Here is a 110,793-nt window from a genome sequence, read left to right as displayed (position 1 = left end):
CGCCGCCGGCGGCAAGGTGATCGGCTATGTCTACACCTGCTATGGCGTCAACCACTGCACGCCGGAAGTGCCGCCCACGCGCTCCACGACCGAGGTGCTGGCCGACGCGCAGAAGTACGCCAGCTGGTACCACGTCGACGGCGTTTTCCTCGACGAGATGAACACGCAGGCCGAGGCCTTGCCCTTCTATCAGACGGTCAGCAGCTCGCTGCGATCCGCGCATCCGGGCTGGAGCATCGTCGGCAATCCGGGCGTGCCGCCGGCACCGGGCTATGTGCCGCTGGCCAACACGTTGATGAGCTTCGAGGGGGCGTACGGCGATTTCGTCGGCGGCTCCTTCCTCAGCGGGCTGACGAACGCGGCATCGACCGGCGCCATCGTGCACGGCGTGGCGACGGTGGCCCAGATGCAGGAGGTGATGGGCCTGGCCCGGCAATACGGCCTGGGCGCCATCTACGTCACCGACGGCACGATGGCCAGCGGCAACCCCTATCTGCACCTGCCCAGCTATTGGGCGGCCGAGGTGGCGGCGGCCACGGCGCCCGTGCCGGAGCCGGCTCAGGCTGCCTTGCTGATGGCGGGCCTGGGCCTGTTGGCCTGGCGGCGCTGGCGGGATCAGCAACGGCGCCGTTGATGGCGAGCCGGTCTCCTACAGACCGGCTCGCCCCGCGCGACCAAACTGCCTGCATCTGAACTGATGCGACGCGGTGTCCCATGAGAACAGTCCTCGAGGCCATTCTGGGCGGCCTGCTGGCTGCGGCCGTGATCGGCGCTGCCAGCGGCCAGGCGGCTGTCCCCGCCTCTTCACCGGCTTCGGCGGCTTCGGCGGCGCCACCCCAGACCGCGGCCTCCAGGCAGGTGCCAACGCGCAACGCCGCCATCACGGCGTCCGAGAACGCCAGGGAGCCCGGCAACCAGCGGCCCGAGGAGCGCGTGATCCCGCAGATCTCGATACCGTTCAAGGCCCGCGGCAGCGTTGCCGCCGTCGCGGCATCGGCGCCTTCAGGCAGCAAGCCCGGTGGCGTGGACGAAGCGGCGGCGCGTTGCCTGGCCCTGCGCAACGCCGACGAGAAGGCCGACTGCGAGCGCCGCAGGGCGGCCTCCGCGCCCGGTAGCGCATCCCGGTGACGCTGAAGGGGCGCCGGCGCCAGGTGAGCACAGCCTCCCCCGGCAGGCGTAATCTCCGCCCATCAACACTTGGCACGGCGCCGCCGCTGGATGGCTGCCGATGACCGGGACAGGAGACGCGCATGCTGGTGCAGACAACCCCTGGCGGCCCCCGGGCCGAGCGCATGGACGAAGTCGTCAAGCTGGTGCAGGCCCGGGCGCTGCCCGAGCAGCGCGAGGCGCTGGCAGATTTCGTGCAGCGCTATTTCGACCAGGTCGACCCGGAGGAACTCGCCGAGCGCCAGGTGGCCGACCTGTACGGCGCGGCGGTGTCGCACTGGAGCTTCGCGCGCAAGCGCGAACTGGGCCGGGCGCGGGTTCGGGTGTTCAACCCCACCATCGGGGAACACGGCTGGCAGTCGACCCACACCATCATCGAGATCGTCAACGACGACATGCCCTTCCTGGTGGATTCGGTGACGATGGAGGTCAATCGCCACGGGCTGACCCTGCACCTGATCATCCATCCGTTGATGGCGATGAACCGCGATGCCGACGGCACGCTGCAGGGGCTGGCCGCCGACGGCGTGCATGAATCGCTGATCCATGTCGAGGTCGACCGCATTCCCGAGCCGGCCCGGCTCGACATGCTGGCGGCCGATGTGGGCCGCGTGCTGGAGGATGTGCGCTCGGCCGTGACTGGCTGGCGCGCCATGCGTCAGCGCATGCTCGACATCATCGAGGAGCTGCAAAACCAGCCGCCACCGCTGGCGGCCGAAGAACTGGCCGAGGGCCAGGACTTCCTGCGCTGGCTGTGCGACAACCATTTCACCTTCCTGGGCTACCGCCGCCACGGGCTGGCCAGCGTCGATGGCCAGGATGAGCTGACCGTCGTGCCCGACTCCAGCCTCGGCATCCTGCACGACGTGGCCTCGCTGGATGCGGTGGCCGCGTTCGCCGCGCTGCCGGCCGACGTGCGCGCGCAGGTGCGCCGGCCCGAGCTGCTGGTGGTGACCAAGTCGACCGCGCGCTCCACCGTGCACCGGCCGGGCTACCTCGACTACGTGGCCGTCAAGCGCTTCGACGCCCAGGGCCAGGTCTGCGGCGAGGAGCGTTTCCTGGGCCTCTTCACGTCCACCGCCTACAGCGCCAACCCGGCCGACATCCCGCTGCTGCGCCGCAAGGTGGCCGAGGTGGTGGCGCGTGCCGGCCTGCCGCCGGGAGGCCATGCCGGCAAGGCCCTGATCAACATCCTCGAGACCTATCCGCGCGACGAGCTGTTCCAGACCAGCAATGACGAGCTGCTGCAGACCTCGGTGGGCATCCTGCACCTGGGCGAACGCCAGCGCTTTCGCCTCTTCATGCGGCGCGACCCCTTCCAGCGCTTCATCTCCTGCCTGATCTACGCGCCGCGCGAGCACTACACGACCGAGCTGCGCCAGAAGTGGCAGACCCTCCTGCTGCAGGCCTTCAACGGCAGCGGCTCCGAGTTCAACGTGCACCTGTCGGAATCGGTGCTGGCGCGCATCCAGATGACGATTCGCACCCAGCCGGGCCGCATCCCGGCCTTCGACGTGCGCGAGCTGGAGGCGCGCCTGGTGTCGGCCGCACGGCGCTGGGACGATGACCTGAAGGCGGCACTGATCGACGCGACCGGCGAGGCCCGCGGCATCCAGCTGCTGCGCCAGTTCGGCAGCGCCTTCCCGGCTTCTTACCGAGAGGAGTTCGAGGCCCGGGCCGCGGTGCCCGATGTCGAGCTGATGACCCGGCTCAGCGACGCCGAGCCCATGGGCATGACCCTGTACCGGCCGCTGGAGGCACCGCCCGGCCATCTGCGCTTCAAGCTGCTGCGCCGCGGCGAGCCGCTGACCCTGTCGGCCAGCCTGCCGATGCTGGAGCACATGGGCATGAAGGTGCTGGACGAGCACCCCTACCGCATCGCGCCGCAGGACTCGGCACCGATCTGGATCCACGACTTCGGGCTGATGGGCGGCGCCGACGCCGACGTCGAGGTGCCGGCGCTGAGCCAGGTTTTCGAGAGCGCCTTCGCGGCCGTGCTGGACGGCGACGTGGAAGACGACGACTTCAACCGCCTCGTCGTGGCGGCGCGGCTGACCGCGGAGCAGATCGTCGTGCTGCGCGCCTATGCCAAATACATGCGGCAGATCGGCTTTGCGCTGTCGCAGTCCTTCATCGAGGCGACGCTGGCGACGCACGCCGGCCTCGCGGCCCAGCTGGCGCGTCTCTTCGAGTTGCGCTTCGACCCGGCGGGCGGCGCCGACGCCCAGGCCCGGGCCGAGGAGGAGGTCAAGGCCATCACCGCGGCCCTGGAGCAGGTCAGCAACCTGTCGGAGGACCGCGTGCTGCGCCAGTACCTGGCGCTGATGCTGGCGACGACGCGAACCAACTTCTGGACCCGCGATGCGGCGGGCCGGCGGCGCAGCTTCCTGTCGTTCAAGTTCGACTCGTCCAAGGTGCCAGGCCTGCCGGCGCCCAAGCCGATGTTCGAGATCTTCGTCTACTCGCCGCGCTTCGAAGGCGTGCACCTGCGCGGCGGTCGCGTGGCCCGCGGCGGGCTGCGCTGGTCCGACCGGCCCGAGGACTTCCGCACCGAGGTGCTCGGCCTGGTGAAGGCGCAGATGGTGAAGAACACCGTCATCGTGCCGGTGGGTTCCAAGGGCGGCTTCGTGCTGAAGAAGGCGCCGCCGGCCAGCGACCGCGAGGCCTTCATGAAGGAAGGCGTGGCCTGCTACCAGAACTATCTGCGCGGCCTGCTGGACATCACCGACAACCGCGTCGGCGACAAGATCGTGCCGCCGCCGCAGGTCAGGCGCTACGACGCGGACGACCCCTACCTCGTCGTCGCCGCAGACAAGGGCACGGCCACCTTCTCGGACTACGCCAACGGCATCAGCAAGGAGTACGGCTTCTGGCTGGGCGATGCCTTCGCATCCGGTGGTTCGGTGGGTTATGACCACAAGGCCATGGGCATCACGGCACGCGGCGCCTGGGAGTCCGTCAAGCGCCACTTCCGCGAGATGGGCGTGGACACGCAGACGACCGACTTCACGGTCGCGGGCGTGGGCGACATGTCGGGCGACGTGTTCGGCAACGGCATGCTGCTGTCGCGCCACATCCGCCTGCTGGCGGCCTTCGACCACCGCCACATCTTCCTGGACCCGAACCCGCAAGCCGAGGCGTCCTTCGTCGAGCGCGAGCGCATGTTCAAGCTGCCGCGCTCGTCCTGGGCCGACTACGACGCCGCGCTGATCTCGGCCGGCGGCGGCATCTATCCGCGCACGGCCAAGTCCATCCCCATCACGCCGGAGGTGAAGGCCGTGCTGGGCATCACGGCCGACGCGATGACGCCGACCGAACTGGTCAACGCCATCCTGAAGGCCCCGGTCGACCTGATCTACAACGGCGGCATCGGGACCTATGTGAAAGCGGCCACCGAGACCCATGCCCAGGTCGGCGACCGGGCCAACGACGCATTGCGCGTCAACGGCGGCGAACTGCGCTGCAAGGTGTTCGCCGAAGGCGGCAACCTGGGCTGCACCCAGCGCGGCCGCATCGAGTACGCGCTGGCCGGCGGGCGCATCAACACCGATGCCATCGACAACTCGGCCGGCGTTGACACGTCGGACCACGAGGTCAACATCAAGATCCTGCTGGGCCTGGCCGTCGGCGAGGGCGAGCTGACCGACAAGCAGCGCAACACCCTGCTGCCGCAGATGACCGACGACGTCGCCGCCCTGGTGCTGCGCGACAACATCTTCCAGACCCAGGTGCTGTCGGTCACCAGCCATATGGCACCGCAGTTGCTGGACGCGCAGGCGCGCTTCATGCACTACCTGGAGAAGGCCGACCGCCTGGACCGCGCCATCGAGTACCTGCCGTCCAACGAGGAGATCGCCGACCGCCGCGGCAAGGGCCTGGGCCTGACCAACCCCGAGCGCGCCGTGTTGCTGGCCTACAGCAAGATCTGGCTCTACGACGAGTTGCTGGCCTCGACCCTGCCCGACGACCCCTGGGTGTCGACGGCCCTGGTGCGCTACTTCCCGAGCCTGCTGCAGGACAAGTTCAGCGGCTATATGCAGCGCCACCCGCTGAAGCGCGAGATCATCGCCACCCACGTCACCAACAGCATGATCAATCGAGTCGGCAGCACCTTTGTGCACCGCCTGCTCGAAACCACCGGCGCCCGCGCCTTCGAGATCGTGCGCGCCTACCTGCTGAGCCGCGAGATCTTCGGCATGGTGAGCCTGTGGCAGGGTATCGAAGCCCTGGACAACAAGGTGGCCGACGAGCTGCAGTCGCGCATGCTGATCGACACCAGCCGCCAGCTCGAGCGTGGCACCAAGTGGTTCCTGCGCTCCAACCGGCTGGTGGACGACATGGCGCACACCATCGAGCACTTCACCGCCAACGTGGCCAGGCTCGCCGCGCGCCTGCCGCAGTTGCTGGATGCCGACGAGCGTGCGCGCGTCGACGCCGCGACGGCCAGCTATGTGGCCGGCGGCGTGCCGCGGGAACTGGCCGAACGCGTGGTCACCTTCGGCACGCTGTACGCCACGCTGGACATCGCCGAGATCGCCGGCAGCGCGCGCTGGCCGGCCGAGCTGGTGGCGGCCATCTATTTCGATCTTGCCAACCGCCTCGGCATGCCCTGGCTGCGCGACAAGATCAACGCCTTGGCCGGCGACCAGCATTGGCAGATGCTGGCCAAGGGGGCCATGCTGGACGACCTCTGGGGCCTGCAACGCGCCATCACCGGCGCCGTGCTTGCCGGCGGCGGCGACCACGAATCACCGACCGCCCTCGTGGAAGCCTGGCAGGCCAGCAACGGCCGCACCATCGAGCGCGCCGAGCAACTGCTGGGCGAGTTGCGTGCGGTGCCGGCGCCGGATGCGGCGATGCTGTCGGTGGCGCTGCGGGAGTTGAGAGGATTGACCTAGGGGCGGGCGCCGCAGGCTCAGCCACGCTCGTAGTCGTGCAACAGGCTCATCACCTTGGTGGTGATGATGTCCACCGCCGGGCCATTGGCGCCGTGCGGCAGGATCACGTCGGCGTTGCGCTTGGTCGGCTCGATGAACTGCTTGTGCATGGGGCGCACGGTTTCCAGGTACTGCTTCACCACCGACTCGGTGCTGCGCCCACGCTCCGAGATGTCGCGCTGCAGCCGGCGGATGAAGCGCACGTCCGAAGCCGTGTCCACATAGATCTTCAGCGACATCATGTTGCGCAGCTTGGTGTCGTACAGGGCGAACAGGCCCTCGACCACGATCACCGGCGCGGGCTTCACGGTGATGGTTTGGCTGGAGCGGTTGTCGGCCGCGAAGTCATACACCGGCATCTCGATCGCCTCGCCCTTGCGCAGGGCGGCCAGGTGCTGCGTCATCAGCGGCCAGTCAAAGGCATCCGGATGGTCGTAGTTCTGCTTGCGCCGGTCCTCCGGCGGCATGTGGGACTGGTCCCGGTAGTAGTCGTCCTGCATCACCACCGCCACCTTCTCCGTGCCGATGGCGGCCAGCACCTGGCGCGTCACCGTCGATTTGCCGCTGCCGCTGCCCCCCGCGACACCGATGACGAAAGGCTTGTGAGGGGTTTTGGGCATGAGGTCGTGGAGTGGCTTGGGGGATGCCTGCGAATTTACAAGCTGGCGAGCAGGATTTGGGCGGCTTCGGGGGGCGGTTCAGGCTGAAAGCAGGCGCCACCCTCTGAGGCGCCCAACGGGTAATGGATGTACTACTTGGCAGGCCTCGAACTGATCGTGACGTCCTTCAGCAGCTTCTCGTCTCCTCGCCAGTCTCCCGTCGCGGTCTTGTGCCGGACCTGTGCCTCAAGAAAGACAAGTCTGACGCTGTGGACGTCGGGGTCAGCAGTCATCTCACGCCTAGCGAGAGATTCAATTTCGTCCATCTCGCTTGGCAACGTGATCTCGTAGAAGGTCAGAAGCAGACGGCCAGGTCCGCCAATTGTTTGGGCGAAGTACGTCTTCCCTTGATTCGTGGAACTTACCGCCGAGCGGTCCTCAAAGTGAGGAAATCCAGCTTCGATGCGACGCCCGAAACGATGAGCCCGCTCTGCGGCCTCGGCGGTCTCGATATAGAACAGGCGCGGCAAGCAAAAGTAGGCGATTGCCGCCACGAGCAAGACCATGAATGCGGCCGCTGAGATAAATCGCATCGTTGTTTTCATACCCCTTAGCCGTGCATGCAGGCTTGTCGGCTTCATGGCGAATGTAGGCCCGCTTCCGCTGCGAAGCGGCCGACGGCTTCAGGCTGGGAGCAGACATGCCGCGCCACCGGTTTAAAAGCTGTTCAACGAGGCTGTTCCGGCGCGCACGCTTTGGCACGCAACAACCGGCGGCGCAGACCGACAGCTCCTGCGAGGCCCACCATGATTGCAAACGCCAAGCCAGCCCTCACCAACCAATCTCGATGTCTAAGTTCGGCCTGTCTAAGTTCGAGCTGATATTCCCGCTCACGCTCGGCAAGCACCTTTACCGTTGACAGCACCGTTTTGTACGGTGGTAGATCCCATTGGGCCTCTGGCACGACGGCTCCAGAAACGTCGCGATTTCGCTCCAGGATGGAGGAGATGGCTGGGATCACTTCATCCGCACTTAGGTGACGGGACCCAGGCACCGCCGTGGCATACGGCTGCGCCAGTGCGTTCACGTACCACTCCCCACGTTTTTCAAAGAAGAACACGTAGGTCTGACCCACATTGAAAGTGCCTATGCCACACAAGCTGCCGCCGCTTGTCTCCACTATGTGGCCGGAATACTCGCCCTTAAGAACGCGTTCAACCAACACGGTTGCGAGCGACACACCTAGTTCTTCATGCACCGAAACAACTTTCGCCTGGATCACGACTGCAGCTTGGCTTAGCGCAGTCTCCAAAGTGGGCGGGCGCCAGCTTGGCAAAACGCTGCACGCGGCCGCATCCTGCGACAAGGTCAGCAGTGAGAGAGACGCGATCAAGATCATGCGCATGGGGCGAGGCTCCTCATGCCGCTGATTGTCCGCACTCCGCTGCAAAGCCTTCATCGGCGCCGGCCAGCGATCGAACGGCTGCTTCAGGCTGAAAGCGGCCTTCTATTGAGGTGGGGCAACTGCAGCGTCACACCCTTCAACAACACTTCTTCGCCGCGGTGGCCGCCCCCGCCCGGCGTCGTGTACCAAATCTCTTCCCTAAAGAATCGAAGCGTCACAGCGCGAACCCCAGGAGTAGACGCCATCGCTTTTGTAGCAGCCGCCTCTACGGCGGCGATCTCCTCGGGCGTGGTTACCTCGTAAAACTCCAACATCGGTTGCCATGTGTGCAGAGACCAACGTCCATAGCACTTGCCGGGGCCGTGCTCACGGCCAGCACGAGCGCTGGCGCAATCCCTTATGCCAGGCAAAGCCGCCTCAATCTGCAGTCCGATCAGCCGTGCATTTTCCAGACCACCTTCTGTGACCTTCGGTAGATTTGGCCCTGGCGATGTGATGAGCCAAAAGAACACAAATGGCACGCCGAGACCAATGATTAGTCCGACGACGATCATCTTCATGTTCCGGCTGCGATGTGCACTTGGTGCGCCGGTTCCTTTGGCGCGATCCGGACGCAGCGCAAGGACTAGGGTGAGCCCAGCGAGCAAAGCCATTAGTGGCTTTGTCACGCTGCCGCCCTGGACGGCATTGATCACAAGGATTGCTACAAGAATCAAACCGCAGCAGACAAGAGCAATAGCCAGCGCTGCGCGTAGAGCAGACCTCATTAGCCGACAACCCCAAAACAAGAGGGACGATTGTCAGGTCCGCGCTGTCGATGTCGGCTCCCGCTGCAAATCAGCCGAATGCAAAAGACGGGGTGCGTCAGCCAGCCATGGCCGACACACCCCGCTTCACTCAAGCAGCCAGCGCTGCCCTGACCGTCACTTCAGCGTAGTGATCCAGCTGCATCGTGAACTGCGCGCGGCCGGAGCTGATGGCGCGCAGATGGCCGATGTAGCCGAACATCTGCTCCAGCGGCACATGGGCCGTCACGACGGTCGCGTTGCCGCGTGCGTCCTGGCCTTGCACATGGCCGCGGCGGCGCAGCAGGTCGCCGATGACGTCGCCGAGATAGTCGCCAGGCGTGATGACCTCGACGGCCATCACGGGCTCCAGCACCACCGGCGCGGCCTTCAGCACGGCTTCACGCAGCGCGGCCGCCGCGGCCAGCTCGAAGGCCAGGGCCGACGAGTCGCGCACGTGGGCGCTGCCGTCCACCAGCGTGGCCTCGAAGTCCACCAGCGGATGGCCCGCGAACGGGCCGGCCGTGGCGGCGCGGCGTATGCCCGCCTCGACCGCCGGGATGAACTCGCGCGGAATCGCGCCGCCCACCACCCTGCTCTCGAAGCGAATGCCCGAGCCGCGCGGCAGGGGCGCCACGCGCAGCGTCAGCTCGGCGAACTGGCCGGGGCCGCCGCTCTGCTTGCGATGCAGGTGATGAACCTCGGCCGCCGCCGTGATGGTCTCGCGGTAGGCGACCTGGGGACGGCCCACCTGCACCTCGACGCCGAAGCGCGAGCGCAGCTTCTCAACGGCCACTTCCAGTTGCAGCTCACCCATGCCCGACAACAGCGTCTGGCCCGAGTCGGCGTCCTGGCGAAGGCGCAGGGACGGGTCCTCGCGAACGAGCACGCCCAGGCCCTTGGCCAGGGCCGCGCTGCCTTCCTGGTGGCGCGCTTCGATGGCCACGTCGATGACGGCCTCGGGCACGGCGATGCTTTCCAGCACCGGCGCGTCCTTGGCCGACGCCAGCGTGTGGCCGGTCAGCACGTCCTTCAGGCCGACGACGCCCGCGATGTCGCCCGCGACGAGTTCATCGCGTTCGACGCGGCGGTCCGCGTGGATCTCGTACAGGCGCGACACGCGCTCGGCCTTGCCGGTGCTGGCGTTCCAGACCGTGTCGCCGCGCTTCAGCGAGCCGCTGTAGACGCGCACGAAGACCATGGCGCCGTGGTCGTCGGCCGTCAGCTTGAAGGCCAGGGCCGACAGCGGGCCAGCCGTATCCACCGCGCCGGGTGCTTCACCGGGGGCGGGCAGGTAGGCGAGCACGGCATCCAGCAGCGGCTCGACGCCGCGGTTGCGGAAGGCCGAGCCGGCCAGCACGGGGACGAGCTCGTTCGCGACGGTGGCAGCGCGCAGACCGGCACGCAGGACGTCGACCGACGGGCTTTCGCCGCGCAGCCAGGCGTCCAGCAAGGCATCGTCGCGTTCGACGACGGCTTCGACCAGGCGTGCGCGAGCCGCCTGGGCTGCAACCAGCAGCTCAGGGGGAATCCCGGTCACGCGCAGCGGTGCCTTGGCGTCATCGCGGTCCCAGACCAGGGCCTGCATGGCGAGCAGGTCCACGACGCCGCGGAACTCAGCCTCGGCGCCAATGGGCAATTGCAGCGGCAGCACGCGCGCACCCAGGCGCTCCTGCATCATCGCGACGACGCGCCCGAAGTCCGCACCGGTGCGGTCCAGCTTGTTGACGAAGGCGATGCGCGGCACGTGGTACTCGTCCGCGAGGCGCCAGTTGGTCTCGGTCTGCGGTTCGACGCCGGCCACGCCGTCGAAGACGACGACGGCACCGTCGAGCACGCGCAGCGAGCGCTTGACCTCGATGTTGAAGTCGATGTGCCCGGGCGTGTCGATCAGGTTGATCTGCGTGCCCTGCCAGTGCACGGTGGTGGCCGCGCTGTGGATGGTGATGCCGCGAGCGCGTTCCTGCGGGTCGAAGTCCATCGTCGTGTTGCCGTCATTGACGTCGCCGATGCGATGGTTCTCGCCCGTGTAGAACAGGATGCGTTCGGTGGTCGTGGTCTTGCCGGCGTCGACGTGGGCGATGACGCCGATGTTGCGCAGGTTGCGGAGATGGAGATTGTTCGAGTTCATGGTGGTTCCTGATTCGGGATGCTGTGGCCAGCCCCGTGTGGAACCACAGGGCTAGCGCGAAGACAGGACGCCGAAGCGCGCAAGCGACAGACAGGGCCGAGCCGCGCTCCGGCGCTCGGGAATCGTGGCGATCAGCTTGTCGAAGGTGCGGGGACGCATGGTTTGAACTCAGGAAAAACAAAACCCCGGAAGGGTGCGAGCCTGCCGGGGTTGCTTTTGTTGCTGAACCGGAAGGCTTGGCGCCTTCCGAACACGGTCGAAGGGCGCTCAGGTGTTGAGGCGGGCTTGGGTCGTGTGGTTGAGCTTCATGATGGGTGCGATTATGAAGGGCTTCGATGGGCTTGGCCGGCGTAGGGCTTTGGCGACGGCCACCCAGGCGTGGGTGGCGACCCAGCAAGGTGGCGCGCACAATCCTTGCGCATGGCTGCCAAGCCCACGGACGCCCCACCCGGCCTCTGCCGACGCCGGTCGTTGCTGTCCTGCCTGGGTGCCGTCTGCCCGGTGCTGACGGTGGCCGCCGTGGGCGATGCCATCGAGGTGGTCTATCCGCGCATGCCGGAGCGCCCCGTGGACGGCTATGCCTTCCAGTTGCTGAAGGCGGCCCTTGAAGCTTCGGGCCGGCCGCACACGCTGAGGTTGACCCAGGAGCCCCTGCCATCGATGCGGGCCTTCAGGAACCTGCAGAGCGGTGCGTTCAATGTGATGGACACCGGGGCGGCGCCGAACGTGGCGCTGAAGGCGCGCATCCTGCCCTTTCCGCTGGACCTCGGGCTCAGCGGCTACCGGCAGATGCTGGTGCGGCGTGACCGGGTGGCGCAGTTGCGGGGCCTCGGTGAGCTGAAAGATCTGAAGCGCCTGAGTTTCGGCCAGGGCCCCGACTGGGTGGACGCCTATGTGTTGCGCGCTGCCGGCCTGCGGGTGGTGGAGGCCGAGTTCATGTCGCTGTTCCGCATGCTGGAGGCCGGGCGTTTCGATGCCTTCCCGCTCGGCGTGGATGAGGCCGCCCTGCAGCTGGAGCGCAACCATCAGGTGGCTCCTTCCGCCGTCGTGCTGGACGAGTGGGGGCTGCACTACCGCTTCGCCCGCGTCCTCGCCGTGCGCCAGGGCGACGACACGCTGTTCGAGACCCTGCACGAGGGGCTGAGCCGCATCCATGCCAGCGGGCGGGCGCGCGCCATCCTGGCCCGGGACGCGCAGATCGGCCCCGTGCTCGACGGCCGCCGCAAGCTGCCCGCTCAGGTCATCGAGATCGCCAACCCGCAATGGTCGGCGGCCTTCCAGGCTATTCCCGAGGCGCTGTTCTTCAAGCCGCATTGAGCGGCCGGGGCTTCAGGCCCGCAGCGGCGTGGCGGCCAACTGGGCGGTCGTCGCGTTGCGGTAGGGCGCGCAGAGCTGTTCGACATAGGCCTGGTGGCTGGGCAGGCCGGCCACCAGGCGCGAGACCTTGGTGTGGATGTCGCCGAGGAAGTTACTGAGCTCCTGGCGGCCCATCAGGTCGGCCACGGGGTGATAGCTCGCGGGCGTGATGCCCTGGCCCATCATGACCTGGACCCAGGAGTTCTCGGCGAACAGCTCGTCGCTGGGGCGGAACACGCGGGCACTCTCGCTGAAGAGCTCGATGCGGTGCTTCAGCGTGGCGGGCAGCTCCATCGTGCGCACGTGGTTCCAAAGCGCAGAGTCGCTGCGCTCGGTCACGGTGTAGTGCAGGATGATGAAGTCGCGGATGTGGGTCAGCTCGCGTTCGCACTGCAGATTGAACTCGTCCACGTCGGCGGGGTTGATGCCGCCGGTCGGGAAGAGCTGCATCAGGCGGATGGCCGAGCGCTGGATGAGGTGGATGCTGGTGGATTCCAGCGGCTCGATGAAGCCGCTGGACAGGCCGACGGCGATGCAGTTGCGATGCCAGACCTTGTGGCGCTGGCCGGGCGTGAACTTGAGCACGCGCGGCTGGATCAGCAACTCGCCTTCGACGTTCTTCTTCAGCACCTCGGGTGCGTCGGCGTCACTGAGTTCCTTGCTGCTGTAGACCAGGCCGTTGCCGACGCGGTTCTGCAGCGGGATGCGCCATTGCCAGCCGAAAGGGTGGCAGATGGAGCGGGTGTAGGGCCAGGCCTCGCGGACCGAGGCCGTCTGCACGGCCACGGCACGGTCGCAGGGCAGCCAGTGCGACCAGTCTTCATAGCCCACGCCCAGGGCCTCGCCCAGCAGCATGGAGCGAAAGCCCGTGCAGTCGATGAAGAGGTCGCCGTCGATGCGCGTGCCGTCCTGCATCTGCAGCGCGGTGATGTCGCCGTCCCTGCCCTGCGGGCCGTCCATCAGCACGGCGGCGATCTTGCCCTCGATGCGCTGCACGCCGCAGGTCTCGCTCATGGCACGCAGGTATTTGGCGTAGCGGCCGGCGTCCAGGTGGTAGGCGTAGTTCAGGCCACTGCGCGGCACATGGGCGAATCGGTTGGCGTGGGCAGCCACCGTCTCGGGGTTGTAGTCGGTGTAGGTCTTGGACAGGCCTTCGGCGCGGCCCTTGAGCCAGAAGTGCTGGAAGCCGGCGCTCCAGTGGTCGTTGCCCGTTGCGCCGAAGGAGTGGAAGTAGTCCTGCCCGATGTTCTTCCAGCCCTCGAAATTGATGCCGAGCTTGAAGGTGGCGTTGGTGGCGGCCATGAACTCGGCTTCGTTGATGCCGAGCAGGTTGTGGAAGGTGTGCAGGGCCGGGATGGTGGCCTCGCCGACGCCGACGGTGCCGATTTCCTCGGACTCGATCAGCTTGATGTCCAGGCGCTTGCCGAGCAGCTTGCTCATCAGCGCGGCCATCATCCAGCCGGCAGTGCCGCCGCCGGCGATGACGACGCGGTTGAAAGGCTTGTGGGTGGTGTTCATCGCTTCAATTGAGTCAGGAGTTGCGCGCGGGCCTGGCGCGACAGGGTGTCGTCGATGGGGCCGAGGAGGCCGCGGGCGGCCTCGGGGATATGGGCCCAGGTCGTGTCATCGGCGCCGAAGACGAAATGCTGGAAGTGCTGCTGCCAGACTCGGCGTTCCTTCTCGGGCAGGTCGCGCAGCGTCATCAGGGCCAGGCGCAGCGTGGTCAGCGGCGAGTCGACGTAGTCGGGCGTCTGGCGCCACCAGGCGTTGATGAGCAGGTTGACCGGCTCCAGCCCTTCGATGTGGTGGAACCACATGCTGGGGATGAAGATGGCGTCGCCGGGTTCGAGCTCGGCCACCAAGCCGGCGTCCAGGGCCCGGGCAAAGCGCGGGAAGCGCTCGAAGTCGGGCTTCTCGAAGTCGACCAGGCTGACGGGCTGGCCGGCGGGCGTCGGGTCCAGCGGGCCCATATAGAGGTTGGCGATCTGCTCGGGCGGGAAGAGCGTGAAGCGGCGCCGGCCGGCGGCGACGACGGCGAGGTTGTCGGGCAGGTCGTAGTGGGCGGCGATGCGGGTGCGGTTGCCCAGCCACAGGCTGACCAGGGCGTCGCGCTGCCCCAGGCCCATGACGTTGGCATCCAGGAAGCCCGGCAGCACGGCGTCCACCGTGGTCGAGCCGACGTAGAGGGCGGGCGGTTCGGGCGTCTGCGCCACCCCCAGCAAGCCGCTCAGGACCTGGTCCAGCGTCGCGCTGTAGCGCGAGAAATTGAAGCCGGTGAGGGTCTCGTCGGCGTAGAAGACGCGGCCGCGGGCCTCGGGGGCCAGCTGGAAGAGACCGATGCGCACGCCGTTGTACAGGCCCATCAGATAGCGGGCCAGGGCCTCGTCGGACTGTCGCGCCGCCTGCACCACCGGCCAGTGCGCGAAGCCGCCGCGCACGACGAACGGCCGATCGCCGGTCAGCAGCTCGGCGGGCAGGTCGTTGGGGTCGAAGGCCCCGGTCCAGGCGGGTACTGCTTGCATGGCCGGATCAGCGGTGGCTGGCTTTCTCCACCAGGCCCTGCAGCTGCTGCAGCGAGGCGATCTGCATGTAGATGGGCAGCAGATGGCCTTCGCGCGCCAGGGCCTCCAGCGCGACGCCGGGCAGGGCGGCCAGGCGTTCCTCGTGGATGGTGAACAGGCCCGACAGCCGGCCCGGCTCGCCGCCCGGTGTCTCGATGTCGATGACGAAGGGCTCCAGCAGCTGGTGGCGGGTCAGCGCGTCGATGAAGGCCGGCAGCTGCTGGGCCTGGGCGTGCAGATGTTCCATCAGCTGCACGACATGGTCGAGGTAGTCGCTGAAGCCGCCCTGGGGCATGAAGAGGGCGGTGCCGATCTCGCCTTCCTCGGGCCGCACGATGCGCGGGCTGTCCATGTCGATGTGCAGCTGCAGGCTGTCGTCGCCGGCGCGGCCGATCATGAAAGGATCGCGCTGCAGGGCCATGGGCAGGATGGGTGCGGCCCAGCTGTCGCCCTGGAGGTAGAGGTTCTGGTCTTCCTCGAGGCCGAGCAGCACCACGGGCTGGAAACCCGCATCGCCTTCGACATGCTGGAAGACGATGGGGTAGTGGGCCTGCAGGTGGCGGAACTCCGCCGGCAGGGCCAGGGCCGATTGGCGGGCATCGCCCAGGGCAGCCGAGCGTTCCGTGCGGACGCGCAGGTGGCGATGGGTGACGTTGTCGAGCAGGGCGGGGCGGGTCATGTCTCGGTCTTGTGGAGATGGTCGATCAGGGCGCGGTGGCCGGGCAGGCCGGGCACGAGGCGGCGGGCCTGGCGGGCGGCCTCGTAGAAAGCGGCCTGGGCTGCCTGTAGTTTGGCGGGGGACGGGGCCTGCAGGTCAGGGCGAAAACCCATGCCGTAGAGCACGTATTGATAGCTGGCCGAGGGGAAGACCTCGTCGTTGCGGCCGAAGTCGTGTCGCGCCGGCGCGCGCAGCTGCCATTGCGGCAGCAGGTCGCGCAGGCGCTCGGGCCAGGTGGCCGGGTCGCGGTGGGCGCGCCAGTAGCCGCTGTCGTCGCGGGTGCTGAGCGCGTAGTGCAGCTTCAGGAAGTCGATGACGCGGGCCCAGCGGTAGCTGAAGTCGTCGTTGAAGCGGCGGGCGACGGCTTCCATGCTCGCGCGTGTCATCGGCAGCTCGTCGCACAGGCGCTGGGCCGACAGCTCGACCAGGGCCAGGGCCGAGGCTTCCAGCGGTTCGATGAAGCCCGAGGACAGGCCGATGGCGACGCAGTTGCGCACCCAGAACTTCTCGCGGTAGCCGGGGTCGAAGCGGATGGAGCGCGGCGCGGGCCGTTCGGCGGGCGTGCCGGTGGCGTCCAGATAGGCCTGCAGCGCTGCGTGGGCTTCGTCGTCGCTGGCGTGGGCCCGCGAGTAGACGCAGCCGACGCCGCGGCGCGAGGGCAGGCCGATGTCCCAGATCCAGCCCTTGGCCCAGGCCGTGGCGATGGTGACGGAGGCCAGCGGTGCGTCGGGCCTGGCGTAGGGGACCTGCACGGGCAGGGCGGCGTCGTTGAAGAGGACGTCGCGCTCGCTCTTCAGCGCTACGCCGAAGTGCTGGCCGATCAGGCGGGCGGCCATGCCGGAGCAGTCGACGAAGAGGTCGGCCTTCAGTTCACCGTGTCCGCGCGTCTGCAGGGCGGCGATGTCGCCGTTTTCATGGGGGAGGACGGCGTCGACATGGTCGACGATGTGATGGACGCCCAGCCGCTGCACGGCATGCTCGCGCAGCAGCTGGCCGAACAGGCCGGCGTCGAAGTGATAGGCGTAGTTGGCGACGGCCGCGAAATCGGGCGTCTGCACCTGCTTGGGCGCGCGGCCGGCTTCGCAGACCTGCACCGAGGGGCTGACGACGTCGGCGAAGGGCCGCCCGGCTTGCGTGGCCAGCCAGGGCTGGACCAGGTCCATGTCGCCGTAGCCGACGGGCAGCATGAAGGGGTGGTAGTAGCGGTCGCCGGCGTCGCCGGGCGCGCCGCGGGCCCAGCCGTCGAAGCGCGAGCCCTGCTTGAAGGAGACCTGGCAGCGGCAGATGAACTCGGGCTCGGACAGGCCGATGCGGCGCAACGTGTCGCGCATGGACGGCCAGGTGCCCTCGCCGACACCGATGGTCGGGACGTCACTCGACTCGATGACGGTGATCTTCAGTTCACCATGCTCGGCCGCCAGCAGGCCGGCCACCAGCCAGCCCGCCGAGCCGCCGCCCAGCACCACCACTTCACGCAGTCTGTCGTTCACGATCTGGTTCCCACAAACAAAAAGGGCCGCTCGCGCGGCCTCGCCAAACGGCGAACAAGGACGGCGCCCCAGAGCGCGAGCGCCGCCGAACCAGACTTTGCCTCACAAGGAAGCGCCGGGGAGTCCCGACTTTCCTTGAGGGCCGGCCGCAGCCGGCCCCCCGAGGCTTTTCCTTAGAACTTGTACCGGGCGCCGATCATGATGCGGCGACCCAGCTGGGTGACCGCGCCGATCTGGTTCTCGTTGCGCAGGTGGGTGCGCGTGTACTCGTCCGTCAGGTTGATGGCTTCGAACTGGAAGCGCAGGTGGCTGTTGAAGTTGTAGCCCAGGCTCAGGTCGAGCTGGCCATAGGGCTCCACGTACAGCGGCTGTGCGCCGTCCGTGCCGCCGAAGTTGGCGGCCAGGAACTTGCCGCGCCAGTTGTAGGCCAGGCGGGTCGTGAAGGTCTCGTTCTCGAAGAAGCCCACCAGGTTGCCCGAATCACCCAGGCCGACCAGCACGTTGGTCTGCGCCCCCGTCTTGTTGTTGTCGTAGGTGAGGTTGGAGCGCACCTTGGTGAAGTTGGCCGACACACCGAAGCCGCTGTTGCCGAAGATGTGCTGGGCGTTCAGCTCGAAGCCGTTGAGCTTGCTGGTGCGCTGGTTGTTCAGGAAGGTGCCCATCTGGAACACCAGCAGCGGGTCGCCCGGCTGAGCGGTGATGGTCTTGGCGGTGGCGTTCACGCCCGGCTGGCCCGCGAAGTTGGCGAAGATGTAGTCGCGGATGCAGCCGGAATCGCTGGCGGCGCAGTGGCCCACCTGGATGGCCTGGTTGTAGTAGGCGCCGCCGATGGGCGTCGTCACGCCGGGAATGGTCTGGTTCGCAATGACCGCTTCGTTGTAGTCCTTGATGGACTTGCGGAAGTAGCTGGCGGCCAGGTAGCTGCTCTTGGCGTAGTAGTACTCCGCCGAGAAGTCCAGGTTGGTGGACTGCAGCGGCTTCAGGTCGGGGTTGCCCACCGAGCCGGTGCCGCCGTCGATGCGGGCCAGACCGTTCAGGCTGCGGCCACCCTGGATGGCGTTCCAGCCCGGGCGACCAATGGTCTTGCCGTAGCTGGCGCGCAGCTTGGTGTCCGGCGTCAGGTCGGCAGCCCAGTCGATGGAGGGCAGGGCATAGCCGTACTTGCCATCACGCGAGGCATTGGTCGTGCCGCTGAAGGTGATGGGGATCTCGTTGGCGGACACCCAGGCTACGCTTCCCGGCACGGATTCGACGCTCGGCGAATGCACCTTGGTGCGCTCGTAGCGCAGGCCGCCGGCGAGTTCCATCGGTACGCCCCAGTCCCAGGTCAGGTTGTACTGGCCGAAGATGGCTTGCGACTTTTCCGTCGTACGGTAGTCGTCCGTGAAGTTGAAGGAGGCCTTCAGCAGCGCGTCGGAACCCAGGGCCTTGATGGCGGCTGCGCGCAGGTCTTCGAAGTTGAAGTAGAAGAAGTTGTTGAACAGGCGCGGGTCGTTGGAACCCGGGATGCGGCTGAAGTACTTGCTGATGGAGTCGGCGTGCCAGATGTCGTCGGGCATGGCGGCGGGGCCGCCGGCGGCATTGGCGCCCCAGGTGTCGCGCTGCACGTTGGCGAAGGCCGAGCGGTTCTTGACTTCGGTCAGCGACAGGCCGAAGTCCAGGCTGCTGTCGTCGTTGATCTTCCAGTTGCCCTTGGTCTGCAGCTGGCTGACTTCGTTCTTCTGGTAGCTGTTGCCGAACACCGAGCCTTGCAGTTCCTGCAGCTTGGGGTCCAGCGTGGCGCCCTTGATCATCAGCACCGGGAACTTGTTGCTGAAGTCGACCGAGGTGTCGCCGCGGTTCATGGAGGCCGTTGCCAGCGTCACCGAGGTGCCCAGCGGGTCGTCGGCGCCCGAGGTGGCGGTGGAGCGGTGGGCGTCCAGGTCGAAGCTCAGCGCATCGGTGGCCTTCCACTTCAGGTTCAGGCCGAGCTGCTGGTTCTTGTTCTTGGTCTGGATGCGGGACGCGCCCATGGCGACGTCCTGGTTGCTCATGTGCTCGCCGTAGATGATGGGCGAGGAGGGCGAGCCGGTCTGGTATTCGCCGAATTGACCACCGTAGTTGAACCAGGCGGAGATGTCGTTGCGGCGCTGGCGGAACTTCTGCTCCGACATGACGAAGTCCAGCGTGCCGACCAGGTCCTTGGTGGGCTTGAACTGCATGACGAGCTGGCCGTTCAGGCGCTCGCGGTGCACGCCGGTGAACGAGTAGTTCATGTTCTGCGGCACGCTGTAGATGGAATCCTTGGTCGGGCGGTTCTTGATGTCGCCCGACGAGGCGGGCGGCAGGCCGCCCCAGGCAGCGTGCGAGCCGCCCCAGTCGTTGTCGACGATGCCGTCGAAGGACTTCCAGCCGCTGCTGACGTTGGCCTGCGAGTAGCCGGAATCGCGTACCTGGTAGGTACCCATCAGCGCGATGCCGAAGGTGCCGTCATTGGTTTGCGTGCTGTAGATGCCGCTCAGCTCGGGCGTGGCGTTCTTGCCCTGCTCCTCGCCGGGCAGGCGGCGGGCCGACTGGTCGCTGACCAGCTTGACGCCGACCTGGGCGATGGTTTCCTTGGTGTCCAGCGGACGGGGCGTGCGGATGTTGATGGTCGCGCCCATGCCGCCGGTCGGGCTGCTGGCGCGGCTGGTCTTGTAGACCTCCAGGGCCGCGACGCCGTCGGAAGCGAGGTTGGAGAAGTCGAAGGAGCGCGAGCTCGGGGCGCTGCCGTCGAGGCTGGCGCCGGGCATTTGGCGGCCGTTCAGCAGCACCAGGTTGAAGTCGGGGCCCATGCCGCGCACGGTGATGCGGGTGCCTTCGCCGTTGCTGCGGTCGATGGACACGCCGGAGATGCGGCTCAGCGACTCAGCCAGGTTGGTGTCGGGGAACTTGCCGATGTCTTCGGCCACGATGCCGTCCACCAGACCGGAGGACGAGCGCTTCAGGTTGACCGAGGTCTCCAGGGACTTGCGGATGCCGGTCACGATGACCGTTTCCAGCTGCGTCGTGCTGGCGAGCGCCTGGGGCACCGAGGTGGCCGGCGTGGGGCCGGAGCCCGGAGGCTGGGCAGGGCCCTGGCCAGGGCCGCCTTGGGCCAGCGCAGCGGCGCCGGCGAACAACAGGCCGCTGGCCGCGGCCAGGGTCGTGAGGCGAAGGGCAGGACGAGGCTGTCTCATTCACTTGTCTCCAGAGTTGTGATCTTGTCGAGTGGCGCTCGATGACGAGCTGAAAGCGCTTTCAAGAATACGCGAATGGCAGCGCTTTCAACCTAGGCAACACCCTCGGTGTGCGGCTTGTCGGCAACGCGCAACGAGGCTGGGGCGGGCTATCCAGGACGCCCGTCAATGGGACCGCTCCCATGGGAGGCAGCGCGCAAAAACAGGGCGGCTAGGGGTAGTTCTGGGTTGAAAAGCGGCGACTTGGCGAAAGCAATGAAAGCGCTTTCAAATAATGATGCGTCGCGCCACGGTGATCGGCCACATGGTTTACCCGGGTCGAACAACAGTCGCGGCTACGCCCGACTGATTTGCCTGTTTGGATTCCGGGCCGAGCGCTGGGCCTGCCGTGGGCCAGAGGCCCGCGGCCTTGCGTAGGCACAAACAGTCCGCAGGGACTGTTTGTGTCCGACTTCAGTTCACCTGGCCGGCCCGCTTGGGCGATGTGCTTGCGGCGCGATGCCGCAAACATCGCCGCCACACGCGAGACGCGTGTGGCGCTCAAGCCGTCCAAGCTCGCGCAGGCGAGCTTGGAGCCGCGGCTCTCGCTCCCCTCGGGGGCTGAGGCCGGACACGGCAAGTCCTGTGGACTTGGCGTGCCTGCCGAAGAGCAGCCGCTCTGTCGGCGGCGCGGTCTGCAAGACCGGTCATGCTTGCCAGCGTTCAGCTAGGCAAGACTGGACGAGGGGCTAACGTTGCATCCTGCGCGTGCTCTCGCGCACGACGAGCTCGGGCTCGGGCAGCTGGGCCTTGGGCTGGCCGCCGCGCAGCATGTCCAGCATGGCGGTCGCGGCCTCGACGCCGATCTCGTAGACCGACTGGCGCACGGTGGTCAGCGGCGGCATGGAGTAGCGCGCCATGATGAGGTCGTCGAAGCCGACCAGGGAGACGTCGTCCGGCACGCGCAGATTGCGCCGGTGCAGGCCCAGGCAGGCGCCGATGGCCATCTGGTCGTTGGAGGCGAACAGGGCCGTGAAATGAGCATCGCGCTCCAGCAGCCGCGTGACCGACAGCATGCCGCCGGCCTCGGTGTAGTCGCTCTGCACGATGAGGTTCTGGTCGACCGGGATGCCGGCCGCGGCCAGGGCGTCGAAATAGCCGTTCTGGCGCTCGACCGCGTCGTCGTGCATCAGGTCGCCGGCGATGAAGGCGATGCGGCGGTGCCCTTGCTCGATCAGGTGCTGGGTGGCCAGGCGGGCACCGGCGCGGTTGTCGAAGCTGAAGCTGAAGAGCTGCTTGCCGGCCAGCTTGCGGCCGACGACGATGACGGGCAGGTTGTCGGACACCTTGGTCAGCTCGGCATCCGAGATGCGGCCCGCCAGCACGATGACGCCGTCGACGCGGCGCGACAGCAGGGTCTCGATGGCCTTGCGCTCGTCGTCCTCATGCCAGTTGCCGGACACGAAGAGGGGCACATAGCCGGCGCGCTCGAGCTCGCGCTCGATGCCCAGCAGGGCTTCGCCGTAGAACGGGCTGGAGATGATCTGGGTGACGACGCCGACGCTGAGCGTGCGCCCACCCGCCAGGCCGCGTGCCACCGGGTTGGGCCGAAAGCCCAGCTCCTGGATGGCGGCCTGCACGGCATCCTTCTTGGCCTGGCTGACGGCGGCGGTGCCGTTCAGGATGCGCGACACCGTGCTCGGCGACACGCCGGCCAGCTCCGCCACCTGCTCCAGCGTGACGACGCCGTCGGGACGGGTTGAAGGCGCTTTCTTGGCAGGGGTCGGCTTGGCGTTCATCAGAAATGGGCAGGCGAAGCCGCGAGTGTAGGCGCGGCTGTACGCCTGGTTTGACCCGGCTGTTGTTCTTGTCGCCGCGGCCGTCGTGCACGGAGGCGGGCCGAGCGCCGGGCCGCTCCCTAGCCGGCCCGCTCTGGTGATGTGCTCGCGGCTCAATGCCGCGAGCATCACCGTCCCCCAGGGGGACCGACCAGACTCGCCGCGTTCAGCGCGCGAGACTGGGCGAGGGGCTCACAATTTTGTGAACTTGATCCAGTTCAGATTCCACCCGCCCTGCTGCGCGAACACGCCGACGTTGTAGGTGCCGGCATTGATGTTCACGGTGTGCGAGATGGTGGTCCAGTTCTGCCAGCCGCCGGTGTTGGGCACGCCTAGCGAACCGAGCTGGATGCTGCCGGCATTCAGGTCCAGCGACAGCGTGCCGCCACCCGTGCTGGCGACGCGGTACTCGACGCGGTAGCTGCCGCTGGTCGGGAAGTTGATGCTGTTGTAGGCCATCCAGTCGCTGGTATCGATCCAGCCGACGTTCTGGCCGCCTTCCGAGCAGGCTTCCGTCTGCACACCGGCCATGGCGCTGTAGGACTCGGCTTCGATCTGCCGCGACCAGGCCGGGGCGACCTTGGACACGATGGCCGAGGTGGCGCGGTCATTGAAGCCCTGGTCGACCAGACAGCCGGTGTCGGCGGTGCGGGTCACGCTGGCGCCGGTGAAGTTGTCGCCGTCGAACAGCTGCACCTGGTAGCCGGCATTCACGCGCAGCGACGACAGATCGTTGTCGCGCACGCCGCGGGCCTGCAGCTGGGCCAGGGTGTAGCTGCCTTCGGGCAGGGCGGCCGAGTAGCCGGCGTAGTTGCAGTCCTGGTAGACCGTGGCCACGCCGCCGGCGGCCGGGGCGTAGACGCGCACATAGTCCACGTACATCTTGGCGGGCAGGGCGGCAGTGTTGACGTTGAAGCCCGGCCAGTTGCCGCCAACGGCGAAGTTCAGCAGCAGGAAGAAGTCCTTCTGGAATTCATCGGTGCCATTGATGCTGTTGGCGATGTTGGCCTCGTGGTACTTGGTGCCGTCCACGTACCAGCGGATGGCATTGGTGTCCCACTCGACGGCATAGACATGCCAGTCGGTCACGGTGGTGCCGATGTTGCCGCTGTAGGAGGCGTACTGGCCGTTGTTGTCCTGCCAGTGGATGGTGCCGTAGACCTTCTGCTCGTCGTTGACGTGCTCCATGATGTCGATCTCGCCGGAGGCCGGCCAGCCGACCTGCGGCAGGTTGGCGCCCAGCATCCAGAACGCCGGCCAGGCGCCCAGGAAGGCGGGCAGCTTCATGCGGGCCTCGATGCGGCCGAACTTGAAGGTCTTCAGGCCTTGCGTCTTCATGCGGGCCGAGGTGTAGGCCATGCCGCCGAAGTCTTCGCGCTTGGCCGTGATGACCAGGGCGCCGTTCTCGATGGTGGCGTTCTCGCGGCGGTAGTACTGCAACTCGTTGTTGCCCCAGCCGCCGGCGCCGGTCTCGAAGACCCAGCTCGGGCCGATGCTGCCGTTGAACTCGTCACTCCAGACGAGCTGCCACTGGGCATGGGCCAGGCTGCTGGCCGCGGCCAGCAAGGCGGCGGCAATGAATCTCAACGATCTCATGTTGTCTCCTGTGTCGTGGGGAGGGAAATGCTCCGAGTACGTCGCTCAGAGCTTGGTGAACTTGATCCAGTTCAGATTCCAGCCGCCGGCCGGCGCGTAGACGCCGACGGCATAGGTGCCTGCGTTGATCGTCACGGTGTGGGAGACCGTGGTCCAGGTCTGCCAGCCACCGGTGGCGGGGACGTTGACCTGGCCGAGCTGGATGGCGCCGGCGTTGAGGTCCAGCGACAGCCTGGCGCCGCCGACGCTGGCGACGCGGTACTCGACGCGGTAGGTGCCGCTGCTGGGGAAATTGATGTTGGCGTAGGCCATCCAGTCGCCGGCGTCGATCCAGCCGACGTTCTGGCCGCCTTCGCTGCAGGCCTCGGTCTGGATGCCGCTCTGGTTGCTGAAGTTCTCGGCCTCGATCTGCAGCGACCAGGCCGACGAGGTCTTGGCGACGACGACGGAAGTCGCCAGGTCGTTGAAGGCGTCGTCCACCAGGCAGCCGGCGTTGCCGGTCTTGGTCACGCTGCGGCCACCGAAGTTGTCGTTTTCGTAGAGGGTGACCTGGTAGCCCGGGTTCACCTTCAGCGACGACAGGTCGTCATTGCGCACGCCCAGGGCCTGCAGTTGCGACAGCGTGTAGCGGCCCTCGTTCAGGCCCACCGCATAGCCGCCGTAGTTGCAGTCCTGGTAGACCGTGGCGACGCCGGCGGGCGCGCTGCCGATCTCGGCGCGCACGGCGGCCAGCAGGCTGTTGGCGCCGGTGGCGTCCTGCGACAGCTCCCAGATCATCACGCCCGCGCCCTGCTGCAGGGCCAGCCGCGTCTTGGCCTTGATGGTGGGGATGCCGTTGTAGGTGATGTAGGCGCAGCTCGCGCAGGCCGTGCCGATCAGGTCGCTCTGCGCCGCGGCGGCGCCGAACTGGTTGACGATGTCGGCGAAGGCATAGTTGGCCGCATAGCCGTTGAAGCCGTAGCCGTAGAAGGGCAGGCCCAGCACCAGCTTGGCTTTGGGCAGGCCGCGCGACTGCCAGGTGGCGATGTGGCTTTGCGCCATCGCATAGGTCGAGTGCTCGGTGCCCACCGTGCCCCAGCCCGGGCCGACCGCGTCGTAGGCCATCAGCGTGACGAAGTCGAAGGAAGCCAGCGACGACGTCGGGATCATGCCGCCCTCGTAGGTGGCGGTGGCGGCGGTGACGAGCTTGCCCGGCAGGGCGCTGCGCAGGGCCTGGATGAAGGGCGTGTAGTTGCCGGCGTTGTCGATGGCCGTCAGCAGGGCGCCTTCGATGTCGACGTCCACGCCGTCCAGGCCGAAGGTATTGACGAACTGCGCCAGGTTGTTGACGACCGTGGCGCGGCTGCCGGACTGCAGCAGGGTCTGCCAGTTGCCGGCGCAGCTCGGGATCACGCCGCCGGCCAGCGAGACCAGCACCTTGGCGCCGGCCGCATGGGCCTTCTGCACCACATAGGTGATGTCGGCGCCGGTGGCCGCCTCCATGCAGGCGGGGCTGCCGCCATTCAGGAAGCTGCCGCCCGGCGCCGGGTTGGCGAAGGCGAGGTTGATGTGGGTCAGCTTGGTCAGGTCCGTGCGGTCGGCGACGGCGCGCAGGCCTTTGTACGAGGGGATGTAGCCGACGACCTTGGTTTGGGCGAAGGCGGAACCGGCCAGCCCGAGCAGGACCAGTGCGGCGATGTGGCGAAGTCTCATGGAGGTCTCCAGGAATGAGGGGCTCACCGCCGATTTACCGCACTGGCTGAAAGCGCTTTCAAGATTAAGCGGACGAAGGCCAGGACGGCAACACGGCTGTGTGCCAGAACTCAGGGACGGGTGGACCCGAGGAGGGTTTGCCCCTCGTCCAGCCACGCGCCGCTGAACGCGGGCGCGTCTGGCCGGTCCCCCGAGGGGACGGCGATGCGTGCGGCATCGGGCCGCACGCACATCGCCTTAGGCGGGCCGGCTAGGGAGCGGCCCGGCGCTCGGCCCGCGAAACGCCGGGGATCACGCCATCAGGGCAAGGTGTTCAGCGCGTTGCGCACGCCGTTCGAGAACGACTGCCCGTCCTTCTTGTCCCAGTTGATGGACCAGGTCATGACGCCCTTCAACGTCGGATAGGCCACCGGCGGCTTGATGGCGCCGCACTGGGTCAGCTGGGTCAGGCAGTTCAAGGCCGCCGTGATGGTGGCGACGCTGGCCAGGCCCGAGTTGGCCGAGGACGGGCCCGAGGGCAGGCCGAAGGCGACCTGGTCGGGACGGATGCCGCGGAAGACATAGGTGCCGGTGCCGTTGTTGGTCGTGAAGCCTTCGATCAGCATGCGGCTGGCGCCGACCAGCATGTCCTCGCTGCCCTCGGCCAGGCCTTGCGTCGAGTAGGGCGTGTAGACGGCGCCGTTGTTGTAGTACTGGACATGCAGCACCGTCAGCTCGTCGCGCAGCCCGTCGATGATGGGCAGGTAGGCGCCCCAGATGCCGCTGCTGGCGACATAGCCGCCCTGCACATACGGGTGCTCCGGTGCCATCGACAGGTAGAAGCTGCTGCCGATGCGGGCCTTGAGCTGCTTCACGGCCGTGACCAGATTGGTCTGCACCGCAGCACCCCAGGACACGCCGGCACCGCTCTCCAGGTCGAGGTCGATGCCGTCGAAGCCGTACTTGCGCATGATGGCTTCGACGCTGTTGACGAAGTTGGTGATGTTGGTCGCGTTGTTCAGCGTCACCGTGCCGTTCTGGCCGCCGAAGGACAGCACCACCTTCTTGCCCTTGGCATGGGCCGCGGCGATGTCGGCGATGAAGCGTGCTTCGCCACCGGATCCACCGTCCAGGTTGAAGCTGATGTTGCCGTTGCCGCCGTCGTCGGCGAAGGCCACGACGATGACGTCATAGGCCGCCGGCACATCGCTGATCGGGAAGGTCGGACCCGACGGGTTGGTGAAGTTGTGCCAGTAGCCGATGAGCTGGTGCTTGCCGGCGGGCGCGGGGGCCGGGCTCGGCGACGGAGAAGGTGAGGGAGAAGGCGAGGGAGCGGGCGTCGGTGCCGGCGTGGGGGCCGGAGTCGGTGCAGGGGCTGGTGCCGGAGACGGCGCCGGGCTGGGCGAGCCGCTGCAGGCGCCTTGCGAAGTCCAGGGCTGGCCGCTGCCGGTCGGGCCGTTGCTGGTGGCCGGGTCATTGCCCTGGGTCCACCAATTGGCCTTGTAGTTCACAGTGCCCTTGCTGGCGATGGCGCCGCCGTTATAGGCGGTGGCGGCGACCCAGACGGGCGCGCAGTTGCCGCTCGGTGCTGGCGCTGGCGTTGGTGCGGGTGTCGGCGCTGGTGTGGGGGCCGGCGTGGGCGCCGGCGTCGGAGCTGGCGTAGGAGCCGGGGCCGGGCCGGAAGCGGCGCCGAGGTCGGTCCACAGCGAGGCGTTGGTCGGGTTCCAGCCCGTGCTGGCGTAGTCGGTCTGGTTGACCAGGGCTTTGTAGTTGTGGCCGTTGTAGCTCACGACCGTGCCGGCCGTGTAGTAGGTGTCGGCCTTCCAGGCGGGATAGGTCTGGGCGAAGGCGGCCGTGCTGAGGGCCAGGGCGCCGGCGAGCAGCCAGGGCTTGGCCGCGCGCGGCAGGGGCGGGCGCGAGATCATGGGGTTCTCCGAGAAGATGAAAGAAAGGCCGCCGCCCGGTGATCCGGCGCGGCGGCGGTTCAGCTCAAGGCGAGCTACTTACTTCCAGGGCGCGTTCTGCAGCGCCGGGTCGTCGACCAGGTTGAGCATGCCGGCGGCCTTCTTGCCGATGGCACCCGGCGAAGCCAGCGGCGCGCTGCCGCAGCTGCCGCTCGCCGTCTTCAGGGCCTGCCACAGCATGGCGCCGTCACGCGGGTTCTTGTTGGCCAGCGTGCTGGTCGTCACCGCGTTCAGATAGCGCTCCACCGAGTAGGGCTGGTTGATGTTGGTGCCGTAGCTGTTCTGCAGGATGACGGAACCCGTGCACTGCGCGTCGGCGTTGTTCACCACCAGTTGGCCACCCGACCAGCCTTCCGGCGCGGTCTCGAAGCCGATGGACACGATGGTGCTGCTCGGGAAGAGCTGGCGGTAGGACTTCCACGCCGTCACACCGTCGTAGTGCTCGTAGCGGGCGTCGTAGCTCATGATGTTGACGATGTTGAACGCCGTCTTCAGCGCCGGGTAGGCGTTGACGAGCAGGCGTTCGCCGCCGGCCTTGCCGCCCCAGTAGCTGATGCCCACGCCCGAGCACTGCGGGTCGCTGGCCGTCGCGCCGGTGCAGTCCGAACCGGACGACCAGGCGGCCACGGTCAGGATGCGCCCGCCGCCGGCCAGGTCCACCGCCTTGCGCATGGCCTTGACGGCGCCCGCGTACTGGTCGGTGGTGATGCCGTCGACTTCGTAGTCCACGTCCAGGCCGTCGAAGCCCACGTCCTTCATGAGGTTGGACAGGGCCGTGATGGTCGGGCCGCTGCCCGCATTGCCTTCGGCCGACAGCGTGCCCCAGCTGTTGTAGGTGGCACCGCCCACGGCCAGGATGACCTTCATGTTGCGGGCGTGCAGCACGTCGATGGCGGCCTTGATGTCCGACGGCCGGCCGTTGAAGTTGATGCCGGTGCCCGACCAGTTGTTGGCCGCCATGCCGCCCCACGTGAAGTTGGGCTGGGCGAAGGCCGCCACCACATGGGTGTAGTTGGCCGGGATGCGCGCGAAGTTGCTGAGCGTGAAGACCTCGTTCATCGACTTGCCGGTGGCATCGAACCAGTTGTCGCTCCAACTCGGGTAGTAGGTCGTGTAGGCACGGCCGTTCTGGTTGGCGGACTTGGCGTTCGGGTCGCTCAGGCCGGGCGCCGGTGCGGGCGAGGGGGCCGGGCTGGGCGACGGAGACGGGCTCGGCGAAGGCGAGGGGCTGGGGGACGGGCTGGGGCTCGGGGCCGGGCCGGTCGTGCAGGCGCCTTGCGAGGTCCAGGGCTGGCCGGAGCCGACCGGGCCGTTGTTGGTGGCCGGGTCATTGCCCTGGGTCCACCAGTTGGCCTTGTAGTTGGTCGTGCCCTTGCTGGCGATGGCGCCGCCGCTGTAGGCGGTGGCCGCAACCCACACGGGCGCGCAGGTGCCGCTCGGTGCCGGGGCGGGGCTGGGGGCGGGAGACGGAGCCGGCGTTGGGGCAGGAGTCGGGGCGGGCGTGGGCGCCGGGGTCGGCGCGGGCGAAGGCGCCGGGCCGGAGGCGGCGCCCAGGTCGGTCCACAGCGAGGCATTGGTCGGGTTCCAGCCGGTGCTGGCGTAGTCGGTCTGGTTGACCAGGGCGCGGTAGTTGTGGCCCTGGTAGCTGACGACGGTGCCGGCCGTGTAGTAGACGTCGGGGGCCCAGGCGGGATAGGTCTGGGCCAGGGCCGCGGTGGCGCTGGCGCCCAGCGCAAAGGCGGTGGCGGTGATGGCGGCAAGGCGACGCAGTTGGTGCATCGGGATGCTGGATGAGGGCTGCTTCATGAGAGACGTCCTGGTCTGTGCAAGAGCTCGTTGAAAAGGAGAGTCCCAACGGGGGCTCTCCGGCGGCTGGCCTGCCTCTCCGTGCAGGCTCTTTGGAGCTGGTTCTAACTGGTATGCATCCAGTTTGTGACTGCTACCACCTCTTGAATACCACTTTGCCACCAGTGATTTCGCAGTCAGCGGTGAAAACCCGGGGATCGGGTGACAAAACGTTGCCATCAGGGGTTTCTAGGGAGGACGAGCCTTCGTCTGGAGTTGCCCTAGGGTTTGTGCTGCTGGGGTCGAAGCCGGCTTGCCGCACAATCTTGAAAGCGCTTTCATACCATGTTCGACACCCATCCCCTCCACCGTCGCCACCTGCTCGCGGCCGCCTTCGGCGGCGTTGCCGGCCTGGGGCATGCCAAGGAACAGCCGCCGCTCACCGTGGCCGCCTTCCCCTTGGTGGACGTCATTGCCAAGGACGTGCTGAAGGGCTGGAGCCAGCGCCACCCCGAGATCCGCACCGAGGTCATCAGCCGCCAGTACGACGATCACCACACGGCAATGACGACAGCGCTTTCAACGTCCGGCCACCTGCCCGACGTCATCGCGCTGGAGACGAGTTATCTCGGCCGCTTCTCGCTGGGCTCGGGCCTGGAGGATCTGTCGGCCCCGGCCTTCGGCGCCGAGCGCTTCAAGGACCGCTTCGTGCCCTTCGCCATCGAGACGGCCCGCAACCGCGACGGCGCCATCGTGGCCCTGCCGACCGACATCGGTCCCGGCTCGCTGTTCTATCGCACCGACCTGCTGGCCCAGGCCGGCCTGAAGGAAGGCGACCTGACGAGTTCCTGGGAGGCCTATGTCGACGCCGGCCTGCAGCTCAAGGCCAAGACCGGCGCCTACCTGATCGGCGACGTGCGCCTGCTCAAGGACATCATCGTGCGCGGCGGCACGCCGGCGGGCGAGGGCCAGTTCTTCGACAACCAGGGCCGCGCCCAGATCACCTCGCCGCGCTTCGTGCGCGCCTTCGAACTGGCCCAGAAGGTGCGCCGCCAGAAGCTGGATGCCCGCGTCGAGGTCTGGTTCAACGACTGGGCCGAGATGCTCAAGCGCGGGCGCCTCGCCACCGAACTGTCGGGCGGCTGGATGGCCGGGCAGATGGCCAACTGGGTGGCGCCCAACACGGCCGGCAAGTGGCGCATCGCGCAACTGCCCGAGAACACCTTCTGCTCCTACGGCGGCACCTACTACGCCATCCCGCGCCGCTCGTCGCCCGAGAAGAAACAGCTCGCCTGGCAGTTGGTGCAGGAGCTGACGCTGGACCGTGCACGTCAGCTCGAGGCCTTCAAGTCCCAGGACGCCTTCCCCGCCCTGCTGGATGCGCAGCAGGACGCCTTCTTCGACCAGCCCGTGCCCTTCCTCGGCGGCCAGCACGCGCGCGTGCTGTGGCGCGAGGCCGCGCGCCGCATCCCCGTCGTCAAGATGCACAGGCAGCACAAGTTCGCCGACGAGGTCATCAACGCCGAACTCGACAACGTGCTCGAGTACGGCAAGCCCATCCCCCAGGCCCTGGAAGACGCCCAGGCCCTGCTCGTGCACAGGGCGAGCCGCTGATGAAGTTCCGCATCCCTGCCCGCATTCCTGCCAGTTGGGCGCCCTACCTCCTGGTCAGCCCCTTCCTGATCCTGTTCGCCGTCTTCGGCCTGTTCCCGCTTGTGTTCTCGGCCTGGCTGTCCTTCCAGTCCTGGGAGCCGACCAGCGGCATCGACTCGATGAAATTCGTCGGCCTCGACAACTTCGTCTTTGCGCTGACCGACGGCTGGTTCTGGAAGGCCCTGCGCAACACACTGTGGCTGGCTTTCGCGTCCGGCGTGCCCCAGCACCTGGTGGCGCTGCCGCTGGCCGTCTTCCTGCACCAGTCCTTCGGGCGCTGGCGCGGCCTGTTCTCGGGCGCCTATTTCCTGCCCTACATCACGTCCACCGTCGCCATCGCGATGCTGTTCGGCTCGCTGTTCTCGACCGACTACGGCATGGTCAACCAGGCCCTGGAGGCCCTGTTCGGCATGGAGCACATCAACTGGATGCGCTCGCCCGACGCGGTCAAGCCGGCCGTGGCCATCATCGTGTTCTGGCGCTATGTGGGCTTCAACGTGGTGCTGTATCTGGCCGCGCTGCAGACCATCCCGCACGACCTCTACCAGGCCGCCAAGCTCGATGGTGCCGGCCCCTGGCAGCAGTTCCTGCGCATCACCCTGCCGGGGCTCAAGCCCATGATCCTGTTCGGCGTCACGCTGTCCTTGATCGGCGGCCTGCAGCTCTTCGAGGAGCCCTTCATCCTGACCAACGGCAAGGGCGGTGCCGACCAGCAGGCCATGACGGTGGCCATGTACCTCTACCGCGAGGCCTTCGACTTCAGCGACTTCGGCGGCGCGAGTGCTCTGGCCTGGATCATGTTCGGCGTCATCGCCCTGCTGACCTGGCTGACCAACAAGGCCTTCGCCGACCGGAGGGCCGAGGCATGAGAAGAACGATGCCGAAATACGCGGCCTACCTCATCGTCGGCGCCGGTGCGCTGATCATGCTGGCGCCGTTTTATTTCATGTTCGTGTTCGCGACCCAGTCGCGCACCGACATCTTCAACGTGCCGCCGCCGCTGTGGTTCAGCACCGAGCTGCTGAACAACATCGCGGTGCTGACGACGCGGCTGCCGTTCTGGAAGAACGTCGGCTGGAGCCTCTACGTCGGGCTGATGTCCACGGCGCTGACCCTGCTGTTCTGCTCCATGGCCGGCTATGCCTTCGCGATGCTGGAGTTCCGCTTCAAGAAGGTCCTGTTCGCCCTGGTCATGGGCACGATGATGGTGCCGGCCTTCATGAACATGATCCCCAGCTTCATGGTCATGGACGCCCTGGGCTGGATCGACACCCACCGCGCCCTTTACGTCCCGGGCGCCGCCAGCGCCTTCGGCATCTTCCTGATGCGCCAGTTCGCCGCCTCCACGGTGCCCAAGGAACTGCTCAGCGCCGCGCGCATCGATGGCGCCAGCGAGCTCGGCATCTACTGGCGCATCGCCCTGCCGTTGATGAAGCCGGCCCTCGGCACGCTGGGCCTCATCACCTTCATCAGTTCATGGAACAACTTCATGAACCCGCTGATCGTCATGCGCACGGCCGAGAACTACACGCTGCCGCTGGCCCTGCGCAGCCTCTTCAGCACCACCAGCACCGAATGGGGCGCGCTGATGGCCGGCTCGGCCATCGCGACCCTGCCCCTGCTCGTCCTCTTCGTCATCTCGTCGCGCCAGCTCATCGCGGGCCTGACCGCCGGCGCCGTCAAATAAAAACCAAAAGAACTCTTCATGTCACAAGCTCCTCTGCACCGCCAGTTCCCGCCCAACTTCGTCTGGGGCGTGGCCACCAGCAGCTTCCAGATCGAGGGCGCGGCCCACGAGGACGGCAAGGGCGAGTCCATCTGGGACCGTTTCTGCAAGCAGCCCGGCGCCATCGCTGACGCCAGCAACGGCGAAGTGGCATGCGACCACTTCCACCGCCTGGAGAGCGACCTCGACCTGATCGCGTCGCTGGGCGTCAACTGCTACCGCTTCTCCATCGCCTGGCCGCGCGTGCAGGCCCTGGGCCATGGAGAGTTCAACCCCAAGGGCCTGGACTTCTACGAGCGGCTGGTCGACGGGCTCAAGAAGCGCGGCATCCAGGCCTTCGCGACGCTGAACCACTGGGACCTGCCCCAGGGCCTGCAGGACCGCGGCGGCTGGAACGACCGCGACACCGTGCACCGCTTCGTCGACTACGCCCGTCATGTGAACGCGCGCCTGGGCGACCGCCTGGACGGCCTGACGACGCACAACGAGCCCTGGGTCATCGCCGTGCTGGGCAACGAGCAGGGCAATTTCGCGCCCGGCATCAAGAGCCGCAGGATCGCCACCCAGGTCTGCCACCACCTGCTGCTCAGCCACGGCCTGGCCCTGCAGGCCCTGCGTGCCGATGGCGCCAGGAGCCAGCTCGGCATCGTTCTCAACCTGTCGTCCACCGTGCCGGCCACGGCCATGCCCGAGGACATCGCCGCCGCGGCGCTGGCCGACGCCCGCGGCCGCCGCTGGTACGCCGACCCGCTGTTCAAGGGCAGCTACCCCGAAGAGGTGCTGGCCGAACTCGGCGCGGACGCCCCCGTCGTCCACCCCGGCGACATGGAATCCATCGCCCAGCCCATGGACTACCTGGGCGTCAACTACTACACCCGCAGCGTCGTGTCAGCCAGCGGCGCCGACTGGAAGCCCGAGGAGCGCGGCCTGCCGGTGTCCGACATGGGCTGGGAGATCTATGCCCAGGGCCTGGACGACCTGCTGTGCCTGCTGCACCGCGACTACCCCGGCCTGCCGCCCGTCTACGTGACCGAGAACGGCGGTGCCTTCAAGGACCAGACCGTTGTCAACGGCCGCGTGCAGGACGACGACCGCATCGCCTATCTGCGCGACCACATCGCCGCCGTGGCCAGCGCCATGCAGCAGGGCGTGCCCATGGCCGGCTACATGGTCTGGAGCCTGATGGACAACTTCGAATGGGCCAGCGGCTATCTGAAGCGTTTCGGCATCGTGCATGTCGACTACGAGACGCAGGCCCGCACGCCCAAGGCCAGCGCCGAGTGGTATCGGAACTTCCTCCAGGACTGGCGCGGCTGAACAAGACTTTCAAAGAAGACGGAGACAAGCATGAACAAGATCAAACCGGCCCCGAGCCCCTGGCGCCATGCCCTGCCTGCCATCGCCGCCGTGCTGACCGCCTGTGGTGGTGGTGGCGGTTCGGCCGCGGCCGCGCCGGCGGCGCCCACGCCTGCACCGGCCCCCGCGCCCACGCCTGCACCGACTCCAGCTCCGGCGCCTGCACCGACTCCCGCGCCGTCCAACAAGTGGACCCTGACCTGGAGCGATGAGTTCGACGACGCCGCTGGCACCGTGCCCAAGGCCGCCAACTGGAGTTATGACCTCGGCAACGCCGAGAACGGCGGCTGGGGCAACCACGAGTACGAGTACTACACGTCTAACGCCCGCAATGCGCAGACCGATGGCAACGGCATGCTCGTCATCACCGCCGAGAAGGCCGTCAACCCCGGCCCCTGCTGGAACAACAAGCCCTGCGACTACACCTCGGCGCGCATCCACACCAACGGCAAGGTCGGCTTCACCTACGGCAAGGTCGAGGCGCGCATGAAGCTGCCCGCCGGCACGGGCATCTGGCCGGCCTTCTGGGCCCTGGGCACCGATCTCGCGACGGCCGGCTGGCCCAAGTCGGGCGAGATCGACATCATGGAGTTCATCGGCAAGACGCCGAACACCACCTACGGCACCCTGCACGGCCCCGGCTATTCCGGCGCACAGGGCATCGGCAAGCCCTATGACTTTGGCAAGCCGGTGGCCGATGACTTCCACACCTACACCCTCATCAAGCGGCCCAACGAGATCATCTGGCAGGTCGACGGCGTCGACTTCCACCGCCTGACGCCTTCGTCCCTGCCGGCCGGCGGCACCTGGGTCTTCGAGAAGCCCTATTTCGTCATCCTCAACCTGGCCGTCGGCGGCGACTGGCCGGGTGCGCCGGATGCGACGACGCCCATGCCGGCCAAGATGCTGGTCGACTGGGTGCGCATCTACAAGGAAGACTGATCGCTGCGTGACCGCCGTTCCGTGCGGACGGCGGCATAGCTGCAAGCCTCACGCCATCCAACGCAACGCCTCGGTTGACCATGCAACGCCTGATCTCCGCTCTGTCCCTGACCTTCGGCCTGCTCTGCGCAGCGTCCCCGGCGCATGCCGCCGAAGTGAAGACCTCGTATGGCAGCTTCAAGGTGCCCGACGGCGTCAGCGAAGTGAATCGTGAGGAAAAGCCCGACAAGACCGGCAGGCCCGCGGGCATGGCGGTGTATTCGCGCACCGACGATCCCAAGGCCGTTTTCATCGTCGTGTGGAGCTTTGCCGAGCCCGACCCGGCCAGGCCCTATGACGCGCTTGATGGCGCCGTCAAGATCGGCAACCCCTTCGACAAGAAGCTGACCCGCGATGCGGCGAAGCCCGTCACCCTTGGCGGTGTCGAGGGCGGCCGCTACGAAGGCAGGCTGCCCAACGGCCTGCGCGCCGTCAGCTATGTGGCCGTCAACAGCGGCTACCGCCTCATCGTGCTGCTCAAGGGCCCGAACGACAGCCCCTACAAGGAAACCATGGATGCCTTTGCCATGGGCGTCGAGGGCTTCGCATGGGCGCTGCCCGGGGAGGCTTCCACGAAGGCCGTCGAGGCGCTCGTCAAGGCCGCCTCGGCGCCTCAGTAGGCCTCAATCGCGCCGGAAGGCGATCTCCACCTCGGCGGTGCGTGCCTGCGGCAGCGGCGCGAACTGCCATTGCAGGATGGCCTCGGTCGCTGGCCTGGCCAGCCGCCGTGGCACGCCGGCGACCGCTTCTGCCCGGCTGACCGTGCCGTCGGCCTCGACCGTCAGCCTCACCCTGACATGCCGGTCACCCGCGCCCAGCGTGGCCTGGAGGGCGGGCGTGAGGGTCGGAGCCACGAAGTTCTGCATGCGCAGCGGCGCCTCTTCGGGTTCCTCCGTCTCGGCTTCTGCCTCCGGCGTCGGCGCAGTGCCGGCGGGCTCGTCCACTTGAACCGAAGCCGCCGGGGCAGGCTGCGGCATGGCCGCGGGCGTTTGCGCAGCGCTCATGCCGACGACGGCTTCCGCGGCCGGTGCCGTGGCGGCGAGCGGCGCAGGCGCGGCGAAGGTGTGGGGCAGCACGCGCTGCGCCGGTGGTGCAGGCGGCCGCGCCGGCTTGCTGCCGGCTTCCACCGCCGGCTTGTTGCGGATGGTGTGGAACCTGATGACGTCGAACACCCGATCCGCTTCGCGTTGAGCGCGCTCCGCGGCGGTCAACGGCGGCTGCGGCGTCTGGGCTGCGACCAGCAGGGGCATCGTCAAGGCCAGCGCGGCCAGCAGTCTGGAAAGGGCGGTGCGTTCGGGCATGGCGTTGTTTGTCGTCAGGCCCGCGGCCTGCCATCCAGAGGGCCGGCGATTGCAACAGGTCTTCGTGACAGTTGCGGGAGCAGGGCTCTGGCATCCCCAGGTTCACGGGCCGCGCCGGGCAGAAAGAGCCGCAGTTCGTGAGAGCATGCCCGGCCGTTCCGACGACCTTGCATGTTCCGGCTCCCTTTGTTCCGCCTCGCTAACCTCTCCTTTGCCTGCATCGCGCTGTCGCTTTGCATCGCCGCACAGGCGCAGCAGCCAGCGCCGCCCGCCGCCGAGGCTTCCGAGCTGCGCAGCAACGACGCGCTGCTGACGCTGGAGCACCAGACCGTCAAGGTGCCGGGCGACCGCCCCATCGATCTGATGGGCCTGCATGCCTACCAGAAGGTGCTCGACGGCGTGTACCTGGGCGGCGGCTTCTATGCGCCTCTCGTCCGGGGGGCCTACGGTGGCTTCGTGGCGGCGGACCTGGGTGTGCACCTCAGGCGGCCGCTGGCCGGGCCGCTGTTCGCGATGGCCGGCCTGTCGGCAGGCGGTGGCGGCGGCGGGCGCAGCGTCGAGCACAGCAAGCTGCTGTCGGGCAGCGGCGGCTTCGCCAAGGGCTATGTCGGCTTGGGCTATGACTTCGGCGATTTCACGCTGGGCGCGAACGTCTCGCGGCTGAAGTTCCGCCATTCCCTCATCGACGGCACCCAGGCCAATCTGATGCTGGAAGTGCCCTTCAGCTATCTGACGGGGCCGTTTGCACGCCAGGGCCAGCCGCTGTCGGCCGCGGACGACCGCCGCGCCAGCGCGGACATGGGCGAGAACATGCTGACGCTGTCGCTGGACAACTACCACCAGCGTTCGCCCCAGGGTTCCAACAAGGGCACGATCGGCGTGGCCGATCTGCAGGTCGCCCATTTCTTCGGCAGCGACAGCTACTGGTTCGCGGCCCTGGGCATGGGCTATCACGGCCTGCCGCTGTACAACCAGCTGCTGGGCGGCGTCGGCCAGCGCTGGCGCGTCGCGCGCGACTTCACGCTCTACGGTCAACTCGGCCTGGGCTCGGGCGGCTATTCGTCGGAGGTCATCGACACCGCCTCCGGCCTGCTGGTCTATCCCAAGCTGTCTGCCGAATACGCGCTGACGCGCGACCTCGGCCTGTCGCTGTCGACGGGCTATCTGAGCGCCCCCAAAGGCAGTTCGCGCAACCAGACCTGGGGCCTGAGCCTGACCCACCACCTGCGCTCCGGCGGCAGCAGCGAGGGCGCCAGCCCTGCGCACTACGAAGGCCTGCGCCTGTCGGTGCTGCACCAGACCGAACTGCATCTCAGCTACCGCGGTGTGGATCGCCCCGCCTTGCAGATGCTCGGCCTGCAGCTCGACGTGCCGGTGGGCCAGCGCTGGTACCTGCCGCTGCAGGCCTCGGCAGCCTACAACGCCTATCTGGGCTATCCGGGCTATGCCGAGATCCTGGGCGGCTTGGGGCTGCAGACCTTGACCGGCCCGGGCGAGCGTCTGCAAGGCTTTGCCCAGCTGCTGGCCGGCGCCAATGTGCACGGCAAGTCCGCCAAGGCCAGCGCGGGTGTGCGCTGGCTGCTGGATGAGCGCCTGGCGCTGAACTTCAGCGTCGGCCGCATCGAGGCCCGCAGCGCAGGTGGCGGGCAGTTCAAGGCCGACAACGTGGCTTTCGGCCTGGACTACCGCTTCTCCGTGCCGGCGCGTTGAGCGGTGGTCGCCTTCAGCTGCCGCGGGCAGCCCGGCGCCGCGAGGCCAAGGGCCCCAGCACGGCGAGGCCGGCCAGCCACAGCGCGGCGGTCGGAGCTGCTAGAGGCCGCGTCGTCCAGCGACAGATGGGCCTTGCCCGAGCCGCTGATGTCGAAACCGACGCTGAGGTTGTCCCAGGCGGCCACACAGGTGCCTCCGACGAGGAAGACGGAGCCTGAATTGAGCGCCCGTGACGGGCGCAAAAAAAGGGGCCGAAGCCCCTGTGCAGTGTGGATCAGGGCGGCGCTCAGGCGCGTCGGCGGGCTGCACCGGCAGCCAGCAGGCCCAGGCCCACGAGGGCCAGAGAGGCGGGTTCGGGCACTTGACCCGTCGGGTTGTCAGGGGTGGCGGCCACGGCGATGCGGAACACCAGCCATTCGCCAGCGTCGCAGCCGCCGATGGTGGGATCGTTGCTGTTGCAGTTGCCACCGGCGTACCAGACCCAGCGCGCCGCGCCGTCGATGCCGGCCATGGGGCCCCAGGGGCCCGCGCCGTTGGCGCCGCCGGCGGTGAAGTTGGTCCAGCCGTTCGAGGGGTTGCCGCCGCCATTGGCATCCTGGATCTCGGCGGACAGCAGGGCCAGCGAGGCCGCGGTGCCGTCGTATGGGGCGTTGCTTCCCAGGCCGGTGGACATGACCTGCCACTGGGGATCGTTGCTGTAGAACTTGAAGTTTTTGGTCAGGTTCTCGAACTGGCCCAGAAAGCCCTGGGCCGCCGAGTGGTCCGAAGCCGTCACCACGTACAGATAGTCGCCGGCGTTCAGGTTGAAGTTGTAGGTCTCGACCGTGGGCCAGTTGCCGTCAGAACCGACGAAGGTAGTGGCGCCGTTCCCGCTGCCCACAAACAGGGCGTAGGAGTTGTCGACCGTCATGCTGACCTTGATGGCGTCAGCCTGGACGGTGCCGGTGGCCATGAGGCTTGCCGCTGCGATGCAGGCCGCACCCCATTGCTTGATCTTGTTCATCTTGCTTCCCGTTCGGTGCACTCGACGCGAGTGCCTTCCCAGCTGGCACGCAATTGATGTGCCACCGCCAGGAACGCCGAAAGATCAACGACTTGCGCGCGCCGCCTACGGGCGATGTCAAGTTCGTCGACATCCCTAGGATGACGCCTTGCCAGGGTCAAGTCCCGATGCGGTCCCCTGCCGCGTCGAACCACATGGTCTTCGCCGCGTCGAAGCCGAAGCTCACCCGGGCGCCATCCTCGACTTCCGGCTGACCCGGCAGCACGGCCGACAGGGTGGTGCCGCCCGAGTTCATCCACACCACATGCTGGTTGCCCAGCGGCTCGACGAGCTGGATCTCGGCGCCGAAGGGCTGGTCTGCGCCCAGGCGCACGTTCTCGGGCCGCACCGCCAGCGTCAGCACCTCACCCTGCGGGCGCGAGGCCAGGGCCGTGGGCAGGGGCAGGTTCAGGGCCGGCGACACGAACAGGCCGCCCTCGCCGACCTGGCCTTCGATGCGGTTGATGGAAGGCGAGCCGACGAAGCCGGCCACGCGCAGGTTCTTGGGCCTGTCGTAGACCTCGGCCGGCGTGCCCACCTGCTGGATGACGCCCTGGTGCATGACGACGATGCGCGTCGCCAGCGTCATGGCCTCGACCTGGTCGTGGGTCACGTAGATCATGGTGTTGCCCAGGCGCTGGTGCAGGGTCTTCAGCTCGCGGCGCAGGTCGGTGCGCAGCTTGGCGTCGAGGTTGGACAGCGGCTCGTCCAGCAGCAGCACCTTGGCCTCGCGCACCACCGCGCGGCCGATGGCGACGCGCTGGCGCTGGCCGCCCGACAACTGGCCGGGACGGCGCTCCAGCAAGGGGCCGAGCTGCAGCATGTCGGCCGCGGCAGCCACGCGCTTTTCCAGCTCGGCCTTGGGCGTCTTGGCCATCTTCAGCGGGAAGGCCAGGTTCTCCTTCACCGTCATGGTCGGGTACAGCGCATAGCTCTGGAACACCATGCCGACGCCACGCTGGCTGGGCTCGGCCCGCGTCATGTCCTGGTCGCCGATGCTGATGCTGCCGCCGCTGACGGGGTTGAGGCCGGCGATGGTGTGCAGCAGCGTCGACTTGCCGCAACCCGAGGGGCCGAGCAGCACGAGGAACTCGCCGCTGTTGACGTCGAGGTCGAGGTTCTTGATGACGTCGTGCGTGCCAAAACGGATGCTGAGGTCCTGGATGTGAACGCGGGTCAAGGGAGTCTCCTGTCTTGCAATAGTTTGGCGAGGGTCTGCTGCACCGTCTGCACGGGAATGTCGCGGTTCCAGTAGTCGCTGACGGCACGTTCGAGCGCCGTCAACTGCTCGGGCGCGAGCAGCAATTCGGTGTTGCCCACCAGTCGGCCGGCGTCGCGCAGGGCGGCGGCGCCGGCCTGGGCGCAGGCATCCAGGGTGCGGGTGTCGAGGTCGGTGCGCACCGGCACCGAGCCCTTGCGGGCGCTGAAGGCAAGCTGGGTGGCGGGCGCCGTCGCCGTGCGGGCGAGCAGGCGTTGGGCGGGCAGGGCGCCGCCGTCCCTGTCCTTGGGAAAGACCAGCACGTCGCCGCTGACGATATAGGGTGAGCGCGGGCTCAGACCCGGCGTGCAGCCGAAGTCGCGGCCCGGCTGCTGGCCAGCCTGCGTGAACTCGCCCTTGGACCAATCGCCCATGAACTGCAGGCCGGCGCGGCCGCTGACGAGCAGGGCGGTGGTGTCGGCCCAGCTGCGCCCCGGCGAGGCCGGGTCCACATAACGGCGCAGCTTCTTGTAGTTCAGCAACACCTGGCGCAGCGCTTCGCCTTGCACGGCTGCCACGTCGCGGTCGCGCAGCACGGCGAGATAAAGGTCGCGCCCGCCCTGGTTGGCCAGCAGGGCGATGAAGAGGTTGAGGTCCTGCCAGGGCTGGCCGCCATGGGCCAGCGGGATCAGGCCGGCGGCCTGCAGCTTGTCCAGCGTGGCGAAGAGCTCGTCCATGCTGCGCGGCTCGGCCTTGACGCCGGCCTTGGCCAGGGCCGCCTTGGAGCTCCACAGCCACACCGGCATGTGGATGCTGACGGGGGCGGCGTAGACGTGTCCGTCCACCTTGACGGCATCCAGCAGCACGGCCGGCAGCACCTCGGCCCAGCGGCCCTGGGCGGCCACGTCGTCGATGGCGTTGAGCCGGCCTTCGCGGGCCAGGCGCACCAGTACGCTGGAGGGGTTGAACTGCGCGGCGAGCGGCGGGTTGCCGGCGGCAATACGCCCCAGCACGACGGTGCGGGCCTGCTCCGAAGCGCCGACGCCCAGCTCGCGCCACTGGCCGCCCGCGCCGCGGTAGGCCTCGGCGAGGGCCTGCTTGGCGGCGATCTCGCCGGGCGAGGTCCACCAGTGCACGACGTCGGCCGGCGTCCCGGCCTGGGCCGCGGCGGCCAGCAGGGCAGGGGCGAGAGCGCGCAACATCCCGTCATCATTACGTGAAGTTAATAAACTTAATAGCGTATTAACCATAAGGCCGGCTCCCGTTAAAGTCGCCGCGATGAACCTGCTGCTCGCCGAAGACGACCCCCTGCTGGCCGACGCCCTGCAGCAGCAGTTGCTGAACGCCTCGTTCAAGGTCGAGTGGGCCGAGAACGGCGCCGTGGCCGAGTACCTGCTGCGCAAGCAGGATTTCGACGTCGCCATCCTCGACCTCGGCCTGCCGCTGGTGGACGGCCTGACCGTGCTCAAGCGCGTGCGTGAGGCGGGCCGCACCCTGCCCATCCTCGTGCTGACGGCCCTGGATGCGCTGGAACACCGCGTCGCCGGCCTGCAGGCGGGTGCCGACGACTACCTGACCAAGCCCTTCGACTTTCCGGAGCTGGAGGCGCGCCTGCATGCGCTGATGCGGCGCGGCCGCCCGGCCTCGCAGAGCCAGCAACTGCGCCGCCTCAGCCTGGACCGCACGGCGCGCCGCGCCAGCATCGGCGGCGAGGCCCTGGAGCTGAGCCCGCGCGAATGGACGCTGCTGGACCTGCTGGTGGCCGAGCGCGACCGCGTCGTCACCAAGCAGCAGATCGTCGAGGCCTGGGGCGCCGATGAAGGCGGCTCCATCGAGGTCTATATCCACCGCCTGCGCAAGAAGCTCGAAGGCTCGGGTCTCGCCGTGCGCACGGTGCGTGGCCTGGGTTATCTGCTGGAAGCCACGTCGACACCGTGAGCAAGCCGGCCGGTCGTTCGCTGCACCGGCAACTGCTGCTGTGGCTGCTGCTGCCGCAGATCGTGCTGTGGCTGGTCGCCGCCTTCGGCGCCTACCGCCTGGCCAGCCGGCATGCCGATGAACTTGTCGACGCGACGCTGCTGCAAGCCGCCCGCGCCCTGGCCCGCCAGATCAAGCCGACCTCGAGCGGCCTCTTCGTCGACCTGCCGCGCTCGGCCCAGGACATCCTGGCCGCCGACCCCGAGGACCGCGTCATGTACATGGTCAGCTCGCCGCCGGGCCAGCTGCTGCTGGGCGACGCGCGTCTGCCGCAACCGCCGGGCACACCGGCGCTGAACGAGCCGGTCTTCTTCAACACCACGGTGCCCGAGGCCATGCGCGTCGTCTCGCTGGACCTGCACCTCGGCGCGGCCGGCGCGGCGGACTCGACGCTGCGCGTGCAGATCGCCCGCTCCAGCGCGCCGCGCGACCAGTTGGCGCGGCGCATGCTGCTCGACACGGCCTTGCCGCTGTCTCTGCTGATCGCGCTGATGAGTGCCATCGTCTGGGCCGGCATCCGCCGCGGCCTGAAGCCATTGGCCGAGTTGCAGCAGCAGGTCGAAGGCCGCCGTGCCGATGCGCTGGACCCTGTGCAGCTGCGCGCCGCACCGCCCGAGGTCAGCGCCCTGGCCGGTGCCGTCAATGAGCTGCTTGGCCAGGTGCAGCACAGCCTGGCCACGCAGCGCCGCTTCATCAGCGATGCGGCCCACCAGCTGCGTACGCCGCTGGCGGGGCTGAAGAGCCAGACCGAGCTCGCGCTGGAAGCCACGACAGACCCGGCCCTGCGCCAGCGCCTGGAGCGCGTGCACGAGAGCGCCGTGCGCGGCGCCCGCCTGGTGTCGCAGCTGCTGGTGCTGGCGCGCGCCGAGCCCGAGGCCGTCGCGGCCCAGGGTTGGGCGATGGTGGACTGCGATCGCCTGGTGCACGAAGCCACGGCCGAATGGGTGCCGCGCGCGTTGGCCGCGGGCTGCGACCTGGGCGTGGAGGTGGCGGACGAGGGCCTGCGTGTGCAGGGCGTCGAGCTGCTGCTGCGCGAGGCCCTGGTCAATCTCATCGACAACGCCATTCGCTACGCCGGCGAGGGCGCCACCCTCACCGTCAAGCTGCGCCGCGCGGGCGATGATGTGTGGATCGACGTCGAGGACAACGGCCCGGGCCTGGCGCCCGAGATGCGCGAGCGCGCCTTCGAACGCTTCGTGCGTGGCGCGACGACGGGGGAGGGCTGCGGCCTGGGGCTGGCCATCGTGCGCGAGATCGCCGAGCGCCATGGCGGCAGTGCCCAACTGCTGCCTGCCGCGCCGCGCGGCTGCATCGCCCGGCTGACCTTGCCGGCGAGCTAGCCGGCCGCCTCCAGCAGCTCGGCCACGCGCGCGAGCGCCGCGTCGATGCCCTCCGGGTCGACGCGGCCGAAGCCCATCAGCAACCCGTCACGGCCCGCGCCAAAAGCCTGCAGCGGGTAGAGGCCCACGTCCACGCGGCGCGCCAGCGCGGCCAGCTGCGTCGCGTCCAGGGCGAGGCCGGGCGCGAGCAGCGCCGCCTGGTGGAAGCCAGCCTCGGCCGGCAGCAATTGGAGCCAGCGTGAGAGCGAGCCCGAAAAGCCCCGCATCAGCCGCTCGCGCCTGTGCCCGTAGGCCGTCACGCAGCGGCGCAGATGCCTGCGGTAGGCGCCCTCGGCCATGAAGCGCGCCAGCGCGCTCTGCAGCAGGCTGGGGCCGTGAACGTCGGCCAGGTGCTTGGCGTGCAGCAAGGCCTCGCGCAGCGCGGGCGGTGCGATGACATAGCCCAGGCGCAGCGACGGCGCCAGCGTCTTGGAAAAGCTGCCGACGAAGGCGACGCGGCCATCCGTGTCCAGGCCTTGCAGGCTGTCGCGCGGCTGGCCCTCGAAACGGAACTCGCTGTCGTAGTCGTCCTCGACGACGACGGCGCCGGTGCGTGCAGCCCAGGCCAGCAGTGCGCGCCGCCGCGCCGCACTCATGGCCACGCCCAGCGGGAACTGGTGGGCCGGCGTCGTGTAGACGAGGCGCGCGTCGCCCGGCAACTGCTCGACGACGAGCCCCTGCTCGTCCACCGGTACCGCCGCGATGCGGGCGCCCTGCGCCCGCAACAGCCCCGTGATGGGCGGGTAGCCCGGCGACTCCATGGCCGCCACCTCGCCCGGTCCCACCAGCACACGCACCAGCAAATCGAACGCCTGCTGGGCGCCCTGGGTGACGATGACGTCCGCAGCCGTGCAGTGCACGCCGCGCGCATAGGCCAGATGCTCGGCAATGGCCTCGCGCAGCGCGTCCAGGCCGGCCGGTGGCGCGTGCGCGCCGCCCTGGCCCATCTGGCGCTGGGCCGCCTGCAGGTGGCGGCGCCAGTCCTCATGCGGGAAGAGGGCGGGCTCGGGCGAGCCGCCGATGAAGTCCCAGCGCGCCAGCGGGTTGTCGGCAAAGCGCAGCAGCGGCACCGGCAGCGCCTGGAAGGCGGCGATGCGCTCGGCGCTGGCCAGCCGCACGGCAGCGGGCGCCGGCCGCTCGGCTTCAGTGGCTGGCAGCGCGCACACGAAGCTGCCGCGGCCGGGGCGCGCCTCGATCAGCTGCTCCAGCGTCAAGCGCTCGTAGGCCTCGGCGACCGTCTGGCGCGCCAGGCGAAGCTGCTCAGCCAGCAGCCGCGTGGGCGGCAGCTGCGCGCCAGTGGCCAGGCGGCCGCTGCGGATCAGTGCGCGCAGTTGGCGCAGCAGCTGTTCGCCCAGCGGCTGGTCGCGGTCGATGACGATGTGCAGGTCCACTGGACTACCTGAAATGGACGGGATTGGACTGCTCGGGGCGGCGCGCGGCGATCACCATTCAGTCATCCCCTCAACCGCAAACGGAGCATCTCATGTCCACCCCGCGCATCGATTTCTACACCGCTTCTCCCGCCGCTCTGAAGGCCATGCTGGTCCTGGAAGGCAGCATCGCCAAGCTCGGCCTGGAGCCCAGTCTCATCGAGCTCGTGAAGATGCGCACCTCGCAGATCAACGGCTGCGCCTTCTGCCTGGACATGCACAGCCGTGACGCCCGCGAGGCCGGCGAGAGCGAACGTCGCCTGCACGTGCTGCCGGCCTGGCGCGAGACCGCGCTGTTCACGCCGCGCGAGCGCGCCGCCCTGGCCTGGACCGAAGCAATCACGCTGATCACCCAGGACCATGCCAGCGACGCCGACTACGCCGCTGCGACGGCCGAGTTCAACGAGGCTGAGATGGTGAACCTGACGCTGGCCATCACGACCATCAACGCGTGGAACCGCTTCGCGATCGGCTTTCGGAAGGCGCTGCCGGCCTGATGCCGAGCAGCATGGCCGCCTGGACGGGCGCGCCGATGGCCTCGTCCAGCGTCATGCCGTCCAGCTCGGCGAGGAAGGCCTCCACCGCTTTCGCCAGCCGATGCTTGAGCCGGCAGGCCGGGAAGACGGCGCAGCCGTGGGGCTGGCTGCCGTCGTGGCAGGCGACGACGGCGAAGTCCTCCTCCGCCACGCGCACGACCGCGCCGATGGAGATGTCCGCCGCCGGTCGCGCCAGGCGCATGCCACCCGCGCGGCCCCGCAGCGTCTCGATGAAACCCTGCCGGCCCAGCTCCTGCACGATCTTGGTCAGGTGGTGGCGCGAGATGCCATAGGCCGCTGCGATCTGGTCGATGGTGGCCAGGCCTTCACCGTCGCGCTGCTTCAGCGCGAGGTACATCAGCACGCGCAGCGTGTAGTCGGTGTAGAGCGTCAGTCGCATCGCGGGTGGCCTTGTGCAGGGCGGGGCATTGTTGCCAGACCGGTGCCTGATAAATAAGATGCATATTAAATACATCTTTAAGTCGACGTGAGACCCCTCGCCCTGCCCATCTTTGGCCAGCCGACGCCGCGGCCGCCCACCGGCTGGCCGCCGCTGCGGCTGGCGTTCCGGCCCTTCTACCTGCTCGCCGCGCTTGCCGGCGTGGTGCTGATGCCGCTGTGGTGGGCCGTGTTCACCGGCCGCGTGGTACCGGCCACGGGCCTGTCCGGGCCGCTGTGGCATGGGCACGAGATGCTGTTCGGCTTCGTCGTGGCGGTGGTGCTGGGCTTCGTCTTCACGGCCGGCAAAACCTGGACGGGGTTGCAGACGCCGCGCGGCGTGCAGATCGCCTTCCTGGCGCTGCTGGCAGCCGGCGCTTGCTTTGTGGCGGCGTTCTGCATCTACTTGCGGCGTTACGCAGGCTGGCTGACGTCGCCCCGGGTCGACGGCCAGGACGGTTGAAATGGAGCCCCTCGTCCAAGGTCTACCTTGGCCAGTCTCCCGAGGGGACGGCTCGGGAGCGGCCCGGCGCCCGGCCCGGAAGACGCCGGTTTCATGCCAATGAGGAATGGACAACGGAAATGAGGCTTACATGAGCACCATCGCCATCCTGCTGTCGGCCTTCGTGTTGTCGGTCGTCGCGCTGCTGGTCTTCGTCTGGACGCAGCGCAGCGGCATGTTCGACAAGAGCGCCAAGGCGGCCGAGGTCATCTTCGCGGCGGGCGAGATCGGCAGCGCCGAGGATCCGGCTGCCGGCAAGGCACCCGCCGGTGCGAGTGACGAGCTGCTGCAGCGCGCCCGCGCCGATGCCTCCACGGCGCCCCTCGTGTTCTTCTTCTTTTGTTGCGCCTTCGCCTGGCTGCTGGTGGCGTCCGCCGCGGGACTGACGGCCTCCATCAAGCTGCACGAGCCCGATTGGCTGGTCGCCCAGCCCTGGCTGACCTTCGGCCGCATCCGCACCATCCACCTGAATGCCGTGGCCTACGGCTGGGCGCCGATGGCGGGCCTGGGCATCGCGCTCTTCGTCATCCCGCGGCTGCTGAAGACCGAGCTGGTCGGCGCCAAGTTCGCCTTCCTCGGCGCGGCGCTGTGGAACGCGGCGCTGGTCGCCGGTCTGGGCGCCATCGCCGTCGGCGTGAGCGACGGCCTGGAGTGGCTGGAGATTCCCTGGCAGGTCGACATCCTCTTCGTCATCGGCGGCGCGCTGGTCGGTGTGCCGCTGGTGCTGACGCTGCTGAACCGCAAGGTGGATCACCTCTACGTGTCGGTCTGGTACATGGGCTGCGCACTGTTCTGGTTCCCGGTGCTCTTCCTCGTCGGCAACATGCCTGACCTGCACCACGGCGTGCAGCAGGCGGCCACCAACTGGTGGTTCGGCCACAACGTGCTGGGGCTGTTCTACACGCCGCTGGCGCTGGCCTCGGTCTACTACTTCCTGCCCAAGGTCATCGGCCGTCCGGTGCAGAGCTACAACCTGTCGCTGCTGGGCTTCTGGGGCCTGGCCTTCTTCTACGGCCAGGTCGGCGGCCACCATCTGATCGGCGGGCCGGTGCCGGGCTGGCTGGTCACGCTGTCCATCGTGCAGAGCATGATGATGATCGTGCCTGTGCTGGCCTTCACGGTGAACCAGCACCAGACGCTCAAGGGCCATCTCGGTGCGCTACGCACTTCGCCCACGCTGCGCTTCATCGGCTTCGGCGGCCTGATGTATACGGCCAGCTCCATCCAGGGCTCGATCGAGGCGCTGCGCAGCGTCAACGTGGTGGCTCATTTCACGCACTTCACGGTGGCCCACGCCCACCTCGGGCTGTACGGCTTCGTGACGATGGTCTTCTTCGGCGCCATCTACTTCATCGTGCCGCGCGTGTCGGGCCGGGAGTGGCCGTCGCAGGGCCTGATCGCGCTGCACTTCTGGCTGGCGGCGCTGGGCATCGCGATCTACTTCGTGTCGCTGACTGTCGGTGGCTGGCTGCAGGGGCAGGCGATGCTGGACGCCAGCCGACCCTTCATGGACTCGGTGACGCTGACGCTGCCCTATCTGAAGGCGCGCAGCCTCGGCGGCGGTCTGATGGCGTTGGGCCACCTCGTCTTCGTCGTGCACTTCTGCATGCTGCTGGCGGGGCGCTCGGCAGGGCGCAATGAACCCACCTTGCTGAAGGCGATCTGACATGCACAGCGAAACCAAACTCCTCGCCGGCGGCATGGTCATGCTGAGCGTCGCCACCAGCGCCCTCGTCGTCATCCCTTACATGACCGTGCGCGACGTCAAGCCGCCAGACGGCCTCAAGCCCTACACCAGCGCCGAACTGCGCGGGCGCCAGGTCTACATCGCCAACGGCTGTGTCTATTGCCACTCGCAGCAGCCGCGCGCCAAGAGCTTCGCACCGGACACGGAACGCGGCTGGGGCCGCGCCAGCGTGGCGGGCGACTATGCCTACGACACGCCGCACCTGCTCGGCACCATGCGCACCGGCCCCGACCTCTTCAACATCGGCGCCCGCCAGCCCAGCGAACAATGGCATCTGGGCCACCTCTACCAGCCGCGCGCCTATGTGCCGGGCAGCATCATGCCCAGCTACCCCTTCCTGTTCGAGGCCAAGCCCAAGCTGGAGGCGGGCGATGTGGAGGTGAAGCTGCCGCCCGGCTATGCGCCGCCGGGCCGGCTCGTCGTGGCCAGCCACGAGGCGCAGGACCTGGTCGCCTACCTGAAGGCGCTGAATCACAGCTATCCGGTCATCGCCCAGGAGGAGAAGCGGCCATGAGCGAACCCGACGTCTCCCCGCAGCAGCAGCGCGAGAACCCCGACCCGCACGAGCAGACCCGGCCTCTGCCCTGGCCCATGGTGGCGCTGGTCGCCCTGCTGTTCGCCTTCGGCATCGTCTACATCAGCCGCTCCGACATCGAGAGCCCAGCCGCCTGGGGCGACGGCCGGCAGCAGTCCGAGCTGGCCGGCGCCAAGCCGGCGGGCGGCGCCAAGGTGGACGGGGCGGCGCTGTACACGTCGCTTTGCGTGGCCTGCCACCAGGCTGGCGGCCAGGGCCTGCCCGGCGTCTTCCCGCCGCTGGCCGGCAGCGAGTGGGTGCTGGGCAAGGACGCGACGACGGCCGCCATCCTGCTGCACGGCATCAACGGCCCGCTGACCGTCAAGGGCGCGGCCTTCAACGGCGCCATGCCCGCCTTCAAGGACCAGCTTAGCGACGAACAGGTCGCCGCCGTGCTGACCCATGTGCGCTCGCAATGGGGCAACCAGGCCCCGGCCGTCAGCGCCGAAACGGTGGCCCAGGCGCGCGAGCAACACAAGGCCCGCACCGCATCGTTCGCGGGCGACAAGGAACTGCCTCCCCATGAGTGACCCTGCCATTGCCCTCGACCGCGCCGGCCTGCGCCGCCTCGTCGACGCCTTCTACGTTGACGTGCGCCGCGACGAGCTGCTCGGCCCCGTCTTCGCCTCGGCCATCCATGACTGGGAGCCCCATCTGCAGCGCATGACGGAGTTCTGGAGCACGGTGATGCTCGGCACGCGCGGCTTCAAGGGCAACGTCTACCAGAAGCATGTGGCCCTGGCCGAGACCTCGGACGTCAAGCCCGAACATTTCCTGCGCTGGATCACCCTGTGGCACCGCCACACCGACGCGATGTTCCCCGGCGAGACCGCCCTCGAGCTGCAGCAAACGGCCGAGGGCATTGGCCGCAACCTGTTCTACGGCTTCTTCCAGCAGTTCGCGCGCTTCGTCGTCAAAGACGGCGTGGCCGTGGAGTACGTCGCTCTGTGATGGGCCAACTGGCCGCGACGCTGGCCGCCTGTGCGCTCGGCGTGGCCGCGTTCGGCACCGGTGTGGCGCGGCTGACCGAAGGCTTCGAGACCTGGACCTTCGAGGCCCTGCGCCGCTCGGCGGCAGCGCGTGGCGAGTTGAGCCTGCCCGTCACGCCGCTGCGCGATTCGGCCGGCGCAGCCGCGGCCATGAAACCCGGCGCCGTCTACCTCGTGGACTTCATCTACACGCGTTGCGAGTCCGTCTGCCAGAGCCTGGGCGCCGAGTTCTTGCAGGCCCAGCAGGCCCTGCAGCCGGCCGACGCCGTACGCCTGCTGTCCATCTCCATCGACCCCGAGCACGACGGCACGCCGGAACTGGCCGGTTATGGCCTGCGGCATCGTGCCGATCCCGCGCGGTGGACGCTGGCGGCCCCGGTGTCGCTCACGGCCGGGGCTGATGCGCTGCGGGCGCTGGGCGTCGTCGCCGTGCCGGACGGCCTGGGCGGCTGGGTGCACAACGGCGCCATCCACGTCGTCGATGCCACCGGCCGCGTCCACCGCGTGTTCGACCATGCCGACTGGGCCGCCGCGCTGGCCGAGGCACGCCGCCTGGCGCCGCGTCCATGAACCCGCTGGCCCTCATCGAGAGCCGCATGAGCCTGCACATGCTGCTGGAGTTCCCCGCGCTGTTCGGCCTGGGCTGGTGGCTGGGCCGCCGCCTGCCATGGCCGGCGCTTGCGCGTATCGATGCGCAAGGCCTGCTCGGCGCGACCTTGGCGTCCTGCGTGTTCGCGTTCTGGATGATCCCGGCGGCGCTGGACCTGGCGCTGCTGTCGGGTGCCTTCGCCGCGGCCAAGTACGCGAGCTGGATCGCCGCCGGCGCGTTGCTGGCGTGGGGGCGCGAGCGGCTCTCGCCGGTCGTCGCCGCTTTCTTCCTCGGCAATGCGGCCTGGATGCTGGCGACCGCCGGCCTGCTCTACCGCGATGCCCAGACCCAGCTCTGCGTGAACTACCTGATCGACGACCAGCTCCTCACCGGCGCCGGCCTGCTGGCCTGGGCCGCCGCCCTCGGTGCCCTGGCGGCCTGGCGGCTCAGGCCGCTGCTTCAGTCGTAGGCGTCCACGCCGTCGACGAGGCGCTGGCACAGCCGCGCGTCCGTCAGCTGCTGCAGCCACCAGGCCAGCGCCCGGCCATCACCGTCGCGCCAGCCGACATAAAGCGTGTTGGGTTCGCGCGGCGCGGCCACCGTCTTCGCCACCAACTCGCCGCGCTTGAGCAGCGAGGCCACGCGCGCCTCGGGCAGCCAGCCCACGCCCAGGCCCGCGCGCTGGGCCTCGATCTTGGCGGCCATGCTGGGCACGGCCAGCGTGGCCTGGCCGGCGCCATGGCCATAGGCGCGGCCCTCGTTGCGGCGCGAGGTGTCGGCCACGACGATGGCGCGATGCGCCTGCATCTGCTCGGCGGTCAGCGCGCCCTTGACCTTGGCCAGCGGATGGCGCGGTGACACCGCATAGACCCAGCGCATCTGGCCCAGCTCGCGCCACTGCATGCTGATGCCGGCCGGGGGCTCGTTGGTGGCGCCGATGACGAGGTCGCCGCGGCCCTCGGCCAGGGCCTCCCAGGTGCCGCCCAGCACCTCGTGGGTCACGCGCAAGGACACGCCGGAGTCCAGCCTGTCGAAGTCCTGGATGACGGGCAGCAGGGTGCCGAACTCGATCACCTCGTCGGTGACGATCCAGAGCCTGTCCTCCCAGCCCTTGGCCACTTGCGTGACGCGGCGCGTCAGGCGCTGCATGTCGTCGCGAAGCCGCACCGCCTCGCGCACCAGCAGGGCGCCGGCGGGCGTGAGCTGCAGGCGGTAGCGGCGGCGGTCGAAGAGCAGGGCGTCGAAGCGGCCCTCGATCTGGCGCAGCGTGTACGACACCGTGGACGGCGCCTTGCCCAGGCTGGCCGCGGCGCGCGACAGGCTGCCGCTTTCGCGGATGGCTTCCATCAACTGGATCTCGTCGTCGCTGAGCATGTTCGAAAACCTTGCACGAGTCGGCCAGCCTGGCCGGACGTCAAAAGAGGGCGCGCGGCCGAGTATCGAGTCCACGGCAAACCAGCCGCTCAACCCGACTCGAAAGGAACTGCATCATGTCTACCGCCCGCTTCGCCAACAAGACCGTCCTCGTCACCGGTGGCACCTCCGGCATCGGCCTGGCCGCCGCCCGCGCCTTCAAAGCCGAGGGCGCCCATGTCATCGTCACCGCCCGCCCGGGCAAGCCACACGACGCCGAAGGCTTCGAGCTGGTGGCCCTGGACGCCTCCGACGTGATCGGTGCCCGCGCCCTGGGCGCCCACCTGGCCGCCGCCGGCCGCTCGCTGGATGCGGTCTTCGTCAACGCCGGCATGGCCGAGTTCGCGTCGCTGGCCGACGCGAGCGTTGACCTCTGGGACCGCACCTTCAACACCAATGCCAAGGGCGCCTTCTTCCTGATCCAGGCCCTGGGCCCGGTGCTGGCCAAGGGCGCGTCCATCGTGTTGAACGGCTCCATCAACGCCCACATCGGCATGCCCAACTCGGCCATCTACGCCGCCAGCAAGGCCGCGCTGATCTCCATGGCCAAGACACTGTCGGCCGAGCTGCTGCCGCAGGGTGCGCGCGTCAACGTCGTCAGCCCCGGCCCGGTGACCACGCCGCTGTACGGCAAGCTGGGCTTCGACGCCGACACGCTGAAGCAGGTCGCCGCGCAGATTCAAAGCCAGGTGCCGCTGGGCCGCTTCGGCACGGTCGAGGAGGTCGCGTCCACGGTGCTGCACCTGTCGGCGCCGGAATCGGCCTTCATCGTCGGCACGGAAATCATTGTCGACGGCGGCATGAGCCAACTTTGAGGAGATCACCATGAAGCGCTTCATCTCCGCCATCGCCACCCTGCTGCTCGCCGTCGGCGTGCAGGCTGCCACCCTCGTCGAAGACCGCAGCGCCACCGCCAACGGCGTGCAGCTGCACTATCTGCAAGCCGGTGCCGGCGGCGAGACCCCCGTCGTGCTGCTGCATGGCTACACCGAGACCAGCCATATGTGGCGGCCGCTGATCGACAAGCTGGCCGACCGCCGCATCGTCATCGCGCCCGACCTGCGTGGCGCCGGTGGCTCAGCCAAGCCCGACGGCGTCTACGACAAGAAGACGCTGGCCCAGGACGTGCACGCCCTCGTCAAGAGCCTGGGCCACCGCAAGGTCAACGTCGTCGGCCACGACATCGGCCTGATGGTGGCCTATGCCTACGCGGCCCAGTACCCGGACGAGGTCGAGAGCATCGTGCTGATGGACGCCTTCCTGCCCGGGGTGGGCGACTGGAAGAACGTCTGGCTGCTGCGCGACCTGTGGCACTTCCACTTTCACGGCGAGACTGCGCTGCAGTTGGTGGCCGGCCGCGAACGCATCTACTTCGAGCATTTCTGGAACGACTTCGCGGCGGACAAGACGCGCTCGTTGTCGGAGGCCGATCGCCAGTTCTACACGGCGGCTTATGCCCAGCCGGGCGGCATGAAGGCGGGCTTCGGCTACTTCAAGGCTTTCGAGCAGGACGCGGCCGACTTCGCCGGCTTCGCGAAAACCAAGCTGCAGCAGCCGATGCTGGTGCTGACGGGCGAAAAGGCGTCCGGCACCTTCCTGATCGAGCAGGCCAGACTGGTCGATGCCAAGGTCGAGGGTGCCGTCATCCAGGGCTCAGGCCATTGGCTGATGGAAGAGGCGCCGGCACAAGTCATACCCAAGCTGGTGGACTTCCTGAACCGCAAGTGACCCCAGGCGGCGCGGGTTGCGACAATCGCAGTTCTGCCTGAATTGCGATTGCCATGACCACCCGTACCGTCTTCGGCGCCTGCCCCCACGACTGCCCCGACACCTGCGCGCTGCAGATCACCGTCGAGAACGAACGCGTCATCAAGGTGCAGGGCCGCGCCGAGCACCCCAACACCCACGGCGCGCTGTGCACCAAGGTCTCGCGCTACCCCGAGCGCACCTACCATGCCGAGCGCCTGCTGCATCCGCTCAAGCGCGTCAGCAAGAAGACCGAGGCGCCGCGGTTCGTGCAGGTGGGCTGGGCCGAGGCCATCGCCGACATCGCGGCCCGGCTGAGGGCGATCCAGGACCCCCAGGCCATCCAGCCCTACAGCTATGCCGGCACCATGGGCCTGATCCAGGGCGAGGCCATGGCCGGCCGGTTGTGGAATGCGCTGGGTGCCGCCCGCCTGGACCGCACCATCTGCGCCTCCGCCGGTGGCGCGGGCCTGGCGGCCACCTATGGCCACAAGCTGGGCATGCACACGCGGCACTTCGCCGGCGCCAAGCTGATCGTCATCTGGGGCAGCAACAGCATCACGTCCAATCTGCATTTCTGGACCTATGCCAACCAGGCCAAGCGCGAAGGCGCCAAGCTGATCTGCATCGACCCGCGCAAGACCGAGACGGCCGACAAATGCCACCAGCACATCGCCGTGCTGCCGGGCACCGACGGTGCCCTGGCTTTGGGGCTGATGCACGAGTTGATCCAGAACGGCTGGCTGGACCAGGCCTATATCGACAACTACGTTGACGGCTGGGACGAGCTGCGCGCCAAGGCCCTGGCCTGGCCGCCGGAGCGCGTCGCCGAGGTCTGCGGCATTGCTGCCTCCGAGGTGCGCGGCCTGGCACGCGACTACGGCACCACGAAGCCGGCGGCCATCCGCATGAATTACGGCCTGCAGCGCGTGCGCGGCGGCGGCAATGCGGTGCGCCTGATCGCACTGCTGCCCTGCCTGACCGGCGCCTGGCGCCATGAAAGCGGCGGCGTGCTGCTGTCGGCCTCGGGCTGGAACGCGCCCTTCAAGAATGCCCTTCTGGAGCGCCCCGATCTGCTCGCCGGCCGCCAGCCCCGCATGGTCAACATGAGCACCATCGGGGACGCACTGCTGCAGGCCGATCCGCCCATCGAAGCCCTGATCGTCTACAACAGCAATCCGGTGGCGGTGGCGCCCGAGTCGCCCAAGGTGGTGAAGGGTTTCCAGCGCGAGGACTTGTTCACCGTCGTGCTCGAACATTTCATGACGGACACGGCCGACCTGGCGGACTATGTGCTGCCGGCCACCACCCAGCTCGAGCACCTGGACGTGCACACCTCCTACGGCCACACCGATGTGCTGATGAACCAGCCTGCCGTCGCGCCGCTGGGCGAGGCCAAGACCAACACCCAGATCTTCCGCGAGCTGGCCGCGGCCCTGGGCCTGACCGATCCCTGCTTCAGCGACAGCGACGAGGAACTCGCGGCGCAGGCCTTCACCTCGGACATCGACATGGCCCTGCTGCGCGAGCAGGGCTGGCAGGCCCTGCCCATCCCCGAGGCACCGTTCGCCGAAGGGGGCTTCCGCACGCCCAACGGCCGCGCCCAGGCCGCGGGTGCGGATTTCGTGCCCAACTACGAAAGCGCGCAGACCGCGCCCGAGCTGGCCGCGCGCTACCCCCTGGCCATGATCTCGCCGCCCGCGCGCAACTTCCTGAACAGCAGTTTTGTGAACGTGAAGAGCCTGCGCGATATCGAGAGCGAGCCGCTGATCGAGATGGATGCCGAAGACGCCGCCCGGCGCGGCCTTGCCGACGGCAGCCTGGTCGCTGCCTTCAATGACCGTGGCCGCTACGTTGCCAAGCTCAAGGTCAGCAAGCGGGCGCGGCCCGGTGTCGTCAACGGCCTGGGTGTGTGGTGGCGCAAGCTGGGCACCCAGGGCACCAATGTCAACGAGGTGACCCACCAGCGCCTGACCGACATGGGCAATGCGCCGGCCTTCTACGACTGCCTCGTGGAGGTGGAAGCAGCTTGATCCGTCGCCTGCTGCTGTCGGCCTCGCTGTTGCTTCTCGCCGGCTGCGGCGCCGTCGGCCACTGGAGCCAGGCCGCGGGTGGTCACCTGGGCATCGTGCGCGCCGCCAAGCCGGTGAGCGAGTGGCTGGCCGACCCGACCACGCCGCCCGAACTGGCCGAGCGCCTCAAGCTGTCGCAGCAGGTCCGTGACTACGCCAGCGCCGAGCTGGCCCTGCCCGACAACAACAGCTACCGCCGCTATGCCGACCTGCACCGGCAGGCCGTGGTCTGGAACATCGTGGCAGCGCCGGAGTACAGCTTCACGCTGAAGACCTGGTGCTATCCCATCATGGGCTGTGCCGGCTATCAGGGCTGGTTCGACCGCGACGCCGCGTTGAGCCATGCCGAAGCGCTGAAGGCCGAGGGCTGGGAGGTGCAGGTGCAGCCCATTCCCGCCTATTCGACGCTGGGCTGGAGCCGCTGGTTCGGCGGCGACCCGCTGCTCAACACCTTCATCCGCTACCCCGAGGGCGAGCTGGCGGCCATGATCTTCCATGAGCTGACCCACCAGCGCGTCTACACCAGCGACGACACCGGTTTCAACGAGGCCTATGCCACCGCGGTCGAGCTTCTGGGCGCCCGCCAATGGCTGGCCGGCAAGCCCGAAGCCCTGGCCGCCTTCGAGGCCGGCCGGGCACGGCGGGCGCGTTTCCTCGCGCTGGCGCGGGAAGGGCGCGAGCGGCTCAAGGCCATCTACGCCGGCCCGCAGGCCTCCCGCGCCGAGGCCAAGGCCGCCGTCATGGCCGAACTGCGCGAGCGAGCGCCCCAGGAGGCGCCCGGCTACGAAGCCTGGTTCCAGCGTGCCAACAACGCCAGCTTCGCCATCCTGTCGGCCTACGACGAACTGGTGCCGGCCTTCATGCGCCTGTTCGAGCGCGAGGGCCGCGACTGGGTGAAGTTTCACGCTGCCGTCGAGCGGCTGAAGCCGCTGGAGCGGGCGGAGCGCCGGGCTACATTGCAGGGCCTTGATGGAGGCCCTCATGACCCTGATCCTGCGCCGTGTCAAACCCGCTGACGCCGCGGCCATCGCCGAACAGTTCGCCGATCCGGACGTCTTCGGCGGCACCCTGCAACTGCCCTTCGCCAGCGAGGAGCTGTGGGCCCAGCGCATTGCCGGCATGAACCCGCCGGCAGCCGGCTCCAACGAACTCGTGCTGGCCGCCGTGCTGGATGACAAGACCGTCGGTCTCGCCGGCCTTCACCCCGTCGGCCCAGCCATCCGTCGGCGGCATGCGATGTCGCTGGGCATCACCGTCTCCAAGGCTGCCCAAGGCCAGAGTGTCGGCGACGCGCTGATGACGGCCCTGCTGGACTATGCCGACAACTGGGCGCAGATCCTGCGCATCGAGCTGACCGTCTATCACGACAACCAGCGCGCCATCCGTCTCTACGAGCGCCACGGCTTCGCGCCGGAAGGCCGGCTCAAGGCCTATGCGTTGCGCAATGGGGCGTATGAGGACGTGGTGGCGATGGCGCGGCTGCATCCGAAGCAGCCGATGGTGCAGGGCTCGGCCGACTGAGCCGGCGGGCCGTGGTTCACGGCAACGCCTGCCCCCGCGCCGTCACATACAGCCGATACCACTCGTCCCGGCTCAGCTGGATCCTGGTCGCATCACCGCAGGCCCGGATGCGCTCCACATTGCCGCTGCCGATGACGGGCTGGATGCTGGCCGGATGCCGCAACAGCCAGGCCAGCAGAACGGCGTTGGCCGTCGTGCGGTGGGTCTCGGCAATCTCATGCACGGCCTGGGCGGCCGGCGACGCGGCCGGGTCGTTGAAGCGGCCCTGGGCCAGCGAACCCCAGGCCTGCAGCTGCACGCCATGGCGCTGGGCGTATTCCAGCGTGCCGGCCCAGGCGACGCAGCCCGGCCGGGTGGCCGCCTGCGGGTCGTTGAAGGTGGTGCCGACGTCGAGGGCGTCCAGCTTGGCCAGGCTCAGCTCGAGCTGGTTGGCGACGAGGGGCTCGGGCAGGGCCATCTGCAGCCAGCGCATCTGGCCGGCGTGCATGTTCGACACGCCCAGGTGGCCGACCTTGCCCGCCGCCTTGAGTCGGCCGAAGGCGCGAGCGATCTCGGCGGGCTCCATCAGCGCATCGGGGCGGTGCAGCAGCAGGATGTCGATGCGCTCGACGGCCAGGCGCTGCAGGATGCCGTTGACGCTTTCCTCGATGTAGGCGGCGCTGAGGTCATAGCGGCCGACCTGGCTGTCGTTGGCGAAGCGGATGCCGCATTTGCTCTGCAGCCTGACCTTGGCACGCAGCGCGGCGTCGCGCTTGAGCAGTTCACCGAACACGGCCTCGGCCTTGCCGCGGCGGTAGATGTCGGCATGGTCGAAGAGCTTGACGCCGATTTCCAGCGCTGCCTCGACGGCCGCGTGGGCGTGGGCGACATCGGCCTCGGTGACGGGGCCGTCACCCCAGTCGCCACCCAGGGCCATGCAGCCGTAGACCAGCGGGCCGACGTCGATCAGGTGGGTATTCAGGGGCAGGGGACGGGTCATGTTCAGGCGATGGAGGTCGGTCCTGAATCATGCGCCAGCGGATGGCTGCTGCGCCAGCCGAACAGGCCGGCCAGCGCGGCGGCCAGGCCGGCAATGATGGCGGTGATGCTGGCGACATGCAGCAGGCGCCGGCGCTGGCGGGCGCTCAGCATGGCCTTGCGGGCCGGGTTGTGGGCCAGGTCGTGCACCAGCATGATCTCGTGCTGGCGTTCTTCGAGGATGCGGCCCAGTTCGCTGCCGACCTCCAGGCGCCTGGCGAGCTCGCGCACGGCGTCCAGCTCGCGCTCGCGGATGCGCAGGCCGGGTGCCTTCAAGGGGCTGCCGATGGCACGGGCACGCAGGTACAGGGCCTTGGCGGCCAGGCGGTCGGGCTGGCAGCCCCAGCCGGCTTCCAGACAGCTGGCGAGGTTGAAGGTGGCGTCGGCATGGCCCATGGCCGCGGCGGCGGTGTAGAGGGCCACGCCGCGCGTCGCGTCGGGGTCGCCGCCCCAGCCGGCGACCAGCATGCGGGCGAGGTGGAAGTTGGCCGTCAGGCTGCCGGCGGCGCAGGCGCGCTCCAGGCGTTCCCGGGCCAGCACGGGATCGCGCGGCAGGCCGGTGCCCTCGAGCTGGCAGAAGGCCAGCAGGGCCAGGCCCTCGGCGTCGCCCGCATCGGCGGCAACGCGGAACCAGTAGACGGCCTGCTCGTAGTCGGGCTCGGCGCCGCGGAAGTGCAGCAGCCCCTCCATCAGCGGGTCGTGGACGAGCGGGTCGGGGTCGGCTAGGCGCATGGATCCTCCCTGGGCTGCGGATTCCAGGCTGCATGGCCCGGCCGCTTTTTCGGCGACGGAGTATGGAGGCAAATGAGCCTTCAGTGGAGACGCCGGCCTTCTCGCTTAGAGTGGGGTGCACAAGACAAAGGAGAGCTCCTGATGGCCGAGATCCGCATTCACCGTGACCACGCCCTCGGGTTGAAGAAGGCCCGCGAGATCGCCTGGAAGTGGGCCGAGCAGGTCGAAGAGAAGTTCGACATGGAATGCACGGTGCTCGAGGGCGAGTTCAGCGACACGGTGGAGTTCACGCGCAGCGGCGTGAAGGGTGAGTTGACGGTGGCACCCGACCATTTCGAGCTGGTGGCCCAGCTGGGCTTTCTGCTCGGCGCCTTCAAGAAGACCATCGAGTCCGAGATCGAGAAGGAACTGGACGCGCTGCTGGCCGAGAAGAAGGCCAAGGCGCCGGCCAAGAAAAAACCGGCCTGAGACCGGTTTTCGTTGATGGTGGACGTAGTGCCTTGCCGCAGGCCAAGCGCTGGGCCGCTCCCGAGCCGGCCTGCTCTGGTGATGCTCGTCGGTCAATCCGGCGAGACTGGGCGAGGGGCTGACTATTTCAGGGATTCGATGAGGTCGACGTACTGCTGCATCGCGTCGTCGTTGCTGGTGCCCTTCAGTTCGTTCCAGGCATCCCACTTGGCGCGGCCGACCATGTCGGTGAAGCCGGGGCGCTTGCCGTCGACGTCGCCGGCGCTGCCCTGCTTGTACAGGGCGTAGATCTTCAGCAGCGTCATGTTGTCGGGACGCTCGGACAGGTTCTTCGAATCGGCGACGGCGGCTTCGAATTGGTCTTTCAGGCTCACGGGGTTCTCCAGGCTGATTCGAGGGGTTCGACTTGGTCACAATCGAACGACGGGCCGCCGAGTTTAGGCCCGCCCATAACGATTCCGAGGAGACGCATGGCCCCCAGCAGCGAACGCATGTCCAAGGTGGATACCGCCTGGCTGCGCATGGACACCGAGGCCAACCTGATGATGATCGTCGGGGTCTGGTCCATCCGCCCCGGCATCACGCTGAAGGCATTGCGCGAGCGCGTGGCCGAGCGGCTGCTGCAATACCCGCGCTTCCGGCAGAAGGTCGTCGAGGACGCGCTGCTTGGCGCCCAGTGGGTGACGGACAAGGACTTCGACATCGCCCGCCATGTCGTCTCCGAACTGCCGCTGCCGCTGCGCGGCCAGAGCCGTGACGAGGTGCTGCGCGAGCGCGTCGGCGAGCTCTGCTCCCAGCCGCTGGACCCGGCCCATCCGCTGTGGCAGTTCCAGCTCATCGAGGACATGGGCGACGGCACCAGCGCGCTGATCGCGCGCATCCACCATTGCATCGCCGACGGCATCGCGCTGATCGCCGTCATGCTGTCCATCACCGACGGCGGCAAGGCGCCGCCCAAGCGTGCGCCCAAGGAACCCGAGGAATCCGACTGGCTGCTCGACGCCTTCCTGCGACCGATGAGCAATCTGACCGTCAAGGCCATCGGCATGACGGGCAAGGGCATGGCCAAGGGCATGGACCTGGCCATGCGCGGTGACACGCCGATGGACTCCTCGCTGGAGATGGCCCGCATGGGCTACCAGGCCGTGTCCGACGTGGCCGCCTTCGCGCTGATGCCCGACGACTCACCCACCAGGCTCAAGGGCAAGCCCGGCACGACCAAGACGGTGGCCTGGGACGACAGCCTGGCCCTCGACGAGGTCAAGGCCGTCGGCAAGGCCCTGGGTGCCTCCATCAACGACGTGCTGCTGGCCTGCGCGGCCGGCGCCATCGGGCGCTACCTTGCCGACAAGGGCGAGGACCCCGACGGCAAGGAGATCCGCGCCATGGTGCCGGTCAACCTGCGCCCGCTGGAGCAGGCCTGGCAACTGGGCAACCGCTTCGGTCTGGTGCCGCTGGTGCTGCCCATCGGCATCGCCAATCCCGTCGAGCGCCTGTTCGCGGTGCGGGCGCGCATGAGCGAACTCAAAGGCAGCTTCCAGCCGGTGATGGCCTTCGGCCTGCTGTCGGTGGCCGGCCTGCTGATCAAGCCGGTGCAGCACGCCATGCTGAACCTGTTCGCCAAGAAGGCGACGGCCGTCATGACCAATGTGCCGGGCCCGGCCAAGGCCCTGCAGTTCTGCGGCTCGACGGTCGAGAAGGTGATGTTCTGGGTGCCGCAGTCGGGCGACATCGGCATGGGCGTGAGCATCCTGACCTATGCCGGTCGGGTGCAGTTCGGTCTCATCACCGACACGGGGCTGTGTCCCGACCCCGAGGCCATCATCGCCAACTTCGCACCGGAGTTCGAAAAACTCCTGATGCTGGCGCTGATGATGCCCTGGGGCCAGGACGCGGCCTGAAAAGCCGCGGACCGGCCAGGCTCGCCGCGTTCAGGAGGCGAGACTGGACGAGGGGCTACTTCTTCGGCGCCGACGCCGTGGCTGCAGGCTTCTTGGCCTTCTTTCCTGCCGCGGTCGGGTAGGCCATCATCACCGTGGCCGGATCGGCCTTCTCGAGGTAGACGGCGTACTGCGCTTCGTCGCAGGGCTTGGCGTCGTTGTAGTAGCGGTTGTCGCCCTTGTAGCGTTCCCCGCTGTAGGCGGGACCCGGACTGCCGGGCGGGTAGTAGGCGCTGTGGCTGGCGTAGCTCTGTGCGCACCCTTCGCGCAGCGTGGCCTGGGCGAAATCGGCAGGCGTGCTGGCAAAGGCGGGGAGGGTGGACACCAGAGCGGCAATTGCGGCTGCGAGGGTTCTCATGGCTGACCTCCGTACTGCCAGGGGCAGTGACGAAAGGTTACGCCGATGTGGCCGCAAATGCACGTGTCGGCGGGGCAGGAAAAAGGGCGCTCGTGGCGCCCCTGTGAATTGTTGGCGAAGCCTGCCGGCGGGTTCAGCGGCGCGGCGTGTAGAGGCTGGCTTCCGAGTTCGCATAGTCCATGTCGCCGGCCTGGCGCGCGCGCTCGAGTTCGGCGATGACCTGCTGGCGCGTCAACGATTGCGGACCGGCGGCGGTCGGCTCGGCGGCCAGCAGCTTGTCGGGATCCGCCAGATCAGCCGGCGTGGCGCAGGCGGCGAGCAGCTGGCTGCAGACGAGGGCAAGGAAAAGGAGCTGGGTCTTCATGGGACCTCCCTGAGGTAGTGCTGCGGCGCCCGGGTTCAGGAGTCGCCCCGGCTTGTGCCGGTGCAGCAACCTTAGGCAGCGCGCCGACGCGTCTCCACGCCAACCGGCGGGAAGCTACGCAGTTCTGAGGGAGGCCCGTGTGGGCTCAGGGCTTGGGGGCCGAGGACGCCGTGACCGGCTTCCCGGCCTGGTGACGGTCGGCGGCCAAAAACAAAAGGCGCTCCGGAGAGCGCCTTGTTTGTCGATGTGTCTGAACGATCAGAGACGCATCACAGGCGGAAAGGCTCGGCCTTCTTCTTGGCGGCGGTGGGACGGCCGGCGGCGGTCGGGTAGGCGGCCATCACCTTGGCCGGGTCGGCCTTGTCCAGGTAGGCGGCGTACTGCTGCTCGGTGCAGGCCAGCAGCTTGCCCGGCTTGGCTTCACCCTTGTACTTGCCGTTGGCGTAGACGAACTGGTATTCGTTGGAGGCGACCGGCGTGGCGACGCTGCTGGTGTCCGTGTAGCTCTTGGCGCACTCGGCGCGCAGTTCGGCTTGCTCAGGCGTGGCGTTGTTGGCGGCTTGTGCAGCGAAGACGGTCACAACGGCGAAAGCGGGGATCAGGAACTTCATGGCGCGGTCTCGTGTGGGGGGTGAGTGATGGGAACGAAGCTTACGCCGCCATGCCTGGACTTGCACCCCCGGGGCGCGGGAGACGGGGTCGTGACGGAATTCACGACCCGGCCTTCGCCCCGTGAACTAGTACGCGTTTACTCGTCCAGTTCTTCCTTGGCGAGCTCGATGTCGAGCAGCTCCATCGCGTCCATCGCCTCGCAGGCGGCGGCGTCGGCGTACAGCTTTTCGGCCTCCTTCATGCGCTTGTCGCCCTCCAGCATGACCAGGCCGTTGGCGCGCTCGATCATGGCGATGGCGCTGGTCGGATTGAGCTTGATGGCCTGTTCGAACATCTTCAGCCCGGTGGCCGTGTCGGCGCCCTGGGTGCGGCCCAGCAGCTTGCCGACCTTGTCGATGACCTCGGCATGGAAGGCGCCCAGCGCGATATGGGCGTCGGCATGCTTGGGCGCCAGCTTGATGGTGGTCTCCAGCGCGTTCTTGACCTTGGTACCCAGGCCCTGAGCCAGCGCCTTGGCCACGCTGATGCCCTGGCCGTAGCGGCCCAGGGCGTAGGCCTGCCAGTACCAGGCATTCGGGTTCTTGGCGTCCTCTGCCTGCTGGGCTTCGGCACGCTCGGAGATCTCCAGGAACATCTCCAGCTTCACCTTCTCCTTCTTCTCGAGGTAGTTGGCGTAGATGCCCTGTGCCTTGTTGGCGACGGTGATGCCGGCGCCGCCGGCGGCCAGGCCCGCGTCATACGCGGCCTGGAAGTCGCCGGCGTGGAAGTGGATCCAGGCCTGCACGACGTCGGCGTCCTTCGGGAAGGGCTCGGCATCGCCGGCATGCAGGCGGGCCCAGTGCTTCTTCAGCGTGGCCGGCGTGTAGACGAAAGCGCTGTTGTCGTAGGGAAAGGCGGTCCACTTGGCCATGGCGGTTGTCTCCTATTGGTAGTTGCCGGCGAGCTTGAACAGGTGATCCTTGGAAGCAGGCTCGAGGTAGGGTAGCAGCAGGGAAAGGGCGTGGAAGGCGCCGCGCATCAGGGCGGCGCCGGCGCGGTCGGGCTCCAGCGCATGGCGCGGGTCGCGCACGTATTCGTAGCTCAGCCAATAGCTCACCACCACCACCATGGCATTGGCCGTCGGCGCGGCCTCGCGCAGCTCCATCTTCAGAGCGCCGCCCAGGTGCAGGCCCGACAGCACATGGCGCATGGCCTGCTCCTTGGCGGCGAGCAGGGCCTGGAAATGGGTCTCGAGGCGGCGGTTCTTGAACAGCAGGTCGTTCAGGTCGCGGTAGAGGAAGCGGTGCTTCCAGATCAGCTCGAACAGCATGTGGAAGAACAGCCAGGCGTCTTCCACATTGCGCACGTTGTCGGCCGCGGCCAGCAGCTCGCTGAGCTCGGCCTCGTAGCGGCCGAACAGGGCGTTGACCAGCTCGTCCTTGGCCGGGTAGTGGTAGTAGAGATTGCCCGGGCTGATCTTCAGTTCGGCCGAGATCAGCGTCGTCGACACATTGGGCTCGCCAAAGGCATTGAAGAGGTCCAGCGTGACCTCCAGGATGCGCTCGGCGGTGCGGCGGGGGCGTTTGGGCGTGGGCATCGCGGGTCATTCTGGCAGTGATCGGCACCGAAATAGGGCCGACTTTTAGAATCGTGCGCTTATGTCCAGCCCGACCTCCTCCCCTCCCGCCATCTCCTTCGAGAACGTCAAGAAAACCTACCGGGGAGGTCAGGTCAAGGCGCTGGGAGGCGTCAGCTTCGACATCCACTGCGGTGAATTCTTCGGACTGCTCGGCCCCAACGGCGCCGGCAAGACGACGTTGATCAGCGTGCTGGCCGGCCTGGCCAAGGCCACCGAAGGCCGGGTGCGCGTCATGGGCCACGACGTGGTGGACGACTACGCCGCCGCCCGCAAGGCCCTGGGCGTGGTGCCGCAGGAGCTGGTGTTCGACCCCTTCTTCAGCGTGCGCGAATCCCTGCGCATCCAGAGCGGCTATTTCGGCGTGCACGGCAACGACGACTGGATCGACGAACTGCTGAGCAACCTGGGCCTGGCCGACAAGGCCAACGCCAACATGCGCCAGCTGTCCGGTGGCATGAAGCGCCGCGTGCTGGTGGCGCAGGCCCTGGTGCACCGCCCGCCCGTCATCGTGCTGGACGAGCCCACGGCCGGCGTCGACGTGGAGCTGCGCCAGACCCTGTGGCAGTTCATCGCCCGCCTGAACAAGGAAGGCCACACGGTGCTGCTGACCACCCACTATCTCGAAGAAGCCGAGGCGCTGTGCCAGCGCATCGGCATGCTCAAGGCCGGCCGCCTCGTCGCGCTGGACCGCACCTCGCAACTGCTGGCCGGCACGGCCCACACCATGCTGCGCTTCAAGACGGACGTGCCTTTGCCGCCTGATATTGCTGAACGGGCCCGCGTGACGGGCCGCATCGTCCAGGTGACGGCGCACGATGCCACTGAGGTGGAAGCCACGCTGGCTGCGCTGCGTGCGGCGGGTGTCCCCGTTGAAGACCTGGAGATCGGCCGTGCCGACCTCGAAGACGTCTTCCTGGAAATCATGCAGCAGGGAGAGCAGGCATGAACGGCGCCTCCACCCTGTTCAAGAAGGAAGTGCTGCGCTTCTGGAAGGTCGCCTTCCAGACCGTCGCGGCGCCGGTGCTGACGGCCGTCATGTATCTGCTCGTGTTCGGCCACACGCTGGAAGACCATGTGAAGGTCTACGACAGCGTCGGCTACACGCAGTTCCTCATCCCCGGCCTGGTGATGATGAGCGTGCTGCAGAACGCCTTCGCCAACAGCTCGTCCAGCCTGATCCAGAGCAAGATCACCGGCAACCTGATCTTCCTGCTGCTGACGCCGCTGTCACCCTCGGCCTGGTTCGTCGCCTATGTGGGCGCGGCCGTCGTGCGCGGCTTGGCCGTCGGCACCGGCGTGCTGCTCGTGACGGCCTGGTTCGCGCCGCCGGGCCTGGACAACATCCTGTGGGTGCTGATCTTCACGGTGCTGGGCGCCGGCCTGATGGGGACCCTCGGCCTGATCGCCGGCCTGTGGGCCGAGAAGTTCGACCAGCTGGCCGCCTTCCAGAACTTCATCATCATGCCGATGACCTTCCTGTCGGGGGTCTTCTATTCGGTGCACTCCCTGCCGGGCTTCTGGTTGGGGCTAAGCCACCTGAATCCCTTCTTCTACATGATCGACGGCTTCCGCCGCGGCTTCTTCGGCGTCAGCGATGTGTCGCCATGGCTGAGTCTGGGCGTGGTCGGAGTCAGCTTCGCGGTGACGGCGGGCCTAGCTTTGTCGCTGCTGAAGAGGGGTTACAAGATACGTTCCTAGAATCACGGGTTTTCCAGAAGGACCCGTCATGGCCGACCCGACCCCGCAACAAGTGCGCGATTTCATTGCCGCAGGCCTGCCCTGCGCGCATCTGGAAGTCGAGGGCGACGGCCGTCATTTCTTCGCCACCATCGTCTCCAGCGAGTTCGCGGGCCTCACCCGCATCAAGCGCCACCAGCGCGTCTACGCGGCCCTGGGCGAGCGCATGCGCGAGGAGATCCACGCGCTGTCGATGAAGACGCTGAGCCCCGAAGAGTGGAGCGCCCAATGAGCGGCTTGACCCTTGCCCTGTCCAAGGGCCGCATCTTCGAGGAGACGCTGCCGCTGCTGCGCGCCGCCGGCATCGAGGTGCTGGAAGACCCCGAGACCTCGCGCAAGCTCATCCTGCCGACCAACCGCGATGGCGTGCGCGTGGTGCTGGTGCGCGCCAGCGACGTGCCGACCTATGTGCAGTACGGCGGCGCCGACCTCGGCGTGGCCGGCCGCGACGTGCTGCACGAGCAGGCCCTGGCCCAGGGCGGCTCGCACGGCCTCTACCAGCCGCTGGACCTGAAGATCGCCCGCTGCCGCATGAGCGTGGCCACGCGCGCCGATTTCGACTACGCCGCTGCGGTCAAGCAGGGCTCGCGCATCCGCGTCGCCACCAAATACACCGAGATCGCCCGCCAGCACTTCGCCGACAAGGGCGTGCACGTCGACCTCATCAAGCTCTATGGCTCCATGGAGCTGGCGCCGCTGACGGGCCTGGCCGAGGCCATCGTCGACCTGGTCTCCACCGGCGGCACGTTGCGTGCCAACAAGCTGGTCGAGGTCGAGCAGATCATGGACATCTCCTCCCGCCTCGTCGTCAACCAGGCCGCGCTGAAGTTGAAGCGCGACCAACTGCGCCCCCTCATCGACGCCTTCGCCTCGGCCATCGCATGACCCTCATCCGCCAACTCTCGACCGCCGCCGCCGACTTCGCTGCCGAGTTCGAGCGCCTGCGCCACTGGTCGGCGGAGACCGATGCGGCCATCGAGGGCCGCGTCGCAGAGATCCTGGCCGATGTGCAAAAGCGCGGCGATGCCGCCGTGCTGGACTACACCGCCCGCTTCGACCGCGTGAAGGCCGACAGCGTTGCTGCGCTGGAGATCGCCCAGGCCGAACTGCAGGCCGCGCTCGCCTCCATCACGGCCGAGCAGCGCGAAGCCCTGCAGGCTGCAGCCAGGCGCGTCCGCGCCTATCACGAGCGCCAACTGCAGGCCTGCGGCCTGTCCTGGAGCTATCGCGACGAGGACGGCAATCTGCTGGGCCAGAAGGTCACGCCCATGGACCGCGTGGGCATCTACGTGCCCGGCGGCAAGGCGGCCTATCCGAGCAGCGTGCTGATGAACGCCATCCCGGCCCATGTGGCCGGCGTGCAGGAAATCATCATGGTGGTGCCCACGCCCGACGGCGTGCGCAACCCGCTGGTGCTGGCCGCTGCGGCCGTTGCCGGCGTGCATCGCGTCTTCACCGTCGGCGGCGCCCAGGCCGTGGCTGCGCTGGCCCATGGCACGGCCACCATCCCGCGGGTCGACAAGATCACCGGCCCGGGCAATGCCTATGTGGCCTCGGCCAAGAAGCATGTCTTCGGCCAGGTCGGCATCGACATGATCGCCGGCCCCAGCGAGATCCTCGTCATCGCCGACGGCACGACGCCGCCGGACTGGGTGGCCATGGACCTGTTCAGCCAGGCCGAACACGACGAGCTGGCCCAGAGCATCCTGCTCAGCCCCGATGCCGCCTTCCTCGACGCTGTGCGCGCCAGCATGGAGCGCCTGCTGCCTTCGCTGCCGCGCGCAGCCGTCATCCGCGCTTCACTCGAAGGCCGCGGCGCGCTGATCCTGACGCGCTCGATGGAAGAGGCCTGCGAGATCAGCAACGCCATCGCGCCCGAGCACCTGGAAATCAGCGCCGCCGAGCCGCAGCGCTGGGAGCCGCTGCTTCGCCATGCCGGCGCCATCTTCATGGGTGCCTACACGAGCGAGTCCCTCGGCGACTACTGCGCCGGCCCCAACCACGTGCTGCCCACGGCGAGCACGGCACGCTTCTCGTCGCCGCTGGGCGTCTACGACTTCCAGAAGCGCAGCAGCCTCATCGAGGTCAGCGAAAAGGGCGCTCAGGAACTCGGCCGCATCGCCAGCGTGCTGGCCCATGGCGAGGGCCTGCAGGCCCACGCACGCGCTGCGGAATTGCGCTTGAAGTGACGCTCAGGCCGCGTCGGCAGGCGCGGCCTTGAAGGGGCTGCGCTCCGGCGGCTCGTCGTGCTCGGCCGTCTTGGTCAGGGCCGTCGTGATCCAGTTCAGCGCCGACACGCGATGCCGCACCGCACAGCTCAGCGGCTCGGGCTTGCAACCCATCTTGGCCTTGGGCTCCAGCGCCGTGCGGCCGAGGCTCAGGCGCGTGGAGCCGAAGGCGATGGCGTCCTGCACCGTCGACTGCAGCAGCGTCAGATAGATGGGTGCATCGGCATTGGCCGGCCGGTCGTAGCCGACGTAATAGCCCAGCGTCGTCGCGCCATCGTTGACGCTGGTGACGAAGCCCAGCCAGCGGCCGTCGGCGGCCTCGACGACGCGGCAGCGGAAACGGTCGCCCAAGGCGACCGCCATGGCCGGCAGATAGCCCGGCGTCAGCGTCGCCATCCTCAGCCCTTGCGCGTTGTGCACCTGGCCATAGAGGCCATGCAGTTCGTCGGCGCGTGCCGCCATCTCCTCGGCCGTCGCCAGCCTCAGGGTCAGTCCCGCGCTGGCGCAGTCCTTGATCAACTTCTTGGCGGCGCTGCGGTAGCCCGAGGTCATGCTGGCGAGGTAGTCGTCCCAGCTGCGCCATTCGGGCCTGAGCGTCAGCACCATGTCGGGCTCGGTCTCGACGCTGCGATAGCCCAGCAGTCGCAGGGCCGGCGGCACGTCGGTCATGGCCATGCCGAGATCCTTGATCAGCGCGAAGTCGGACTGGCCGTCCAACTTGTCGGCGCGGCGCAGGCGGTAGATGGCTTCGCAGACGGCGTGCCAGAGCTGGCCCTCGTCCTCGTGTGGCGCCAGCGCCATGGCGCGGGCACCCCAGACCAGCAGATTGCCGCAGACCAGCAGATGCTCCTTGAGCCCGGCCATGGGCGCATCGACCAGCTTCTTCTTGCTGCCGGGCTTGCGCAGCTGGGCGCCGCCGACGGCGACGCGTTGCAGCAGCAGGGCCGCCACCGGTTGGCCCTCGGCATAGGCCACGGCGTAGCGCGGCTCGAGGTTGTCCGGCGCATGCTGCTCCAGCACGCGCAGATAGTCGCGTGACAGGAAGATGGTTTGAGCCGCCAACTGATCCCAGTGAACCGGGTTCAGGAAATCCACGCGATCGGCCAGCACCAGTTGCAGGCCCGAACTGCTGCGCCGCGCGACCCGCCTCGCCTTGATGTCCTGCAGAGCCTGGACCGGGTTGACCGTCTGGGGCTTGAGCTTGCCGACGGCCCGGCCGGTGCGCTTGAGCTTGGCGACGGCGGCTTGCAGGGGCTTCTTGACGAGGGGTGGTGTGGGCATCGAGGCGATCAGCGTGGAGAAGAACAAAGGCTAACCCATGCCGGTGGAGCGGGGCGGCCGATTCCGCTACGCTGGCACGATGCCCATTCGTCGCCGCGATCTCATCCTGTCCTCGGCCGCCGCTCCTCTGGCTGCCGCCCATGGCGCACCGCGCCGCCTGCGCATTCCCCATGTCTCGCCCAAGGCCGAGATGGAACGCAGCTATGCCGCCGTGCTGCTGGAGCAGGCCCTGGCCGCGGCGGGCATGCCGGTCATCCTCGATGCCACTTCGGAGCTGATCCCGCAGAACCGGGCGCTGCAGGAGCTGGGACGCAAGCGCCGCCTGGACGTGCTCTGGACCATGACCTCGGTCGAGCGGGAGCAACAGGCCCAGCCCATCCGCGTGCCCATCTTCAAGGGCCTGTACGGCTGGCGCCTGCTGCTGGCGTCGGCCGACGTGGCCTCGCGCATGAGCACGGTGCAGACGCTGGGCGAGCTGCGCCAGTTCTCCATGGTGCAGGGCCTGGAGTGGCCCGACACCGGCATCCTGCAGGCCAACGGCCTGAACGTCATCGTCTCGCCCAGCTATGACGCGATGTTCAAGCAATTGCGCCTGGGCCGGGCCGACGCCTTCCCGCGCTCGGTGGAGGAGATCTGGTGGGAGGTGGAGCGTTACGGCCAGGGCCTGGCCGTCGTGCCCAATATCTGCTTGCACTACCCGGCCGCCGTCTACTACTTCGTCGCCTATGAGGAGCCCGAACTGGCGGCCGCCATCGAACTGGGCCTCAAGCACCTGCGCGCCAGCGGTGCCTTCGACAGCCTCTTCATGAAGTACCACGGCGAAGACCTGGCCCGCGCCAAGCTCGGCGCGCGGCGCATCATCGAACTGCGCAACCCGCTGCTGCCGACGCAGACGCCGCTGGACAAGCCCGATCTCTGGTACAGGCCTTAAGCACGGGTTATTTCGACACGAAGTTCGTGAAACACGAACTTCGTGTAATCTGCGGCCCATGAAGAACGTCACCGTGTCCATGGACGACGCCGTGGCCGAATGGGCCCGGCTGGAGGCCGCGCGCCGCAACACCAGCGTCTCGCGCCTGCTCGGCGAGCTGCTGGCCGAGAAGATGCTGCACGACGACGCCTATGAGCGGGCCCAGCAGGACTGGCTGCACCGCGAGCGTTCCTGGGCCTCGGACGGCAACCCCTACCCGGGCAGACAGGTGCTGGGATGACAGCCCCCGTCTTCGTCGACACCTCCGTGCTGCTCTTCAGCGAGGACGGCGCCCGCCCGGCCGAACGCGAACAGGTGCTGGCCTGGCTGCGCCAGCTCTGGGCCACGCGCAGCGGCCGTGTCTCCGTCCAGGTGCTGAACGACTTCTACCTGCAGGCCACGCGCCAGATCAGCCCGCCCATGCCACAGGGCGATGTGCGCGCCGAGGTGCGCCGCTACCAGCACTGGCGGCCTTGGGGCGTGGACCAGGCGACGGTCGAATCCGCCTGGTCGCTGGAAAGCCGCTTCGGCCTGCCCTTCGCCGACGCCCTGGTCGTCGCCAGCGCCAAGGCCCAGGGCTGCACCCGTTTGCTCAGCCTCGCCCTGCCGCACGACACCGTCTACGACAGCGTGCAGGTCCTCAACCCTCTCGTCGTCACCGCGCCATGACCGCAGCACTCGATCAAGCCCTCGCCCAGATCCGCCCCGACGTGCGCGCGGCCCATGCCTATGTGGTGCAGCCCAGTGCCGGCGTGATCAAGCTGGACGCGATGGAGAACCCCTACCGCCTGCCACCCGAGCTGCAACGGGCCCTGGGCGAGCGTCTGGCCGCCGTCGCGCTGAACCGCTACCCGGCCGAGCGCACGGCGCTGCTGGGCCGCGCCCTGGCCCGCCACGCCGGCGTGGGCGACGAGGTCGGCGTGACCCTGGGCAATGGTTCGGACGAACTGATCGCCCTGCTGACCATCGCCGTCGCCAAACCCGGCGCCACGGTGCTCGCGCCGCTGCCCGGCTTCGTCATGTACGAGGCGCTGGCGCGCCAGCAGCAGCTCAACTTCGTCGGCGTGCCGCTGCGGGCCGACGATTTCGAGCTGGACGAGGCTGCCATGCTGGCTGCCATCGAGAAACACCAGCCGGCCCTGATCTACCTGGCCTATCCGAACAACCCCACCGCCACGCTGTGGGACGCCGCCGTCATCGAGCGCATCGCCCAGGCGGCGCCGGGCCTGGTGGTCATGGACGAGGCGTATCAACCCTTTGCCAGTGCCGACAGCCTGGCGCTGATGGCCCGCCAGAAGAACGTGCTGGTCATGCGCACCATGAGCAAGTTCGGCCTGGCCGGCGTGCGCATCGGCTATCTGCTCGGCGCGCCCGAGCTGGTCGACCAGATCGAGAAGCTGCGCCCGCCCTACAACATCAGCGTGCTGAACGCCGAAGCCGCCCTGTTCGCGCTGGAGCATGCCGACGTCTACGCCGCCCAGGCGGCCGAACTGCGCCAGCAGCGTGAGCGCCTGTTCAGGGCCTTGCAGGCCCTGCCTGGCATCAGCCCCTGGCCCAGCCAGGGCAATATGATTCTGGCCAGGGTGCAGGATGCGGCCGCCACCTTCGCGGCGCTCAAGGCGCGCGGCGTGCTGATCAAGAACGTCTCCGCCATGCATCCGCTGCTCGCGAACTGTGTGCGCATCACGGTCGGAACGCCCGACGAAAACACCCGCCTGCTGGCCGAACTCACGAGCTGCCTGTCATGACCACCGAACGCATCGCCGAAGTCACCCGCAACACCCGCGAGACCCGCATCACGGTGCGCATCAATCTCGACGGCAGCGGCCAATCCAAGCTGCAGACCGGCATTGGCTTCTTCGACCACATGCTGGACCAGATCGCCCGCCACGGCCTGATCGACCTGGACATCCACTGCGAGGGCGACCTGCACATCGACGGCCACCACACGGTGGAAGACGTCGGCATCACCCTGGGCCTGGCCGTGGCCAAGGCGGTGGGCGACAAGGCCGGCCTGACCCGCTACGGCCACAGCTATGTGCCGCTGGACGAGGCCCTGTCGCGCGTCGTCATCGACCTGTCCGGCCGCCCCGGCCTGCACATGGACTGCCAGTTCACGGCCGGCAGCATCGGCGCCTTCGACACCCAGTTGACCTTCGAATTCTTCCAGGGCTTCGCCAACGCCGCCCTGGCCACGATCCACATCGACAACCTGAAGGGCCACAACGCCCACCACCAGGCCGAGACCATGTTCAAGGCCTTCGGTCGCGCGCTGCGCATGGCCACCACGTCCGACCCACGCTCGGCCGGCGTCATCCCGTCGACCAAGGGCTCGCTATGACGCGCACCGTTGCGGTCGTCGACTACGGCATGGGCAATCTGCGCTCGGTGTCGCAGGCCGTTATCCATGCCGCCGAGGGCTTGGGGCTGGAGGTCGCCATCACCTGCGACCCCGACGTGGTGCGCGGCGCCGAGCGCGTCGTGCTGCCTGGCCAGGGGGCCATGCGCGACTGCATGCGCGAACTGGCCGATTCGGGCGTCAAGGAAGCCGTGCTGGAAGCCGCCGCCACCAAGCCCCTGCTGGGCGTCTGTGTCGGCATGCAGATGCTGCTGGACCACAGCGAGGAGCAGGACACCCCCGGCCTCGGCCTCATTCCCGGCCGCGTGCAGCGCTTCCGCCTGGAAGGCCGGCTGCAGGAGGACGGCAGCCGCTACAAGGTGCCGCAGATGGGCTGGAACCGCGTGCACCAGCCGCGGGCGCATGCGGTTTGGGATGGCATCCCGGACGAAAGCTGGTTCTACTTCGTGCACAGCTTCTACGCGACCACGGCGTCGCCCGAACACAGCGCCGGCGAGACCGACTACGGCACTCGCTTTACCTGTGCGGTGGCCCGGGATAATATTTTTGCGACCCAATTCCACCCCGAGAAAAGTGCCGCGCTGGGCCTCGCCCTCTACCGCAATTTCCTGCACTGGAAACCCTAAGCCGGTCTGCGCTTTCTCGTCCAACTTCCCACGCTCTCCCCGGCCATGCTGCTGATCCCTGCCATCGACCTGAAAGACGGTCGCTGTGTCCGCCTCAAGCAAGGCGACATGAACGACTCCACCACCTTCGGCGAAGACCCCGCCGCCATGGCCCGCCGCTGGGTGGACGCCGGCGCGCGGCGGCTGCACCTGGTGGACCTGAACGGTGCCTTCGCGGGCAAGCCGGTCAACGAGCCGGCCATCAAGGCCATCATCAAGGAAGTGGGCGACGAGATTCCCATCCAGCTCGGCGGTGGCATTCGTGACCTCGACACCATCGAGCGCTACCTGGACGACGGCCTCAGCTACGTCATCATCGGCACGGCCGCGGTGAAGAACCCCGGCTTCCTGAAGGACGCCTGCAGTGCCTTCGGCGGTCACATCATCGTGGGCCTGGACGCCAAGGACGGCAAGGTCGCCACCGACGGCTGGAGCAAGCTGACCGGCCACGAGGTCGTCGACCTGGCGCAGAAGTTCCAGGACTATGGCGTCGAAGGCGTCATCTACACCGACATCGGCCGCGACGGCATGCTGACTGGCATCAACATCGAGGCCACCGTCAAGCTGGCCCAGGCGCTGACCATTCCCGTCATCGCCTCGGGCGGCCTGTCCGACATCGCCGACATCGAGCGCCTGTGCGCCGTCTTCGGCGACGGCGTCGAAGGCGTCATCTGCGGCCGCTCCATCTACACCGGCGCGTTGGACTTCACGGCTGCCCAGGTGCGCGCTGACGAGCTGATGGCCGCCGCCGGCTGAACTCAGCGCCGCAACTGACGGCGGCGCAGCACCAGCAAGCCCAGGCCTGCCAGCATCAGCGCATAGGTCTCGGGTTCCGGCACCGGCGCCGGCACCAGGAAGGTCCGGATCTCGCCGCCGGTCGACAAGGTCGAGTGGATGTTGAGATAGGCCTTGCCGCCGGCCAGCCCGGTCGAGAAGGCGGCGAAGGCGCTCGATACCGTGCCGCCGTTGGCGGTGACGAAGGCCGGGTTCCAGCTCGTGGCCTGGGTCATGTCGAAGGTGTGCGAATAGCTGCCCGAGGTGACGCCCAGCGGGAAGTCCGGGAAGGTCGGCACCGGCGTCGCCACGCCTGCCGAACCCGCACCGGCCGCGGTCGTGCAGCAGTGGATGTGGCTGGCCGTCGTGTTGCCACTCAGGCCGCTGAAACTCACGTCGACCTTCATCGTGAAGTTGTCGTCGTCGAAGGCCACGCTGACCGAGCCAGTCCCCAGCGACCCGGCGGCCGCGGCGGGCTCACCCACATTGCTGAGCGTGCCGACATAGATCACGGTGTGGGCCGAGGCGGCGTTGGCCCCGAGGGCAAGCGCGGTGGCCAGCAGGGCAGGGGCGGTCAATCGCATCGTCGTCTCCGTGGGGTGGGTTGAGCAGCCGCGATTGGGCGATGCTTCCCAGGGCCTGCGAAGACCTAATCAGGAAAGGAATAATCGAGGCTGGTTTTCCGTCCCCCTGCCCATGCTCGCCAAACGCATCATTCCCTGCCTCGACGTCACCGCCGGCCGCGTGGTCAAGGGCGTCAACTTCGTCGGCCTGCGCGATGCGGGCGACCCGGTCGACATCGCCGCCCGCTACAACGAGCAGGGCGCCGATGAACTGACCTTCCTCGACATCACCGCCACCAGCGACGGCCGCGACCTCATCCTGCCCATCATCGAAGCGGTGGCCAGCCAGGTCTTCATCCCGCTGACGGTGGGCGGCGGCGTGCGCGCCGTGGCCGATGTGCGGCGGCTGCTGAATGCGGGCGCCGACAAGGTGTCGTTCAACTCCGCAGCAGTGGCCGATCCCGAGTTGATCCGCGCCGCCAGCGACAAATACGGCGCCCAGTGCATCGTCGTCGCCATCGACGCCAAGCGCCGCCCCGACGATGACCCGAGAGGAAAGGGCTGGGACGTCTACACCCATGGCGGCCGCAAGAACGTCGGGCTGGATGCCGTCGAATGGGCGCGCAAGATGGCCGAGTTCGGCGCCGGTGAGATCCTGCTGACCAGCATGGACCGCGACGGCACCAAGAGCGGCTTCGACCTCGAGCTGACCCGCGCCGTCTCCGACGCCGTGCCCGTGCCCGTCATCGCCTCGGGCGGTGTCGGCTCGCTGGAACACCTGGCCGATGGCATCACGAAGGGCGGCGCCGATGCCGTGCTGGCGGCCAGCATCTTCCATTTTGGCGAGCACACGGTCGGCGAAGCCAAGGTGCTGATGGCGGCGCGGGGCATCCCGGTGCGGCAATGAATGGGTGAAGTCCGCATCATTGGCGGGCAGTGGAAGCGCTCCAAGCTGCCCGTGCCCGACCTGCCGGGCCTGCGCCCGACGTCCGACCGCGTGCGTGAAACCCTCTTCAACTGGCTGGGCCAGACGCTGGACGGCTGGCGTGTGCTGGACGCCTTTGCGGGCAGCGGGGCGCTGGGTTTCGAGGCGGCGTCGCGAGGGGCGGATGCTGTCGTGATGGTCGAGCGTGAGGCCGCCCTGGTGGACGCGCTGCGCGCCAGCCAGCGGCGGCTCCAGGCCACGGCCATCACCGTCCACCGCGCGAATGCGCTGAACTGGATGACGGCCTGCCCGGATCGCTTCGATCTCATCTTTCTCGATCCGCCGTTCGCGGATGACCTGTTCGATCGCGCGCTGGCTGCCGCCGTTCCGCTGCTGGCCGACGACGGGCTGATCTATGTCGAATCCCCGCGCGAAATCGCCGCACCGGCCGGATTCACGGCCTGGCGACAGGGCCGTGCCGGGGCCGTGCACTACCAGTTGCTGCGGCGCGAGGACAATCCGATCTCATGACCTCCCGCATCACCATCACCGCCGTCTATCCGGGCACCTTCGATCCCATCACCCTGGGCCACGAAGACCTGATGCGCCGGGCCGCCGGCATGTTCGAGCGCCTGGTGCTGGCGGTGGCCGTCGGCCATCACAAGAAGACCATGTTCACGCTCGAGGAGCGCCTGGCCATGGCCCAGGAGGTCGCGGCCCCGCTCGGCAATGTCGAGGTCATCGCCTTCGACGGCCTGCTGCGCGACTTCGTGCGCACCCATGCCGGCCGCGTCGTCGTGCGCGGCCTGCGCACCGGCGGCGACTTCGAGTATGAATTCCAGATGGCCGGCATGAACCGCAAGCTGATGCCCGAGGTCGAGACCATCTTCCTGACGCCGGGCGAGCACCACCAGTACACCTCCAGCACCTTTGTGCGCGAGATCGCGACGCTGGGGGGCGAGGTGGCGGAGTTTGTGTCGCCGGGTGTTCTCGCCCGCTTGGACGCGAAGTTCAAGAGGAGCTGATCATGGCTTTGATGATCACGGACACGCGAGGCGGGATTCGGCAAGGCATGCCTTGCCCCGCCACGCGCGGCAAGCGCATGCAGGCGCTTGCCGCATTCGTCCGCCAGCCCGATGGAGGCCGAGCATGGCGCTGATGATCACGGACGAATGCATCAACTGCGATGTCTGCGAGCCGGCCTGCCCGAACAACGCCATCTCCATGGGCGAGGAGTTCTACAAGATCGAGCCCAGCAAGTGCACCGAGTGCGTCGGCCATTTCGACGAGCCGCAGTGCGTGATGCTCTGCCCCGTCGCCTGCATACCCATCAACCCGGCCCACATCGAAAGCCGCGAGACGCTGATGCAGAAATACCAGCGCCTGACCGCGGCGGCCTGAGCCCGGCAACATTCGTTCACCTTTGCTCACGCCGGCAAGCGGCGTGCCTGCCTAGAGTCGCATCGCGACGCAGGAGGCAGCGTGGTGGACGACAAGATCGATGCGACGGAGCTCGAGCAGGCCCGGCCTGAACTGAGCACGGACACCGCTGCGGCGGCTTTGGCGGCAGCGGCGCTGCTGGCCGCCTGCGGTGGCGGAGGGGGTGGGTCATCTGACCCCGGAACCGCCACGCCGGCCACCCCCGACCCCACGCCGAGCACGCATCCCGCAGCGCCGCCCAGTCGCCGCGATGCGGCCCGCTTCCTGACCCAGGCCAGCTTCGGCGCCACCGGCCCGGCCCAGGTCGACGCCCTCGTCGCCCAGGGCTTCGACGCGTGGATGACCGCGCAGTTCGCCAAGCCGGCGGCCCTGCACATGGACTATCTGAACAGCCAGCGTGGCCGCGACCAGATGGCCGGCGAGACGCCGCGCCTCAGCGAGGAGATGAGCTACGAGGCCGTCTGGCAGCAATGGCTGACGGGGGAGGACCAATTGCGGGCGCGGGTCAGCTGGGCCCTGCTGCAGATCTTCGTCATCAGCAATATCGCCCCCGACATCCGCCCCGCGGCCATGAGCAGCTATCTGGACATGCTCAACCGCAACGCCTTCGGCAGCTGGCGCACGCTGTTGCAGGACGTGGCCCTGCACCCGGCCATGGGCTACTACCTGAACATGCTGGAAAGCGAGAAGGAGAACGTTGCCAAGGGCACCCACCCCAACGAGAACTTCGCGCGCGAGGTGTTGCAGCTCTTCTCCATCGGCCTCATCCAGCTCAATGCCGACGGCAGCCCCAAGCTGGACGCGGCCGGCAAGACCCAGCCGACCTACGACGAAAACGTCGTCAAGGGCTTTGCCAAGGCCTTCAGCGGCTGGAGCTTCGGCGGCCTGGACAACAGCAAGAACACGCAGTTCCACAACCACGACGACAACATCGAAGGCCTGTGGGTGGTGCCCATGAAGGCCTGGGCCAGCTACCACTCGCCCAGCGACAAGCTGCTGCTGGACGGCAAGACCCTGACCGGCGGCCAGACGCCCGAGAAGGACATGCAGGACGCGCTGGACACCATCTTCCAGCACCCCAATGTGCCGCCCTTCTTCGCCAAGCAGCTCATCCAGCGCCTGGTGACGAGCAACCCCAGCCCGGCCTACGTCGGCCGCGTCGCCGCCGTCTTTGTCAACGACGGGGCGGGCATGCGCGGCAACCTCAAGGCCGTCGTGAGGGCCGTGCTGATGGACGCCGAGGCCCGTGGCGACAGTCCCGCGGCCAACGTCGCCAAGCAGCGCGAGCCCGTCATCCGCTTCGCCAACATGCTGCGGGCCTTAAGCGCGAAGAGCGCGAGCGGCCTGAACCGCATCCAGTACCTGGACAGCAGCGACGACGCCCTCGGCCAGAGCCCGCTGCTGGCGCCCTCGGTCTTCAACTTCTACTCGCCCGGCTACCGTCCGGCGGGGCCCATCGCGGCACAGGGCTGGGTGGCGCCCGAGTTCCAGATCAGCGGCGAAACGGCGGTGGCCGGCTCGCTGAACTTCTTCGCCGATCTGTTCAACAGCGGTGGCTACGGCTGGCCCGAGGAGCACCGGCTCAAGCTCGACCTCGCCAGTCTCGCGGCCCTGGACTCGGCGGCACTGATCGACCGCCTCGACCTGCTTTTCTTCGGCCTCGGCATGAGCAGCTCGACGCGCCAGCGACTGGCTACTCTCGTTGGCGCCATCGACAGCAAGACCGAATCGGTCAAGGCCGCCCTGATCGTTACCGCCCTCAGCCCCGACCATGTGATTCAGAGATGAAACGCCGCCACCTGCTCCAACTGGGTGCGGCTGCCGCGCTCAACCCCTGGGCCCAGATGCGCGCGCTCGCGCAGGCCGCGCCGGCCGCGAGCGACTACCGTGCCCTGGTCTGCGTCTTCATGTTCGGCGGCAACGACGGCAACAACCTGCTGGTGCCGACCGACACGCGCTACGCGACGTATCAGCGCACGCGGCCCAATCTGGCGCTGAACAACGCCACGCTGCTGCCGCTGACCCTGTCCAACGCGACCGGCCTGGGCCTGCACCCGGCCTTCACTGGCCTGCAATCGCTGGTCAATTCGGGCCAGGGCAGCGTCATTGCCAACATCGGCCCGCTGCTGCAGCCCACCACCAAGACGCAGTACGACGCGCGCAGCGTGCCGCTGCCCTACAACCTGTTCTCCCACAGCGACCAGCAGGGCGCCTGGCAGAGCGGCGTCGTCGAGGCGCCGCCGCGCAACGGCTGGGGCGGGCGGCTGCTGGAGCGCGCCGTGGCCGAGGGCCAGACCAACCGCGGCTATGCGGCCATCAGCCTGTCGGGCGGCAATGTCTGGGAAGCCGGCGACAAGGCGCTGACGCCCTACCGCGTGTCGTCCTCGGGCCGTTTCGGCTTCGACTTCTACAACCCCAATGCCGCGGCCGGCGGCGACCCGCTCTCGGCCACCGTCGCCGCGACGCTGGCCGAGTCGCGCAGCCACCCCTTCGAACAGACCTGGCTCAACATGATGAGCCGCAGCCTGGAGGTGCAGCGCACCCTGGCCGCGGCCCTGTCGAACAGCAGCGTCACCACCGTCTTCCCCGACACGGGCCTCGGGCGCCAGCTCGGCATGGCCGCCAAGCTCATCGCGGCGCGCAGTTCCTTGGGTCTGTCGCGCCAATGCTTCTTCACGTCCATCGGCGGCTTCGACACCCATGGCGACGACCAGCTGCAGCGGCAGAACGAGAACTTCGCCGAGATCGACGGCGCCGTCACCGCCTTCAACACCGCCATGGTCGCCATGGGCCTGGCCGACAGCGTGACCCTGTTCAGCGCCAGCGACTTCGGCCGCACCTTCTCCAGCAATGGCAGCGGCACCGACCACGCCTGGGGCAATCACCATTTCGCCGTCGGCGGCGCGGCTCGTGGACCCAACGGCGGCAAGCTGCTCGGCCGCATGCCCGACCTGACGCTGAACGGCCCCGATGATGTCGGCCAGGGTGTGTGGCTGCCGACGACGGCGACCGACCAGCTCGGCACCGAGTTGGCACGCTGGTTCGGCGCCGATGCGACGACGCTGGCGGCCGTCTGGCCGCACGGCAGCGGTTTCGACCGGATCAGCGGTTGGGCCTAGGGTCTGTTGACGCTACGGCAAGGCTGTCTTCAGGATCTGGGCCAGCCGGGCGCCGGCGAGCGTCAATTGCTGGCGCTTGATCGCGTCCGAGCGGGCCTCGTAGTCAGGCGGCAGCGTCACCCCCCATTGCGAGCCGTGCTTGGGCGAGAACGTCAGGCCTTGCAAGGCCACGTGCGCCTGTTCGAGCGACTGGCTGGCCCAGCGCGCCGGCCATTCCGGCGGCGTGCCGGCATCGGCGAGCACGCGACGCGCCTCGGCCAGCCAGTCGGCGTCCACATGCCGGGGCCGGAGATCTTCAGCCACGTTGTCCCAATAGGCATGGAAGTTCTTCGCGCCGGTCGTCGGCACGGGCACGAGGTTGATGCTGTTGCCGCCTACCGTGAAGCTCGCGACGTCCAGGCCGGTCTTGTCGGGGTCGACGCGATTGCCCTGGGCGTCGAGATAGAGGCTGCCGACATGCAGGGGCTGGTGGAGGTCGCCCACCAGATGCACGAGGATCAGCAGCGCCTCGCGCGGGCTCCTGAAGCTGGGCTGGCCAGGCGAGGCGCGGCCCTGCAGCGCGAGGATGGAAGCGCGCAGCGCCCCCACCACGTCGTCCGGCCGCGTGCCGGCAAAGCCCAGCAGATAGCGGCTGCGCTGCACGGCGATGTCGGCGTAGTGCATCTGCTTGTGGCAGCTGTCCTCGTCCAGGCCGATCGTGCACTGGCGGTCATTGCGGCGCACATAGTCGGCCATCTCGGCGATGCGCGCCGGCGTCTCCAATTGAGCGCAAGCCGGGAACTTGCCCGGCGACGGATAGGTGTAGCCCTGGCTGGGCGAGATGCCCTTGGCACAGTCGGCCCAGATGGCGGCTTGCTGCAGGGACATGTCGCCCAGCAGCTGCGCAACCCGCGCCTCGGCGGGGCTGCCCTTGATCAGGCCGGCGGCGATCGTGGCGACGGTCTGGTGGCCGTCCGATCCCCAGGCATGGGCAACGAAGGGCAGGGCAGTCAGCAGCGTGGCAAGCAGGCGGCGCATCGGCAGGATCTCGGTCGGTCAAACCCGCAATCTTGCCTGTTCGGACGAGCGCCTCCGTGACCCGCCGGTTAGCATCAACCCGGCCACCTCCCCCGAGTCAGGAGACCGTCTCATGAGACTGCAGCTTGCCCGCCTCGTCGGCTTCTCGTTCCTCTTGTGCCTGAACCTCGCCTGGGCCGTGCCGGCCGACGTGGCGCGCAGCAAGGACCACCCGCTGCTGACGCGCTACCCGAATTCCCACATCGTCGAATACGCCAAGAACTTCAACGGCGCGGACTTCGCCGTGGCCCGCGGCGCCGATGGCAACCCGGTGCGCAAGCGCATCGAGGGCGACATGACCGACATCCTCTACTTCCACGGCGATGTCGACAAACAGCCGAGCGCCCTGCAGTTGATCCGCAACTACCAGAACGCCATCAAGGGCATTGGCGGCGAGGTGGTCTACGAGCGCCTGCCCAAGGACGGCGATGGCGGCGAGACGACGCTGCACGTGAACGCCGGCGGCAAGGAGGTGTGGGTGCTGGTGGAGCCCGGTATCTTCAGCGCGCCGACGCAGAGCTACAGGCTCACGGTCGTCGAGGTGGCGGCCATGCAGCAGGTGGTCACGGCCAACAAGATGCTCGACGAGATCAACAAGAACGGCTTCATCGCCCTCTACATCAACTTCGACACCAACAAGGCCGACCTCAAGGCCGACGGCCAGGCCACGGTGCGCGAGATCGTCGCCATGCTGAAGGCGGCGCCGACGCTGAAGATCGCCGTCGAGGGCCATACCGACAACGTCGGCGCGGCCGCGGCGAACAAGACCCTGTCGGAGCAGCGCGCCAAGAGCGTGATGAATGCCGTGGTGGGTGGCGGCATCCCGGCCGCGCGGCTCAGTGCCGCCGGCTTCGGCGCCGAGAAGCCGATTGCCGACGACCGCAGCGAGGAAGGCCGGGCCAAGAACCGGCGCGTGGAGCTGGTGAAGCGCTAGGCTATCAGCCCTGCCAGCCGCCCCGGCTGGAAGTGCAGGTCGATGAAGTCTGCCAGGCCGTTGAACACCGCATCCAGCGACCGGCCCGGCGTGCCGAACAAGGCCTTCAGCACGGCCGGCTGCTCGAACAGGCCGTGGGCATAGACGCCCAGCACCTGGCCCGACTGCCAACCCACCGCCTCGCCGGCCGCATTGCGCAAGGCCACCTCCGGCGCCGGCAGGCCGGCATGGGGCTTGGTGCGGCCATGGCGGATCTCGTAGCCGCTGGCCCTCAGGCCGGCCAGGGCCTGCCAGCCACCGTCCAGCGAGCTGGAAAAGCAGAACTCGGTGCTGCGCAGCAGCTTTTCGCGTTCGAAGGCGGTGACCAGGGGCAGCAGGCCCAGGCCCGGCGCATTGCCGTCCACGCCGTGGGTGTCGATGAGGGCCTCGCCCAGCATCTGCAGGCCGCCGCAGATGCCGAGCACGCGGCCGCGATGGGCGTTGATGGCCAGGTCCAGCTTCTGGGCACGCAGCCAGGCCAGGTCGGCCGCGGTGGACTTGGAACCGGGCAGGATGATCCAGTCCACGCCGCCCAAGTCCTTGGGCTCGCGGGCCCAGGACAGGCGCACGCCGGCCAGCTGGCGCAGCGGCTGGAACTCGTCGAGGTTGGAGATGCGCGGGTAGGCGACGACGGCGATGCGCAGGCCGCTGCCCGCGTGACCGGTGGTGGCATCATCGAACACGCCGTCCTCCTCGGGCAGGCCATGGCCGCGCCACATCGGCAGCGTGGCGATGGTGGGGACGCCGGTCAGGTGCTCGAGCTGCTCGGGCCCCGGGGCCAGCAGGCCGGCGTCGCCGCGAAAGCGGTTCAGCACAAAGCCCTTGACCTGGCCGCGCACGTCCTCGGGCATCAGCTGGTGGGTGCCGTAAAGATGGGCGAAGGCGCCGCCGCGGTCGATGTCGGTGACGAGCAGGCAGGCGGCCCTGGCATCGCGTGCCGTGCCGAGATTGACGTAGTCGCTGGGCGCCAGGTTGATCTCGGCCGGCGAGCCGGCGCCTTCGATGACGACGACATCGTTCTCGCGCATCAGCTCGTGCAGGGCCGCGCGGGCGCGGGGTTTGAGCAGGGCACTGCGCTCACGCCAGGGAATGCTGGCCATGCCGGGCTGGACCTCGCCGAGCACGACGACCTGGCTTTGCGTGTCGGCCTCGGGCTTGAGCAGCACGGGGTTCATGCGCACCTCGGGCACGCGGTTGGCGGCCAGGGCCTGGAAGTACTGGGCGCTGCCGATCTCGCCCATCAGGCCGTTCAGGCCGGGCACGACGCGCGCGTTGTTGCTCATGTTCTGGGCCTTGAAGGGCGCGACCTTCAAACCCTGGCGCGCATACCAGCGGCACAGGGCCGTGGCCAGCCAGCTCTTGCCCGCACCGCTCGTCGTGCCGAGCACCATGACTGCCTTACTGCTCATGCATCTTCGCTTTCGATTTCAAGCAGGGCCTGTTGCAGGGCCTGCTGGGCGGCTGGTGGCTGGGTCGACACGCGCACCCAGCCGGGCAGGCCGAAGGAGGTCGCGTCGCGCACGCGGATGCCGCGTTCGCGCAGCCGCGGCGCCATGTCGGCGCGCGGTGGTCGGGCCAGCCAGAAGTTGGTGCAGCTCGGGCGTTGCAGCCAGTCGAGATCGGCCAGCAGCGCACGCTGCTGTGCCGCCCATTCGCGCAGTTGCCGGCGTGCGTCCACCAGCCAGGCTTGCGTGTCGTCGCTGGGCCAGTGCATCAGCATGGCCACGCCCTCGGCCGACAGCACCCAGCTGGGCGCCAGCGACAGCGCGTGGGCCCACACCTCGTCGGCGGCAGGAGCCACGAGATAGCCGGCCCGCACGCCGGTCAGGCCCAGGGCCTTGTTGGGGCAGACGAGTTGCCAGGCCCCGGTCGGCAGCGCGGGTGCTTCGCCCTGCAGCCGCAGCGGCTCGTAGGCGCGGTCCACGGCGACAAGATGGCCGTCCAGGGCGGGCCATGCGGACTGGCTGGTCGCGGCGGGGTTGCAGGGCTCGCAGATCCAGACCAAGGCCGGCGCCATCGGCTGGATGTCGGCGGGCTGGGCATAGGGCTTCACGACCAGGCCGAGGGCCTGCGCGGCGAGGGCGTAGTCGCCAAAGCCGGGCTGCGGCACCCACACCTCGCGGCGGCCGGCGAGCAGGGCCGCCAGCGTCAGCCGGCGTATACCCTCGGCACCACCGGCCGTGGGCAGCACCAGGTCCTCGCCGCCCAGGCGACGGCGCAGCTCACGGTAGCCCGGGTCAGGGTACTGGCGTCGGTCTGCCGCCTGCACCGCGCTGAGCAACGAGGGCGGGGGGGCCAGCGGGCTTGCGTTGGTGGAGAAATCGAAGGCGGGCGGCGGCCCGTCGTCCGGGCCGCCGTGTTCGGGCAGCAGGGGAGTGCTCATGACCTCAGCGCCCAGGCGAGCAGGGCAATCAGGGCGGTTGCTATGACCACAGCTTGCCATGCCACCGCGCGCGCCGCGTGCAGGTCGTCGGACGCTGGCGACCGGCCGTCGGCATTCAGCGTGTAGACCCCCGGTTTGGCCAGCCGCAGGTCCAGGCGCAAGGCCATCGCGGCCATCGGCCAGCCGCTGTTGGGCGAGGGTGTGCGTCGGGCTTCGCGCGGCAGCCGGCCGAAGGACGGCGGCATCAGCAGCAGGGCCGTCAGCCGCGCGGGGATCCACGACAGCACGTCGTCCGCCCGTGCCGCCCACTTGCCGCACCATTCGCGTTCGTCGCGGTAGCCCCACATCGCATCGGCCGTGTTGGCGAAGCGGTAGACGGCCGCGCCCGGAAGGCCGGCGATGGCGAACCAGAACAGCGGCGCAACGACCGAGTCGTTGAGGTTCTCGGCCAGGGTCTCGATGGCGGCCTCGCGCACCTCGGTCTCGCTCAGGGCCACGGTGTCGCGGCTGACGAGGCGGGACAGGCGCGCGCGGCCGGCCGCCAGCGATTCGCCCAGTGCGGCCTCGACGGCCAGGGCCTCGTCGGCCAGCATGCGCCAGGCGAGCAGGGGCTTCAGCAGCAAGCCGATCAAGACGGCCGCGCCGACGAGGCCCGGCAGTGAGGTCCAGGGCTTGAGCAGCATCAGCACCCAGCTTTCCAGCCACAGCGCGATGAAGGCCACCAGGGCCGCACCCAGCAGCCAGGCCAGGGCACCGGCGACGAAGCCCAGGGCCGCCGGCAGCTTCGTCAGCTTGAAGAGGCCGAGATAGCGGCCCATGCCGACGACGGGGTGCATCCAGGCGGGCGGCTCGCCGAGGCAATCCACCCCCAGGGCCACGGCCATGGCCAGCGGCAGCAGCAGGTTCATGAACCCAGCGGCGGCAGTCGGGCCACCAGGCTGCCCTTGAGTCGGTCCGGCCGGCGGTCCCAGGCCAGCAGGCCGTCACCGGCCTCGGCATGCTGGGCCGCCACGGCCAGCAACGCGTCGACGCTGGCTGCGTCGGGCGCGAGCTGCCCGAACAGATAGCTGTGCTTGCCGGCGCCCTGAAGCGCCGCCGTGCAGCTCTGCTTGCAGGCGGCCATGCAGGCCTGGCCGCGGACGGGCAGTGGCCAGTCGCGCGCCAGGGCCTCGTTCTCGACGGCCTCCAGCAGGGCCTGGCCCTGGCCGTCGGCGCAGGTGGTGCAGATGATGAGGGCGCTGTCCATCAATCCTCGATGCCCCGCTGAGCCGGCACGCCGGCCTTGTAGTGGTGCTTGATCATGGTCATCTCGGTGACCGTGTCGGCCAGCTCGATGAGCTCGGCGGGCGCGCCACGGCCGGTCAGCACGACGTGCACATGCGGCGGGCGCTCGCGCAGGCAGGCCAGCACCGTGTCCAGCGCCAGCCAGCCATAGCGCAGCGGGTACATGATCTCGTCCAGCACGATGAGGAAGTGATCGCCCGAGCGGATGACCGACTCGGCACGCGCCCAGCCTTCGCGGGCCAGCTCGGCGGAATGCTCCAGGTCCTTGCTCTTCCACGAGAAGCCGTCACCCAGGCCCTCGATGGGCACGCCCAGCTGCTCGAAGACGCGGTGCTCGCCGAAGCGGGCGCTGGGGACCTTCATGAACTGGTAGATGCGCACCAGCTTGCCGCGGCCGTGAGCCCGCAGCGCGAGACCGAATGCGGCCGTGCTCTTGCCTTTGCCGTCGCCGGTGTGGACGATGACCAGGCCGCGGCGTTCGCCACTCGGAATCACTCGCTCGCGGTCGACGGGAGGTTTCTCGATTTCCATCTGCGTTCAGCCGGCGAAGAAGGCCGCGATGGCCTCCGGGTTGGACGGGAAGTAGTGGTGCACATAGCTCGCGCGCAGCGAACCCTGCTGGTAGAGGGCCTCGGCGGTCTTGCCGCCGTTGGGGTTGCTCGCCCGCGCGATCGGCGCCAGCGGTGTCTGCAGCGTGGAGTAGTGATAGCTGTGGCCGCGCAGCGGGCCCTCGGGCCAGGCGATGGCCTGCAGGCCCAGGGCCGCGAGGCGGTGTTGAACATGGGCGCGACCCGGCATGACACCCGCCATGCGGTGGGGTTCGCCCGCCGCATCGGTCAGCTCGTCGAGCAGGGCCAGCATGCCGCCACATTCGGCCAGCAGCGGCTTTGCTGCGTTGATATGGTGAGTTAGGGATTCTGTCAGAGTGGGATGCCTGCCAAGCGCCTCGGCATGCAGCTCGGGATAGCCGCCGGGCAGCCACAGTGCGTCGCAGCGGGGCAGGTTCTCGTGGCGCAGCGGCGAGAAGAAGGCCAGTTCCGCACCCAGTTCGCGCAGCAGGTCGACATTGGCCGGATAGATGAAGCCGAAGGCCGCATCGCGGGCAATGGCGATGCGTCGACCCAGCAGCGACTTCGGCAGCGGCGGTTCGGCCGCGGCTTCGAAGGACTGCGCCCTGAAGTCCAGGCCGGGCCGCAGCCCGGCTTCCCAGGCATCGGCCCAGGCGTCGAGCTGGGCATCCAGCTCGGGCTGCTCCAAGGCCTGCACGAGGCCGAGGTGGCGCTCGGGAAGGATGAGCTTGGGCTCGCGGGGCAAGGCGGCGATCAGCGGCAGGTCATCCGGCAGGCCTTCGCTGAGCATGCGGCCGTGGGTCGGGCTGCCGATGCGGTTGGCGATGACGCCGCAGTGGTGCAGCTCGGGCCGGAAGCGCGCCAAGCCCGTGGCCAGGGCCGCGAAGGTCTGGGCCATGGCCGAGGCGTCGATGACGCAGACGATGGGCAGGCCGAAGGCGGCCGCCAGGTCGGCGCTGCTGGGGTTGCCGTCGAACAGGCCCATGACGCCTTCGACGAGGATGAGGTCGGCCTCGCGCGCGGCCTCGGCCAGCAGGGCCTGGCAATGGGCGAAGCCGCCCATGAAGAGGTCGAGCTGGTAGACCGGCCGACCGCTGGCGCGCTCGAGGATGCTGGGGTCGAGGAAGTCCGGCCCGGTCTTGAACACGCGCACGCGCTTGCCGCGGCGGGCATTGGAGCGGGCGATGGCCGCGGTGACGCAGGTCTTGCCCGAACCCGAGGACGGGGCGCTGATGAAGAGGGCGGCGCAGGAGATGGTCATAGGGGCAGGGCGACCCAGCGTCCTTCGATCTGGGCGATGTGCAGGCGGGGACCGAAGACGCGCTTCAGCGCTTCGTGGGTGGCGGCATCGCCGGGGGCACCGACGTGCACGATGCGGCCGTCGGCCATCAGCACGAGGTGGTCGGCCTGCAGGGCGAGATGCAGCTCGTGCAGCACGCTGACGATGCTGTGGCCGGCCGCGACGCGGGCCCGCACCAGGGCCATCCATTCGGCCTGGTGGGGCGGGTCGAGGTGGGCGAGAGGCTCGTCCATCAGCGTCAGCGGCGCGTTGACGGCCAGGGCGCGGGCCAGCAGCACGCGCTGGCGCTCGCCACCCGACAGCGAGCCCAGGCGGCGCTCGCGCCAGGCCCAGCTCTGCGTGGCCTCCATGGCGGCTTGAACGGCGGTGTGGTCGGCGGCGGTGGGCGGTGCCAGCCAGGGACGGTGGGGCAGGCGGCCGAGCATGACGACGTCGTGGGCCATCAGGTCGTCGGCACCGTTCTCCTGCTGGCCCATCCAGGCGAGCTGGCGGGCACGTTCGCGGCTGGGCCAGTCGTTGAGCGGCTTGCCGGCAAGTTGCACCGCGCCTTCGCAGCGCTGCAGGCCGGCGACGGCGCGCAGCAGTGTCGACTTGCCGGCGCCGTTGGGGCCGACGATGGCGGTCCAGCGGCCCTGGACAACGGCCAGGTCGATGTCATGGATGAGGTCGCGGCCGTCGATGCGGACGCGTTCGATGCGGGCGTGCAGGGCCGTGCTCATCGCTTGGGGGCTCCGCGGCGGTGCATCAGGATCAGGAGATAGATGCCGCCGAGCAGCGCGGTGACGAGGCCGACCGGCAATTCCTGCGGACGCATCAAGCCTCGCGCCACCACGTCGGCGATCAGCAGCAGCGCCCCGCCCGCCGCCGCCGACATCAGGATCAGCCGGCCATGCAGCATGGGGCAGAGGCTGCGCACTAGGTGGGGCGCAACCAGGCCGACAAAGGCGACGATGCCGGTCTGGGCGACCGCGGCGCCGGTGGCCAGTGCGAAGGCGAAGATCAGCAGCAGCCGCATCAGGCCCATGCGCATGCCCAGCGACGCGGCCGTGGCCTCGCCCAGGGTCAGCGCGTCCAGGGCCGGGCTGGCCAGCAGGCCGATGACCAAGGCCACGACGCCGCAGGCCGTCATCACCGTGACGCTGCTCCAGCCCAGCAGACCGGTGTTGCCGAGCAGGAAGGCCTGCATGGCGCGCAGGATGTCGGGCGCCCACAGCGTGGCCAGGCCCGTCAGCGCATTCAGCACGACACCGACGACGACACCGGCCAGCAGCAGGCGCAAGGTCTGCTCGACGCCGCGCGCCAGGATCAGCGTCAGGCCGACGCCCACCAGCGTGCCGACGAAGGCGATGCCGGTCAGGCCGACATGGGCCAGCAGCGACGAGGTCTGCGGCGAGATGCCCGTCAGCGCCAGCGCGATGGCGACGGCCAGGCCCGCACCCGAGGCGCTGCCTAGCAGATAGGGATCGGCCAGCGGATTGCGGAACAGACCTTGCGACATCGCGCCGGCCATGCCCAGCAACGCGCCGGCCAGCCAGGCGCCCAGCGACCGTGGCAGGCGGATCTCCCACAGGATGATGCCCATGCTGTCGTCGCCGAGGTCGGCCCAGCCGGTGCTGCCGATGGCCACGCCGGCCAACACGCTGGCCGCACCGACGACGAGCAGCAGCGTCAGCAGCAGGCCGGGGCGCAGGCTCATCACGAAGCGGCTTTCTCGCGCAGGCAGCGGGCCATGATCTGCGCGGCTTCGGCCATGCGCGGGCCCGGGCGGGCGAGGATGTCGCCCTCCTCGGGCTTGAAGATGCAGATGCGGCCGCGCTGGATGGCGTTGATGCGGTCCCAGCCGGGGCGCTGGGTCAGGCCCTCGGAGCCGCGCGTGCCGATCATGATCAGGGCCGGGTTGGCCTTGACGACGAACTCGGGGCTGATCTTGGGGAAGGGGCCGAGGGACGCCGGAATGATGTTGCCGGCGCCGAGCCTGGTCAGGGTCTCGCCCATGAAGGACGATTCGCCGGCCGCGTAGAGGCCGCTGGCCACTTCGTAGTACACCTTCACGCCGCGCGCCTGGGCCGGCACGCTGCTGGCCGCCGCAGCGACGCCGGCCTCGATATGGCGCCAGACGCGCTGCGCGTCGGCCACGCCCAGCACCTGGCCGATGATGTTCAGCACGCGCTGCACGTCCTTGTAGGAACGCGGCTCCAGGGCGATGACCTTCATGCCCAGGGCCCGCAGCCGCTCGGAGACGCGCGAGGACACGGCCACCAGCACCACATCGGGCTTCAGGGAGGCGATCAGCTCGACATTGGTGTCCTCCATGCCGCCGACCTTCGGGAGGGCGTTCACCTGCGCGGGGAAGTTGGAATAGCGGTCGACGCCGACCAGCCTGGCGCAGGCGCCGAGTTCGCAGACGGTCTCGGTCAGCGAAGGCAGCAGGCTGATGATGCGCTGCGGCGGCGCCGGGATCTGCGTGACCTGGCCGAGGTCGTCCTTGATCTCGACGGCGCCCGCGGGCAGGGCAGCGGCGAGCAGCAGGAAAGCAAGCAGCAATCTAAGCATCGGCTTCATCCTCGACGGGCCGCGTCCAGGCCTGGCCCGCGACCATCAGTGTCAGTTGGCCGCAGCGGCGCGCCACGTCCTGGTTGAGGCGGCCGAGTTCGTCGATGTAGCCGCGCACCTCGCGGCCCAGCGGCGACACGCCCCAGCCGACCTCGTTGGAAACGAACACCACGCGCGACTTCAGCCGCGGCAGCAGCTCCAGCAGTGCACCGCGCTCGGCTTGCCAGCCGGCCTGATCGGGCGCGCCGTCCATCGGCATCAGCCAGTTCACCAGCCACAGCGTCAGGCAGTCGACGACGACCAGGGAGTTGGCATCGTCGGCCTGTTGCAGGGCAGCGCTCAAGTGCAGCGGGGCTTCGATCGTCTCGAAGCCCGCCGGCCTTGTTGCACGGTGATGGGCGATGCGCGCACGCATCTCGTCGTCGGCCGCCAGCGCCGTCGCGATGACGACGACACGGCCCGGCCAGCGCAGGGCCAGCCTTTCGGCTTGGCGGGACTTGCCGCTGCGCTGGCCGCCGATGATGAGTTGGTGTGCGCTCATCACTAACAGCTTAAAGCTGCGGTGACCAGCGCAGGGTGATCAGTGCCGTGCGTGGTGCCGAAGCATAGCCATAGGCCGTCGACGTCTCGCGGTCGAAGGCGTTGTCCAGGTTCAGCTGCAGCTTGAGGTCCTTGCGGATCTTGTACTGCGCGTTGAAGTTGACGAGGCCATAGCCGCCGAGCTTGCGCGTGTTGGCGGCGTTGTCCCAGCGTGCGCCCGAGGCCTGCACGCTGCTGCCCAGCACCCAGTCGCCCAGCTCGGTGTCGGCGCCCAGCGTGGCCAGGCGCTTGGCGCGGCGGGCCAGCAGCAGGCCTGTGCTGGCGTCGGTGGGCTTCTGGAAGTCCATGGTCGCGCGCAGGCTGACCGGGCCGGCCTTGGTGTTGCCGGCCAGGGTCACGCCGCGCAGGCGGGCCGCCGACACGTTCTGGTAGCAGCCGAACTGGCTCTGGCAGCTACCGGCGGCGCCGAAGATGATGAGGTTGCTGACGCGGTTGCGGTAGGCGGTGGCGGTCAGTTCGGTGTCGCCGAGGCCGTACTTCAGGCCCAGCTCGACATTGCGTCCGCGCTCGGCTTCCAGCGGCTTGACACCCGGCTTGCTGAGGTCGGGGCCGTAGACCGTGCCTTGCTGGTAAAGCGTCGGCGCGCGGAAGGCATTGCCGACCGAGCCGACGACGCGCAGGCCGCTGACGATCTCGTAGCCGGCCAGCAGGGTGCCGGTGTCGACGCTGCCGAACTGGCTGTCGTCGTCATGGCGGGCATGGGCCTGCAGGCTGAAGGCACCGGCGTTGAGCAGATAGCCCGCGCCGATGGCATTGCGATGGCGCTTGCCGACGCCGGCGGTGACCAGGCCGCTGTTTTCCAGCTGGTCTTCGATGCGCTCGCCCTGGAAGTTGAGCTGCTGGCCCTGGCCCAGCAGATACGAGCCGGTCAGCGCCAGGTTCTTGACCTTGGTGACCGTCAGATAGGGCGAGGGGTTGGTCTCGTAGCGGTCGCGCGACTCGCCATAGCTCAGCTGGGTCTGCAGGGCCGGCGTCCACTGGGCCGTCCAGGCCAGGCGGGTGGCGTCGGTGTCCTGCACGCTGCGGTCGTCCACCAGCGGCTTGGACTTGGAGGCGTCGTACTGCGCGTTGATGTGGTTCTTGATGACGACGACTTCGGCGCGATGGGCTTCGCTCAGCTGGGCGCCGACACGGACCGTGCCCTGGTATTTGTGCCAACCGTCGCGGTCGGGGACATAGCTGAAGGAGCCCGGATAGTCGATGGTCGAGTTGAAGCCGTCGCTCTCCTCGATGGCGCCCGTGAAGGCGAAGTCGATGATGCCTTGGCTGCCGAACAGGCCGCCGTCGGCCTTCATCGTGCCCTGGGTGCCGATGCCGACGCCGAAGTCGGCGCTGACCTTGCCACCACCCTTGCGCGTGAAGATCTGCACCACGCCGCCGACGGCGTCGGAGCCGTAGATGGCGCTGGCCGGGCCCTTCAGCACTTCGACGCGCTCGACCTGGGCGACCGGAATGCCCTGCCAGCTGGCGCCGCCGGTGGACTGCGAGTCCATGCGCACGCCGTCGACCAGCACCAGGGTGTGGCGCGTGTCGGCGCCGCGCAGGAAGAGGGAGGTCGTCGAGGCGGCACCGCCGTTGCGCACCATCTCGGCGCAGCCGTTGTTGCGCAGCAGGTCGGCCACGCTGGAAGCGGCCTGGCGCTCGATGTCGGCGCGAGTGATGACGGTCAGGTCGGCCAGCACTTCGGACAGGCGCTGGGGTGTGCGCGTGGCCGTGGTGACGACGGTATCGAGCTTGTTCTGGGCGTGGGCGGACGAAGCCAGGGCCAGCACGGCCAGGGCGAGCAGCGACCGACGGGCCGCGAGGAGGGAGTAAGACATGGTTGAGACGCGAACGAACACCCAGCCGTACTGACCCCCGCAGCAAGGCTGAAAAACGGCTGCCGCATGGCGGCAACCCCGTCGTTGGCCGGTATCCGGGCTGGCAGACTTCCGTTCGACGCCTTCCCGGTGCACGCACCAGTGGCTTGTCGGTCGAACAGTGGGCCACGAGGGCCTCGTCCGCTTACCGTTGCGGGGACAGCTCAGGTTAGGCGCGCCGCGTGGCGGTTTGCCCTCCTGATTCCCGTTGAACTGCGGCCGCCATGGAGACGGGCGCGAGCACCAACGGCGGGCATTCTATCGAGGGTGGCTGGCGGCAGCCGAGGGCTTGTGTGGCTTGGCCGTCTTGGGCGGCTTCGGCTGCACGACCTGGGGCGTGCTGGCGGGCGGTGGCGGGGGCGGCGCCTGCAGGCCCAGGGACTGGGCGCGCTGGTGGCGGGCCTCGGCCTCGCTGGCGCGGCGCGCCTGGGCCAGGGCCGCGGCCAGCTTGGCGTCGCTCATGTGGCGATCGCGGGCGGCCTTGCTGTCGGCCGTGCTGGGCTGATCGAAGTCGACGCTGCTGGCCGCGCCGCCGCCGGGGCAGGGCGAGTCGCGCAGGTCGCGGCCCTCGGGACCACAGCGGAACACCTGGGCGCTGCGAGTCTGGGTCTGCGCCAGGACGGGCAGGGCAGCGAGGGCCAGGACCAGCAGCAGGGGCTTCATGGAACTGGAGTTTGTACCGGCGGCTCGGGTTTGGGGGGCTTGGGACGTGGTGGTTTGGCGTGAATTTTGGCCAGGGCCTTGTCCATCTGGCCGCTCAGCATCAGCTCGACGGCGCCATAGCTCTTCTCGATGCAGTCCTCCACCGCCTGGCGCTCGGCCAGCGGCGGCTTGCGCAGCACATAGTTGGCCACCTCGGCCTTGTGGCCCGGGTGGCCGATGCCCAGGCGCAGCCGCCAGAAGTCGCCGCTGCCCAGCTGGGCCCGCATATCCCTCAGGCCGTTGTGGCCGCCGTCGCCGCCGCCCTTCTTGAACTTCATCTCGCCGGGTGCCAGGTCCAGCTCGTCGTGGATGGCCAGGATCTCTTCCGGCGCGATCTTGAAGAAGCGCGCCAGCGCCGCCACCGACTTGCCCGAGACGTTCATATAGGTCATGGGCTCCAGCAGCCAGACCGGACCGCTGGCGCCCGGGGCGTGGTTCACGCGGGCCACCAGCCCGTGATAGGCCTTGTCGGGTTGCAGACTGACCTTGAGGCCGCGGGCGAGGCCGTCGATCCACCAGAAACCGGCGTTGTGGCGCGTGTCTTCGTACTCGGCACCGGGATTGCCCAGGCCCACCATCAGCTTGATCATGAACGTGATCGTAGCTTTGAGGGTCAGCAATGCTCCAGCTACATTCGGCCGGGACACTGGCTGCAACCAGGAGTGGACCGAATGCAGAACAAGGATTCCAAGGGCAGCAACAAGACCTGGATCTGGGTTGTGGTGGCCGTCATTGCCGTGGCGGCAGCGGGCTGGTGGTGGAAAGGCCGGGGCGGTGAAGGTGCCGAAGGACCGGCGGGTGCGGCTTCAGCAGCATCGGGCGCGGCCCCGGGCCGGCCCGCGGGTGGCCGCTTTGGCCGCAGCGGGCCGCAGCCCGTCACCGTTGCCGCGGTGCTCAAGCGCGACATGCCCATCGTCATCGACGCCATCGGCAGCATCGCCTCGGCCAACACCGCCGTCGTGCGTGCCAAGGTCAGCGGCGAGCTCAAGGCCATCTACTTCCACGAAGGCCAGCCGGTGAAGGCCGGCCAGGTGGTGGCTTTGATCGACCCCAAACCCTACGAGATCGCGCGCGACCAGGCCCTGGCCGCGCTGGCCCGTGACCAGGCCCAGCTCGAGAACGCACGCGCCGACCTGGCCCGCTACAAGGACCTGGTGGCCAAGGACGCCGCGCCGCGCCAGCAGCTGGACACCCAGCAGGCCTTGGTGCGCCAGCTGGAAGCCACGCTGCTGTCCGACAAGGCCGCCGTGGACAACGCGAAGCTGCAGCTCTCCTACACCCGCGTCACTGCGCCCATCACCGGCCAGGCGGGCCTGAAGCAGGCCGACCTGGGCAACAACGTGACGCCCGGCGACGCCAACGGCCTGCTGACCATCGCCCAGACCCAGCCGGCTGCCGTCGTCTTTGCCGTGCCCGACGCGCGCCTGGCCCGCATCCGCCAGCAACTTGCCGACAAGCAGCCGCTCGCCGTGCAAGCCTGGGACCGCGAGCGCCGCAACAAGCTCGCCGAGGGCCGCGTGGCCAGCACCGACAACGCCATCGACGCCACGACCGGCACCATCAAGGTCAAGGCCCTGTTCGACAACAAGGACGGCGGCCTCTTCCCCAACCAGTTCGTCAATGTGCGTCTGCAACTGGGCACGCTGAGCGATGCCATCGTCGTGCCGACGGCCGCCGTGCAGCGCGGTGCGCCGGGCACCTACGTCTATGTGGTGGCCGACGGCCAGGTGGCCCTGCGCAAGGCGCAGGTGCTGGCGACGGACGGCGACTCGACCGCGGTGCAGGGCGAGCTCAAGCCGGGTGACCAGGTCGTCATCGACGGCGCCGACCGCCTGCGCGACGGCGGCAAGGCCGAGGTCATCAAGGCACCGGCCGGCGCGGCTTCGGGCGCGGGTGGCGGGCGGGGGCGCCGGGGCGCCGGCGCAGCCAGCGCGCCGGGTGGTGCAGCAAGCGGGGCCGCGGCGGCGAGTGCTGCCGGCGACGGCGACCGTCCGCGCTGGGAGAGCCGCGTGCCGCCCGAGATGGTCGAGAAGCTCAGGGCCATGAGCCCCGAGGACCGTCGCGCCTGGCTGCAGGAGCACCGCGCGTCGGCGCCATCCCAGTGAGGTCGGGCACATGAACCCGTCCCGCCTTTTCATCGCGCGGCCGGTCGCGACCTCGCTGCTGATGCTGGCCATCGTGCTGGCCGGCGCCCTGGCCTACCGGTTGCTGCCGGTCTCGGCCCTGCCCGAGGTCGACTACCCGACCATCCAGGTCACGACCCTCTACCCCGGCGCCAGCCCGGACGTGATGACGTCCTCGGTCACCGCGCCGCTGGAGCGCCAGTTCGGCCAGATGCCGGGCCTGGCGCAGATGTCGTCCACCAGCTCGGGCGGCGCCTCCGTCATCACGCTGCGCTTCGAGCTCAGCCTGGCCCTGGACGTGGCCGAGCAGGAGGTGCAGGCGGCCATCAACGCCGGCAGCAACCTGCTGCCCAGCGACCTGCCCATGCCGCCGGTCTACAGCAAGGTCAACCCGGCCGATGCGCCGGTGCTGACCATCGCCATCAGCTCGTCGACGCTGCCGATCACGCGCGTGCACGACCTGGTCGAAAGCCGCCTGGCGCAGAAGATCTCGCAGGTGCCCGGTGTCGGCCTCGTCGGCATCGCGGGCGGGCGGCGGCCGGCCGTGCGCATCCAGGCCAACCCGGGCGCGCTGGCTTCGCTCGGGCTGTCCATCGACGATGTGCGCACCGCCATCTCGGCGGCCAATGTCAACCAGTCCAAGGGCAGCTTCGACGGCCCGCTGCGTGCCTCCACGCTGGACGCCAACGACCAGCTGAAGAACGCCAGCGAGTACGCCAACCTCGTCATCGCCTACAAGAACGGCAACCCGGTGCGCCTCAAGGATGTGGCCCAGCTGGTGGACGATGCCGAGAACCTGCGCCTGGCGGCCTGGGCCGGTCAGGCCGGCAAGTCCTCGGTGTCGGCCGTCATCCTGAATGTGCAGCGCCAGCCCGGCGCCAACGTCATCGACACCGTGGACCGCGTGCGCGCCGTGCTGCCCCAGCTGCAGGCCAGCCTGCCGGCTTCGCTGGACGTGCAGCTGCTCAGCGACCGCACCACCACCATCCGCGCCTCCGTGACCGATGTGCAGCACGAGCTGCTGTTCGCCATCGTCCTCGTCATCGGCGTCATCTTCATCTTCCTGCGCAGCCTGCCCGCCACCCTCATCCCGGCGGTGGCCGTGCCGGTGTCTCTCGTGGGCACCTTCGGCGTCATGTACATGGCGGGCTTCTCGATCAACAACCTGACGCTGATGGCCATGGTCATCTCCACGGGCTTCGTCGTCGACGACGCCATCGTGATGATCGAGAACATCGCCCGCCACATGGAGGAGGGCGGCGAGGGCGTCAGCGCCTACGACGCGGCCCTGACAGGCTCGCAGCAGATCGGCTTCACCATCATCTCGCTGACGGTCTCGCTGATCGCGGTGCTGATCCCGCTGCTCTTCATGGGCGACGTGGTGGGCCGCCTCTTCCACGAGTTCGCCATCACGCTGGCCGTGTCCATCCTGATCTCGGCCTTCGTGTCGCTGACGCTGACGCCCATGATGTGTGCCCGCCTGCTCAAGCATGAGCACGACGAGGACCACGGCAAGCTGTGGCGTGCCGTCGGCAAGGCCTTCGACGACACCATCGCCGGCTACGGCCGCATGCTGAACTGGGTGCTGGACCGCTCAGCCGCGACGCTGGTCGTCTTCATCGCCACGCTGGGCCTGACCGGCGTGCTCTATCTGATGGTGCCCAAGGGCTTCTTCCCGGTGCAGGACACCGGCCAGATCCAGGGCATCACCGAGGCGGCCCAATCCACCTCCTTCAGTGCCATGGCCGAGCACCAGCAGCGCCTGGCCGAGCGGGTGCTGAAGGATCCGGCCGTGGAGACGGTCTCGTCCTTCATCGGCGTGGACGGCGGCAACACGACGCTGAACCAGGGTCGGCTGCAGATCTCGCTGAGACCCAAGGAGTTGCGCAATGCCAGCGCGGCCGAGGTGGCGCGCCGCATCGCCGACGCGGCGACAGAGGAGCCCGGCATCGCGCTGTATCTGCAGCCGGTGCAGGACCTGACCATCGAGGACCGCATCGCCAAGACCCAGTACCAGTTCACGCTGAGTTCGCCCGACTCCGCCGAGCTGAGCCGTTCCACCGCTGCGGTGCTGGAGCGCCTGCGCGAGCTGCACCAGATCGCCGACGTTGCCAGCGACCAGCAGGAGAAGGGCTTGCAGGCCTATGTCGACATCGACCGCGATGCGGCCGGGCGGCTGGGCGTCAGCGTCGCGGCCATCGACAGCGCGCTGTACAGCGCCTTCGGCCAGCGCCTGATCTCCACCATCTTCACCCAGAGCAACCAGTACCGCGTCGTGCTGGAGGTGGCGCCGGAGTACCGCCAGGGCCTGGACGGTTTGAAAGGCCTTTATGTGCCCGGCACCGGCGGCGTGCAGGTGCCGCTGAGCTCTGTGGCGAAGTTTGCCGAGCGCCTGGCGCCGCTGGCCGTCAACCATGTGGCCCAGTTCCCGTCGTCGACCATCTCCTTCAACCTCGCACCTGGCGCTTCGCTGGGAGAGGCGGTCAAGGCCATCCGCAGCGAGGTCGATGCGCTGCAACTGCCGCTGAGCGTGGAGACTCGCTTCGAGGGCGCCGCCCTGGCCTTTCAGGCGTCCCTCACGAGCACGCTGCTGCTCATCCTCGCGGCCATCGTGACGATGTACATCGTGCTGGGCGTGCTCTACGAGAGCACCATCCACCCGCTGACCATCCTGTCCACGCTGCCGTCGGCGGGCCTGGGCGCCCTGCTGGCCCTGCTGGCCTTTCGCCTCGACCTCGGCATCATCGCCATCATCGGCATCGTGCTGCTGATCGGCATCGTGAAGAAGAACGCGATCATGATGATCGACTTCGCACTGGAGGCTGAACGCGACCACGGCAAGAAGCCGCGTGACGCGATCTACGAGGCCTGCCTGCTGCGCTTCCGTCCCATCCTGATGACGACGATGGCGGCCCTGCTGGGCGCGCTGCCGCTGATGCTCGGCACCGGCGTGGGCAGCGAACTGCGCCATCCGCTGGGCGTCGTCATGGTCGGCGGCCTCATCGTCAGCCAGCTGCTGACGCTGTTCACGACGCCGGTCATCTATCTCGGCTTTGCGGCGCTGGCTGCGCGCCTCAAGCGTGGCCGCGCCAAGACCGAGGAGGCGACCGTATGACAGCCCCCACGCGAGCGTGGCTCGCTGCCCCCCGAGGGGGCTCAGCCTCCTTTGGGGCGGCCCGGCAGGAGGCTGCGTGAACCTGTCGCGCGTCTTCATCGAGCGACCGATAGGCACGGCGCTGATCACCTGCGGCCTGGCGCTGGCCGGGTCCATCGCCTATCTGCTGCTGCCGATTGCGCCACTGCCGCAGGTGGAGTTCCCGACCATCTCGGTCAGCGCTTCGCTGCCCGGCGCCAGCCCCGACACCATGGCGGCCACGGTGGCCACGCCGCTGGAGCGTACCCTGGGCAGCATCGCCGGCGTCACCGAGATCACCTCGTCCTCGTCGCTGGGCAGCACGCGCGTGACGCTGCAGTTCGACCTCAGCCGCGACATCGACAGCGCCGCCCGTGATGTGCAGGCCGGCATCAACGCCTCGCGTGCGTTGCTGCCGACGGGCATGCCCAGCAACCCGAGCTATCGCAAGGTCAACCCCGCCGACGCGCCCATCATGATCGTGGCGCTGACGTCGGACACGCTGACGCGCGGCCAGATGTACGACGCCGCGTCCACGGTGCTGGCGCAGCGCCTGTCCCAGGTCGACGGCGTCGGCCAGGTCAGCGTGGGCGGCGGCGCGCTGCCGGCGGTGCGCATCGAGCTGGACCCCAACAAACTGTCGGCCCAGGGCATCTCGCTGGACCAGGTCAGGGCGGCCGTCGTCGCGACCAATGCCAACCGGCCCAAGGGCCAGCTGGAAGCGGGTGACCGCGCCTGGCAGATTTCCGCCAACGACCAGGCCCGCACGGCCGCCGACTACGCGCCGCTGGTGCTCAGCTACAAGAACGGCGCTGCCGTGCACCTGCGCGACGTGGCCCAGATCGACGACAGCGTGCAGGACCTGCGCAACGACGGCCTGGCCAACGGCAAGTCGGCGGTGCTGCTGATCCTGAACAAGGCGCCCAGCGCCAACATCATCGAGACCGTCGACACGGTGCGGGGCCTGCTGCCGCAACTGCGCGCCTCCATCTCACCGGCCATCAACGTCGACGTGGTCATGGACCGCACGTCCACCATCCGCGCCAGCATCAAGGAGGTGCAGCGCACCCTGGCCATCTCCTTCGGCCTGGTCATCGTCGTCGTCTTCATCTTCCTGCGGCGCTTCCGTGCGGCCTTGCTGCCGGCGGTGGCCGTGCCGGTGTCGCTGGCCGGCACCTGCGGCTTCATGTATCTGCTGGGCTACAGCATCGACAACCTGTCTCTGATGGCCATGACGGTGGCGACCGGCTTCGTCGTCGACGACGCCATCGTCGTGCTCGAGAACATCTCGCGCCACATCGAGCGCGGCGTGCCACCGCGCGAGGCGGCGCTGAAGGGCGCCAGGGAGATCGGCTTCACCGTCGTCTCCATCTCGCTGAGCCTGATCGCCGTCTTCATCCCCATCCTGGCCATGGGCGGCATCGTCGGGCGGCTGTTCCGCGAGTTCGCCGTCGTGCTGTCGGTGGCCATCCTGGTGTCCATGGTGGTGTCCCTGACCACCACGCCCATGATGGCCGCCACCCTGCTCAAGCCGCATGCCGAGGCCAGGAAGCCGGGCCGCTTCGGCCGCTGGCTGGGCGGGCTGCAGCGCGGGCTGATGCGCGGCTATCGCCGCAGCCTGCGCTGGACGCTGCGCCACCAGCCTCTTGCGCTGCTGGCCCTGGCCGGCGTGGTCGCGCTGAACGTGCACCTCTACATGACCATCCCCAAGGGCTTCTTTCCGCAGCAGGACACGGGGTTGATGATCGGTGGCGTGCAGGCCGACCAGGCCTCGTCCTTCCAGTCCATGCAGCTCAAGCTGCGCACCTTCAGCGACATCGTTCGCGCCGACCCGGCCATTGCCAACGTGACCGGCTTCACCGGCGGCGGCCAGCGCAACAGCGCCAACATGTTCATCAGCCTCAAGCCCCAGAAGGAGCGCCAGGAGAGCATCGACGCCGTCATCAACCGCCTGCGCGGCAAGCTGGCCAAGGTGCCGGGCGCCAACCTCTTCATGGTGCCGGTGCAGGACATCCGCATCGGTGGCCGCCAGGCCAATGCCTCGCTGCAGTACACCCTGCAGTCGGACAGCCTGGAGGACCTGCGCAACTGGGAGCCGCGCATCCGTCGCGCCCTGACCGAGGTGCCCGAGATCACCGACGTCAACACCGACCAGCAGGACAAGGGCACGCAGACCTCGCTGGTCGTCGACCGCGACGCGTTGGCGCGTCTGGGCATCACCATGAGCGCCTTCGACAGCACGCTGAACAATGCCTTCGGTCAGCGCCAGGTCGGCGTCATCTACAACCCGCTGAACCAGTACCGCGTCGTCATGGAGCTGGCGCCGGCCTGGCTGCAAAGCCCGCAGACCCTGGACCGGCTGATGCTGACCAGCAGCAGCGGCCAGCAGGTGCCGATGTCGGCGGTGGCGCGCGTCGAGGTGACCAACACGCCGCTGTCGGTCAACCACCAGAGCGGCACGCCGGCCAGCACCATCAGCTTCAACCTGGCCGAGAACGCGTCCTTGTCAGATGCCGTCGCGGCCATCAACGACGCCGTGGCCGGCAGCGGCGCGCCGGTGTCGGTGCGGGGAAGCTTCCAGGGCACGGCCCAGGCCTTCCAGGCTTCGTTGAAGTCCCAGCCCCTGCTCATCCTCGCGGCCATCGTGACCATCTATCTGGTGCTGGGCATGCTCTACGAGAGCCTCATCCACCCGATCACCATCCTGTCGACCCTGCCGTCGGCCGGTGTCGGTGCGCTGCTGGCGCTGATGGCCTTCAAGACTGACTTCACCATCATTGCGCTGATCGGCGTCATCCTGCTGATCGGCATCGTCAAGAAGAACGCCATCATGATGCTGGACTTCGCCATCTCGGCCCAGCATGCCGCCGACGAGCGCGGCAGCCGGCTGTCGCCGGGTGCGGCCATCTACCGCGCCGCCCTGCTGAGGCTGCGGCCCATCCTGATGACGACGGTGGCCGCCGTCTTCGGTGCCGTGCCGCTGGCCCTGGGCCATGGCGAAGGCGCCGAGCTGCGCGTGCCGCTGGGCATCTCCATCGTCGGCGGCCTGCTGCTGAGCCAGCTGCTGACCCTCTACACCACGCCCGTCGTGTTCTGCTGCATGGACAGGCTGAGCCGCAAGAAGAAGCCCAAGCCCAGCCCGACCCCTGTCCTCCAGACCGCGACCTGAAGCCATGCTGAAGACTGCTCTTCTTCCCCTCGTCCTGGCCCTGGCCGGCTGCGCCATCACGGCCAAGCAAGCGCCGACCGAGCCGGCACCGCCGGCGGCCTTCAAGGGCTCGGCCGAATGGCAGCGCGTTGCGCCCGAGGTCGCCGTGCCCGAGGCCTGGTGGACGATGTTCAAGGACCCGGTGCTGGACAGCCTGCAGGCCGACCTCGTCGTCGGCAACCAGAACATCGCCGCCGCGCTGGCCCAGGTCACGTCGGCACGCGCCGTGCTGAGCGCCAGTCGCTCGGCCATCTTCCCGACACTGACGGTCAGCGGTAGCAGCACCCGTTCGGCCACGGTCGAGAACGCCAATGGCCAGCGCACGGTGTCGACCAACAACGCGCTGACCGCCAACGCGGCCTGGGAAGTCGACCTGTGGGGCCGCCTGGCCGAAGGCGTCAAGGCGGCCGGCGCGAATTACCGGGCCAGCGAGGCCGACCTCGCCGCGCTGCGCCTGTCGGCGCAGGCGACCTTGACGCAGAGCTACTTTTCGCTGCGCACGGCCGAGGCCCAGCAGGCCCTGCTGGAACGCACGGTAGCGGCCAACCAGCGCGCACTGGAGCTGACCGAGGTGCGCTACGCCAGCGGCGTCGTGGCCCAGACCGATGTGCTGCAGGCGCGCACCCAGTTGCGCAGCGCGCAGTCGCAGCTCAGCGACATGCGCGCCGAGCGCGCCCAGCTCGAGCACAGCATCGCCACCCAGCTCGGCAAGCTGGCAGGGCAGTTCCAGCTGCTGCCCAATGCGCGCCTTCCCGAGCTGCCGCCGGTGCCCGACCTGGTGCCTTCGACCCTGCTGGCCCAGCGGCCCGACATCGCCGCCGCACGCGCCCGCCAGGCGTCGGCCTATGCGCAGATCGGCATCGCCGACGCGGCCTTCTTCCCTGCCATCGATCTGTCGGCCAGCGCCGGTTATCGCGGCTCATCCTGGTCCAACCTGATTTCGGCACCCAATCTGCTGTGGAGCATCGGCGCGGCCGTGGCTCAGCCCATCTTCGACGGCGGCCAGCGCAAGCTCGCCTCCGCCCAGGCCCGCGCCTCGGCCGACGTGGCCACGGCCAATTACCGGCAGGCCGTGCTGACGGCCTTCCAGGAGGTCGAGGACAACCTGGTGCAGTTCGCCGAGTCGGGCGCGGCCGTTGCCCTGCAGCGCGATGCCTTCGAGGCGGCCGGCCGCAATCTCGAGATCGTGCTGGCCCAGTACCGCGCCGGCACCGTGAGCTTCCTGAACGTCAGCGCCGCCCAGGCCTCGGCGCTGTCGGCCGAAGGCAATCTGCTGTCCTCGCGCAACCGCCAGCTGGTGGCGGCGAATCTGCTGTTGAAGAACTTGGGTGGGCGGCTGCCGCCGCAATGAAAAAGGGCTCCTTGCGGAGCCCTTCATGTTGGCTGGAAGCCAGCAAGAATTACTTCTTGCCCTTCTTGCCCTTCTTGTCGTCGGCGGCCGGAGCGGCGGCAACGACGATTTCCTCGGTCTTGGGCTCGACCGGGGTCGCCAGGACGGGGTTGGGCTTGCCGTGGGTGACGACCTTGACGCCGGCGGGCAGCTTGATGTCGTTGACGTGCAGGCTGTGACCCTTGGTCAGGCCGGACAGGTCCACCTCGATGAACTCGGGCAGTTCCTTGGCCAGGCAGGTGATCAGCAGCTCGGTGACGATGTGGTTGACCGTGCAGTGGTCGGTCTTGACGGCCACGGAGGCCTCTTCGCCGACGTAGTGGATCGGGACCTTCTTGGTGATCTTGGTCGTGCCGTCCACGCGCTGGAAGTCGCAGTGCAGGACTTGCGGCTTGTAGGGGTGCATCTGGAAGTCGCGCAGCAGCACTTGCGTGGTGGCGCCGGCCAGTTCCATGTCCAGCAGCGAGCTGTGGAAGGCTTCCTTCTTGAGGGCGTGGAACAGCGCGTTGTGATCGAGTTCGATCATGACGGGCTCACCGGCGCCAAAAACAATGCCCGGCACCTTGCCGGCCACTCGCAGGCGGCGGCTCGCTCCGGTCCCCTGCAACTTGCGCTCAAAAGCGACAAACTTCATGGTTTTCTCCAAAAGAGAACGGCACCCGCGACCAGGCGCCGTTTGAAAAGGCCGTCTTGCGACAGCCACGTATTCCGATCAGAGGTTGTTCTGCTCGGAGAAAAGGGAGGGCCCCGCTTGCGGGAGGGACCCTACTCGGACTGACTAGAAATTGTTGTTTTGTTCCGAGAAGAGGGAAGTGACCGACTCGCCGTCGGAAATACGGCGGATGGTCTCGGCAAACAGGAAGGCCACCGACAGCTGGCGAATCTTCTTGCAGGCCTTGGCCGCGTCGGTCAGCGGAATGGTGTTGGTGATGACGACTTCGTCCAGCTGCGAACCGGCGATGCGCTCGATGGCCGGGCCCGACAGGATGGGGTGGGTGCAGTAGGCAAAGACGCTCTTGGCGCCGCGGGCCTTCAGCACCTCGGCCGCCTTCACGAGGGTGCCGGCGGTGTCGATCATGTCGTCCATGATCACGCAGTTGCGGCCGTCGATCTCGCCGATGACGTGCATCACTTCGGACACGTTGGCGGCCGGACGGCGCTTGTCGATGATGGCCAGGTCGCAGCCCAGCTGCTTGGCCAGGGCGCGGGCGCGAACCACGCCGCCGACGTCGGGAGACACGACGACGAGGTCCTGGTAGTTGCGGCTCTTCAGGTCCGACAGCAGCACCGGCGAGGCGTAGATGTTGTCGACCGGGATGTCGAAGAAGCCCTGGATCTGGTCGGCGTGCAGGTCCATGGTCAGCACGCGCTCGACGCCGACGGTTTCCAGCAGGTTGGCGACGACCTTGGCCGAGATGGGCACCCGGGTGGAACGCGGGCGGCGGTCCTGGCGGGCATAGCCGAAGTAGGGGATCACGGCGGTGACGCGGCGAGCGCTGGAGCGCTTCAGGGCGTCGGCCATGATCAGCAGCTCCATCAGGTTCTCGTTCGTCGGCGCGCAGGTGGGCTGGATGACGAAGACGTCGCGGGCGCGGACGTTCTGCTGGATCTCGACGGCGACTTCACCGTCGGAGAAACGGCCGACCACGGCCTTGCCCAGCTCGAGACCGAGATGGGTCGCAATTTCCTGAGAGAGGACCGGGTTCGCGTTGCCGGTGAAGAGAACCGTGTTGAGCAGCACTGGGAGCCTCTGGTGTCAGTGGCTCGCTGAAGCAGAGCCGGTTCAGCGAAAAACAGAAATTTGGCAGGGGAGGAAGGACTCGAACCCTCGCATGTCGGAATCAAAATCCGATGCCTTGACCAACTTGGCGACTCCCCTACACAGGACACAGCAGAGCTGCTGCACCCCAAGACCCTTGTCAGCCGGCCCAGCCCGCGAGCGGGTGAGAGCCTAAGCTGTGGCAGATTCGACCGGTCCACCCTTCAGGTCCTTTTTGTGAAAGACGCTGAAGCAATGTCGCCAGGGACTGGTTGTCCTTGCCATCTTTTCCGTCCCCGGCGAGCCGGGCAAAGACCGCTGCGCCAGAGCCCGTCATCCGGGCGTTGCCGAAAACTTCGGACAACTGTTGCAACGCGTCTCGCACTTCACTGCTGATTGACTCGGCTGCGGGCTGGAGGTCATTGCGACCAAAGCCTTCCACCAGGTTTTCAGCTGTTCTTGCCGAGGCAGGAAAGCCCGCGACTATAGCCAGGTTTTCGCTTCTTGCCAAGAGAGGGCTCGAAAAGATGTCTTTCGTCGCGAGGCCGGCGGGACCCTTCAGCACCGCGAAGCGCTGCCTGGGCAGGTCCAGAGGATGCAGGATTTCGCCTATGCCTTCGACAAAGGCCGGGCCGCCGCCGAGGAAAAAGGGCACATCGGCGCCGAGCTTGAGCCCCAGGGCCATCAGGCGCTCCAGCGGCAGGCGCAGATCCCAGAGCCGGTTCAGCGCCAGCAGCGTCGTCGCCGCATCAGACGAGCCGCCGCCCATGCCGGCGCCGGCCGGCAGGCGCTTTTCGAGATGGATGTCGGCGCCGAGCGTGCAACCCGTCTCGGATTGCAGCAGTCGCGCGGCGCGCAGGCAGAGGTCGTCGGCCGGCAGGTCGCCGCCCAGCACATCATGGCGCCGCAACGCACCGTCGGCACGCACTTCCACATGCAGGGTGTCGGCCCAGTCGATCAGCACGAAGACCGACTGCAGCAGGTGGTAGCCGTCCGGCCGCTTGCCGACGACATGCAGGAAGAGGTTGAGCTTGGCCGGCGCAGCCAGGTCGTAGAGCGCCTTCATTCGCCGCCGTCGAGCTTGGCGCGCAGGATGACGGTCGGCGCTGCGAGACGGGTGGCGACGAGGGCGGGCAGCTTGGGTTCGATGCGCCAGCCCAGTTGCTCGAAGCCGCTGTCGGTCTTCTTGTGAGGCGCAGTGGGCCAGGGGCGGGCCTGCAGCCAGTCGAACAGCGCGGCGACGGGCACGGCTTCGCCGAGCAGTTCGCGGGTCAAGGCGTCGAGGTCGTCGAAGCTGCGTTCGTCGCTGGGCGTCTGCAGCATCACCCGGCCGGGCTGCCAGCTGGCGCGCGCCACCAGGGCACCCAGGGGCGAGGTCAGCTCCAGGCGGCCAGCTTGCGGGTCGCCGAAGAGCTCGAAGCTGGCGGCGCCGCCGGTGCCGCGGTTGTGCACGTCACCGGCCACCGTCACGCTGATGCGGCCGCTGAGGTGGGACTCGGCAGACGCGTCGGGCGGGGTCTTGGGCAGTTGGGCGCAGCCGGCGAGGGCGAGCGCGAGGACAAGGGCGGCCAGCCTCATCGCGACTTGACCTTCAGGCGATCCATGGCCTCGCGCAGGGCTTCGTTGCGCGGCTCTCGTTGCGCGGCCTCCGCGAAGACGCGGCGCGCTTCATCCTGGGCGCCGCTGGCCCACAGCACTTCGCCGAGGTGGGCGGCGATCTCCGCATCGGGGCGGCCGGTGAGGGCCTGGCGCAGCAGCTTGGCGGCTTCGTCCAGATTGCCCAGGCGGAACTCCACCCAGCCCAGGCTGTCGACGATGAAGGGTTCGCCCGGCGCCAGCTTGAGCGCCTGCTCGATGAGCTGCTTGGCCTCGGGCAGGCGCAGATTGCGTTCGGCCAGCGAGTAGCCCAGCGCGTTGTAGGCATGGTGGTAGTCGGGCTTGATCTCGATGACCTTGCGCAGCAGCGACTCCATCTCGTCGAACTTGCCGACCTTCTCGGTCATCATGGCCTGTTCGTAGATCAGATCCGGATCGGCCGGGAAGCGGGTCGTGGCGGCCTTCAGCACGGCCAGCGAGCCGGGATAGTCGCGCTGCTCGCGCATCAGCTGGGCCTCGGCCAGCAGGGTGGCGCGGGCGTCGGCGTCGCCGGCGTCGGCGGCCGGCTGCAGCAGCTTGCGCGCATCGGCCAGCAAGCCGCGCCGGGCCAGCAGGCTGGCGCGGCGATAGCGCAGTTCCAGGCTGTTGCCGTCGACCTTCTGCAGTGCGGCCTCGGCGCCCTTGAGGTCGCCGCGCTGCTCGGCGGCCTGGGACAGCAGCAGCCAGGCCTGCTGGCGGCCTTCGGCGCGCGCGCGGATCTCGGCGTCGGTGCCCGACGCCGGCGTGTCCAGGCGCTTCAGGGCTTCACGCAAGGCTGTCTCCGAGGCGGGCGCATGCTTGAGTTCCAGCTCGATGGCGCCCAGCGCCAGCCAGGGTGCGGGGTTGTCGGGCGTCGCCTCGGTCAGCAGGCGGAACTCGCGGGCCGCTTCGGCCGGCCGCTGCGTCTGGATCAGGGCACGGGCATAGGCCTGGCGCAGGGCGTACTGGTCGGGCTTCTGCTGCAGCCTTGCCGTGATCAGCCCCTCGGCCTGGGCCTCGGTAGGCATCAGGTCGACGGCAAGCTGCATGGCGTCGTTGCTGTCGGGGTCCAGTTGGTCGAGCTCGCGGGTCAGCGTCAGCGCTCGGGCGTTCTGGCCGGCATTGATGGCCAGACGGGCCTCGGTGTAGAGCGCGGCGGGCTTGAGTGGTCCGGTCTGGGCTTGCAAAAAGGGCGCCAGCGCCGCCAGCACGGACTTGGGATCGGGCGAGCGCTGGAACAGGCGGGGCAGGGCGACGATGAGGGCTGGGCGCTGGGGCACGGGGGCAACGCGCAGCAGGCTCGCCATCGGCACGGGCACCTCGGCAGGCCGGTTCATCACGGCCAGCAATTGCACGCAGTTCTGCAGGGCTTCCGATGACGTGGGCACGGTCTCGGCCCAGGCACGTGCCGCCATCAGGGCCTGGTCGCCGGAGCGCGCCTGGATGGCGATGTTGATGACGCGCTTGAACAGTTCCTCGTCGCCGGTGCGGCGGGCCGCGTCCAGCAGCACCTGGAAGGCGACGCCGGCCTGGCCGTTCTGCAGTTCGACCTCGCCGATCAGCAACTGGTAGAACAGCGGCGCGTCCATGACCGAGTTCGTCGGCGACTCGGCGGGCTCGGGGGCGGCGGCGGCATCCTGGGCGTGAACTTGCAGAGCAGCCAGCAAGGCAGCAGCGGCGAGCACGCGACGGTAGGGCAAGGGCATTCGAACTCCGGCAGACAGGGCCTGATTATGATTTCGCCCCCATGCCCGAGTTGCCTGAAGTCGAAGTCACGCGCCGCAGCTTCGCGAGTGCCATCCAGGGAGCCCGGGTGACCGGTCTCCGCCTGGGAAAACCCCTGCGCTGGCCCCTGGGCGTGGACCCCGAGACCCTGCTCGGCAGCCGCGTCGGCAGCACGCAAAGAAGGGGTAAATATTTGTGGCTGCCTCTGGAAAGCCGTGGGGGGCTGCTGATGCACCTGGGCATGTCGGGATCGCTGGCCTTCCTGGAGACCACACCCGCCCCCGGCGCGCATGACCATTTCGACCTGCACACCGACCATGGCCTGCTGCGCCTGACCGACCCGCGGCGCTTCGGCGCCGTGGTCTGGGCGTCGGCTTTGGACGCCGAGCCGGCGGCGACGTTGCTGGGCGGTCTGGGCCTGGAGCCTTTCGACGAGCGCTTCGACGGCCTGCACCTGCATGCGGCACTGAGCGGCCGGCGCGTGTCGATCAAGCAGGCCCTGCTGGCGGGCGACATCGTCGTCGGCGCCGGCAACATCTACGCCTGCGAGGCCCTCTTCATGGCCGGCATTGATCCGCGCCTGCCCGCCGGCAAGCTGAGCCGCCCGCGGGCCGACAAGCTCGCAGCCGCCGTGCGCAGCGTGCTCGGCCAGGCCCTGGAGGCCGGCGGCACGACGCTGCGCGACTTCCGCGACGCCCACGGCGTGGCCGGCAGCTTCCAGATGCAGGCCCAGGTCTATGGCCGCGAAGGCCAGCCCTGCCTGCGCTGCGGCACGCCCATCCGCCGCATCGTGCAAGGGCAGCGCTCCACCTTCTATTGCCCGTCATGCCAGAAGCGTTGATCCCCGACTTCGGCAAGACCGTCGTGGCCTGGCAGAGGCGCCATGGCCGCAACACCCTGCCCTGGCAGAACACCCGCGATCCCTATCGCGTCTGGCTGTCGGAAGTCATGCTGCAGCAGACGCAGGTCACGACGGTGCTGGGCTATTACGAGCGCTTCCTGGCGCACTGGCCCCAGGTCACCGACCTGGCCGCGGCGACGCTGGACGAGGTGCTGGCGCAATGGGCGGGCTTGGGCTACTACAGCCGGGCGCGCAATCTGCATGCCTGTGCCCGGGCGGTGGCCGAACTGCATGGCGGCGAGTTCCCGCGCACTGCCGCGGGCCTGCAGACGCTGCCCGGCATCGGCCGCTCGACCGCCGCGGCCATTGCCGCCTTCTGCTTCGGCGAGCGCGTCGCGATCCTGGACGGCAATGTCAAGCGCGTGCTCGGCCGGGTGCTGGCCTTCGACGGCGACCTCGCCAGCAGCGCGGCCGAGAAGAAGCTCTGGGATCGCGCCACCGAACTGCTGCCAGAGCACGACGTGGACCGCTACACCCAGGGGCTGATGGACCTGGGCGCGACGGTCTGTTCGGCGCGCTCGCCCGACTGCCTGCTCTGCCCCGTGCAGCCCCTTTGCCTTGGCCAGCAGCTGGGCGATCCGACGCGCTTTCCGGTCAAGACGAAGAAGCTCAAGCGCAGCCGGCGCGAGAACTGGTGGTTGTGGGTGGCCGGTTCCGAGGGCCAGGTCTTGCTGCAGCAGCGGCCCGCGACCGGCGTCTGGGCCGGGCTGTGGACCCTGCCGATGTTCGACGACGAGGCCAGCGTTCGCGCCGCCCTGCCGGGTGTCGCCCTGGAGACGCTGCCGCGCATCGAGCATGCGCTGACGCACTTCGACTGGATTCTGCACACGCTGCGCGCCGAGGTGGCCGAGGGAAATCTTGCGGGCGGCACCTGGGTCGCGCGGGAGAAACTCGGCACTTACGCGCTGCCGGCGCCGCTGAAGAAACTGATGGGGGAAAGCTGAGCCATGAAAGCACACATCAAGAGCGGCATCGAGTACGCGGTTATCACCCTGCTCGTGGCCGGTCTGTGCCTGTGGCAGCTCATCAGCAGCACCCAGGACGGCGAGCCGCCGGCCTCGCAGCTGACCCTGCTGGCCCTCGGCCTGGCCATCGCGGTTTCCATGCACTGCGTCTTCATGATGCAGCTCGTGCGACAAACCGGCCGCAGGTTCTGGCCCTGGCTGATGGCCATCATCCTGCTGCCGACCATGGGTTCGGCCGTCCTGCTGGCGTTGCTGCTGAGCGAAGCGGACGCGGCGGAAAGCTGACAGTGAGGACTCTTCACGCCTGAGCACATTGCCTGCCCGCGGCGGAAAGGGCAAAGTCCCCAGCACAACGACGAAAGGGGACAGCCTTGGATGCCTTGAAGAACCTGCGCGTTGGGGCGCGCCTCGGGCTTGCTTTCGCCATCCTGCTGGCGCTGATGCTCGCGATGGCCGGCGTGGGAACG

At 68.5% G+C, this 110,793-nt stretch carries 106 protein-coding genes, 1 tRNA gene and 1 riboswitch (2 of these 108 running past the window's edge); of the genes, 55 read left to right on the top strand and 52 right to left on the bottom strand.

The features are described 5' to 3' along the window. From AC3WOE_RS12175 to AC3WOE_RS12165, 3 genes are all read left to right on the top strand, one after another. Positions 1-634, top strand: partial view of a spherulation-specific family 4 protein gene (locus AC3WOE_RS12175; RefSeq protein WP_492690733.1) — the 3' portion only. 242 nt of this gene lie to the left of the window's left edge; 634 of the gene's 876 nt are visible here — the last part of the coding sequence; the start codon falls outside the window, past its left edge; its stop codon occupies positions 632-634. 80 nt (positions 635-714) lie between these two features. Next, complete coding sequence (locus AC3WOE_RS12170; protein WP_492690732.1) at positions 715-1,128, top strand: hypothetical protein; 414 nt, start codon at positions 715-717, stop codon at positions 1,126-1,128. A 122-nt stretch (positions 1,129-1,250) separates the two neighbouring features. Continuing rightward, a complete protein-coding gene (locus AC3WOE_RS12165; RefSeq protein WP_492690730.1) occupies positions 1,251-6,065 on the top strand; it encodes an NAD-glutamate dehydrogenase in 4,815 nt (1,604 codons plus the stop codon). 17 nt (positions 6,066-6,082) lie between these two features. On the opposite strand, the gene udk is transcribed toward AC3WOE_RS12165, so the two are convergent. The 5 genes from udk to fusA form a co-directional block, all read right to left on the bottom strand. After that, the gene (udk, locus tag AC3WOE_RS12160; RefSeq protein WP_492690728.1) at positions 6,083-6,724 is read right to left on the bottom strand and encodes a uridine kinase; all 642 of its coding nucleotides are present in this window, start codon (positions 6,722-6,724) and stop codon (positions 6,083-6,085) included. 131 nt (positions 6,725-6,855) lie between these two features. After that, positions 6,856-7,344: a hypothetical protein gene (locus AC3WOE_RS12155; RefSeq protein ID WP_492690726.1), complete on the bottom strand. Its 489-nt coding sequence runs from the start codon at positions 7,342-7,344 to the stop codon at positions 6,856-6,858. 86 nt (positions 7,345-7,430) lie between these two features. Then, positions 7,431-8,108: a hypothetical protein gene (locus tag AC3WOE_RS12150; protein WP_492690725.1), complete on the bottom strand. Its 678-nt coding sequence runs from the start codon at positions 8,106-8,108 to the stop codon at positions 7,431-7,433. Between the two features lie 83 nt (positions 8,109-8,191). Continuing rightward, positions 8,192-8,668 (bottom strand): hypothetical protein, encoded by a 477-nt coding sequence (locus AC3WOE_RS12145; protein ID WP_492690723.1) that lies wholly within the window; start codon positions 8,666-8,668, stop codon positions 8,192-8,194. A 337-nt stretch (positions 8,669-9,005) separates the two neighbouring features. After that, positions 9,006-11,024 (bottom strand): elongation factor G, encoded by a 2,019-nt coding sequence (fusA, locus tag AC3WOE_RS12140; RefSeq protein WP_492690721.1) that lies wholly within the window; start codon positions 11,022-11,024, stop codon positions 9,006-9,008. Between the two features lie 420 nt (positions 11,025-11,444). Here fusA and AC3WOE_RS12135 point away from each other — a divergent pair, with 420 nt between their 5' ends. Continuing rightward, positions 11,445-12,341, top strand: a complete 897-nt coding sequence (locus tag AC3WOE_RS12135; RefSeq protein WP_492690719.1) for a substrate-binding periplasmic protein — start codon at positions 11,445-11,447, stop codon at positions 12,339-12,341. A 12-nt stretch (positions 12,342-12,353) separates the two neighbouring features. Here the strand turns inward: AC3WOE_RS12135 and AC3WOE_RS12130 are convergent, their stop codons facing one another. From AC3WOE_RS12130 to AC3WOE_RS12085, 10 genes are all read right to left on the bottom strand, one after another. Beyond that, the gene (locus AC3WOE_RS12130) at positions 12,354-13,898 is read right to left on the bottom strand and encodes a tryptophan halogenase family protein (RefSeq protein WP_492690718.1); all 1,545 of its coding nucleotides are present in this window, start codon (positions 13,896-13,898) and stop codon (positions 12,354-12,356) included. Continuing rightward, positions 13,895-14,902 (bottom strand): cupin-like domain-containing protein, encoded by a 1,008-nt coding sequence (locus AC3WOE_RS12125; protein WP_492690716.1) that lies wholly within the window; start codon positions 14,900-14,902, stop codon positions 13,895-13,897. The genes AC3WOE_RS12130 and AC3WOE_RS12125 overlap by 4 nt, the downstream gene beginning before the upstream one ends. A gap of 7 nt (positions 14,903-14,909) precedes the next feature. Further along, positions 14,910-15,620 (bottom strand): SapC family protein, encoded by a 711-nt coding sequence (locus AC3WOE_RS12120; RefSeq protein WP_492690715.1) that lies wholly within the window; start codon positions 15,618-15,620, stop codon positions 14,910-14,912. Continuing rightward, positions 15,617-17,149, bottom strand: coding sequence for a tryptophan halogenase family protein (locus AC3WOE_RS12115; RefSeq protein ID WP_492690713.1), 1,533 nt, complete (start codon positions 17,147-17,149; stop codon positions 15,617-15,619). Before AC3WOE_RS12115 ends, AC3WOE_RS12120 begins: the two co-directional genes overlap by 4 nt. Positions 17,150-17,322: 173 nt before the next feature. Beyond that, positions 17,323-20,346: a TonB-dependent receptor gene (locus AC3WOE_RS12110; protein WP_492690712.1), complete on the bottom strand. Its 3,024-nt coding sequence runs from the start codon at positions 20,344-20,346 to the stop codon at positions 17,323-17,325. A gap of 728 nt (positions 20,347-21,074) precedes the next feature. Beyond that, positions 21,075-22,124: a LacI family DNA-binding transcriptional regulator gene (locus tag AC3WOE_RS12105; protein WP_492690711.1), complete on the bottom strand. Its 1,050-nt coding sequence runs from the start codon at positions 22,122-22,124 to the stop codon at positions 21,075-21,077. 231 nt (positions 22,125-22,355) lie between these two features. Then, positions 22,356-23,759, bottom strand: coding sequence for a carbohydrate-binding protein (locus AC3WOE_RS12100; RefSeq protein WP_492690710.1), 1,404 nt, complete (start codon positions 23,757-23,759; stop codon positions 22,356-22,358). 45 nt (positions 23,760-23,804) lie between these two features. Continuing rightward, complete coding sequence (locus tag AC3WOE_RS12095; protein ID WP_492690708.1) at positions 23,805-25,451, bottom strand: carbohydrate-binding protein; 1,647 nt, start codon at positions 25,449-25,451, stop codon at positions 23,805-23,807. Positions 25,452-25,750: 299 nt separating this feature from the next. Continuing rightward, positions 25,751-27,355, bottom strand: a complete 1,605-nt coding sequence (locus AC3WOE_RS12090; RefSeq protein ID WP_492690706.1) for a chitinase — start codon at positions 27,353-27,355, stop codon at positions 25,751-25,753. 78 nt (positions 27,356-27,433) lie between these two features. Then, on the bottom strand, positions 27,434-29,200 hold the full coding sequence (locus AC3WOE_RS12085; protein WP_492690705.1) for a glycosyl hydrolase family 18 protein: 1,767 nt from the start codon (positions 29,198-29,200) through the stop codon (positions 27,434-27,436). 324 nt (positions 29,201-29,524) lie between these two features. On the opposite strand from AC3WOE_RS12085, the gene AC3WOE_RS12080 reads away from it, so the two are divergent. The 6 genes from AC3WOE_RS12080 to AC3WOE_RS12055 all read left to right on the top strand — a co-directional run bounded on the left by AC3WOE_RS12080 (position 29,525) and on the right by AC3WOE_RS12055 (position 35,515). After that, positions 29,525-30,793 carry an ABC transporter substrate-binding protein gene (locus AC3WOE_RS12080; RefSeq protein ID WP_492690704.1) on the top strand — a complete coding sequence of 423 codons (1,269 nt, stop codon included), beginning with the start codon at positions 29,525-29,527 and terminating at the stop codon, positions 30,791-30,793. Next, positions 30,793-31,701, top strand: coding sequence for a carbohydrate ABC transporter permease (locus AC3WOE_RS12075; protein ID WP_492690702.1), 909 nt, complete (start codon positions 30,793-30,795; stop codon positions 31,699-31,701). Before AC3WOE_RS12080 ends, AC3WOE_RS12075 begins: the two co-directional genes overlap by 1 nt. Beyond that, complete coding sequence (locus AC3WOE_RS12070; RefSeq protein ID WP_492690701.1) at positions 31,698-32,519, top strand: carbohydrate ABC transporter permease; 822 nt, start codon at positions 31,698-31,700, stop codon at positions 32,517-32,519. The genes AC3WOE_RS12075 and AC3WOE_RS12070 overlap by 4 nt, the downstream gene beginning before the upstream one ends. Positions 32,520-32,537: 18 nt before the next feature. Then, the gene (locus AC3WOE_RS12065) at positions 32,538-33,875 is read left to right on the top strand and encodes a GH1 family beta-glucosidase (protein ID WP_492690700.1); all 1,338 of its coding nucleotides are present in this window, start codon (positions 32,538-32,540) and stop codon (positions 33,873-33,875) included. Positions 33,876-33,905: 30 nt separating this feature from the next. Continuing rightward, the gene (locus AC3WOE_RS12060) at positions 33,906-34,856 is read left to right on the top strand and encodes a glycoside hydrolase family 16 protein (RefSeq protein WP_492690699.1); all 951 of its coding nucleotides are present in this window, start codon (positions 33,906-33,908) and stop codon (positions 34,854-34,856) included. An 80-nt stretch (positions 34,857-34,936) separates the two neighbouring features. After that, positions 34,937-35,515 (top strand): hypothetical protein, encoded by a 579-nt coding sequence (locus AC3WOE_RS12055; protein WP_492690698.1) that lies wholly within the window; start codon positions 34,937-34,939, stop codon positions 35,513-35,515. 3 nt (positions 35,516-35,518) lie between these two features. On the opposite strand, the gene AC3WOE_RS12050 is transcribed toward AC3WOE_RS12055, so the two are convergent. Beyond that, positions 35,519-36,196: an energy transducer TonB gene (locus tag AC3WOE_RS12050; protein WP_492690696.1), complete on the bottom strand. Its 678-nt coding sequence runs from the start codon at positions 36,194-36,196 to the stop codon at positions 35,519-35,521. Positions 36,197-36,382: 186 nt separating this feature from the next. Here AC3WOE_RS12050 and AC3WOE_RS12045 point away from each other — a divergent pair, with 186 nt between their 5' ends. Continuing rightward, positions 36,383-37,906 (top strand): hypothetical protein, encoded by a 1,524-nt coding sequence (locus AC3WOE_RS12045; RefSeq protein WP_492690694.1) that lies wholly within the window; start codon positions 36,383-36,385, stop codon positions 37,904-37,906. A gap of 286 nt (positions 37,907-38,192) precedes the next feature. Here AC3WOE_RS12045 and AC3WOE_RS12040 read toward each other — a convergent pair whose 3' ends face one another. The 3 genes from AC3WOE_RS12040 to AC3WOE_RS12030 form a co-directional block, all read right to left on the bottom strand. Continuing rightward, positions 38,193-38,909, bottom strand: a complete 717-nt coding sequence (locus tag AC3WOE_RS12040) for a PEP-CTERM sorting domain-containing protein (protein ID WP_492690693.1) — start codon at positions 38,907-38,909, stop codon at positions 38,193-38,195. Between the two features lie 157 nt (positions 38,910-39,066). Beyond that, on the bottom strand, positions 39,067-40,128 hold the full coding sequence (locus AC3WOE_RS12035) for an ABC transporter ATP-binding protein (protein ID WP_492690691.1): 1,062 nt from the start codon (positions 40,126-40,128) through the stop codon (positions 39,067-39,069). Then, the gene (locus AC3WOE_RS12030) at positions 40,125-41,348 is read right to left on the bottom strand and encodes an ABC transporter substrate-binding protein (RefSeq protein ID WP_492690690.1); all 1,224 of its coding nucleotides are present in this window, start codon (positions 41,346-41,348) and stop codon (positions 40,125-40,127) included. The genes AC3WOE_RS12035 and AC3WOE_RS12030 overlap by 4 nt, the downstream gene beginning before the upstream one ends. Before the next feature lie 76 nt (positions 41,349-41,424). Here AC3WOE_RS12030 and AC3WOE_RS12025 point away from each other — a divergent pair, with 76 nt between their 5' ends. Next, complete coding sequence (locus AC3WOE_RS12025; RefSeq protein WP_492690689.1) at positions 41,425-42,084, top strand: response regulator transcription factor; 660 nt, start codon at positions 41,425-41,427, stop codon at positions 42,082-42,084. Next, the gene (locus tag AC3WOE_RS12020) at positions 42,081-43,463 is read left to right on the top strand and encodes a sensor histidine kinase (protein WP_492690687.1); all 1,383 of its coding nucleotides are present in this window, start codon (positions 42,081-42,083) and stop codon (positions 43,461-43,463) included. The genes AC3WOE_RS12025 and AC3WOE_RS12020 overlap by 4 nt, the downstream gene beginning before the upstream one ends. Here AC3WOE_RS12020 and pdxR read toward each other — a convergent pair. Next, positions 43,460-44,893 carry a MocR-like pyridoxine biosynthesis transcription factor PdxR gene (gene pdxR, locus AC3WOE_RS12015; protein WP_492690686.1) on the bottom strand — a complete coding sequence of 478 codons (1,434 nt, stop codon included), beginning with the start codon at positions 44,891-44,893 and terminating at the stop codon, positions 43,460-43,462. The two genes, AC3WOE_RS12020 and pdxR, sit on opposite strands and share 4 nt — an antisense overlap. Before the next feature lie 92 nt (positions 44,894-44,985). On the opposite strand from pdxR, the gene AC3WOE_RS12010 reads away from it, so the two are divergent. Beyond that, on the top strand, positions 44,986-45,429 hold the full coding sequence (locus tag AC3WOE_RS12010; protein WP_492690684.1) for a carboxymuconolactone decarboxylase family protein: 444 nt from the start codon (positions 44,986-44,988) through the stop codon (positions 45,427-45,429). On the opposite strand, the gene AC3WOE_RS12005 is transcribed toward AC3WOE_RS12010, so the two are convergent. Continuing rightward, complete coding sequence (locus AC3WOE_RS12005) at positions 45,377-45,868, bottom strand: Rrf2 family transcriptional regulator (protein ID WP_492690682.1); 492 nt, start codon at positions 45,866-45,868, stop codon at positions 45,377-45,379. The two genes, AC3WOE_RS12010 and AC3WOE_RS12005, sit on opposite strands and share 53 nt — an antisense overlap. Before the next feature lie 87 nt (positions 45,869-45,955). Here AC3WOE_RS12005 and AC3WOE_RS12000 point away from each other — a divergent pair, with 87 nt between their 5' ends. The 7 genes from AC3WOE_RS12000 (at position 45,956) to AC3WOE_RS11970 (ending at position 50,776) form a co-directional block, all read left to right on the top strand. Further along, positions 45,956-46,369: an NnrS family protein gene (locus tag AC3WOE_RS12000; RefSeq protein WP_492690681.1), complete on the top strand. Its 414-nt coding sequence runs from the start codon at positions 45,956-45,958 to the stop codon at positions 46,367-46,369. Positions 46,370-46,499: 130 nt separating this feature from the next. Next, positions 46,500-48,074 (top strand): cbb3-type cytochrome c oxidase subunit I, encoded by a 1,575-nt coding sequence (locus tag AC3WOE_RS11995; RefSeq protein ID WP_492690679.1) that lies wholly within the window; start codon positions 46,500-46,502, stop codon positions 48,072-48,074. Between the two features lies 1 nt (position 48,075). Next, positions 48,076-48,669 carry a cbb3-type cytochrome c oxidase subunit II gene (locus AC3WOE_RS11990; protein ID WP_492690677.1) on the top strand — a complete coding sequence of 198 codons (594 nt, stop codon included), beginning with the start codon at positions 48,076-48,078 and terminating at the stop codon, positions 48,667-48,669. Further along, positions 48,666-49,259, top strand: a complete 594-nt coding sequence (locus AC3WOE_RS11985; RefSeq protein ID WP_492690675.1) for a c-type cytochrome — start codon at positions 48,666-48,668, stop codon at positions 49,257-49,259. Before AC3WOE_RS11990 ends, AC3WOE_RS11985 begins: the two co-directional genes overlap by 4 nt. Then, on the top strand, positions 49,252-49,680 hold the full coding sequence (locus tag AC3WOE_RS11980; protein ID WP_492690674.1) for a group III truncated hemoglobin: 429 nt from the start codon (positions 49,252-49,254) through the stop codon (positions 49,678-49,680). Before AC3WOE_RS11985 ends, AC3WOE_RS11980 begins: the two co-directional genes overlap by 8 nt. Then, entirely contained in the window at positions 49,680-50,288 is a 609-nt protein-coding gene (locus AC3WOE_RS11975; RefSeq protein ID WP_492690672.1) for an SCO family protein, read from the top strand. The genes AC3WOE_RS11980 and AC3WOE_RS11975 overlap by 1 nt, the downstream gene beginning before the upstream one ends. Continuing rightward, complete coding sequence (locus AC3WOE_RS11970) at positions 50,285-50,776, top strand: hypothetical protein (RefSeq protein WP_492690670.1); 492 nt, start codon at positions 50,285-50,287, stop codon at positions 50,774-50,776. The genes AC3WOE_RS11975 and AC3WOE_RS11970 overlap by 4 nt, the downstream gene beginning before the upstream one ends. Here AC3WOE_RS11970 and AC3WOE_RS11965 read toward each other — a convergent pair. Next, complete coding sequence (locus tag AC3WOE_RS11965) at positions 50,767-51,681, bottom strand: LysR substrate-binding domain-containing protein (protein WP_492690669.1); 915 nt, start codon at positions 51,679-51,681, stop codon at positions 50,767-50,769. The genes AC3WOE_RS11970 and AC3WOE_RS11965 overlap by 10 nt on opposite strands. 116 nt (positions 51,682-51,797) lie before the next feature. Between AC3WOE_RS11965 and AC3WOE_RS11960 the strand changes: the two genes are divergently transcribed. Genes AC3WOE_RS11960 through AC3WOE_RS11940 form a run of 5 tightly spaced genes read left to right on the top strand, consistent with a single transcriptional unit; the run spans position 51,798 to position 57,059 of the window. After that, the gene (locus AC3WOE_RS11960) at positions 51,798-52,535 is read left to right on the top strand and encodes an SDR family oxidoreductase (protein ID WP_492690667.1); all 738 of its coding nucleotides are present in this window, start codon (positions 51,798-51,800) and stop codon (positions 52,533-52,535) included. A 10-nt stretch (positions 52,536-52,545) separates the two neighbouring features. Continuing rightward, positions 52,546-53,448, top strand: a complete 903-nt coding sequence (locus tag AC3WOE_RS11955) for an alpha/beta fold hydrolase (RefSeq protein ID WP_492690666.1) — start codon at positions 52,546-52,548, stop codon at positions 53,446-53,448. 53 nt (positions 53,449-53,501) lie between these two features. Continuing rightward, positions 53,502-55,499, top strand: a complete 1,998-nt coding sequence (locus AC3WOE_RS11950) for a molybdopterin-containing oxidoreductase family protein (RefSeq protein ID WP_492690665.1) — start codon at positions 53,502-53,504, stop codon at positions 55,497-55,499. Then, positions 55,496-56,554: an aminopeptidase gene (locus AC3WOE_RS11945; RefSeq protein WP_492690663.1), complete on the top strand. Its 1,059-nt coding sequence runs from the start codon at positions 55,496-55,498 to the stop codon at positions 56,552-56,554. The genes AC3WOE_RS11950 and AC3WOE_RS11945 overlap by 4 nt, the downstream gene beginning before the upstream one ends. After that, complete coding sequence (locus tag AC3WOE_RS11940) at positions 56,520-57,059, top strand: GNAT family N-acetyltransferase (RefSeq protein ID WP_492690662.1); 540 nt, start codon at positions 56,520-56,522, stop codon at positions 57,057-57,059. The genes AC3WOE_RS11945 and AC3WOE_RS11940 overlap by 35 nt, the downstream gene beginning before the upstream one ends. 16 nt (positions 57,060-57,075) lie before the next feature. Here the strand turns inward: AC3WOE_RS11940 and AC3WOE_RS11935 are convergent, their stop codons facing one another. Further along, positions 57,076-58,038, bottom strand: a complete 963-nt coding sequence (locus AC3WOE_RS11935; protein ID WP_492690660.1) for an aldo/keto reductase — start codon at positions 58,036-58,038, stop codon at positions 57,076-57,078. A 2-nt stretch (positions 58,039-58,040) separates the two neighbouring features. Beyond that, on the bottom strand, positions 58,041-58,808 hold the full coding sequence (locus AC3WOE_RS11930; RefSeq protein WP_492690658.1) for a tetratricopeptide repeat protein: 768 nt from the start codon (positions 58,806-58,808) through the stop codon (positions 58,041-58,043). 141 nt (positions 58,809-58,949) lie between these two features. Here AC3WOE_RS11930 and AC3WOE_RS11925 point away from each other — a divergent pair, with 141 nt between their 5' ends. Further along, positions 58,950-59,276 (top strand): polyhydroxyalkanoic acid system family protein, encoded by a 327-nt coding sequence (locus AC3WOE_RS11925; RefSeq protein ID WP_492690656.1) that lies wholly within the window; start codon positions 58,950-58,952, stop codon positions 59,274-59,276. 122 nt (positions 59,277-59,398) lie between these two features. Here AC3WOE_RS11925 and AC3WOE_RS11920 read toward each other — a convergent pair whose 3' ends face one another. Then, complete coding sequence (locus AC3WOE_RS11920; protein WP_492690655.1) at positions 59,399-59,650, bottom strand: acyl-CoA-binding protein; 252 nt, start codon at positions 59,648-59,650, stop codon at positions 59,399-59,401. 96 nt (positions 59,651-59,746) lie between these two features. Between AC3WOE_RS11920 and AC3WOE_RS11915 the strand changes: the two genes are divergently transcribed. After that, on the top strand, positions 59,747-61,177 hold the full coding sequence (locus AC3WOE_RS11915) for a wax ester/triacylglycerol synthase family O-acyltransferase (protein WP_492690653.1): 1,431 nt from the start codon (positions 59,747-59,749) through the stop codon (positions 61,175-61,177). Positions 61,178-61,232: 55 nt separating this feature from the next. Here AC3WOE_RS11915 and AC3WOE_RS11910 read toward each other — a convergent pair whose 3' ends face one another. The 5 genes from AC3WOE_RS11910 to AC3WOE_RS11890 form a co-directional block, all read right to left on the bottom strand. Next, a complete protein-coding gene (locus tag AC3WOE_RS11910; RefSeq protein WP_492690651.1) occupies positions 61,233-61,574 on the bottom strand; it encodes a hypothetical protein in 342 nt (113 codons plus the stop codon). A gap of 133 nt (positions 61,575-61,707) precedes the next feature. After that, positions 61,708-61,938, bottom strand: coding sequence for a DUF4148 domain-containing protein (locus tag AC3WOE_RS11905; protein ID WP_492690649.1), 231 nt, complete (start codon positions 61,936-61,938; stop codon positions 61,708-61,710). A 269-nt stretch (positions 61,939-62,207) separates the two neighbouring features. Next, entirely contained in the window at positions 62,208-62,549 is a 342-nt protein-coding gene (locus AC3WOE_RS11900) for a hypothetical protein (RefSeq protein WP_492690647.1), read from the bottom strand. Positions 62,550-62,686: 137 nt separating this feature from the next. After that, positions 62,687-63,460 (bottom strand): hypothetical protein, encoded by a 774-nt coding sequence (locus tag AC3WOE_RS11895; protein WP_492690646.1) that lies wholly within the window; start codon positions 63,458-63,460, stop codon positions 62,687-62,689. Between the two features lie 12 nt (positions 63,461-63,472). Then, positions 63,473-64,126: a TetR/AcrR family transcriptional regulator gene (locus AC3WOE_RS11890; RefSeq protein ID WP_492690645.1), complete on the bottom strand. Its 654-nt coding sequence runs from the start codon at positions 64,124-64,126 to the stop codon at positions 63,473-63,475. A 61-nt stretch (positions 64,127-64,187) separates the two neighbouring features. Between AC3WOE_RS11890 and AC3WOE_RS11885 the strand changes: the two genes are divergently transcribed. Genes AC3WOE_RS11885 through hisD form a run of 5 tightly spaced genes read left to right on the top strand, consistent with a single transcriptional unit; the run spans position 64,188 to position 68,094 of the window. Beyond that, positions 64,188-65,114: an ABC transporter ATP-binding protein gene (locus AC3WOE_RS11885; protein WP_492690644.1), complete on the top strand. Its 927-nt coding sequence runs from the start codon at positions 64,188-64,190 to the stop codon at positions 65,112-65,114. Further along, entirely contained in the window at positions 65,111-65,866 is a 756-nt protein-coding gene (locus tag AC3WOE_RS11880) for an ABC transporter permease (RefSeq protein ID WP_492690643.1), read from the top strand. Before AC3WOE_RS11885 ends, AC3WOE_RS11880 begins: the two co-directional genes overlap by 4 nt. A 28-nt stretch (positions 65,867-65,894) precedes the next feature. Next, on the top strand, positions 65,895-66,137 hold the full coding sequence (locus AC3WOE_RS11875; RefSeq protein WP_492690642.1) for a BolA family protein: 243 nt from the start codon (positions 65,895-65,897) through the stop codon (positions 66,135-66,137). Further along, on the top strand, positions 66,134-66,790 hold the full coding sequence (gene hisG / locus AC3WOE_RS11870) for an ATP phosphoribosyltransferase (protein WP_492690641.1): 657 nt from the start codon (positions 66,134-66,136) through the stop codon (positions 66,788-66,790). Before AC3WOE_RS11875 ends, hisG begins: the two co-directional genes overlap by 4 nt. Beyond that, on the top strand, positions 66,787-68,094 hold the full coding sequence (gene hisD / locus AC3WOE_RS11865) for a histidinol dehydrogenase (protein ID WP_492690640.1): 1,308 nt from the start codon (positions 66,787-66,789) through the stop codon (positions 68,092-68,094). Before hisG ends, hisD begins: the two co-directional genes overlap by 4 nt. 3 nt (positions 68,095-68,097) lie before the next feature. On the opposite strand, the gene AC3WOE_RS11860 is transcribed toward hisD, so the two are convergent. After that, positions 68,098-69,414, bottom strand: coding sequence for a GNAT family N-acetyltransferase (locus tag AC3WOE_RS11860; RefSeq protein ID WP_492690639.1), 1,317 nt, complete (start codon positions 69,412-69,414; stop codon positions 68,098-68,100). 79 nt (positions 69,415-69,493) lie between these two features. On the opposite strand from AC3WOE_RS11860, the gene AC3WOE_RS11855 reads away from it, so the two are divergent. The 7 genes from AC3WOE_RS11855 to hisA are packed head-to-tail and all read left to right on the top strand — an operon-like array spanning position 69,494 to position 74,164. Further along, complete coding sequence (locus AC3WOE_RS11855) at positions 69,494-70,345, top strand: substrate-binding periplasmic protein (RefSeq protein WP_492690638.1); 852 nt, start codon at positions 69,494-69,496, stop codon at positions 70,343-70,345. A gap of 58 nt (positions 70,346-70,403) precedes the next feature. Further along, positions 70,404-70,625: a CopG family transcriptional regulator gene (locus tag AC3WOE_RS11850; RefSeq protein WP_492690637.1), complete on the top strand. Its 222-nt coding sequence runs from the start codon at positions 70,404-70,406 to the stop codon at positions 70,623-70,625. Next, positions 70,622-71,053 carry a PIN domain-containing protein gene (locus tag AC3WOE_RS11845; protein ID WP_492690635.1) on the top strand — a complete coding sequence of 144 codons (432 nt, stop codon included), beginning with the start codon at positions 70,622-70,624 and terminating at the stop codon, positions 71,051-71,053. Before AC3WOE_RS11850 ends, AC3WOE_RS11845 begins: the two co-directional genes overlap by 4 nt. After that, a complete protein-coding gene (hisC, locus tag AC3WOE_RS11840) occupies positions 71,050-72,132 on the top strand; it encodes a histidinol-phosphate transaminase (RefSeq protein ID WP_492690634.1) in 1,083 nt (360 codons plus the stop codon). Before AC3WOE_RS11845 ends, hisC begins: the two co-directional genes overlap by 4 nt. Continuing rightward, positions 72,129-72,725 (top strand): imidazoleglycerol-phosphate dehydratase HisB, encoded by a 597-nt coding sequence (gene hisB, locus AC3WOE_RS11835; protein ID WP_492690633.1) that lies wholly within the window; start codon positions 72,129-72,131, stop codon positions 72,723-72,725. The genes hisC and hisB overlap by 4 nt, the downstream gene beginning before the upstream one ends. Beyond that, positions 72,722-73,369, top strand: coding sequence for an imidazole glycerol phosphate synthase subunit HisH (hisH, locus tag AC3WOE_RS11830; protein ID WP_492690632.1), 648 nt, complete (start codon positions 72,722-72,724; stop codon positions 73,367-73,369). Before hisB ends, hisH begins: the two co-directional genes overlap by 4 nt. A gap of 45 nt (positions 73,370-73,414) precedes the next feature. Continuing rightward, positions 73,415-74,164: a 1-(5-phosphoribosyl)-5-[(5-phosphoribosylamino)methylideneamino]imidazole-4-carboxamide isomerase gene (gene hisA, locus AC3WOE_RS11825; RefSeq protein WP_492690631.1), complete on the top strand. Its 750-nt coding sequence runs from the start codon at positions 73,415-73,417 to the stop codon at positions 74,162-74,164. A 2-nt stretch (positions 74,165-74,166) separates the two neighbouring features. On the opposite strand, the gene AC3WOE_RS11820 is transcribed toward hisA, so the two are convergent. Further along, on the bottom strand, positions 74,167-74,766 hold the full coding sequence (locus tag AC3WOE_RS11820; RefSeq protein WP_492690630.1) for a CHRD domain-containing protein: 600 nt from the start codon (positions 74,764-74,766) through the stop codon (positions 74,167-74,169). Positions 74,767-74,878: 112 nt separating this feature from the next. On the opposite strand from AC3WOE_RS11820, the gene hisF reads away from it, so the two are divergent. The 6 genes from hisF (at position 74,879) to AC3WOE_RS11790 (ending at position 80,229) form a co-directional block, all read left to right on the top strand. Beyond that, positions 74,879-75,652 carry an imidazole glycerol phosphate synthase subunit HisF gene (gene hisF, locus AC3WOE_RS11815; RefSeq protein ID WP_492690629.1) on the top strand — a complete coding sequence of 258 codons (774 nt, stop codon included), beginning with the start codon at positions 74,879-74,881 and terminating at the stop codon, positions 75,650-75,652. Further along, positions 75,653-76,201: a 16S rRNA (guanine(966)-N(2))-methyltransferase RsmD gene (gene rsmD, locus AC3WOE_RS11810; protein WP_492690628.1), complete on the top strand. Its 549-nt coding sequence runs from the start codon at positions 75,653-75,655 to the stop codon at positions 76,199-76,201. Beyond that, positions 76,198-76,695 (top strand): pantetheine-phosphate adenylyltransferase, encoded by a 498-nt coding sequence (gene coaD, locus AC3WOE_RS11805; protein WP_492690627.1) that lies wholly within the window; start codon positions 76,198-76,200, stop codon positions 76,693-76,695. The genes rsmD and coaD overlap by 4 nt, the downstream gene beginning before the upstream one ends. Positions 76,696-76,819: 124 nt before the next feature. After that, entirely contained in the window at positions 76,820-77,071 is a 252-nt protein-coding gene (locus AC3WOE_RS11800) for a YfhL family 4Fe-4S dicluster ferredoxin (protein ID WP_492690625.1), read from the top strand. An 84-nt stretch (positions 77,072-77,155) separates the two neighbouring features. Next, on the top strand, positions 77,156-78,898 hold the full coding sequence (locus AC3WOE_RS11795) for a DUF1800 domain-containing protein (RefSeq protein WP_492690624.1): 1,743 nt from the start codon (positions 77,156-77,158) through the stop codon (positions 78,896-78,898). Beyond that, positions 78,895-80,229 (top strand): DUF1501 domain-containing protein, encoded by a 1,335-nt coding sequence (locus AC3WOE_RS11790; protein WP_492690623.1) that lies wholly within the window; start codon positions 78,895-78,897, stop codon positions 80,227-80,229. Before AC3WOE_RS11795 ends, AC3WOE_RS11790 begins: the two co-directional genes overlap by 4 nt. A gap of 12 nt (positions 80,230-80,241) precedes the next feature. On the opposite strand, the gene AC3WOE_RS11785 is transcribed toward AC3WOE_RS11790, so the two are convergent. Further along, on the bottom strand, positions 80,242-81,246 hold the full coding sequence (locus AC3WOE_RS11785; protein ID WP_492690621.1) for a S1/P1 nuclease: 1,005 nt from the start codon (positions 81,244-81,246) through the stop codon (positions 80,242-80,244). Between the two features lie 112 nt (positions 81,247-81,358). Here AC3WOE_RS11785 and AC3WOE_RS11780 point away from each other — a divergent pair, with 112 nt between their 5' ends. After that, positions 81,359-82,219 carry an OmpA family protein gene (locus AC3WOE_RS11780; protein ID WP_492690620.1) on the top strand — a complete coding sequence of 287 codons (861 nt, stop codon included), beginning with the start codon at positions 81,359-81,361 and terminating at the stop codon, positions 82,217-82,219. Here the strand turns inward: AC3WOE_RS11780 and AC3WOE_RS11775 are convergent. The 13 genes from AC3WOE_RS11775 to pth form a co-directional block, all read right to left on the bottom strand. Continuing rightward, complete coding sequence (locus AC3WOE_RS11775; RefSeq protein ID WP_492690618.1) at positions 82,216-83,667, bottom strand: cobyric acid synthase; 1,452 nt, start codon at positions 83,665-83,667, stop codon at positions 82,216-82,218. The two genes, AC3WOE_RS11780 and AC3WOE_RS11775, sit on opposite strands and share 4 nt — an antisense overlap. After that, positions 83,664-84,641 carry an aminotransferase class I/II-fold pyridoxal phosphate-dependent enzyme gene (locus AC3WOE_RS11770; RefSeq protein ID WP_492690617.1) on the bottom strand — a complete coding sequence of 326 codons (978 nt, stop codon included), beginning with the start codon at positions 84,639-84,641 and terminating at the stop codon, positions 83,664-83,666. Before AC3WOE_RS11770 ends, AC3WOE_RS11775 begins: the two co-directional genes overlap by 4 nt. Further along, positions 84,638-85,549, bottom strand: coding sequence for an adenosylcobinamide-phosphate synthase CbiB (gene cbiB / locus AC3WOE_RS11765; RefSeq protein WP_492690616.1), 912 nt, complete (start codon positions 85,547-85,549; stop codon positions 84,638-84,640). The genes AC3WOE_RS11770 and cbiB overlap by 4 nt, the downstream gene beginning before the upstream one ends. Beyond that, entirely contained in the window at positions 85,546-85,887 is a 342-nt protein-coding gene (locus AC3WOE_RS11760; RefSeq protein ID WP_492690614.1) for a DUF1636 family protein, read from the bottom strand. Before AC3WOE_RS11760 ends, cbiB begins: the two co-directional genes overlap by 4 nt. Further along, positions 85,887-86,456 (bottom strand): cob(I)yrinic acid a,c-diamide adenosyltransferase, encoded by a 570-nt coding sequence (cobO, locus tag AC3WOE_RS11755; protein ID WP_492690613.1) that lies wholly within the window; start codon positions 86,454-86,456, stop codon positions 85,887-85,889. Before cobO ends, AC3WOE_RS11760 begins: the two co-directional genes overlap by 1 nt. Positions 86,457-86,462: 6 nt before the next feature. Continuing rightward, positions 86,463-87,755: a cobyrinic acid a,c-diamide synthase CobB gene (locus AC3WOE_RS11750; RefSeq protein ID WP_492690612.1), complete on the bottom strand. Its 1,293-nt coding sequence runs from the start codon at positions 87,753-87,755 to the stop codon at positions 86,463-86,465. Then, positions 87,752-88,513: an ABC transporter ATP-binding protein gene (locus AC3WOE_RS11745; RefSeq protein ID WP_492690611.1), complete on the bottom strand. Its 762-nt coding sequence runs from the start codon at positions 88,511-88,513 to the stop codon at positions 87,752-87,754. Before AC3WOE_RS11745 ends, AC3WOE_RS11750 begins: the two co-directional genes overlap by 4 nt. Continuing rightward, on the bottom strand, positions 88,510-89,490 hold the full coding sequence (locus AC3WOE_RS11740; protein ID WP_492690610.1) for a FecCD family ABC transporter permease: 981 nt from the start codon (positions 89,488-89,490) through the stop codon (positions 88,510-88,512). Before AC3WOE_RS11740 ends, AC3WOE_RS11745 begins: the two co-directional genes overlap by 4 nt. Continuing rightward, positions 89,490-90,347 carry an ABC transporter substrate-binding protein gene (locus tag AC3WOE_RS11735; protein WP_492690609.1) on the bottom strand — a complete coding sequence of 286 codons (858 nt, stop codon included), beginning with the start codon at positions 90,345-90,347 and terminating at the stop codon, positions 89,490-89,492. Before AC3WOE_RS11735 ends, AC3WOE_RS11740 begins: the two co-directional genes overlap by 1 nt. Further along, the gene (cobU, locus tag AC3WOE_RS11730) at positions 90,340-90,888 is read right to left on the bottom strand and encodes a bifunctional adenosylcobinamide kinase/adenosylcobinamide-phosphate guanylyltransferase (RefSeq protein WP_492690608.1); all 549 of its coding nucleotides are present in this window, start codon (positions 90,886-90,888) and stop codon (positions 90,340-90,342) included. The genes AC3WOE_RS11735 and cobU overlap by 8 nt, the downstream gene beginning before the upstream one ends. A 10-nt stretch (positions 90,889-90,898) precedes the next feature. Continuing rightward, entirely contained in the window at positions 90,899-92,767 is a 1,869-nt protein-coding gene (locus tag AC3WOE_RS11725) for a TonB-dependent receptor domain-containing protein (protein WP_492690607.1), read from the bottom strand. A 69-nt stretch (positions 92,768-92,836) separates the two neighbouring features. Beyond that, positions 92,837-93,069, bottom strand: a riboswitch (cobalamin riboswitch). Then, positions 93,065-93,469: a hypothetical protein gene (locus AC3WOE_RS11720; protein WP_492690606.1), complete on the bottom strand. Its 405-nt coding sequence runs from the start codon at positions 93,467-93,469 to the stop codon at positions 93,065-93,067. It overlaps the preceding riboswitch by 5 nt. Beyond that, a complete protein-coding gene (gene pth, locus AC3WOE_RS11715; RefSeq protein ID WP_492690605.1) occupies positions 93,466-94,098 on the bottom strand; it encodes an aminoacyl-tRNA hydrolase in 633 nt (210 codons plus the stop codon). The genes AC3WOE_RS11720 and pth overlap by 4 nt, the downstream gene beginning before the upstream one ends. 81 nt (positions 94,099-94,179) lie before the next feature. On the opposite strand from pth, the gene AC3WOE_RS11710 reads away from it, so the two are divergent. From AC3WOE_RS11710 to AC3WOE_RS11695, 4 genes are all read left to right on the top strand, one after another. Further along, the gene (locus tag AC3WOE_RS11710; RefSeq protein WP_492690604.1) at positions 94,180-95,613 is read left to right on the top strand and encodes an MdtA/MuxA family multidrug efflux RND transporter periplasmic adaptor subunit; all 1,434 of its coding nucleotides are present in this window, start codon (positions 94,180-94,182) and stop codon (positions 95,611-95,613) included. A gap of 10 nt (positions 95,614-95,623) precedes the next feature. Next, a complete protein-coding gene (locus AC3WOE_RS11705; protein WP_492690603.1) occupies positions 95,624-98,746 on the top strand; it encodes an MdtB/MuxB family multidrug efflux RND transporter permease subunit in 3,123 nt (1,040 codons plus the stop codon). Between the two features lie 76 nt (positions 98,747-98,822). Next, positions 98,823-101,933 (top strand): multidrug efflux RND transporter permease subunit, encoded by a 3,111-nt coding sequence (locus AC3WOE_RS11700; RefSeq protein WP_492690602.1) that lies wholly within the window; start codon positions 98,823-98,825, stop codon positions 101,931-101,933. Between the two features lie 4 nt (positions 101,934-101,937). Next, positions 101,938-103,323: an efflux transporter outer membrane subunit gene (locus AC3WOE_RS11695; RefSeq protein WP_492690601.1), complete on the top strand. Its 1,386-nt coding sequence runs from the start codon at positions 101,938-101,940 to the stop codon at positions 103,321-103,323. Positions 103,324-103,372: 49 nt separating this feature from the next. Here AC3WOE_RS11695 and AC3WOE_RS11690 read toward each other — a convergent pair whose 3' ends face one another. The 6 genes from AC3WOE_RS11690 to AC3WOE_RS11665 form a co-directional block, all read right to left on the bottom strand. After that, positions 103,373-103,996: a 50S ribosomal protein L25/general stress protein Ctc gene (locus AC3WOE_RS11690; RefSeq protein ID WP_492690600.1), complete on the bottom strand. Its 624-nt coding sequence runs from the start codon at positions 103,994-103,996 to the stop codon at positions 103,373-103,375. Positions 103,997-104,140: 144 nt separating this feature from the next. Then, on the bottom strand, positions 104,141-105,103 hold the full coding sequence (locus AC3WOE_RS11685) for a ribose-phosphate pyrophosphokinase (RefSeq protein ID WP_439467809.1): 963 nt from the start codon (positions 105,101-105,103) through the stop codon (positions 104,141-104,143). A 61-nt stretch (positions 105,104-105,164) separates the two neighbouring features. Continuing rightward, a tRNA-Gln gene (locus tag AC3WOE_RS11680) sits at positions 105,165-105,241 on the bottom strand. A gap of 40 nt (positions 105,242-105,281) precedes the next feature. After that, positions 105,282-106,187 (bottom strand): 4-(cytidine 5'-diphospho)-2-C-methyl-D-erythritol kinase, encoded by a 906-nt coding sequence (gene ispE, locus AC3WOE_RS11675; RefSeq protein WP_492690599.1) that lies wholly within the window; start codon positions 106,185-106,187, stop codon positions 105,282-105,284. Further along, positions 106,184-106,699, bottom strand: coding sequence for an outer membrane lipoprotein LolB (locus tag AC3WOE_RS11670; RefSeq protein WP_492690598.1), 516 nt, complete (start codon positions 106,697-106,699; stop codon positions 106,184-106,186). The genes ispE and AC3WOE_RS11670 overlap by 4 nt, the downstream gene beginning before the upstream one ends. After that, a complete protein-coding gene (locus tag AC3WOE_RS11665; protein ID WP_492690597.1) occupies positions 106,696-108,441 on the bottom strand; it encodes a tetratricopeptide repeat protein in 1,746 nt (581 codons plus the stop codon). The genes AC3WOE_RS11670 and AC3WOE_RS11665 overlap by 4 nt, the downstream gene beginning before the upstream one ends. A gap of 41 nt (positions 108,442-108,482) precedes the next feature. On the opposite strand from AC3WOE_RS11665, the gene mutM reads away from it, so the two are divergent. From mutM to AC3WOE_RS11645, 4 genes are all read left to right on the top strand, one after another. Beyond that, positions 108,483-109,301, top strand: coding sequence for a bifunctional DNA-formamidopyrimidine glycosylase/DNA-(apurinic or apyrimidinic site) lyase (mutM, locus tag AC3WOE_RS11660; RefSeq protein WP_492690596.1), 819 nt, complete (start codon positions 108,483-108,485; stop codon positions 109,299-109,301). Next, positions 109,286-110,305 carry an A/G-specific adenine glycosylase gene (mutY, locus tag AC3WOE_RS11655; RefSeq protein ID WP_492690595.1) on the top strand — a complete coding sequence of 340 codons (1,020 nt, stop codon included), beginning with the start codon at positions 109,286-109,288 and terminating at the stop codon, positions 110,303-110,305. The genes mutM and mutY overlap by 16 nt, the downstream gene beginning before the upstream one ends. A 3-nt stretch (positions 110,306-110,308) precedes the next feature. Next, a complete protein-coding gene (locus AC3WOE_RS11650; RefSeq protein ID WP_492690594.1) occupies positions 110,309-110,611 on the top strand; it encodes a hypothetical protein in 303 nt (100 codons plus the stop codon). A gap of 86 nt (positions 110,612-110,697) precedes the next feature. Continuing rightward, on the top strand, positions 110,698-110,793 hold the 5' portion of the coding sequence (locus tag AC3WOE_RS11645; RefSeq protein WP_492690593.1) for a methyl-accepting chemotaxis protein. 1,674 nt of this gene lie beyond the right edge of the window; only the first 96 of its 1,770 coding nucleotides appear in the window; the start codon lies at positions 110,698-110,700; its stop codon lies off the right edge, out of view.

The sequence above is a fragment of the Roseateles sp. FW305-36 genome (assembly GCF_058787015.1).
This window is presented reverse-complemented; position numbering and strand designations above follow the sequence as displayed.

Coding starts and splice junctions, on each gene's coding strand:
- AC3WOE_RS12165 (WP_492690730.1), top strand. CDS start 1,251: ATGCTGGTGCAGACAACCCCTGGCGGCCCCCGGGCCGAGCGCATGGAC.
- AC3WOE_RS12085 (WP_492690705.1), bottom strand. CDS start 29,200: ATGAAGCAGCCCTCATCCAGCATCCCGATGCACCAACTGCGTCGCCTT.
- AC3WOE_RS12150 (WP_492690725.1), bottom strand. CDS start 8,108: ATGCGCATGATCTTGATCGCGTCTCTCTCACTGCTGACCTTGTCGCAG.
- AC3WOE_RS11980 (WP_492690674.1), top strand. CDS start 49,252: ATGAGTGACCCTGCCATTGCCCTCGACCGCGCCGGCCTGCGCCGCCTC.
- AC3WOE_RS12065 (WP_492690700.1), top strand. CDS start 32,538: ATGTCACAAGCTCCTCTGCACCGCCAGTTCCCGCCCAACTTCGTCTGG.
- AC3WOE_RS11740 (WP_492690610.1), bottom strand. CDS start 89,490: ATGAGCCTGCGCCCCGGCCTGCTGCTGACGCTGCTGCTCGTCGTCGGT.
- AC3WOE_RS12005 (WP_492690682.1), bottom strand. CDS start 45,868: ATGCGACTGACGCTCTACACCGACTACACGCTGCGCGTGCTGATGTAC.
- AC3WOE_RS11960 (WP_492690667.1), top strand. CDS start 51,798: ATGTCTACCGCCCGCTTCGCCAACAAGACCGTCCTCGTCACCGGTGGC.
- AC3WOE_RS12025 (WP_492690689.1), top strand. CDS start 41,425: ATGAACCTGCTGCTCGCCGAAGACGACCCCCTGCTGGCCGACGCCCTG.
- AC3WOE_RS11885 (WP_492690644.1), top strand. CDS start 64,188: ATGTCCAGCCCGACCTCCTCCCCTCCCGCCATCTCCTTCGAGAACGTC.
- AC3WOE_RS11940 (WP_492690662.1), top strand. CDS start 56,520: ATGACCCTGATCCTGCGCCGTGTCAAACCCGCTGACGCCGCGGCCATC.
- AC3WOE_RS11930 (WP_492690658.1), bottom strand. CDS start 58,808: ATGCGCCTAGCCGACCCCGACCCGCTCGTCCACGACCCGCTGATGGAG.
- AC3WOE_RS12145 (WP_492690723.1), bottom strand. CDS start 8,668: ATGAAGATGATCGTCGTCGGACTAATCATTGGTCTCGGCGTGCCATTT.
- AC3WOE_RS11965 (WP_492690669.1), bottom strand. CDS start 51,681: ATGCTCAGCGACGACGAGATCCAGTTGATGGAAGCCATCCGCGAAAGC.
- AC3WOE_RS11770 (WP_492690617.1), bottom strand. CDS start 84,641: ATGAGCACTCCCCTGCTGCCCGAACACGGCGGCCCGGACGACGGGCCG.
- rsmD (WP_492690628.1), top strand. CDS start 75,653: ATGGGTGAAGTCCGCATCATTGGCGGGCAGTGGAAGCGCTCCAAGCTG.
- AC3WOE_RS12155 (WP_492690726.1), bottom strand. CDS start 7,344: ATGAAGCCGACAAGCCTGCATGCACGGCTAAGGGGTATGAAAACAACG.
- AC3WOE_RS12040 (WP_492690693.1), bottom strand. CDS start 38,909: ATGAACAAGATCAAGCAATGGGGTGCGGCCTGCATCGCAGCGGCAAGC.
- AC3WOE_RS11925 (WP_492690656.1), top strand. CDS start 58,950: ATGGCCGAGATCCGCATTCACCGTGACCACGCCCTCGGGTTGAAGAAG.
- AC3WOE_RS11760 (WP_492690614.1), bottom strand. CDS start 85,887: ATGGACAGCGCCCTCATCATCTGCACCACCTGCGCCGACGGCCAGGGC.
- AC3WOE_RS11665 (WP_492690597.1), bottom strand. CDS start 108,441: ATGCCCTTGCCCTACCGTCGCGTGCTCGCCGCTGCTGCCTTGCTGGCT.
- mutM (WP_492690596.1), top strand. CDS start 108,483: ATGCCCGAGTTGCCTGAAGTCGAAGTCACGCGCCGCAGCTTCGCGAGT.
- pth (WP_492690605.1), bottom strand. CDS start 94,098: ATGATCAAGCTGATGGTGGGCCTGGGCAATCCCGGTGCCGAGTACGAA.
- AC3WOE_RS11745 (WP_492690611.1), bottom strand. CDS start 88,513: ATGAGCACGGCCCTGCACGCCCGCATCGAACGCGTCCGCATCGACGGC.
- AC3WOE_RS12080 (WP_492690704.1), top strand. CDS start 29,525: ATGTTCGACACCCATCCCCTCCACCGTCGCCACCTGCTCGCGGCCGCC.
- AC3WOE_RS11855 (WP_492690638.1), top strand. CDS start 69,494: ATGCCCATTCGTCGCCGCGATCTCATCCTGTCCTCGGCCGCCGCTCCT.
- AC3WOE_RS11670 (WP_492690598.1), bottom strand. CDS start 106,699: ATGAGGCTGGCCGCCCTTGTCCTCGCGCTCGCCCTCGCCGGCTGCGCC.
- AC3WOE_RS12060 (WP_492690699.1), top strand. CDS start 33,906: ATGAACAAGATCAAACCGGCCCCGAGCCCCTGGCGCCATGCCCTGCCT.
- AC3WOE_RS12010 (WP_492690684.1), top strand. CDS start 44,986: ATGTCCACCCCGCGCATCGATTTCTACACCGCTTCTCCCGCCGCTCTG.
- AC3WOE_RS11850 (WP_492690637.1), top strand. CDS start 70,404: ATGAAGAACGTCACCGTGTCCATGGACGACGCCGTGGCCGAATGGGCC.
- hisH (WP_492690632.1), top strand. CDS start 72,722: ATGACGCGCACCGTTGCGGTCGTCGACTACGGCATGGGCAATCTGCGC.
- cobO (WP_492690613.1), bottom strand. CDS start 86,456: ATGGAAATCGAGAAACCTCCCGTCGACCGCGAGCGAGTGATTCCGAGT.
- AC3WOE_RS12130 (WP_492690718.1), bottom strand. CDS start 13,898: ATGAACACCACCCACAAGCCTTTCAACCGCGTCGTCATCGCCGGCGGC.
- AC3WOE_RS11955 (WP_492690666.1), top strand. CDS start 52,546: ATGAAGCGCTTCATCTCCGCCATCGCCACCCTGCTGCTCGCCGTCGGC.
- AC3WOE_RS11785 (WP_492690621.1), bottom strand. CDS start 81,246: ATGCGCCGCCTGCTTGCCACGCTGCTGACTGCCCTGCCCTTCGTTGCC.
- AC3WOE_RS11880 (WP_492690643.1), top strand. CDS start 65,111: ATGAACGGCGCCTCCACCCTGTTCAAGAAGGAAGTGCTGCGCTTCTGG.
- AC3WOE_RS12070 (WP_492690701.1), top strand. CDS start 31,698: ATGAGAAGAACGATGCCGAAATACGCGGCCTACCTCATCGTCGGCGCC.
- AC3WOE_RS11800 (WP_492690625.1), top strand. CDS start 76,820: ATGGCGCTGATGATCACGGACGAATGCATCAACTGCGATGTCTGCGAG.
- cobU (WP_492690608.1), bottom strand. CDS start 90,888: ATGAGCGCACACCAACTCATCATCGGCGGCCAGCGCAGCGGCAAGTCC.
- AC3WOE_RS12075 (WP_492690702.1), top strand. CDS start 30,793: ATGAAGTTCCGCATCCCTGCCCGCATTCCTGCCAGTTGGGCGCCCTAC.
- AC3WOE_RS11790 (WP_492690623.1), top strand. CDS start 78,895: ATGAAACGCCGCCACCTGCTCCAACTGGGTGCGGCTGCCGCGCTCAAC.
- AC3WOE_RS11720 (WP_492690606.1), bottom strand. CDS start 93,469: ATGAAGCCCCTGCTGCTGGTCCTGGCCCTCGCTGCCCTGCCCGTCCTG.
- hisA (WP_492690631.1), top strand. CDS start 73,415: ATGCTGCTGATCCCTGCCATCGACCTGAAAGACGGTCGCTGTGTCCGC.
- hisD (WP_492690640.1), top strand. CDS start 66,787: ATGACCCTCATCCGCCAACTCTCGACCGCCGCCGCCGACTTCGCTGCC.
- hisC (WP_492690634.1), top strand. CDS start 71,050: ATGACCGCAGCACTCGATCAAGCCCTCGCCCAGATCCGCCCCGACGTG.
- AC3WOE_RS11970 (WP_492690670.1), top strand. CDS start 50,285: ATGAACCCGCTGGCCCTCATCGAGAGCCGCATGAGCCTGCACATGCTG.
- AC3WOE_RS11905 (WP_492690649.1), bottom strand. CDS start 61,938: ATGAAGACCCAGCTCCTTTTCCTTGCCCTCGTCTGCAGCCAGCTGCTC.
- AC3WOE_RS11900 (WP_492690647.1), bottom strand. CDS start 62,549: ATGAAGTTCCTGATCCCCGCTTTCGCCGTTGTGACCGTCTTCGCTGCA.
- AC3WOE_RS12135 (WP_492690719.1), top strand. CDS start 11,445: ATGGCTGCCAAGCCCACGGACGCCCCACCCGGCCTCTGCCGACGCCGG.
- AC3WOE_RS11710 (WP_492690604.1), top strand. CDS start 94,180: ATGCAGAACAAGGATTCCAAGGGCAGCAACAAGACCTGGATCTGGGTT.
- AC3WOE_RS11950 (WP_492690665.1), top strand. CDS start 53,502: ATGACCACCCGTACCGTCTTCGGCGCCTGCCCCCACGACTGCCCCGAC.
- AC3WOE_RS12170 (WP_492690732.1), top strand. CDS start 715: ATGAGAACAGTCCTCGAGGCCATTCTGGGCGGCCTGCTGGCTGCGGCC.
- AC3WOE_RS11845 (WP_492690635.1), top strand. CDS start 70,622: ATGACAGCCCCCGTCTTCGTCGACACCTCCGTGCTGCTCTTCAGCGAG.
- AC3WOE_RS12095 (WP_492690708.1), bottom strand. CDS start 25,451: ATGAGACTTCGCCACATCGCCGCACTGGTCCTGCTCGGGCTGGCCGGT.
- AC3WOE_RS11820 (WP_492690630.1), bottom strand. CDS start 74,766: ATGCGATTGACCGCCCCTGCCCTGCTGGCCACCGCGCTTGCCCTCGGG.
- AC3WOE_RS12120 (WP_492690715.1), bottom strand. CDS start 15,620: ATGACCCGCCCCGCCCTGCTCGACAACGTCACCCATCGCCACCTGCGC.
- AC3WOE_RS12105 (WP_492690711.1), bottom strand. CDS start 22,124: ATGAACGCCAAGCCGACCCCTGCCAAGAAAGCGCCTTCAACCCGTCCC.
- AC3WOE_RS12125 (WP_492690716.1), bottom strand. CDS start 14,902: ATGCAAGCAGTACCCGCCTGGACCGGGGCCTTCGACCCCAACGACCTG.
- AC3WOE_RS11735 (WP_492690609.1), bottom strand. CDS start 90,347: ATGCTTAGATTGCTGCTTGCTTTCCTGCTGCTCGCCGCTGCCCTGCCC.
- fusA (WP_492690721.1), bottom strand. CDS start 11,024: ATGAACTCGAACAATCTCCATCTCCGCAACCTGCGCAACATCGGCGTC.
- AC3WOE_RS11915 (WP_492690653.1), top strand. CDS start 59,747: ATGGCCCCCAGCAGCGAACGCATGTCCAAGGTGGATACCGCCTGGCTG.
- hisB (WP_492690633.1), top strand. CDS start 72,129: ATGACCACCGAACGCATCGCCGAAGTCACCCGCAACACCCGCGAGACC.
- AC3WOE_RS11775 (WP_492690618.1), bottom strand. CDS start 83,667: ATGAGCAGTAAGGCAGTCATGGTGCTCGGCACGACGAGCGGTGCGGGC.
- AC3WOE_RS12055 (WP_492690698.1), top strand. CDS start 34,937: ATGCAACGCCTGATCTCCGCTCTGTCCCTGACCTTCGGCCTGCTCTGC.
- AC3WOE_RS12090 (WP_492690706.1), bottom strand. CDS start 27,355: ATGATCTCGCGCCCGCCCCTGCCGCGCGCGGCCAAGCCCTGGCTGCTC.
- AC3WOE_RS11985 (WP_492690675.1), top strand. CDS start 48,666: ATGAGCGAACCCGACGTCTCCCCGCAGCAGCAGCGCGAGAACCCCGAC.
- coaD (WP_492690627.1), top strand. CDS start 76,198: ATGACCTCCCGCATCACCATCACCGCCGTCTATCCGGGCACCTTCGAT.
- AC3WOE_RS11750 (WP_492690612.1), bottom strand. CDS start 87,755: ATGACCATCTCCTGCGCCGCCCTCTTCATCAGCGCCCCGTCCTCGGGT.
- AC3WOE_RS11935 (WP_492690660.1), bottom strand. CDS start 58,038: ATGACCCGTCCCCTGCCCCTGAATACCCACCTGATCGACGTCGGCCCG.
- ispE (WP_492690599.1), bottom strand. CDS start 106,187: ATGAAGGCGCTCTACGACCTGGCTGCGCCGGCCAAGCTCAACCTCTTC.
- AC3WOE_RS11695 (WP_492690601.1), top strand. CDS start 101,938: ATGCTGAAGACTGCTCTTCTTCCCCTCGTCCTGGCCCTGGCCGGCTGC.
- AC3WOE_RS11890 (WP_492690645.1), bottom strand. CDS start 64,126: ATGCCCACGCCCAAACGCCCCCGCCGCACCGCCGAGCGCATCCTGGAG.
- AC3WOE_RS11725 (WP_492690607.1), bottom strand. CDS start 92,767: ATGTCTTACTCCCTCCTCGCGGCCCGTCGGTCGCTGCTCGCCCTGGCC.
- AC3WOE_RS11910 (WP_492690651.1), bottom strand. CDS start 61,574: ATGAGAACCCTCGCAGCCGCAATTGCCGCTCTGGTGTCCACCCTCCCC.
- mutY (WP_492690595.1), top strand. CDS start 109,286: ATGCCAGAAGCGTTGATCCCCGACTTCGGCAAGACCGTCGTGGCCTGG.
- AC3WOE_RS11690 (WP_492690600.1), bottom strand. CDS start 103,996: ATGAAGTTTGTCGCTTTTGAGCGCAAGTTGCAGGGGACCGGAGCGAGC.
- AC3WOE_RS11875 (WP_492690642.1), top strand. CDS start 65,895: ATGGCCGACCCGACCCCGCAACAAGTGCGCGATTTCATTGCCGCAGGC.
- AC3WOE_RS12030 (WP_492690690.1), bottom strand. CDS start 41,348: ATGTTGCGCGCTCTCGCCCCTGCCCTGCTGGCCGCCGCGGCCCAGGCC.
- AC3WOE_RS11650 (WP_492690594.1), top strand. CDS start 110,309: ATGAAAGCACACATCAAGAGCGGCATCGAGTACGCGGTTATCACCCTG.
- AC3WOE_RS11705 (WP_492690603.1), top strand. CDS start 95,624: ATGAACCCGTCCCGCCTTTTCATCGCGCGGCCGGTCGCGACCTCGCTG.
- AC3WOE_RS11995 (WP_492690679.1), top strand. CDS start 46,500: ATGAGCACCATCGCCATCCTGCTGTCGGCCTTCGTGTTGTCGGTCGTC.
- AC3WOE_RS12110 (WP_492690712.1), bottom strand. CDS start 20,346: ATGAGACAGCCTCGTCCTGCCCTTCGCCTCACGACCCTGGCCGCGGCC.
- AC3WOE_RS11860 (WP_492690639.1), bottom strand. CDS start 69,414: ATGCCCACACCACCCCTCGTCAAGAAGCCCCTGCAAGCCGCCGTCGCC.
- AC3WOE_RS11975 (WP_492690672.1), top strand. CDS start 49,680: ATGGGCCAACTGGCCGCGACGCTGGCCGCCTGTGCGCTCGGCGTGGCC.
- AC3WOE_RS11990 (WP_492690677.1), top strand. CDS start 48,076: ATGCACAGCGAAACCAAACTCCTCGCCGGCGGCATGGTCATGCTGAGC.
- AC3WOE_RS11895 (WP_492690646.1), bottom strand. CDS start 63,460: ATGGCCAAGTGGACCGCCTTTCCCTACGACAACAGCGCTTTCGTCTAC.
- hisG (WP_492690641.1), top strand. CDS start 66,134: ATGAGCGGCTTGACCCTTGCCCTGTCCAAGGGCCGCATCTTCGAGGAG.
- udk (WP_492690728.1), bottom strand. CDS start 6,724: ATGCCCAAAACCCCTCACAAGCCTTTCGTCATCGGTGTCGCGGGGGGC.
- AC3WOE_RS12050 (WP_492690696.1), bottom strand. CDS start 36,196: ATGCCCGAACGCACCGCCCTTTCCAGACTGCTGGCCGCGCTGGCCTTG.
- cbiB (WP_492690616.1), bottom strand. CDS start 85,549: ATGAACCTGCTGCTGCCGCTGGCCATGGCCGTGGCCCTGGGGGTGGAT.
- hisF (WP_492690629.1), top strand. CDS start 74,879: ATGCTCGCCAAACGCATCATTCCCTGCCTCGACGTCACCGCCGGCCGC.
- AC3WOE_RS12100 (WP_492690710.1), bottom strand. CDS start 23,759: ATGAGATCGTTGAGATTCATTGCCGCCGCCTTGCTGGCCGCGGCCAGC.
- AC3WOE_RS11780 (WP_492690620.1), top strand. CDS start 81,359: ATGAGACTGCAGCTTGCCCGCCTCGTCGGCTTCTCGTTCCTCTTGTGC.